At 72.0% G+C, this 112917-nt stretch carries 106 protein-coding genes, 3 pseudogenes and 1 riboswitch (2 of these 110 cut by a window edge); of the genes and pseudogenes, 51 read left to right on the plus strand and 58 right to left on the minus strand.

The features are described from left to right. From hutH to OO68_RS25690, 3 genes are all read right to left on the minus strand, one after another. Positions 1-760, minus strand: the 5' portion of a protein-coding gene (gene hutH, locus OO68_RS25680) for a histidine ammonia-lyase (RefSeq protein WP_033311326.1). 779 nt of this gene lie to the left of the window's left edge; the window shows 760 of its 1539 coding nt (coding positions 1-760); the start codon lies at positions 758-760; the stop codon falls past the left edge of the window. 114 nt (positions 761-874) lie between these two features. After that, on the minus strand, positions 875-2023 hold the full coding sequence (locus OO68_RS25685; RefSeq protein ID WP_033311328.1) for a GGDEF domain-containing protein: 1149 nt from the start codon (positions 2021-2023) through the stop codon (positions 875-877). Positions 2024-2110: 87 nt separating this feature from the next. Further along, entirely contained in the window at positions 2111-2911 is an 801-nt protein-coding gene (locus OO68_RS25690; protein ID WP_033311329.1) for an enoyl-CoA hydratase/isomerase family protein, read from the minus strand. A gap of 215 nt (positions 2912-3126) precedes the next feature. Between OO68_RS25690 and OO68_RS25695 the strand changes: the two genes are divergently transcribed. Beyond that, on the plus strand, positions 3127-3804 hold the full coding sequence (locus OO68_RS25695; protein WP_051814805.1) for a hypothetical protein: 678 nt from the start codon (positions 3127-3129) through the stop codon (positions 3802-3804). 22 nt (positions 3805-3826) lie between these two features. Here the strand turns inward: OO68_RS25695 and OO68_RS25700 are convergent, their stop codons facing one another. Further along, positions 3827-4933 carry an adenylate/guanylate cyclase domain-containing protein gene (locus tag OO68_RS25700; RefSeq protein WP_033311331.1) on the minus strand — a complete coding sequence of 369 codons (1107 nt, stop codon included), beginning with the start codon at positions 4931-4933 and terminating at the stop codon, positions 3827-3829. Between the two features lie 189 nt (positions 4934-5122). Next, entirely contained in the window at positions 5123-5989 is an 867-nt protein-coding gene (locus OO68_RS25705) for a biotin--[acetyl-CoA-carboxylase] ligase (RefSeq protein WP_033311333.1), read from the minus strand. 110 nt (positions 5990-6099) lie between these two features. Between OO68_RS25705 and OO68_RS25710 the strand changes: the two genes are divergently transcribed. From OO68_RS25710 to OO68_RS25720, 4 genes are all read left to right on the plus strand, one after another. Next, complete coding sequence (locus OO68_RS25710; RefSeq protein WP_033311335.1) at positions 6100-7704, plus strand: acyl-CoA carboxylase subunit beta; 1605 nt, start codon at positions 6100-6102, stop codon at positions 7702-7704. A 25-nt stretch (positions 7705-7729) separates the two neighbouring features. Beyond that, positions 7730-7939, plus strand: a complete 210-nt coding sequence (locus OO68_RS25715) for an acyl-CoA carboxylase epsilon subunit (RefSeq protein WP_033311337.1) — start codon at positions 7730-7732, stop codon at positions 7937-7939. Between the two features lie 116 nt (positions 7940-8055). Then, positions 8056-8184 (plus strand): morphogenic membrane protein MmpB, encoded by a 129-nt coding sequence (mmpB, locus tag OO68_RS48330; RefSeq protein WP_255961279.1) that lies wholly within the window; start codon positions 8056-8058, stop codon positions 8182-8184. A 32-nt stretch (positions 8185-8216) separates the two neighbouring features. Then, complete coding sequence (locus tag OO68_RS25720; RefSeq protein WP_033311339.1) at positions 8217-8837, plus strand: Maf family protein; 621 nt, start codon at positions 8217-8219, stop codon at positions 8835-8837. Here the strand turns inward: OO68_RS25720 and OO68_RS25725 are convergent. Beyond that, a complete protein-coding gene (locus OO68_RS25725; RefSeq protein ID WP_033311634.1) occupies positions 8806-9282 on the minus strand; it encodes a hypothetical protein in 477 nt (158 codons plus the stop codon). The two genes, OO68_RS25720 and OO68_RS25725, sit on opposite strands and share 32 nt — an antisense overlap. Positions 9283-9617: 335 nt before the next feature. Between OO68_RS25725 and OO68_RS25730 the strand changes: the two genes are divergently transcribed. Beyond that, a complete protein-coding gene (locus OO68_RS25730; protein ID WP_033311341.1) occupies positions 9618-11390 on the plus strand; it encodes an acetyl/propionyl/methylcrotonyl-CoA carboxylase subunit alpha in 1773 nt (590 codons plus the stop codon). A gap of 416 nt (positions 11391-11806) precedes the next feature. Here the strand turns inward: OO68_RS25730 and OO68_RS25735 are convergent, their stop codons facing one another. After that, positions 11807-12793: a DeoR/GlpR family DNA-binding transcription regulator gene (locus OO68_RS25735; RefSeq protein ID WP_078625447.1), complete on the minus strand. Its 987-nt coding sequence runs from the start codon at positions 12791-12793 to the stop codon at positions 11807-11809. A 165-nt stretch (positions 12794-12958) separates the two neighbouring features. Then, positions 12959-14416 (minus strand): annotated as a pseudogene (locus tag OO68_RS25740) (NAD(P)H-quinone dehydrogenase); the annotation flags it as partial. An 86-nt stretch (positions 14417-14502) separates the two neighbouring features. Between OO68_RS25740 and OO68_RS25745 the strand changes: the two are divergent. From OO68_RS25745 to OO68_RS25755, 3 genes are all read left to right on the plus strand, one after another. Beyond that, positions 14503-14940: a gamma-glutamylcyclotransferase family protein gene (locus OO68_RS25745; RefSeq protein ID WP_033311347.1), complete on the plus strand. Its 438-nt coding sequence runs from the start codon at positions 14503-14505 to the stop codon at positions 14938-14940. A 106-nt stretch (positions 14941-15046) separates the two neighbouring features. Beyond that, positions 15047-15871 (plus strand): purine-nucleoside phosphorylase, encoded by an 825-nt coding sequence (locus OO68_RS25750; protein ID WP_031110318.1) that lies wholly within the window; start codon positions 15047-15049, stop codon positions 15869-15871. A gap of 392 nt (positions 15872-16263) precedes the next feature. Next, positions 16264-17901, plus strand: a complete 1638-nt coding sequence (locus tag OO68_RS25755) for a phospho-sugar mutase (RefSeq protein WP_033311349.1) — start codon at positions 16264-16266, stop codon at positions 17899-17901. Positions 17902-17937: 36 nt separating this feature from the next. Here the strand turns inward: OO68_RS25755 and OO68_RS25760 are convergent, their stop codons facing one another. Together OO68_RS25760 and OO68_RS25765 are read right to left on the minus strand one after the other, a co-directional pair. Beyond that, positions 17938-18297, minus strand: coding sequence for a DUF6204 family protein (locus OO68_RS25760; RefSeq protein ID WP_033311351.1), 360 nt, complete (start codon positions 18295-18297; stop codon positions 17938-17940). A 275-nt stretch (positions 18298-18572) separates the two neighbouring features. After that, entirely contained in the window at positions 18573-19277 is a 705-nt protein-coding gene (locus OO68_RS25765; protein ID WP_033311353.1) for a PH domain-containing protein, read from the minus strand. 156 nt (positions 19278-19433) lie between these two features. Here OO68_RS25765 and deoC point away from each other — a divergent pair, with 156 nt between their 5' ends. The 3 genes from deoC to OO68_RS25780 are packed head-to-tail and all read left to right on the plus strand — an operon-like array spanning position 19434 to position 22718. Next, the gene (deoC, locus tag OO68_RS25770) at positions 19434-20396 is read left to right on the plus strand and encodes a deoxyribose-phosphate aldolase (RefSeq protein ID WP_033311355.1); all 963 of its coding nucleotides are present in this window, start codon (positions 19434-19436) and stop codon (positions 20394-20396) included. Positions 20397-20401: 5 nt separating this feature from the next. After that, positions 20402-21838, plus strand: coding sequence for an aldehyde dehydrogenase family protein (locus OO68_RS25775; protein ID WP_033311356.1), 1437 nt, complete (start codon positions 20402-20404; stop codon positions 21836-21838). Continuing rightward, positions 21831-22718, plus strand: coding sequence for an aldehyde dehydrogenase family protein (locus tag OO68_RS25780; RefSeq protein WP_033311357.1), 888 nt, complete (start codon positions 21831-21833; stop codon positions 22716-22718). Before OO68_RS25775 ends, OO68_RS25780 begins: the two co-directional genes overlap by 8 nt. Positions 22719-22845: 127 nt before the next feature. On the opposite strand, the gene OO68_RS25785 is transcribed toward OO68_RS25780, so the two are convergent. Further along, positions 22846-23241 carry a hypothetical protein gene (locus tag OO68_RS25785; protein WP_033311358.1) on the minus strand — a complete coding sequence of 132 codons (396 nt, stop codon included), beginning with the start codon at positions 23239-23241 and terminating at the stop codon, positions 22846-22848. Between the two features lie 56 nt (positions 23242-23297). Here OO68_RS25785 and OO68_RS25790 point away from each other — a divergent pair, with 56 nt between their 5' ends. Then, positions 23298-24002: a uridine kinase family protein gene (locus tag OO68_RS25790; RefSeq protein ID WP_078625448.1), complete on the plus strand. Its 705-nt coding sequence runs from the start codon at positions 23298-23300 to the stop codon at positions 24000-24002. 186 nt (positions 24003-24188) lie between these two features. Here OO68_RS25790 and OO68_RS25795 read toward each other — a convergent pair whose 3' ends face one another. Beyond that, entirely contained in the window at positions 24189-24944 is a 756-nt protein-coding gene (locus OO68_RS25795; protein ID WP_033311361.1) for a SigE family RNA polymerase sigma factor, read from the minus strand. A gap of 238 nt (positions 24945-25182) precedes the next feature. On the opposite strand from OO68_RS25795, the gene afsQ1 reads away from it, so the two are divergent. From afsQ1 to OO68_RS25820, 5 genes are all read left to right on the plus strand, one after another. Beyond that, the gene (gene afsQ1 / locus OO68_RS25800) at positions 25183-25860 is read left to right on the plus strand and encodes a two-component system response regulator AfsQ1 (protein WP_053675520.1); all 678 of its coding nucleotides are present in this window, start codon (positions 25183-25185) and stop codon (positions 25858-25860) included. Next, positions 25857-27461 (plus strand): ATP-binding protein, encoded by a 1605-nt coding sequence (locus OO68_RS25805; RefSeq protein ID WP_033311362.1) that lies wholly within the window; start codon positions 25857-25859, stop codon positions 27459-27461. The genes afsQ1 and OO68_RS25805 overlap by 4 nt, the downstream gene beginning before the upstream one ends. Continuing rightward, the gene (locus tag OO68_RS25810; protein WP_033311364.1) at positions 27461-28078 is read left to right on the plus strand and encodes a hypothetical protein; all 618 of its coding nucleotides are present in this window, start codon (positions 27461-27463) and stop codon (positions 28076-28078) included. The genes OO68_RS25805 and OO68_RS25810 overlap by 1 nt, the downstream gene beginning before the upstream one ends. 85 nt (positions 28079-28163) lie before the next feature. Further along, complete coding sequence (locus tag OO68_RS25815) at positions 28164-28748, plus strand: VanZ family protein (protein ID WP_033311366.1); 585 nt, start codon at positions 28164-28166, stop codon at positions 28746-28748. A 65-nt stretch (positions 28749-28813) separates the two neighbouring features. Then, entirely contained in the window at positions 28814-29026 is a 213-nt protein-coding gene (locus tag OO68_RS25820) for a PspC domain-containing protein (RefSeq protein WP_033311368.1), read from the plus strand. 79 nt (positions 29027-29105) lie between these two features. Here OO68_RS25820 and OO68_RS25825 read toward each other — a convergent pair whose 3' ends face one another. Next, positions 29106-29432, minus strand: a complete 327-nt coding sequence (locus OO68_RS25825) for a hypothetical protein (protein WP_033311370.1) — start codon at positions 29430-29432, stop codon at positions 29106-29108. A gap of 142 nt (positions 29433-29574) precedes the next feature. After that, the gene (locus OO68_RS25830; RefSeq protein WP_033311372.1) at positions 29575-30732 is read right to left on the minus strand and encodes an adenosine deaminase; all 1158 of its coding nucleotides are present in this window, start codon (positions 30730-30732) and stop codon (positions 29575-29577) included. 123 nt (positions 30733-30855) lie between these two features. Between OO68_RS25830 and OO68_RS25835 the strand changes: the two genes are divergently transcribed. Next, positions 30856-31614 (plus strand): alpha/beta hydrolase family protein, encoded by a 759-nt coding sequence (locus OO68_RS25835; RefSeq protein WP_033311374.1) that lies wholly within the window; start codon positions 30856-30858, stop codon positions 31612-31614. Between the two features lie 73 nt (positions 31615-31687). Here the strand turns inward: OO68_RS25835 and OO68_RS25840 are convergent, their stop codons facing one another. Next, positions 31688-32650 carry a LysR family transcriptional regulator gene (locus OO68_RS25840; RefSeq protein ID WP_033311376.1) on the minus strand — a complete coding sequence of 321 codons (963 nt, stop codon included), beginning with the start codon at positions 32648-32650 and terminating at the stop codon, positions 31688-31690. Between the two features lie 62 nt (positions 32651-32712). On the opposite strand from OO68_RS25840, the gene OO68_RS25845 reads away from it, so the two are divergent. The 3 genes from OO68_RS25845 to OO68_RS25855 all read left to right on the plus strand — a co-directional run bounded on the left by OO68_RS25845 (position 32713) and on the right by OO68_RS25855 (position 36404). Then, entirely contained in the window at positions 32713-33987 is a 1275-nt protein-coding gene (locus OO68_RS25845; RefSeq protein WP_033311378.1) for an MFS transporter, read from the plus strand. A 99-nt stretch (positions 33988-34086) separates the two neighbouring features. Continuing rightward, complete coding sequence (gene dnaN, locus OO68_RS25850) at positions 34087-35235, plus strand: DNA polymerase III subunit beta (protein WP_033311380.1); 1149 nt, start codon at positions 34087-34089, stop codon at positions 35233-35235. A gap of 152 nt (positions 35236-35387) precedes the next feature. Further along, positions 35388-36404, plus strand: a complete 1017-nt coding sequence (locus OO68_RS25855) for a sigma-70 family RNA polymerase sigma factor (protein WP_033311382.1) — start codon at positions 35388-35390, stop codon at positions 36402-36404. On the opposite strand, the gene OO68_RS44375 is transcribed toward OO68_RS25855, so the two are convergent. Then, positions 36288-36674 carry an STAS domain-containing protein gene (locus OO68_RS44375; protein WP_157852752.1) on the minus strand — a complete coding sequence of 129 codons (387 nt, stop codon included), beginning with the start codon at positions 36672-36674 and terminating at the stop codon, positions 36288-36290. The genes OO68_RS25855 and OO68_RS44375 overlap by 117 nt on opposite strands. 136 nt (positions 36675-36810) lie before the next feature. On the opposite strand from OO68_RS44375, the gene OO68_RS25860 reads away from it, so the two are divergent. Continuing rightward, complete coding sequence (locus OO68_RS25860) at positions 36811-37731, plus strand: AEC family transporter (protein ID WP_033311384.1); 921 nt, start codon at positions 36811-36813, stop codon at positions 37729-37731. Between the two features lie 3 nt (positions 37732-37734). Here OO68_RS25860 and OO68_RS25865 read toward each other — a convergent pair whose 3' ends face one another. The 9 genes from OO68_RS25865 to OO68_RS25905 all read right to left on the minus strand — a co-directional run bounded on the left by OO68_RS25865 (position 37735) and on the right by OO68_RS25905 (position 48557). Next, the gene (locus tag OO68_RS25865) at positions 37735-38319 is read right to left on the minus strand and encodes a Uma2 family endonuclease (protein WP_033311386.1); all 585 of its coding nucleotides are present in this window, start codon (positions 38317-38319) and stop codon (positions 37735-37737) included. A 95-nt stretch (positions 38320-38414) separates the two neighbouring features. Then, the gene (locus tag OO68_RS25870; protein WP_033311388.1) at positions 38415-39698 is read right to left on the minus strand and encodes a thymidine phosphorylase; all 1284 of its coding nucleotides are present in this window, start codon (positions 39696-39698) and stop codon (positions 38415-38417) included. Positions 39699-39783: 85 nt separating this feature from the next. After that, positions 39784-40188: a cytidine deaminase gene (locus OO68_RS25875; protein ID WP_033311390.1), complete on the minus strand. Its 405-nt coding sequence runs from the start codon at positions 40186-40188 to the stop codon at positions 39784-39786. Continuing rightward, complete coding sequence (locus tag OO68_RS25880; protein ID WP_033311392.1) at positions 40185-41450, minus strand: ABC transporter permease; 1266 nt, start codon at positions 41448-41450, stop codon at positions 40185-40187. Before OO68_RS25880 ends, OO68_RS25875 begins: the two co-directional genes overlap by 4 nt. Continuing rightward, positions 41447-42565, minus strand: a complete 1119-nt coding sequence (locus OO68_RS25885; protein WP_033311394.1) for an ABC transporter permease — start codon at positions 42563-42565, stop codon at positions 41447-41449. Before OO68_RS25885 ends, OO68_RS25880 begins: the two co-directional genes overlap by 4 nt. Beyond that, positions 42565-44136, minus strand: a complete 1572-nt coding sequence (locus OO68_RS25890) for an ABC transporter ATP-binding protein (RefSeq protein ID WP_033311395.1) — start codon at positions 44134-44136, stop codon at positions 42565-42567. Before OO68_RS25890 ends, OO68_RS25885 begins: the two co-directional genes overlap by 1 nt. 210 nt (positions 44137-44346) lie before the next feature. Next, entirely contained in the window at positions 44347-45396 is a 1050-nt protein-coding gene (locus tag OO68_RS25895) for a BMP family lipoprotein (protein WP_033311396.1), read from the minus strand. 271 nt (positions 45397-45667) lie between these two features. Continuing rightward, positions 45668-46711, minus strand: coding sequence for a BMP family lipoprotein (locus tag OO68_RS25900; protein ID WP_033311397.1), 1044 nt, complete (start codon positions 46709-46711; stop codon positions 45668-45670). 613 nt (positions 46712-47324) lie between these two features. Continuing rightward, positions 47325-48557 (minus strand): M20 family metallopeptidase, encoded by a 1233-nt coding sequence (locus OO68_RS25905; RefSeq protein ID WP_033311398.1) that lies wholly within the window; start codon positions 48555-48557, stop codon positions 47325-47327. A 298-nt stretch (positions 48558-48855) separates the two neighbouring features. Here OO68_RS25905 and OO68_RS25910 point away from each other — a divergent pair, with 298 nt between their 5' ends. Next, positions 48856-49584, plus strand: coding sequence for a class I SAM-dependent DNA methyltransferase (locus OO68_RS25910; RefSeq protein WP_078625449.1), 729 nt, complete (start codon positions 48856-48858; stop codon positions 49582-49584). Between the two features lie 290 nt (positions 49585-49874). On the opposite strand, the gene OO68_RS25915 is transcribed toward OO68_RS25910, so the two are convergent. From OO68_RS25915 to OO68_RS25930, 4 genes are read right to left on the minus strand one after another with little or no spacing between them, the layout of a single operon-like run. Then, positions 49875-51056, minus strand: coding sequence for a ferritin family protein (locus OO68_RS25915; RefSeq protein ID WP_033311400.1), 1182 nt, complete (start codon positions 51054-51056; stop codon positions 49875-49877). 47 nt (positions 51057-51103) lie between these two features. After that, entirely contained in the window at positions 51104-52042 is a 939-nt protein-coding gene (locus OO68_RS25920) for an N-acetylneuraminate synthase family protein (RefSeq protein ID WP_033311401.1), read from the minus strand. Positions 52043-52055: 13 nt separating this feature from the next. Next, on the minus strand, positions 52056-53321 hold the full coding sequence (locus tag OO68_RS25925; RefSeq protein WP_033311402.1) for an N-acylneuraminate cytidylyltransferase: 1266 nt from the start codon (positions 53319-53321) through the stop codon (positions 52056-52058). A 35-nt stretch (positions 53322-53356) separates the two neighbouring features. Further along, a complete protein-coding gene (locus OO68_RS25930) occupies positions 53357-54703 on the minus strand; it encodes a DUF6716 putative glycosyltransferase (protein WP_033311404.1) in 1347 nt (448 codons plus the stop codon). Positions 54704-54901: 198 nt separating this feature from the next. On the opposite strand from OO68_RS25930, the gene OO68_RS25935 reads away from it, so the two are divergent. The 4 genes from OO68_RS25935 (at position 54902) to OO68_RS25950 (ending at position 59553) form a co-directional block, all read left to right on the plus strand. Then, complete coding sequence (locus tag OO68_RS25935) at positions 54902-55888, plus strand: glycosyltransferase family 2 protein (RefSeq protein ID WP_033311406.1); 987 nt, start codon at positions 54902-54904, stop codon at positions 55886-55888. Beyond that, on the plus strand, positions 55888-57225 hold the full coding sequence (locus OO68_RS25940) for an alpha-2,8-polysialyltransferase family protein (RefSeq protein WP_033311408.1): 1338 nt from the start codon (positions 55888-55890) through the stop codon (positions 57223-57225). The genes OO68_RS25935 and OO68_RS25940 overlap by 1 nt, the downstream gene beginning before the upstream one ends. A gap of 188 nt (positions 57226-57413) precedes the next feature. Beyond that, positions 57414-58568 (plus strand): acyltransferase family protein, encoded by a 1155-nt coding sequence (locus tag OO68_RS25945; protein ID WP_033311410.1) that lies wholly within the window; start codon positions 57414-57416, stop codon positions 58566-58568. 64 nt (positions 58569-58632) lie between these two features. Next, complete coding sequence (locus OO68_RS25950) at positions 58633-59553, plus strand: class I SAM-dependent methyltransferase (protein ID WP_033311412.1); 921 nt, start codon at positions 58633-58635, stop codon at positions 59551-59553. Positions 59554-59567: 14 nt separating this feature from the next. On the opposite strand, the gene OO68_RS25955 is transcribed toward OO68_RS25950, so the two are convergent. Next, positions 59568-60218, minus strand: coding sequence for a TetR/AcrR family transcriptional regulator (locus OO68_RS25955; protein ID WP_033311414.1), 651 nt, complete (start codon positions 60216-60218; stop codon positions 59568-59570). A 75-nt stretch (positions 60219-60293) separates the two neighbouring features. Here OO68_RS25955 and OO68_RS25960 point away from each other — a divergent pair, with 75 nt between their 5' ends. After that, a complete protein-coding gene (locus tag OO68_RS25960; protein ID WP_033311416.1) occupies positions 60294-61706 on the plus strand; it encodes an FAD-dependent oxidoreductase in 1413 nt (470 codons plus the stop codon). 10 nt (positions 61707-61716) lie between these two features. On the opposite strand, the gene leuE is transcribed toward OO68_RS25960, so the two are convergent. Both leuE and OO68_RS25970 read right to left on the minus strand, forming a co-directional pair. Beyond that, a complete protein-coding gene (gene leuE / locus OO68_RS25965; protein WP_033311418.1) occupies positions 61717-62364 on the minus strand; it encodes a leucine efflux protein LeuE in 648 nt (215 codons plus the stop codon). A 47-nt stretch (positions 62365-62411) separates the two neighbouring features. Further along, positions 62412-63992, minus strand: coding sequence for an acyl-CoA mutase large subunit family protein (locus OO68_RS25970; RefSeq protein WP_033311420.1), 1581 nt, complete (start codon positions 63990-63992; stop codon positions 62412-62414). 140 nt (positions 63993-64132) lie between these two features. On the opposite strand from OO68_RS25970, the gene OO68_RS25975 reads away from it, so the two are divergent. Beyond that, the gene (locus OO68_RS25975; protein ID WP_033311422.1) at positions 64133-64981 is read left to right on the plus strand and encodes a L,D-transpeptidase family protein; all 849 of its coding nucleotides are present in this window, start codon (positions 64133-64135) and stop codon (positions 64979-64981) included. Positions 64982-65184: 203 nt separating this feature from the next. Here OO68_RS25975 and OO68_RS25980 read toward each other — a convergent pair whose 3' ends face one another. From OO68_RS25980 to OO68_RS25995, 4 genes are all read right to left on the minus strand, one after another. Beyond that, positions 65185-66183, minus strand: a complete 999-nt coding sequence (locus OO68_RS25980; RefSeq protein ID WP_051814806.1) for a hypothetical protein — start codon at positions 66181-66183, stop codon at positions 65185-65187. Further along, complete coding sequence (locus tag OO68_RS25985; protein ID WP_033311424.1) at positions 66183-66857, minus strand: RNA polymerase sigma factor; 675 nt, start codon at positions 66855-66857, stop codon at positions 66183-66185. The genes OO68_RS25980 and OO68_RS25985 overlap by 1 nt, the downstream gene beginning before the upstream one ends. A gap of 381 nt (positions 66858-67238) precedes the next feature. Next, on the minus strand, positions 67239-68060 hold the full coding sequence (locus OO68_RS25990) for a hypothetical protein (RefSeq protein WP_063739337.1): 822 nt from the start codon (positions 68058-68060) through the stop codon (positions 67239-67241). Between the two features lie 153 nt (positions 68061-68213). Further along, positions 68214-68834, minus strand: coding sequence for an RNA polymerase sigma factor (locus tag OO68_RS25995; protein ID WP_033311426.1), 621 nt, complete (start codon positions 68832-68834; stop codon positions 68214-68216). Between the two features lie 216 nt (positions 68835-69050). On the opposite strand from OO68_RS25995, the gene OO68_RS26000 reads away from it, so the two are divergent. Continuing rightward, complete coding sequence (locus tag OO68_RS26000) at positions 69051-70337, plus strand: N-acetylmuramoyl-L-alanine amidase (protein WP_078625450.1); 1287 nt, start codon at positions 69051-69053, stop codon at positions 70335-70337. 2 nt (positions 70338-70339) lie between these two features. Here OO68_RS26000 and OO68_RS26005 read toward each other — a convergent pair whose 3' ends face one another. From OO68_RS26005 to OO68_RS26020, 4 genes are all read right to left on the minus strand, one after another. After that, a complete protein-coding gene (locus tag OO68_RS26005) occupies positions 70340-70735 on the minus strand; it encodes a hypothetical protein (RefSeq protein ID WP_078625451.1) in 396 nt (131 codons plus the stop codon). 152 nt (positions 70736-70887) lie between these two features. Beyond that, on the minus strand, positions 70888-71442 hold the full coding sequence (locus OO68_RS26010; protein ID WP_033311427.1) for a hypothetical protein: 555 nt from the start codon (positions 71440-71442) through the stop codon (positions 70888-70890). Positions 71443-71550: 108 nt separating this feature from the next. Continuing rightward, on the minus strand, positions 71551-72057 hold the full coding sequence (locus OO68_RS26015; RefSeq protein ID WP_033311428.1) for a hypothetical protein: 507 nt from the start codon (positions 72055-72057) through the stop codon (positions 71551-71553). A 95-nt stretch (positions 72058-72152) separates the two neighbouring features. Next, positions 72153-73754 carry a beta-N-acetylhexosaminidase gene (locus OO68_RS26020; RefSeq protein WP_033311642.1) on the minus strand — a complete coding sequence of 534 codons (1602 nt, stop codon included), beginning with the start codon at positions 73752-73754 and terminating at the stop codon, positions 72153-72155. A gap of 290 nt (positions 73755-74044) precedes the next feature. Between OO68_RS26020 and OO68_RS26025 the strand changes: the two genes are divergently transcribed. The 9 genes from OO68_RS26025 to OO68_RS26065 all read left to right on the plus strand — a co-directional run bounded on the left by OO68_RS26025 (position 74045) and on the right by OO68_RS26065 (position 81445). Beyond that, complete coding sequence (locus OO68_RS26025; RefSeq protein WP_033311429.1) at positions 74045-74518, plus strand: 2-oxo-4-hydroxy-4-carboxy-5-ureidoimidazoline decarboxylase; 474 nt, start codon at positions 74045-74047, stop codon at positions 74516-74518. A gap of 220 nt (positions 74519-74738) precedes the next feature. Further along, positions 74739-75119 carry a succinate dehydrogenase, cytochrome b556 subunit gene (sdhC, locus tag OO68_RS26030; protein WP_031107855.1) on the plus strand — a complete coding sequence of 127 codons (381 nt, stop codon included), beginning with the start codon at positions 74739-74741 and terminating at the stop codon, positions 75117-75119. A 5-nt stretch (positions 75120-75124) separates the two neighbouring features. After that, a complete protein-coding gene (locus tag OO68_RS26035) occupies positions 75125-75607 on the plus strand; it encodes a succinate dehydrogenase hydrophobic membrane anchor subunit (RefSeq protein ID WP_033311431.1) in 483 nt (160 codons plus the stop codon). 19 nt (positions 75608-75626) lie between these two features. Next, the gene (gene sdhA, locus OO68_RS26040) at positions 75627-77381 is read left to right on the plus strand and encodes a succinate dehydrogenase flavoprotein subunit (protein ID WP_033311432.1); all 1755 of its coding nucleotides are present in this window, start codon (positions 75627-75629) and stop codon (positions 77379-77381) included. Further along, positions 77381-78160, plus strand: a complete 780-nt coding sequence (locus tag OO68_RS26045; protein ID WP_033311434.1) for a succinate dehydrogenase iron-sulfur subunit — start codon at positions 77381-77383, stop codon at positions 78158-78160. Before sdhA ends, OO68_RS26045 begins: the two co-directional genes overlap by 1 nt. Before the next feature lie 153 nt (positions 78161-78313). Then, positions 78314-78934 carry a Uma2 family endonuclease gene (locus OO68_RS26050; protein ID WP_033311436.1) on the plus strand — a complete coding sequence of 207 codons (621 nt, stop codon included), beginning with the start codon at positions 78314-78316 and terminating at the stop codon, positions 78932-78934. 826 nt (positions 78935-79760) lie between these two features. Then, a complete protein-coding gene (locus OO68_RS26055; protein ID WP_033311437.1) occupies positions 79761-80168 on the plus strand; it encodes a hypothetical protein in 408 nt (135 codons plus the stop codon). Positions 80169-80180: 12 nt separating this feature from the next. Next, positions 80181-80666, plus strand: coding sequence for a thiol-disulfide oxidoreductase DCC family protein (locus OO68_RS26060; protein WP_033311439.1), 486 nt, complete (start codon positions 80181-80183; stop codon positions 80664-80666). A 32-nt stretch (positions 80667-80698) separates the two neighbouring features. Further along, positions 80699-81445 carry a TetR/AcrR family transcriptional regulator gene (locus OO68_RS26065; RefSeq protein WP_033311441.1) on the plus strand — a complete coding sequence of 249 codons (747 nt, stop codon included), beginning with the start codon at positions 80699-80701 and terminating at the stop codon, positions 81443-81445. 19 nt (positions 81446-81464) lie between these two features. Here the strand turns inward: OO68_RS26065 and OO68_RS26070 are convergent, their stop codons facing one another. The 3 genes from OO68_RS26070 to OO68_RS26080 all read right to left on the minus strand — a co-directional run bounded on the left by OO68_RS26070 (position 81465) and on the right by OO68_RS26080 (position 85087). Continuing rightward, complete coding sequence (locus OO68_RS26070; protein WP_033311442.1) at positions 81465-83018, minus strand: ABC transporter substrate-binding protein; 1554 nt, start codon at positions 83016-83018, stop codon at positions 81465-81467. A gap of 184 nt (positions 83019-83202) precedes the next feature. Continuing rightward, a complete protein-coding gene (locus tag OO68_RS26075) occupies positions 83203-84825 on the minus strand; it encodes a metallophosphoesterase (protein WP_033311444.1) in 1623 nt (540 codons plus the stop codon). A 22-nt stretch (positions 84826-84847) separates the two neighbouring features. Beyond that, positions 84848-85087 (minus strand): SCO4848 family membrane protein, encoded by a 240-nt coding sequence (locus OO68_RS26080; protein ID WP_033311445.1) that lies wholly within the window; start codon positions 85085-85087, stop codon positions 84848-84850. 91 nt (positions 85088-85178) lie between these two features. On the opposite strand from OO68_RS26080, the gene OO68_RS26085 reads away from it, so the two are divergent. Then, a complete protein-coding gene (locus OO68_RS26085) occupies positions 85179-86492 on the plus strand; it encodes a D-alanyl-D-alanine carboxypeptidase family protein (protein WP_033311447.1) in 1314 nt (437 codons plus the stop codon). Here OO68_RS26085 and OO68_RS26090 read toward each other — a convergent pair. The 4 genes from OO68_RS26090 to OO68_RS26105 are packed head-to-tail and all read right to left on the minus strand — an operon-like array spanning position 86440 to position 89255. Then, the gene (locus OO68_RS26090; protein WP_033311449.1) at positions 86440-87360 is read right to left on the minus strand and encodes a YihY/virulence factor BrkB family protein; all 921 of its coding nucleotides are present in this window, start codon (positions 87358-87360) and stop codon (positions 86440-86442) included. The two genes, OO68_RS26085 and OO68_RS26090, sit on opposite strands and share 53 nt — an antisense overlap. Next, positions 87348-87800, minus strand: coding sequence for a GtrA family protein (locus OO68_RS26095; protein WP_051814807.1), 453 nt, complete (start codon positions 87798-87800; stop codon positions 87348-87350). The genes OO68_RS26090 and OO68_RS26095 overlap by 13 nt, the downstream gene beginning before the upstream one ends. Beyond that, complete coding sequence (locus OO68_RS26100) at positions 87797-88741, minus strand: decaprenyl-phosphate phosphoribosyltransferase (RefSeq protein WP_033311450.1); 945 nt, start codon at positions 88739-88741, stop codon at positions 87797-87799. The genes OO68_RS26095 and OO68_RS26100 overlap by 4 nt, the downstream gene beginning before the upstream one ends. Then, complete coding sequence (locus OO68_RS26105; RefSeq protein ID WP_033311452.1) at positions 88734-89255, minus strand: phosphatase PAP2 family protein; 522 nt, start codon at positions 89253-89255, stop codon at positions 88734-88736. The genes OO68_RS26100 and OO68_RS26105 overlap by 8 nt, the downstream gene beginning before the upstream one ends. 133 nt (positions 89256-89388) lie before the next feature. Between OO68_RS26105 and dprE1 the strand changes: the two genes are divergently transcribed. Continuing rightward, complete coding sequence (gene dprE1 / locus OO68_RS26110; protein WP_033311456.1) at positions 89389-90771, plus strand: decaprenylphosphoryl-beta-D-ribose oxidase; 1383 nt, start codon at positions 89389-89391, stop codon at positions 90769-90771. Between the two features lie 22 nt (positions 90772-90793). Then, positions 90794-91549, plus strand: a complete 756-nt coding sequence (gene dprE2 / locus OO68_RS26115) for a decaprenylphospho-beta-D-erythro-pentofuranosid-2-ulose 2-reductase (protein ID WP_033311457.1) — start codon at positions 90794-90796, stop codon at positions 91547-91549. A gap of 13 nt (positions 91550-91562) precedes the next feature. On the opposite strand, the gene OO68_RS26120 is transcribed toward dprE2, so the two are convergent. After that, positions 91563-92141: a 2'-5' RNA ligase family protein gene (locus OO68_RS26120; protein WP_033311458.1), complete on the minus strand. Its 579-nt coding sequence runs from the start codon at positions 92139-92141 to the stop codon at positions 91563-91565. Between the two features lie 139 nt (positions 92142-92280). After that, on the minus strand, positions 92281-93294 hold the full coding sequence (gene trpS, locus OO68_RS26125; RefSeq protein WP_033311646.1) for a tryptophan--tRNA ligase: 1014 nt from the start codon (positions 93292-93294) through the stop codon (positions 92281-92283). A gap of 244 nt (positions 93295-93538) precedes the next feature. Between trpS and OO68_RS26130 the strand changes: the two genes are divergently transcribed. After that, on the plus strand, positions 93539-94234 hold the full coding sequence (locus OO68_RS26130) for a hypothetical protein (RefSeq protein ID WP_078625455.1): 696 nt from the start codon (positions 93539-93541) through the stop codon (positions 94232-94234). A 13-nt stretch (positions 94235-94247) separates the two neighbouring features. On the opposite strand, the gene OO68_RS26135 is transcribed toward OO68_RS26130, so the two are convergent. The 3 genes from OO68_RS26135 to OO68_RS26145 form a co-directional block, all read right to left on the minus strand. Then, on the minus strand, positions 94248-95747 hold the full coding sequence (locus tag OO68_RS26135; RefSeq protein ID WP_078625456.1) for a glycine hydroxymethyltransferase: 1500 nt from the start codon (positions 95745-95747) through the stop codon (positions 94248-94250). Then, positions 95729-95815: riboswitch (ZMP/ZTP riboswitch) on the minus strand. (Overlaps the previous gene by 19 nt.) 121 nt (positions 95816-95936) lie before the next feature. Continuing rightward, positions 95937-97118 (minus strand): glutathionylspermidine synthase family protein, encoded by a 1182-nt coding sequence (locus OO68_RS26140; RefSeq protein WP_033311461.1) that lies wholly within the window; start codon positions 97116-97118, stop codon positions 95937-95939. 15 nt (positions 97119-97133) lie between these two features. Then, positions 97134-97487, minus strand: coding sequence for a hypothetical protein (locus OO68_RS26145; RefSeq protein WP_033311463.1), 354 nt, complete (start codon positions 97485-97487; stop codon positions 97134-97136). A 124-nt stretch (positions 97488-97611) separates the two neighbouring features. Here OO68_RS26145 and OO68_RS26150 point away from each other — a divergent pair, with 124 nt between their 5' ends. The 5 genes and pseudogenes from OO68_RS26150 to OO68_RS26165 all read left to right on the plus strand — a co-directional run bounded on the left by OO68_RS26150 (position 97612) and on the right by OO68_RS26165 (position 103538). Next, entirely contained in the window at positions 97612-98457 is an 846-nt protein-coding gene (locus OO68_RS26150; protein ID WP_033311464.1) for a DMT family protein, read from the plus strand. 128 nt (positions 98458-98585) lie between these two features. Then, positions 98586-98941 (plus strand): annotated as a pseudogene (locus tag OO68_RS47790) (putative antibiotic biosynthesis monooxygenase); the annotation flags it as partial. A gap of 39 nt (positions 98942-98980) precedes the next feature. Further along, on the plus strand, positions 98981-102229 hold the full coding sequence (gene pabB / locus OO68_RS47795; RefSeq protein WP_245237160.1) for an aminodeoxychorismate synthase component I: 3249 nt from the start codon (positions 98981-98983) through the stop codon (positions 102227-102229). Positions 102230-102303: 74 nt separating this feature from the next. Next, positions 102304-102722: pseudogene (locus OO68_RS42440) on the plus strand (FAD-dependent monooxygenase); the annotation flags it as partial. Positions 102723-102734: 12 nt separating this feature from the next. Further along, positions 102735-103538 (plus strand): aminotransferase class IV, encoded by an 804-nt coding sequence (locus tag OO68_RS26165; RefSeq protein WP_403550231.1) that lies wholly within the window; start codon positions 102735-102737, stop codon positions 103536-103538. A gap of 59 nt (positions 103539-103597) precedes the next feature. Here OO68_RS26165 and pdxR read toward each other — a convergent pair whose 3' ends face one another. Then, the gene (pdxR, locus tag OO68_RS26170; protein WP_033311466.1) at positions 103598-104986 is read right to left on the minus strand and encodes a MocR-like pyridoxine biosynthesis transcription factor PdxR; all 1389 of its coding nucleotides are present in this window, start codon (positions 104984-104986) and stop codon (positions 103598-103600) included. 47 nt (positions 104987-105033) lie between these two features. Between pdxR and OO68_RS26175 the strand changes: the two genes are divergently transcribed. Together OO68_RS26175 and OO68_RS26180 are read left to right on the plus strand one after the other, a co-directional pair. Continuing rightward, the gene (locus tag OO68_RS26175; RefSeq protein ID WP_033311468.1) at positions 105034-105543 is read left to right on the plus strand and encodes a carboxymuconolactone decarboxylase family protein; all 510 of its coding nucleotides are present in this window, start codon (positions 105034-105036) and stop codon (positions 105541-105543) included. Positions 105544-105643: 100 nt separating this feature from the next. Beyond that, a complete protein-coding gene (locus OO68_RS26180) occupies positions 105644-106363 on the plus strand; it encodes an isocitrate lyase/PEP mutase family protein (protein WP_033311470.1) in 720 nt (239 codons plus the stop codon). Between the two features lie 3 nt (positions 106364-106366). Here the strand turns inward: OO68_RS26180 and OO68_RS26185 are convergent, their stop codons facing one another. The 5 genes from OO68_RS26185 to OO68_RS26205 all read right to left on the minus strand — a co-directional run. Continuing rightward, positions 106367-107323, minus strand: coding sequence for an ABC transporter substrate-binding protein (locus OO68_RS26185; protein ID WP_033311471.1), 957 nt, complete (start codon positions 107321-107323; stop codon positions 106367-106369). A 1-nt stretch (position 107324) separates the two neighbouring features. Continuing rightward, the gene (locus tag OO68_RS26190; RefSeq protein WP_033311473.1) at positions 107325-109274 is read right to left on the minus strand and encodes an ABC transporter permease; all 1950 of its coding nucleotides are present in this window, start codon (positions 109272-109274) and stop codon (positions 107325-107327) included. Continuing rightward, the gene (locus tag OO68_RS26195) at positions 109274-110344 is read right to left on the minus strand and encodes a quaternary amine ABC transporter ATP-binding protein (protein WP_051814813.1); all 1071 of its coding nucleotides are present in this window, start codon (positions 110342-110344) and stop codon (positions 109274-109276) included. Before OO68_RS26195 ends, OO68_RS26190 begins: the two co-directional genes overlap by 1 nt. 32 nt (positions 110345-110376) lie before the next feature. Continuing rightward, positions 110377-111909 carry a GMC family oxidoreductase gene (locus OO68_RS26200; protein WP_033311477.1) on the minus strand — a complete coding sequence of 511 codons (1533 nt, stop codon included), beginning with the start codon at positions 111907-111909 and terminating at the stop codon, positions 110377-110379. A 113-nt stretch (positions 111910-112022) separates the two neighbouring features. Beyond that, positions 112023-112917, minus strand: partial view of an aldehyde dehydrogenase family protein gene (locus OO68_RS26205; RefSeq protein ID WP_033311479.1) — the 3' portion only. It continues 626 nt past the right edge of the window; 895 of the gene's 1521 nt are visible here — the last part of the coding sequence; its start codon lies off the right edge, out of view — the gene reads right to left on this strand; its stop codon occupies positions 112023-112025.

The raw sequence follows: 112917 nt of genomic DNA on the forward strand, positions 1-112917 counted from the left end.
TGGCGGCCTGCCCCGGGTGCGGCCGGATGGCGTGCAGTTCCGGCGCGAGGACCTTGTCGGTGCCGAGCAGGGCTTCCAGGGACAGGGCGGCGGTGACGTCGGCGGACCGGTAGAGCGTCTCCAGGTCGGCCAGGGCCATCACCAGCATGCCGAGCATGCCGTCGGTGCCGTTGAGGAGGGCGAGGCCCTCCTTCTCGCGCAGTTCGACCGGCTGGATGCCGTGTGCGGCGAGGAGTTCGGCGGCGGGGCGCACGACACCGTCGGGACCCTCGGCGTCGCCCTCGCCCATGAGCGCCAGCGCGCAGTGGGACAGCGGCGCGAGGTCGCCGGAGCAGCCGAGGGAGCCGTACTCGTGGACGACGGGGGTGATCCCGGCGTTGAGGAGGTCGGCCATGGTCTGCGCGACCTCGGGGCGGACGCCGGTGTGCCCGGAGCAGACGGTCTTCAGCCGCAGGAACATCAGGGCGCGCACGACTTCCCGCTCCACGGCCGGGCCCATCCCGGCGGCGTGCGAGCGGACGATGTTGCGCTGGAGCTGCGCGCGCAGCTCAGGGCTGATGTGCCGGGTCGCCAGGGCGCCGAAGCCGGTGCTCACGCCGTACACGGGGTCCGGCTTGGCCGCCAGCGCGTCCACGATCTCGCGGGCCGCGGCGAGGGCGGCCACGGCCTCCTCGGAGAGCTCGACGCGGGCGCCGCCGCGCGCCACGGCCAGCACGTCGGACGCCGTCACCCCGGCCGTCCCCACCACCACAGTGTGCATATCCATATTCAGGAGCGTACGCAGTGAATTCGATGATGTCACCACTGGGGACGGCGTTCGCCCCTTACCGAATACGTCACACCACCGGTTGCCGGTCACACCGCCCGGGCCGGGTCAGGGCGCGTGCCGCCCCCGGAACCGCCGGCGCTCTCCGCCCTCCTCCTGGGACGGCTCGTCCGCGAGCCGTACGACGGGGTCGTCGGGCCCGGCCCGGCCCGCCACCACCGGCCTGTTCGCCCGCTCTGCCTTGGCCCGGTACTGGGCGGCGTCGGCGAGCCGGAAGAGCCGCCGGGCCGAGCGCACGGGCCCGATCGGGTCCTCGGTGGAGGCGACACCGCAGGCCACCCCGTCCCCGAGCTCCAACTCCGTGGCCCGGCGGCACAGTTCACCGGCCGCCTTGACTACCTGGTCGGCGGGCGGCCCGACCGCGAGCAGACAGAACTCGTCCCCGCCCAGCCGTGCGGCCAGCGCCCCGGGCAGCATGGCCCCGCACAGCGACAGCACCGACCCGAACCGCTCCAGGAGCCGGTCCCCGGCGGCGTGCCCGTGGGTGTCGTTGACCCGCTTGAGCCCGTTCAGATCGCAGACGACGAGACTGACGACGGCCCCGTCCCTGCGGTGCCGCTCGATCGCCCGCTCCAGGCGTACGTCCACGGCACGGCGGTTGGCGAGCCCGGTGAGGGAGTCGGTGAAGGCCAGCCGCCGGGCCTCCTCAAGACGCTCGGTCTGGGCGATGCCGGCGGCCACGACGGAGGCCAGGACCGTGGCGAAGTCGGCGTCGCCCCGCCCGAAGACGGCCTCGCCGGCCGGGCGGGCCACGTACAGCTCGCCCCAGGCCCGGCCGTGCAGCACGATGGGCGCGACCACGCAGCAGCCGCGGCCCCGGCGGCGCAGGGCGGCGACCCGCTGGTGGCAGTACCCGGACTGCCCCGCGGCGGGCCCCTCGGCGGTCTCCACCCAGGCGTCGGGCTCCCCGCCGCCGGCCCACTGTTCGTGCAGGAACTCGGTGATCTCCGCGAACTGGTGCACCGGGTAGGCCTCGTCCTCCGGGAACTCCTCCTCGCCCTCGGCCAGCTCGCCGACGTTCACGAGGACCCGCAGCCGCCCCAGCTCCCGCTCCCACACCGACAGCGCGGCGAAACTCCCACCCAGCGCCCGGCACGCCCCGGCGGCCGCGGCACGCCATGCCTCACGCGACCCGTGTGCGGCCGCCATCCCCTGAGCCAACGCGACGACGGCCGCCAGCCGTCTGTCCTCACCCATCACTCCAGGCTAGGGAGTTTCCAGCCAGACTGACCTGTTTACGACGCGAACGGGGACGACCGATATCGCCCGGGGGTGCTCCGGCCCCTACTCCCCCGGCCACTGCGGCTTGCGCCGCTCGTTGAAGGCCGCGACGCCCTCCGCCCGGTCCCCCGAGAACGCCGTGGCCCGCCACGCCGCGTCCTCGACCTCGAGACCGGCCCGCAGGTCCAGCCCCTGCCCGAGCCGCAGCGCCCGCTTCGCCGCCCGCAGCCCCACCGGGGAGTTCCCGGCGATCCGGGCCGCCAGCGCCAGCGCCGCCTCCCGGTCCCGGCCCTCGTCCACCAGCTGATCGACCAGCCCCAACTCGCCCGCCTCCGCGGCCTCCACCCGCCGCGCGGAGAAGATCAGCTCGGCCGCCCGGGCCGCCCCGACCCGCCGCGGCAGCAACTGCGTGCCCCCGCCCCCCGGGATCACCCCGACCGACACCTCCGGCAGTCCCACGACCGCCGTCCGGTCCGCCACGATCACGTCGCAGGCCAGCGCCAGCTCGAACCCGCCCCCGAGTGCGAACCCGTGCACCGCCGCCACCGTCGGCACCGGCAGCTCCAGCACCCCGGTGTACGCCCCGCGCGTCACCGGCCGCTGCCGCAGCAGATCGGCGTCGCTGAACGAGTTCCGCTCCTTCAGGTCGGCCCCGACGCAGAACGCCCGCTCGTGCGTCGAGGTCAGGACGACGGCCCGCACCTCCCGGTCCTCCCCGAGCGCCGTACACGCCCCGGCAATGGAGCGCGCCATCGCCGTCGACACCGCGTTCATGGCCTTGGGCCGGTCGAGGACGAGCTCCGCGACGTGCCCCTGCTCATGCCGCCGCACCGCCACGAACTCCCCGAACCGTTCCTCACTCATGACACCCTCCGGTTAACGCGGGTTAACAAAGTCGACGCTCAGATCATCGCAGCCGCACCCCACCCGCGAAAGGGCGGACACCTCCGGCCCGCACCACCCCCGCCCACCCGTTCGAGTGACATCACCGCAACTCCGGCCCAAACACCCATGGGAGCGCATAGCGTGCGTCCCTCACGGCGCACAGGGGGCGCATGTGCATCGGGGAGGGGACCGTGATGACGACGAACACGCCGACGAAACCGCACCAGGCCACCAGGGCCGCCCCGGCACCTCGTCGGCGGGAGCCGCCCGCGCCCCACGAGCCTGCCCCGGCCGACACCCGCCGCGCCCGGGGCCGTCACCGCAAGCCCCGCCCCCGCAAGGTCCTGCTCGCCGCCGGCGGCCTCGCCCTCGCCGCAGGCGCCCTGAGCCTGCTGCGCCTGACCTCCGGGCCGGGCCCCGACGCCCGCGCCGTAGAGGCCGGGCCCCGTCCGGAGCCCGTCCGCACCACCACGGACGACGCCACCGGCACGGCCGCGACCTCCCCGGCGGCCCCTGACGCGAGCCCCTCGTCGCCCGCGGCCCTGGGCGGCCTCACCCCGTCACCGGCCGCCGAGGGCGCGCGGCCGTCCCCGTCCACCACGACCGGCACCACGGCGGCCTCCACGGCAGCCGCCCCGGCGCCCACGACCGTCCCCGACACGCCGAACCCGCCGAACGCCCAAGCCCCGGCACCGACGCCCCCGGGCGGCGACACCACGCGCCCGACTCCGGCCCCGGCACCGCCCGCACCGCCGAGCCGGACCGCACCGGCCCCGACGCCCAAGCCCGAGGAGGCGGAGAAGCCGCACGATCCGTCCCTGTGCGTGCCGGTCATCGGCCTCTGCGTGGACTCACCGGTCGACCGCCGCTGACGTCCGGCCGACGCGACGGCTGCTACGGCGCGCTGTCCCGCCGCGTGAGCAGCCACGGCTCCACGACGCCCAGGCCACGCACCGGCCGCTGCCACATCGGCTGCAGCCCGAACCGGTACGACGGGGGCTCCTCGCCCTCCTTCTCCGCCGCCGCGGCCTCCTCGGCCGCCTCCGCCTCCGAGGCCGGGGCGTCCTGCGTACGGATCAGCTCCTCGGCGAAGGCGGTGTCGACGAGGACGGCGTCCTTCGGCGCTATCGAGGTGAGCCGGGAGGCCAGGTTCACGGTCGTACCGAACACATCACCCATACGGGTGGTCACCGTGCCGAACGCCATGCCGACGCGCAGCTCCGGCATCGTCTCGTCGTGCGCCATGGTCTCGATCAGCCGCAGGGCGATCTCGGCGGCCGTGCCCGCGTCGTCGGCGGCGTAGAGCACCTCGTCACCGAGGGTCTTGATCAGCCGTCCGCCGTTCGCGGCCACCAGGTCGGCGGCCGTCGTCTCGAAGGCCTCGACGAGCTCGCCGAGCTCCTCCTCCTCCATGCGGCGGGTCAGGCGCGTGAAGCCGACCAGGTCGGCGAAGCCGACGGCCAGGCGCCGGTCGACCATCTCCTCGTCGTCGGCCGCCTGCACGACCCGCCCGGCCGAGGCGGCGAGCTGGCGACGCCAGACGTAGACCAGGAATTCCTCCAGCTCGGGCAGGAGCAGCTCGACGATCGGGTACGTCACCTCGGTGCGGGTCATGCCCGGCTCGGGCGGCTCGGTCAGCCCCTCCAGGAAGGAGTCGATCTGCCACTCGGCGAGCCGCGCGGTGGTCTGCCCGGTGGACCGGGCCACCTGTACGGCCATCGCCTCGCTCAGCAGCCCCGCCTCGACTAGACCGGCGAGGCGCCGCAGGGCGAGCACATCGGCCTCCGTGAGGGCCTTGGCCTGGCCGATGTCGGCGAAGCCCATGGCCCGCCAGAAGCGGGAGGCCAGTTCCATGGAGACACCGGCGCTGCGGGCCGCCTGAAACGGGGTGTAGCGGCGCTCGGCGCCCAGGATGAGCCCTTCGAGGCGCAGGGCGAGCGGATCCTCGCCGGAGTCGGCGCCCTGCGCGTCCTCGCCGGAACCCGAGTCGTCGACGGTCACGCGTGTTGCCCTTCCGATCTGTCACGGTCATGTATCGACCGGCCTCAACTCTACGGCAGTGTGCGCCAGCTCACTCCGTCAGGTTCAGCCGAGGCCGGCGCTGCGGGCATGCGTGCCGCTGCGGGCGGCACCCGTCCCCATGGGAGCGGCACCCCGCCACGCCGGGCTGCGGGCCCACCCGGCCTCGGCTCACGCCGGCCTCAGGTGCACGATGTCCCCGGCCCCGACCGGCTCCTGCATGCCCTCCTCCGTCGCCAGCACCAGCCGCCCGTCTCCGTCCACAGCCACCGCTTCCCCCACGACCGACCGATCCCCCGGCAACTCCGCCCGCACCACTCTCCCGAGCGTCGCGCACCCGGCTGCATATGCCTCCTGCAACCCGCTCGGACTCGGGTCACCTCCGGCCGCGCGCCACTTGCCGTACCAGTCCTCCAGCGAGCGCAGCACCCCCCGCAGCAGCGGATCCCGGTCCGTGCTCACGGCCCCGGCCAGGCCCAGGGAGCCCGCCGTCGGCACGGGCAGTTCGCCGGCCTTGAGCGAGACGTTGATGCCGACCCCGATGACGACCCCGTCGTCGCCGGCCCGCTCGGCCAGGATTCCGCCGGTCTTGCGCTCCGCGCCCCCCACCGTGACCAGCAGGTCGTTCGGCCACTTCAGGGCCGTGTCCACGCCGGCCGCCCGCGACAGCCCCGTCGCCACCGCGACGCCCGTGAGCAGCGGCAGCCACCCCCACCGGGCGACCGGCACCTCGCTGGGCGCGAGCAGCACGGAGAAGAAGAGGCCGGAGCGGGGCGGCGCCGTCCACTGGCGGTCGAGGCGGCCGCGGCCCGCCGTCTGCTCCTCGGCGACCAGCACCGCGCCCTCGGTCACCTCGCCCTTCGCCGCCCGCGCCACCAGATCGGAGTTCGTGGAGCCGGTGCGCTGCACCACGTCCACCTCCGACCACAGCCCTCCCGGCCGCACCAGTCCCCGGCGCAGGGCGGTGATGTTGAGGGGCGGACGGTCCAGGTCGGACCAACGGCTTCCGTTCGGCTCTGATGCATCTCGCGGCGTCATGCAAGCCACCCTAGGTGTGGTAAACGCCGCACTGCCGATGTGGAGGGCCCCCACTACTCTACGGATGAGTAACCGTCCCCCCTTTTGAGCAGGCAGGGAGCCGCATCCCGATGTCCGAGCCGGAAGAGCAGCAGCAGCCCGACATTCACACGACCGCGGGCAAGCTCGCGGATCTGAAGCGACGCATCGAGGAAGCGACACACGCCGGCTCCGCACGCGCCGTCGAAAAGCAGCACGCCAAGGGCAAGCTGACGGCCCGTGAGCGGATCGAGCTCCTGCTCGACGAGGGCTCGTTCGTCGAACTCGACGAGTTCGCCCGGCACCGCTCCACGAACTTCGGCCTCGACAAGAACCGCCCGTACGGCGACGGCGTCGTCACCGGGTACGGAACCGTCGACGGCCGCCCGGTCGCCGTGTTCTCGCAGGACTTCACGGTCTTCGGCGGAGCCCTCGGCGAGGTCTACGGGCAGAAGATCGTCAAGGTCATGGACTTCGCCCTGAAGACCGGCTGCCCGGTCATCGGGATCAACGACTCCGGCGGCGCCCGCATCCAGGAGGGCGTGGCCTCCCTCGGCGCCTACGGCGAGATCTTCCGCCGCAACACCCACGCCTCCGGCGTCATCCCGCAGATCAGCCTGGTCGTCGGCCCCTGCGCGGGCGGCGCGGTGTACTCCCCGGCCATCACCGACTTCACGGTCATGGTCGACCAGACCTCGCACATGTTCATCACCGGCCCCGACGTCATCAAGACCGTCACCGGTGAGGACGTCGGCTTCGAGGAGCTGGGCGGCGCCCGCACCCACAACGCGACCTCCGGAGTCGCCCACCACATGGCGGGCGACGAGAAGGACGCCATCGAGTACATCAAGCAGCTGCTGTCCTACCTGCCGTCCAACAACCTCTCCGAGGCACCGGCCTTCCCCGAGGAGGCCGACCTGGAGGTCAGCGACGAGGACCGCGAGCTGGACGTGATCGTCCCGGACAGCGCCAACCAGCCGTACGACATGCACGCGGTGGTCGAGCACGTCCTGGACGACGCCGAGTTCTTCGAGACGCAGCCGCTGTACGCGCCGAACATCGTCACCGGCTTCGGGCGGGTCGAGGGCCACCCGGTGGGCATCGTCGCCAATCAGCCGATGCAGTTCGCCGGCTGCCTGGACATCAAGGCCAGCGAGAAGGCCGCCCGCTTCGTGCGCACCTGCGACGCCTTCAACGTCCCGGTCATCACCTTCGTCGACGTGCCCGGCTTCCTGCCCGGCGTCGACCAGGAGCACGACGGCATCATCCGCCGCGGCGCCAAGCTGATCTACGCCTACGCCGAGGCGACCGTCCCGCTCATCACGATCATCACCCGCAAGGCGTTCGGCGGCGCCTACGACGTCATGGGCTCCAAGCACCTGGGCGCCGACCTCAACCTCGCCTGGCCCACCGCCCAGATCGCCGTCATGGGCGCCCAGGGCGCGGTCAACATCCTGCACCGCCGCACCATCGCCGAGGCCGAGGCGGGCGGCGAGGACCTGGAGGCGGTCCGCGCCCGGCTGATCCAGGAGTACGAGGACGCCCTCCTCAACCCCTACGTCGCGGCCGAGCGCGGCTACATCGACGCCGTGATCCTGCCCTCCGACACCCGCCGTCACGTCGTACGCGGCCTGCGTCAGCTGCGTACCAAGCGGGAATCCCTGCCTCCGAAGAAGCACGGCAACATCCCCCTCTAGCCATCAGCGAGCCCAGGAGGCCCACATGACGATCAAGGTCGTACGGGGCAACCCGACCCCGGAGGAGCTGGCCGCCGCCCTGGCGGTGGTCAGGGCGCGCGCCGCGGCGGCGGCAGCCGCCCCGCCCGGCGCGCCGACGTCCCGCGATTCCTGGTCCGACCCGTCCCGCATCGCGTCCCACCGCCTGCCCCAGCCCGGGCCGACGGCGTGGGGCCGCACCTACTGGCCGGGCTAGAGCCCCCCGCCCCGGCCCCCAGGGGCCGGGGAACCGCGCACGGCGGAACAACGCGGGGCGCCGATTTGAGTACCCCTACTCAGGCGCCCCGCCCCGCCGAGCCGCACGCTGGACTCATGCTGTGGTCCGACCCCGAGAACGAACCGCCGAAAGAACTCCGCGACATGCAGGACATGCTCCGGCGGCTGGGCGTTCTCATGGCGTTGGCCATGTTCGTGGCCATGCTGGTGATCGGTGTGAGGTGAGGGGACCTCACCCGTTTGACTAACCTGACTGCATGACTGCTCAGCGCCGCAGGCGACTCGTCCTCGCCTCCCAGTCCCCCGCCCGGCTCGGACTGCTCCGCCAGGCCGGCCTCGCCCCCGAGGTGATCGTGAGCGGCGTCGACGAGGACGCCGTCACCGCCCCCACCCCCGCCGAGCTGGCGCTCGCCCTGGCCGAGGCGAAGGCGTCCGTCGTGGCGGCCCGGCCGGACGTCAAGGGCGCGCTCGTGATCGGCTGCGACTCGGTACTCGACCTGGACGGCCAGGCCCTCGGCAAGCCCGCCGACGCCGAGGAGGCCACCGCCCGCTGGAAGTCCATGCGCGGCCGCGCCGGCACCCTCCAGACCGGCCACTGCGTCTACGACACGCTCACCGGCCGCTACGTCTCCGCCACCGCCTCCACGGTCGTCCACTTCGGAGACCCCTCCGAGGAGGAGATCGCCGCCTACGTCGCCTCGGGAGAACCCCTCTACGTCGCCGGGGCGTTCACCCTGGACGGCCGCTCGGCCCCGTTCATCGACGGCATCGACGGCGACCACGGCAACGTCATCGGCATCAGCCTGCCCCTGCTGAGGCGGCTGCTGGCCGAACTGGGCGTCGGTATCACGGAGTTGTGGGCGCAGGCGGAGAAGTGACGGGAGATCCGTCGCCGCTCTTCCCGCCCGCGGGCGTGGCGTCGGCGGGCTCCGCCGGACGGTCGTACGTCATCAGCAGCAGCACGATCAGGGCGAGGACCAGCACCATGAACAGGAACGCGGTCCAGCCGACGAGGCCCCAGGTGAACGCGCCCAGCAGGGCGTGCACGACCGCCGCGCTGATCAGCAGCACGCGCCCGAAGCCGGCCGGGGGCCGGTCCCGCAGCGCCACGAGCAGGGCGACCAGGCCGCACAGCGCGAAGTAGAGGCCGAAGGCGACCCCGCCGATCTTCGACGACACCGACATCATGTGCGGGTCCAGCCCTGCCAGCGACATGTCCTGCCGGTCGACGACGACCCCCAGGAACCAGTTGAGCGCGGCGACTCCGAACGCCTCGGCGAACAGCACCACCGCCACGACCCACGCCACCGGCCTGCGTATCACCGGGCCCACCCTCTTCCCTCGAAGACACCGCGAGGCTACTAACGGGTAAACCGGGGGACAAGGGTCCGGCGGCCGGCAAAGAATCATTGGGCCATTCGTAGGGACTCCACAAAGAAACCGAGTGGCCCGCAGCACGTGATGACAGAGACCTTGACCACAGGAGAGGGCTAGGGTTTGCCGGAGGACTACTGCGGACCGCGGTGCGACAAGGGATTTCACGGGTCGAGCGAGCCACGCATCACGCTCCGTGTGGGCAAGCTCACCACTGGGGACGGGTCGAAGTGTCGTGTCGGCAGTCCCTAAACTCGGCTTGTTTCAAGGAGGGAGCCTCAATCGTGCGCAAGGTGCTCATCGCCAACCGTGGCGAAATCGCTGTCCGCGTGGCCCGGGCCTGCCGGGATGCCGGTATCGCGAGCGTGGCCGTCTACGCCGACCCGGACCGGGACGCTCTGCATGTCCGCGCCGCGGATGAGGCGTTCGCCCTGGGCGGTGACACGCCGGGCACCAGCTACCTCGACATCGAGAAGGTGCTGGGCGCCGCCCGAGAGTCGGGCGCGGACGCGATCCACCCCGGCTACGGCTTCCTCTCCGAGAACGCCGAGTTCGCTCAGGCGGTCCTGGACGCGGGCCTGATCTGGATCGGCCCGCCACCGCAGGCCATCCGCGATCTGGGTGACAAGGTCGCCGCCCGGCACATCGCGCAGCGCGCCGGCGCCCCGCTGGTGGCCGGCACGCCCGACCCGGTCTCGGGTGCGGACGAGGTCGTCGCGTTCGCCGAGCAGCACGGCCTGCCGATCGCGATCAAGGCCGCCTTCGGTGGTGGCGGTCGCGGTCTGAAGGTCGCCCGCACCCTCGAAGAGGTGCCGGAGCTGTACGACTCGGCGGTCCGTGAGGCCGTCGCCGCGTTCGGCCGGGGCGAGTGCTTCGTCGAGCGCTACCTGGACAAGCCCCGGCACGTGGAGACCCAGTGCCTGGCCGACCAGCACGGCAACGTGGTCGTCGTCTCCACCCGTGACTGCTCGCTGCAGCGCCGCCACCAGAAGCTGGTGGAGGAGGCCCCGGCCCCCTTCCTGTCCGACGCGCAGATGGAGGAGCTGTACTCCGCCTCCAAGGCGATCCTGAAGGAGGCCGGCTACGTCGGCGCCGGCACGGTCGAGTTCCTCGTCGGCCTCGACGGCACGATCTCCTTCCTGGAGGTCAACACCCGCCTCCAGGTGGAGCACCCGGTCACCGAGGAGGTCGCCGGCATCGACCTCGTGCGCGAGATGTTCCGTATCGCCGACGGCGAGGAGCTCGGTTACGGCGACCCGGAGCTGCGCGGCCACTCCTTCGAGTTCCGCATCAACGGCGAGGACCCGGGCCGCAACTTCCTGCCCGCTCCCGGCACGGTCACGACGTTCGCCCCGCCGTCCGGCCCGGGTGTGCGTCTGGACGCCGGTGTGGAGTCCGGCTCGGTCATCGGCCCGGCGTGGGACTCCCTGCTGGCCAAGCTGATCGTCACCGGCCGCACGCGGAAGGAGGCCCTCCAGCGGGCCGCCCGCGCGCTGGAGGAGTTCCAGGTCGAGGGCATGGCGACGGCGATCCCGTTCCACCGTGCGGTCGTCAGGGACCCGGCGTTCGCGCCCGAGCTGACGGACTCGTCCGACCCGTTCACGGTCCACACCCGCTGGATCGAGACGGAGTTCGTCAACGAGATCAAGCCGTTCGCCGCGCCGGCCGACGCCGAGGCGGACGAGGAGCCGGGCCGCGAGACGGTCGTCGTCGAGGTGGGCGGCAAGCGCCTCGAGGTCTCCCTGCCGTCGTCGCTGGGCATGTCCCTGGCCCGTACGGGTCTCGCGGCGGGCGCCAAGCCGAAGCGCCGCGCGGCGAAGAAGTCGGGCCCGGTGGCCTCCGGCGACACCCTCGCCTCCCCGATGCAGGGCACCATCGTCAAGGTGGCCGTCGAGGAGGGCCAGGAGGTCAAGGAGGGCGACCTGGTCGTCGTCCTGGAGGCCATGAAGATGGAGCAGCCCCTCAACGCGCACCGGTCGGGCACCATCAAGGGCCTGAGCGCGGAGATCGGCGCGTCGGTGACGTCGGGCGCGGCCATCTGCGAGATCAAGGACTGACACCCCACCCCTGGCGCGGCGCCCACCCCTCGGGGGTGGGCCGGTGCCGCGCCGGGGGTGTCCGTCCTCGGAACGGCGCGACGGGGTTGCGTACCGACTAACCGTCCGTCGACGCGCCAACCGCTGCGGGCGGACACCCCCCGACACGTCCCCTTGCGTCCGACGGTGGGTGCGGGCGCGCTCTGCCCCAGCTGCGGGCATGCGTGCCGCTGGGGGCGGCACGGGTGGGCGTTGGGGTCCCCCTGCTCGAGCGAAGCCGAGAGCTTGGGGGAGGCACTCCGAACCGCCGGGCTGCGGACCGACCCGGCCTCAGCGACAACGGCCCGGCACCTCGCTGCGCCGGGTCGCGGACCCACCCGGCGTCAGCGACAACGCCGGGGCCTGAAAAGCAACCGCGGCTCACCCCGCCGTCGGCGTCAACGCCGCCGCAGGTCCGCCACCCGGGCCCGCTCGGCCCCGGGCCCCTGGTCCCCCAGCATCGTCGTGGAGCGCAACCCGCCCCCACCCCCTGGCACCTGCCGCCGAGGCCCCGGCACCGGCACGTCCCGACGCTGCTGACGCGCCGGAACCGCATCACCCCCCGGACCCCCCGCACCCGCACCCGACCCCGCCGAACCCCCTTGCCCCCCGGCCACGGCGATCTGCACGCCCTGGTCGGCAAGCGCCTGGAGTTCCGTGGCGGCACGGTCGTCGTGCGCGGGCGGCTCATCGGTGACGAGGCGCGTGATGAGATCCGTGGGCACGGTCTGGAACATGGTGTCGGTGCCGAGCTTGGTGTGGTCGGCGAGGACCACGACCTCCGCGGCCGCCTGCACCAGCGCCCGGTCGACGGACGCCGACAGCATGTTGGACGTGGACAGCCCCCGCTCGGCGGTGAGCCCCGCTCCGGACAGGAACGCCCGCGACACCCGCAGCCCGTGCAGGGACTGCTCGGCACCGCTGCCGACCAGGGCGTAGTTCGAACCGCGGAGCGTACCGCCGGTCATCACGACCTCGACCCGGTTGGCATGGGCCAACGCCTGGGCCACCAGCAATGAGTTGGTCACGACGGTCAGCCCGGGCACCCGGGCCAGCCGGCGCGCCAGCTCCTGGGTCGTCGTACCCGCACCGACCACGATCGCCTCCCCCTCTTCCACGAAGTTCGCGGCGAGGTCGGCGATGGCGGTCTTCTCGGCGGTCGCGAGATGAGACTTCTGCGGAAAGCCGGACTCCCGCGTGAAACCGCCCGGCAGTACCGCACCGCCGTGCCGGCGGTCGAGGAGTCCTTCTGCCTCCAGCGCGCGCACGTCCCGCCGTACGGTCACTTCGGAGGTCTGGACGACGCGGGCGAGCTCACGGAGCGACACGGCCCCGTTGGCTCGCACCATTTCGAGGATCAATTGGCGACGTTCTGCAGCGAACACGAAACTGACAGTAACGCCAGCGACCGTCTGCTTTCAGCAGTTTGCGCTGAATAGCAGAAGATGTTCGCACCGAGCAGCAGGAAGTGGTATAAGGCCTAGTCCCGCCGCCTATGCCGTACGCATGGTCGAACACTCCCCGTGACCAGCGAGGAGCCCGTTTCGGCCTCAGCCGTGGCCGTTCTCCTTGCGGGTGTGCAACTGCCGTGCCACCTCGGCGATCGAGCCCGACAGGGACGGGTAGACGGTGAAGGCGTTCGCGATCTGTTCGACCGTCAGATTGTTGTCGACCGCGATCGAGATCGGGTGGATCAGTTCCGAGGCGCGCGGCGCCACGACCACACCGCCCACCACGATGCCCGTGCCCGGCCGGCAGAAGATCTTGACGAAGCCGTCCCGGATGCCCTGCATCTTCGCGCGCGGGTTGCGCAGCAGCGGCAGCTTCACGACCCGGGCGTCGATCTTCCCGCCGTCGACGTCGGCCTGGGTGTAGCCGACGGTGGCGATCTCGGGGTCGGTGAAGACGTTCGACGAGACCGTCTTCAGGTTCAGCGGGGCCACCGCGTCGCCCAGGAAGTGGTACATGGCGATACGTCCCTGCATGGCGGCCACGGACGCGAGGGCGAACACGCCGGTCACGTCACCGGCCGCGTACACGCCAGGAGCGGTCGTGCGCGACACCCTGTCGGTCCAGATGTGACCGGACTCGCGCAGCCGGACCCCGGCGTCCTCAAGACCCATGCCGGCGCTGTTGGGCACGGCACCGACGGCCATCAGACAGTGCGACCCGGTAATGACGCGCCCGTCGGAGAGGGTCACCTCGACCCGGTCCCCCACCCGTTTGGCGGACTGCGCCCGGGACCGGCCCATGACGTTCATGCCGCGCCGCCGGAAGACGTCCTCCAGCACGGCGGCCGCGTCCGGGTCCTCGCCCGGCAGCACGCGGTCCCGCGAGGACACGAGCGTCACCCGCGAACCCAGCGCCTGGTAGGCGCCGGCGAACTCGGCACCGGTCACACCGGACCCGACCACGATGAGCTCCTCGGGGAGCTCGTCGAGGTCGTACACCTGGGTCCAGTTCAGGATCCGCTCACCGTCCGGCTGGGCGTCTGGCAGCTCACGGGGGTGCCCGCCGGTCGCGATGAGGACGGCGTCAGCGATGAGCGTCTCCTCGCTCCCGTCGGCGGTGCGCACGACGACCTTGCGCGACCCGTCGAGCGCCTGCATGCCCTCCAGCCGCCCGCGCCCGCGCATGACACGCGCCCCGGCCCGCGTCACGGAGGCGGTGATGTCGTGCGACTGGGCGAGCGCGAGCCGCTTCACACGCCGGTTGACCTTGCCCAGGTCGACGCCCACCACCCGGGCGGCCTGCTCGATGTGCGGGGTGTCGTCGGCCACGATGATCCCCAGCTCCTCGTACGAGGAGTCGAAGGTGGTCATCACCTCGGCCGTGGCGATCAGGGTCTTCGACGGTACGCAGTCGGTGAGCACCGACGCCCCGCCCAGACCGTCGCAGTCGACGACGGTCACCTCCGCGCCGAGTTGGGCGGCCACCAGCGCCGCTTCGTATCCGCCGGGTCCGCCACCGATGATCACGATCCGAGTCACGTACTCCATTGTCCCGCACGCAACAACGTGACACCGCCCGGGGGCCCGCCTACACGCCTGTCGTTACACGAGTGACGCCGGACCACCTGCCGTACCCTTCCCCCATGTCGCTCTACGCCGCGTACGCCGGCAACCTCGACGCGCGGCTGATGTCCCGCCGCGCCCCGCACTCGCCGCTGCGCGCCACCGGCTGGCTGAACGGATGGCGACTGACCTTCGGCGGCGAGCACATGGGCTGGGAGGGCGCGCTGCCGACGATCGTCGAGGACCCCCTCTCGCAGGTCTTCGTCTCGCTCTACGACATCGCCCCGATGGACGAGGAGTCGCTGGACCGCTGGGAGGGCGTGGGCCTCGACATCTATCGTCGTACGCGCGTACGGGTACACACCCTGGACGGTGAGGACACCGCCTGGGCCTTCGCCCTGAACGCCTACGAGGGCGGCCTGCCCTCCGCCCGCTACCTGGGCGAGATCGCCGACGCGGCCGAGTCGGCCGGCGCGCCCCACGACTACGTGATGGAACTCCGCAAGCGCCCCTGCTGAGGGCCGCCCGCCCGAGCCGCATCGTCGGAAACGACAAGACAACGATCGCCACCCCGTGAGCTCTGCCATCTACGCGCGTAGGCAAACAGCGGCTACCCTCATCCGCGTGAACGCATCTCTTCTTCCGGACGACATCCAGGGCGACCCCCACGCGGCCGCCGACGCCGCCGCGGCCCGCCTGCGCGAACTGACGGGCGCCGAGACCCACGACGTCGCCCTCGTGATGGGCTCCGGCTGGGCCCCGGCCGTGGACGCGCTGGGCGCCCCCGAGGCCGAGTTCCAGGTCACCGAGCTCCCCGGTTTCCCGCCGCCGGCGGTGGAGGGCCACGGAGGCAAGATCCGCTCGTACCGGATCGGCAACAAGCGCGCCCTGGTCTTCCTGGGCCGTACGCACTACTACGAGGGCCGCGGGGTGGCCGCGGTCGCCCACGGCGTCCGCACCGCCGTCTCGGCCGGCTGCAAGACGGTCGTCCTCACCAACGGCTGCGGCGGCCTGCGCGAGGGCATGCGCCCCGGCCAGCCGGTCCTCATCAGCGACCACATCAACCTCACCGCCACCTCCCCCATCATCGGCGCGAACTTCGTCGACCTGACCGACCTGTACTCCCCGCGCCTGCGGGCCCTGTGCAAGGAGGTCGACGCCACGCTGGAGGAGGGCGTCTACGCCCAGTTCCCCGGCCCGCACTACGAGACGCCGGCCGAGATCCGCATGGCCCGTGTCATCGGCGCGGACCTGGTCGGCATGTCGACGGTCCTGGAGGCCATCGCCGCACGTGAGGCGGGCGCCGAGGTCCTGGGCATCTCCCTCGTCACCAACCTCGCCGCGGGCATGACGGGCGAGCCCCTGAACCACGAGGAGGTCCTCCAGGCGGGCCGCGACTCCGCGACGCGCATGGGCTCCCTGCTGGCTCAGGTCCTGGGCCGCCTCTAAGGGGACGCTTCCGCAGGTCGTCCGGCGGCTGCGGGCCCGTAGTGGCCGGTCGCGCAGTTCCCCGCGCCCCCAGGGGGTTGCAGTCGCCCGCGCGAGAAAGCCGCCGCGGCCGCCCACGACGAGAAGGGGACGCATCCCCGGCCGCCTCGGAAGGGCGATCCCGCAGCCGCGTACGGCGAGAAGGGGCCGTGTCGGGGGGTGTCCGCCCGCAGCGGTTGGCGCGTCGACGGACGGTTAGTCGGTACGCAACCCCATCGCGCCGTTCCGAGGACGGACACCCCCCGACGCGGCCCCGACCCACCACCCACCGTCAGGCGAAGACGCGCACCCCCGCCACGCCGCAGGCAGAACCACACCGCACGCCACCACACCGGAGAGGCTGACACCACACCGTGCACGAAGAACTCATCGCACAGGCCCAGGCGTGGCTCACCGAGGACCCCGACCCGGAAACCCGCACCGAGCTCGCCCGCCTCATCGACGCCGAGGACCACACCGAACTCGCCGCCCGGTTCAGCGGCACCCTCCAGTTCGGCACCGCCGGCCTCCGCGGCGAACTCGGCGCCGGCCCCATGCGCATGAACCGCTCGGTCGTCATCCGCGCCGCCGCCGGCCTCGCCGCGTACCTCAAGAAGCAGGGCCAGGCCGGCGGCCTCGTCGTCATCGGCTACGACGCCCGCCACAAGTCCCACGACTTCGCCCAGGACACCGCCGCCGTCATGACCGGCGCCGGCCTGCGCGCGGCCGTCCTCCCCCGCCCCCTGCCGACCCCCGTGCTCGCCTTCGCGATAAGGCACCTCGGCGCGGTCGCGGGCGTGGAGGTCACCGCCAGCCACAACCCGCCCCGCGACAACGGCTACAAGGTCTACCTCGGCGACGGCTCCCAGATCGTCCCCCCGGCGGACATCGACATCGCGGCGGAGATCGCCGCCGTCCCGTCCCTCACCACGGTCCGGCGCCCCACCGAAGGCTGGGACACCCTCGACGACAGCGTCCTCGACGCCTACCTCGCCCGCACGGACGCCGTCCTGTCCCAGGGCTCCCCCCGCACCGCCCGCACGGTGTACACGGCGATGCACGGCGTCGGCAAGGACGTCCTCCTGGCCGCCTTCGCCCGCGCCGGCTTCCCGGCACCGGTCCTCGTGGCCGAGCAGGCGGATCCCGACCCGGAGTTCCCGACCGTCGCGTTCCCCAACCCGGAGGAACCCGGCGCGATGGACCTGGCCTTCGCGACGGCACGCGCCTGCGAGACCGCCCCGGACCTGATCATCGCCAACGACCCGGACGCGGACCGCTGCGCCGTCGCCGTCCAGGACGGCACCGACTGGCGCATGCTGCGCGGTGACGAGGTCGGCGCCCTGCTCGCCGCCCACCTGGTCCGCCGCGGAGCGACCGGCACCTTCGCGGAGTCGATCGTCTCGTCGTCCCTCCTCGGCCGGATCGCCGGGAAGGCGGGCCTGCCGCACGTCGAGACCCTCACCGGCTTCAAGTGGATCGCCCGCGCCGAGGGCCTGCGCTACGGCTACGAGGAGGCACTCGGCTACTGCGTGGACCCGGACGGCGTACGTGACAAGGACGGCATCACCGCCGCGCTGCTGATCACGGAACTGGCCTCACAGCTCAAGGAGGAGGGGCGCACGCTCCTCGACCTGCTGGACGACCTGGCGGTGGAGCACGGCCTGCACGCGACGGACCAGCTCTCGGTCCGCGTCGAGGATCTCTCCCTCATCGCGGCCGCGATGAGGCGCCTGCGCGAGCAGCCCCCGACGGAGCTGGCCGCCCTGCCGATCATCCGTACCGACGATCTCACCAAGGGCACGGCCGAGCTCCCGCCCACGGACGGTCTGCGCTACACCCTCGACGGCGCCCGGGTGATCGTCCGCCCGAGTGGCACGGAGCCCAAGCTGAAGTGCTACCTGGAGGTCGTGGTCCCGGTCGGGTCGCACGAGGACCTCCCGGCGGCCCGCGCCAAGGCGACGGCGCTGCTGGAGTCGATCAAGCGCGACCTGTCCACGGCGGCGGGCATCTGAGGCCCAGGGCCCGCACCGCCGCTCCCCGCCGAGGGCTCAGGAACTCTTCCGGGCGGCCTCCCGCCGCCGCCGCTTGCCGAGAGGCGCCTGGGAGAGGTCCTCGGCGCTGGACCTGAGGTTCTTGTAGCCGTACCCGCGCTGCTCCAGCCAGGCCCGCGCCGACTCCTCGGCCCGCTCGGTCGCCTCCAGGATGTCCTCCTCGGCCTCCCCGGAGTCCAGGAAGCGGAACGTGAAGGCGGGCCGCAGGGCCACGTCGTACGTGAGGCTCCCTTCGGGCGTGAAGGCCGCGCGCAGCACGTCGTGCTCAGCGGCCCTTGCGAGCAGCCCGGCCCGTTGGTCGGCACTCAGCCCGTCGAAAACGCCTCGGACGGTGACACGAAAGGTGCGGGTGCTCATGCCCCGAACCCAGGCTCGGGGAGCACACCGGCTCCACCGGTTTTCAACGAGGCGAAGCACGCCCGGAATCCGGCACCCGACAGAACCGGCGGGGCGGGCCACCCCAGCACCCGCAGAACCACTCAGGCGCCCAACGCCACCCCAACCGGCAGGCGCATCAGCCCACCAGAACCGGCAGGGCAGCCAGCCCAGCGCCACCAACACCGGCGTGCCAGTCAGCCCAGCCCCAAAACCGCCGGGCCGTCAGCCCCGCGGCACCAGCACCGGCCGATCCATCACCCCAGTGCCACAAGAATCAGCACCAACACAGCCCCCGCAACCGCCGGCGCCAGCACCTCGTACGCCCACCGCACCGTCACCTCGCCCCGCGCCGACTCCGCCTGCCGCCGCGCCTCGTGCAGCCCCCGCAGGTCGTCCATGATGCGGTCGGTCTCCGCCCGCACGGGCCCGTCCGACAGCGGCTCCCGGCTGAAGCCGTGCCGCAGCCCCTCGGTCGTGCCGAGCACGCTGCCGCGGCCCTCGTCCCGCCCCGTCTGCCGCCGCGCCTGCGCCGTCGCCCGCATCTCCCGCCGCGCGGCCTTCTTGCGCGCGCGCAGCGACACCGGCACGGCCCACAGCTGGTACTTCGCACCGGACTCCGTGAGGACCTCGTTCGAGTAGGCGGAGCGCAGCGAGGCGACCTGCCCCCAGGGCACGACGACGATGCGGAACGGGTTGCGGATCCGCAGCCGGTCGTCGCCGGCGTACACGGCCGGGCGCAGGGTGAAGGCGACGACCAACGGCACGACGAGGAGCAGCAGGGCGAGCGCTAGCCACGGCGTGCGCCCCTCCCCGGAGATCACTGCGTCGACGCCGAGCCATCCGGCGATGCCGAGCAGCATCACACCACCGGCGATGGCCGGGGCCGACCGGTACACCCGGTCCTTGGACTCGGGCTCCGCGGGCGGCGGCGTCGGCGCCTGGGAATCGGGGCTCGTCATGTCTCGATTCTGCCGGACCGGTCCGCGCGTCCCTCATCCACGTCCCCCACGTCACCCCACGTCACCCCGCGCCCGAGCACGACCGCCGGATCCACCCCGGGAGAAACCGGGGGGCTGTACAGCCGCTACGCGCGTAGATATGCTCGTCTGGTGACCATGCCCAGTTCTGCACTCACCGCAGCTCACCCCCTCAAGGACGTCGCCGCGTCCGACAGCGCGCTGCGCCGCTTCCTCCACGGGCTCCCCGGCGTCGACGCGGTCGGGCTCGAAGGCCGTGCGGCCTCGCTCGGCACCCGTTCGATCAAGACGACCGCCAAGGCGTACGCCATCGACCTCGCCATCTCGATGGTCGACCTGACGACGCTCGAAGGCGCGGACACCCCGGGCAAGGTCCGGGCGCTCGGCGCGAAGGCGGTCAAGCCCGACCCGACGGACCGTACGACGCCGTCCACGGCGGCGGTCTGCGTCTACCCCGACATGGTGTCCGTGGCCAAGGAGGCCGTCGCCGGCTCCGGCGTGAAGGTCGCCTCGGTGGCCACGGCGTTCCCGGCCGGCCGCGCCGCGCTGGACGTCAAGCTGGCCGACGTCCGTGACGCCGTCGCCGCGGGCGCCGACGAGATCGACATGGTCATCGACCGCGGGGCGTTCCTCTCGGGTCGATACTTGAAGGTGTACGACGAGATCACCGCCGTGAAGGAGGCCTGCGGGACATCGGCCCGCCTGAAGGTCATCTTCGAGACGGGCGAGCTCTCGACGTACGACAACATCCGCCGCGCGAGCTGGCTCGGGATGCTGGCGGGCGCGGACTTCATCAAGACCTCCACCGGCAAGGTCGCGGTGAACGCCACTCCCGCGAACACCCTCCTCATGCTGGAGGCCGTCCGCGACTTCCGCGCCCAGACCGGCATCCAGGTCGGTGTGAAGCCGGCCGGCGGCATCCGCACCTCCAAGGACGCCATCAAGTTCCTGGTGCTGGTCAACGAGACGGCGGGCGAGGACTGGCTGGACAGCCACTGGTTCCGCTTCGGCGCCTCCTCGCTGCTGAACGACCTGCTGATGCAGCGCCAGAAGCTGGCCACCGGCCGCTACTCCGGTCCCGACTACGTGACGGTGGACTGATCACCATGGCATCGGTATTCGAATACGCCCCGGCCCCCGAGTCTCGCGCGATCGCCGACATCGCGCCCTCGTACGGCCTGTTCATCGACGGCGAGTTCGTCGAAGCGGCGGACGGCAAGGTCTTCAAGACCGTCTCCCCGTCCACCGAGGAGGTCCTCTCCGAGGTCGCCCGGGCCGGTTCCGAGGACGTCGACCGCGCGGTGAAGGCCGCGCGCCGGGCCTTCGAGAAGTGGTCGGCGCTCCCGGGCGCGGAGCGCGCGAAGTACCTCTTCCGTATCGCCCGCATCATCCAGGAGCGCTCCCGCGAGCTCGCCGTCCTCGAAACCCTGGACAACGGCAAGCCGATCAAGGAGACGCGCGACGCCGACCTGCCCCTGGTCGCCGCGCACTTCTTCTACTACGCGGGCTGGGCCGACAAGCTCGATCACGCCGGCTACGGGGCGAACCCGAGGCCGCTGGGCGTGGCAGGCCAGGTCATCCCCTGGAACTTCCCCCTCCTGATGCTGGCGTGGAAGATCGCCCCGGCCCTCGCGACCGGCAACACGGTCGTCCTGAAGCCGGCCGAGACCACCCCCCTGTCGGCGCTGTTCTTCGCGGACATCTGCCGCCAGGCGGGCCTGCCCAAGGGCGTCGTCAACATCCTCCCGGGCTACGGCGACGCCGGCGCCGCGCTGGTGTCCCACCCGGAGGTGAACAAGGTCGCCTTCACCGGCTCCACGGCCGTCGGCAAGGAGATCGCCCGCACGGTCGCGGGCACGCGCAAGAAGGTCACGCTGGAGCTGGGCGGCAAGGGCGCCAACATCGTCTTCGACGACGCTCCGATCGACCAGGCTGTCGAGGGCATCGTCAACGGCATCTTCTTCAACCAGGGCCAGGTCTGCTGCGCGGGCAGCCGCCTGCTGGTGCAGGAGTCGATCCAGGAGGAGCTGCTCGACTCCCTCAAGCGCCGTCTGTCGACGCTGCGCCTCGGCGACCCGCTGGACAAGAACACCGACATCGGCGCGATCAACTCCGAGGAGCAGCTCACGCGCATCACCTCGCTCGTCGAGCAGGGCGAGGCGGAGGGTGCCGAGCGCTGGTCCCCGGCGTGCGAACTGCCCGAGAGCGGCTACTGGTTCGCCCCGACGCTGTTCACGAACGTCACCCAGGCGCACACCGTCGCCCGGGACGAGATCTTCGGCCCGGTGCTGTCGGTGCTGACGTTCCGCACGCCGGACGAGGCGGTCGCCAAGGCCAACAACACGCCGTACGGCCTGTCCGCCGGCATCTGGACGGAGAAGGGCTCGCGCATCCTGGCGGTCGCGAACAAGCTCCGCGCGGGTGTCGTCTGGTCCAACACGTTCAACAAGTTCGACCCGACGTCGCCGTTCGGCGGCTACAAGGAGTCGGGCTTCGGCCGCGAGGGCGGCCGCCACGGCCTGGAGGCGTACCTCGATGTCTGATGCACGACTGTCGGTGTTCAAGACCTACAAGCTGTACGTCGGCGGGAAGTTCCCGCGTTCCGAGAGCGGCCGGGTGTACGAGGTGACGGACTCGAAGGGCAAGTGGCTGGCCAACGCGCCTCTGTCCTCCCGCAAGGACGCCCGTGACGCGGTCGTCGCGGCGCGCAAGGCGTTCGGCGGATGGTCCGGGGCGACGGCGTACAACCGCGGTCAGGTTCTCTACCGGGTCGCCGAGATGCTGGAGGGCCGCCGCGACCAGTTCGTGCGCGAGGTGGCCGACGCGGAGGGGCTGTCGAAGTCCAAGGCCGCGGCGGTCGTGGACGCGACGATCGACCGCTGGGTCTGGTACGCGGGCTGGACCGACAAGATCGCCCAGGTGGTCGGCGGCGGCAACCCGGTCGCGGGCCCGTTCTTCAACTTGTCCTCCCCCGAGCCTACGGGCGTGGTCGCCGTCCTGGCACCCCAGGAGTCGTCCTTCCTGGGCCTGGTGTCGGTGCTCGCCCCGGTGATCGCGACGGGCAACACGGCGGTGGTGGTGGCCAGCGAGAACGCCCCGCTGCCCGCCCTGTCCCTGGCCGAGGTCCTGGCCACTTCGGACGTCCCCGGCGGCGTGGTCAACGTCCTGTCGGGCCGCACGGCGGAGATCGCGGCCCCGCTCGCCGCCCACCAGGACGTCAACGCGATCGACCTCGCGGGCGCCGACGAGGTCCTCGCGAAGGAGCTGGAGATCGCCGCGGCCGACAACCTCAAGCGGGTTCTCCGTCCACAGCCTGTGGATTACACGCAGACGCCCGGCACCGACCGCATGACGGCGTTCCTGGAGACGAAGACGGTCTGGCACCCCACGGGCTCGCTGGGCGCGTCGGGTTCGTCGTACTGAGCCGGTCGCACCGAGCCACCCCTCACAGGCCGAAGCCCCGGCCCTCCTCCGTCCGGGAGGGCCGGGGCTTCTCCGTGTGCGCGGCGCCCCGGATGCCGGTACCGCTCGAAGCCCGGGTAGCGATGAACTACCGCGAGAGCGGCTCGTTCAGGCGCTCCACCACCGGCATGCCTCCGATCGACGGCGCCTGGGCCACCGGCCCCGTCACCTCACGGGACGTCATCGGCTTGAAGTCGGCGACCTCGGTGCCGACGCTGTTGTCGAGCGGGTCGACTCCCGTTCCGGCGAGGGGATTGGGCTTGAGGCCCGTGACCGTGCCGGTGGTGTAGGCGAGGGTGTCGCTCGCTGCCTGGAGGCCGGCCCGGGGGTCGGTCTTCCCCAGGGAGGTGTGGACCATGTCCAGGACCGAGCCGGTGCCCGCCGCGGCCGTCGCCGCGCCCGCTCCCAGCGCCATGCCCGCGGTCACGAGGACGGCCAGGGCACGCTGGGCGGTCGGCTTCTTGGGTGAGTCGTGTCGGGCCATCACTGCCACCTTTTGACGCTGTGAGTAATCAGAACGACACGAAGGGTAGTTGAGATGTGACGCGCGCATCAAAGACGACCCGCGGGGTCGTACGGCCCCCGGTGGATGCCTCACACTGGTGTCCCGTGAGTTCTCCACTGCCCATATCGACGCGAGTCGTGCTGCTCTGCGGCCCTTCCGGCTCCGGCAAGTCCCTCCTCGCGGCCCGCTCCGGCCTCCCGGTGCTGCGGCTCGACGACTTCTACAAGGAGGGCGACGACCCGACGCTGCCGCTCGTGCCGGAGAGCTCCGACATCGACTGGGACCATCCGGACTCGTGGGACGCGGACACGGCCGTCGCCGCGATCACCCGGCTGTGCCGCACGGGCCGTACGGACGTTCCCGTCTACGACCTCTCGCTCAGCGCCCGCACCGGCGCCGAGACGGTCGACATCGGACGGACCCCGCTGTTCATCGCGGAGGGCATCTTCGCCGCGGAGATCGTCACGCGCTGCCGTGAACTCGGCGTCCTGGCCGACGCGCTGTGCCTGAGCCGCGGCCCGGTGAAGACGTTCCGCCGCCGCTTCCTGCGGGATCTGAGGGAAGGCCGCAAGTCGGTGCCGTTCCTGCTGCGCCGCGGCTGGCGCCTGATGCGGGAGGAGCGCACGATCGTCGCCCGCCAGACGGCACTGGGCGCGTACGCCTGCGACCGCGACGAGGCGATGGGCCGGCTGGCCGCGGCTGCGGCCGGCCGGTGCGCGAGCCTCCGTACGGCGGCCTAGCCTGCGGCCCGGTCGCAGGGGGCCGGAGCACAAAGGAAAGCGGGACTGGACGGACCCCCCGGCCCTCCAGTCCCGCTCCTGTGCTCCCCCGTGGTCCTCCCCCGAGTCCCCACTCTCCCGCGAAGACGCCCCCCAGCGTCCGTACGGTTCCCCCGTGGGCCCCCTTGTGGTGCTCCCCCCCGGCCTTCAGGCGACGAGCTCGCCGAAGGCGTCCTCCTCGTCACGGCCGAAGCTGAGGACCTCGTCCTCGCGCAGCCGGCGGAGCGACCGCCAGATGCTGGACTTCACCGTGCCGACACTGATGTCGAGGATCTCCGCGATCTCCGGGTCCGTGCGGCCCTCGTAGTAGCGCAGGACCAGCATGGTGCGCTGGAGTTCGGGCAGCCGGGCCAGCGCCTGCCACAGGACGGCGCGCAGCTCGGTGCCGCGCATCGCGTCCGTGTCGCCGGGCGTCTCCGGCAGTTCCTCGGTCGGGTACTCGTTGAGCTTGCGGCGCCGCCAGGCGCTGATGTGCAGGTTGGTCATGGTGCGGCGCAGGTATCCGCCGACCGCGGCCTTGTCGCTGATCCGGTCCCACGCCCGGTAGGTCGAGAACAGCGCGCTCTGCAGCAGGTCCTCGGCCTCGAAGCGGTCGCCGGTGAGGTGGTAGGCGGTTGCGTACAGGGAGGCGCGGCGCTCCTGGACGTAGGCGGTGAACTCCGCCTCCGTCAGCGAACGGCGCTCCCCCGAGCCCTCCCCGTACGCGGCTCCCCCGTGAGCCGCCCCCGTCCCCTTACTCTCCCCCGTGGATGCGTCAACCACCGTCATGAACGCGGTGTGCTGACGCCCGGCGCCGCGAGCGCACCCCCGCCCGCTCACGGCACCGGACTTCTCGGAACCCCTGTGCACGTCGTGCAGACGCGTGACAACTGCGCTGGTGCTGATGCCGTGCAGCGTGTTCATCTCGCGCCCCCCGTCGTGGACTTCCGGTGTGCGGCCCGCCTGTTCGGGCGGGCTTCCTTGCCTGTGCCGAAAAGCTTGCCGCGGCACTTTCATGGCCGTGTCCGCCGACTGTCACAGACCTGTCACAGGGGTCGGCCACAGGCCGGCCACAGGCCGCGCACACGCGTCGGCGGTACCGGCGGCACCGAGTGGGCCCCACCGGTCGAACCCCGACCCCTCCATGGGCCAGAATGAGCGCGTGCCTTCCCTGTTGCTGATCGAGGACGACGACGCCATCCGGACGGCCCTGGAGCTCTCACTGACGCGCCAGGGTCACCGCGTGGCGACCGCTGCCAGCGGTGAGGACGGTCTGAAGCTCCTGCGCGAGCAGCGGCCGGATCTGATCGTGCTGGACGTGATGCTGCCCGGCATCGACGGGTTCGAGGTGTGCCGGCGCATCCGGCGCACGGACCAGTTGCCGATCATCCTGCTGACCGCGCGCAGCGACGACATCGACGTGGTGGTCGGGCTGGAGTCCGGCGCCGACGACTATGTCGTCAAGCCGGTGCAGGGCCGGGTGCTGGACGCCCGGATCCGGGCCGTGCTGCGGCGTGGCGAGCGGGAGTCGAACGACGCGGCGAGCTTCGGCAGCCTCGTCATCGACCGCTCGGCGATGACCGTGACGAAGAACGGCGAGGACCTCCAGCTGACGCCGACCGAGCTGCGGCTGCTGCTGGAGCTGAGCCGGCGGCCGGGCCAGGCGCTGTCCCGGCAGCAGCTGCTGCGGCTGGTGTGGGAGCACGACTACCTGGGCGATTCGCGGCTCGTGGACGCGTGTGTCCAGCGGCTGCGCGCCAAGGTCGAGGACGTGCCGTCGTCCCCGACGCTGATCCGTACCGTGCGGGGTGTCGGCTACCGGCTGGACGCGCCTCAGTGACCCAGGCGCACCAAGGGGGGGCCCGCGGCTGGACCGGGGCGCGCAAGGGAGTTCTGTCGCGGCTGCGCTTCACCAGCCTGCGGCTGCGGCTGGTCGTCGTCTTCGGCCTGGTGGCCCTGACGGCCGCCGTGTCCGCGTCCGCGATCGCGTACTGGCTCAACCGCGAGGCCGTGCTCACCCGCACCCAGGACGCCGTGCTGCGCGACTTCGAGCAGGAGATGCAGAACCGGGCGGCCGCGCTGCCCGAGCGTCCGACGCAGGACGAGCTCCAGCACACCGCGGGCCAGATGGCGGGCAGCGACCAGCGCTTCAGTGTGCTGCTGGTCGGCCGCGACACCGCGGGCCGGACCGTGTACGGCAGCTCCGGCGGCCTGAGCGGCTTCTCGCTGCGCGACGTGCCGGTCTCGCTGCGCACGGCCGTGAACAAGGCGCAGAAGGTCGACGGCGGCAACAAGCAGCCGTACCACCTGTACTGGCAGCGCATAGTCGACCACGACACGCCGTACCTGGTGGCCGGTACGCGCGTGATCGGCGGCGGGCCGACCGGGTACATGCTCAAGTCGCTGGAGCCGGAGGCGAAGGACCTCAACTCGCTGGCCTGGTCGCTGGGCATCGCCACGGGCCTCGCGCTGATCGGCTCGGCGCTGCTCGCGCAGGCCGCGGCGACGACGGTGCTGAAGCCGGTGCAGCGGCTCGGGGCGGCCGCGCGGCGGCTCGGCGAGGGCAAGCTGGACACCCGGCTGCGGGTGTCCGGGACGGATGAACTCGCCGATCTGTCCCGGACGTTCAACAACGCGGCCGAGGCGCTGGAGAAGCGGGTCGCCGACATGGCCGCCCGGGACGAGGCGTCCCGGCGGTTCGTGGCCGACATGAGCCATGAGCTGCGCACGCCGCTCACCGCCATCACCGCCGTCACGGAGGTGCTGGAGGAGGAGCTGGAGGCGGAGACCGGCAGCATGGACCCGATGATCGAGCCCGCCGTCCGGCTGGTGGTCAGCGAGACGCGGCGGCTGAACGACCTCGTCGAGAACCTGATGGAGGTCACCCGCTTCGACGCGGGCACCGCCCGGCTGGTCCTGGACGACGTCGACATCGCCGACCAGATCACCGCCTGCATCGACGCCCGCGCCTGGCTGGACGCGGTCGAGCTGGACGCCGAGCGCGGTCTGCACGCCCGGCTGGATCCGCGCCGCCTGGACGTCATCCTGGCCAACCTGATCGGCAACGCGCTCAAGCACGGCGGCTCCCCGGTACGGGTGTCGGTGCGGGAGGCGGACGACTCGATCGTCATCGAGGTGCAGGACCACGGGCCCGGCATCCCCGAGGACGTCCTGCCGCACGTCTTCGACCGCTTCTACAAGGCCAGCGCCTCCCGGCCGCGTTCCGAGGGCAGCGGCCTGGGTCTGTCCATCGCGCTGGAGAACGCCCACATCCACGGCGGTGAGATCACCGCGGCCAACTCGCCCGACTCCGGCGCGGTGTTCACCCTGCGGCTCCCGCGCGGCACGTCCCCCGCGGAGGAGCAGTCCGCCGAGGACGGTCCGACGCCCGGGAGCGACACCGACCGGCCCCAGGGCGGCGACCTGAAGGGGGACGCGTGATGACCGCCCGTCTCGCGGCCGTGCCGCGTCTGATGGCCGTTCCGGCGCTCGCCGTGCTGCTGGCGGGCTGCGGGATCCGGGCCACGGAGGTGCCGACGAACTTCGGGCCCGCGCCCTCGCGGGTGCAGTGCTCGCTCTCCGAGCCGGACGTCTCGACGCAGGCGGCCCGGGGGCTGCCGGTGCAGGTGTTCCTGCTGTGCGGGTCCGCGCTGGTGACCGTCGACCGGACGGTGCGGGTCCCGGACGGCACGGCCGACTCCGAGCGGCGCATGCTCGTCGCGCAGGGCCTGCTGGACCAGCTCGCCACACCGCCGTCGGCCGCCGAGAAGGAAGCCGGCTACAGCACGGACGTCCGCGACGGCATCACCGTGGGCGGGCCGCGCCCCGGCGACCCGGAGGACACGCTGCGGCTGAGCACGGCACCGGCCGGACTCACCTCGTACGCCCTGGCGCAGATCGTCTGCACCTTCTCCGACTCGGCGGCGGCCGAGGGGGACGGCTCGGTGGTCCTGGGCGGGCCCGGCGCCGAGGCACCGCGCCGCTACGAGTGCACGGACGAGGTGCGGGCCCGGCCGGGCAGCACGGAACCGCCGTCGAAGGGCGTGGCCGGGGAGTGACCCGGACGGGTTGTGGCGCATGCCTCACAGGCCTGTCGGGGCCTCTCCCGGAACCGATCCTGCCGGAGGCCGCGTCTAGGGGGGCGTGCAGCGTCAAGGCTCCATCGGCGGCAGCGCCGCGTTCCGCATCCGTGTGACAGGGGGTGTCCTCCTCGTCGCCCACCTCGCGTTCGTCGCCTGGTTCACGCTGCGGCCGCTGGACGTGCCCTGGGTGATGCCGGCCAATCTGCGGCCGTTCGCCGGGATCAGAGCCGACCTCGCTCTGGGCTGGCCGGAAGCGGTCCGCCACATCGGTGAGAAGCTGGCGCTGCTCGCCCCGCTGGGTGTGCTGCTGCCGGTGGTGAGCGGCAGGCTGGCCGTCTCGCCGCTGGCGTCCCTGCTGCGCACCGTCGCGGCCGCCGCCCTGCTGTCGTGGGGCATCGAACTGCTGCAGACCGGTGTGCCCGGTCAGGTCGTCGACGTCGACTCGCTGTTCCTGAACACCGTGGGCGTGGCCCTCGCGCATCTCGCGGTGGTCCCGGCGGGCCGCTCCTGGCTGCGCCGCCGTACCGCCGCCCGCGTGCTGCGTGCGCCCCTCCCCCCGGAGGAGCCGGCTCAGGGTCGGACCCCGACGATTCCCAGGGTCGGGATCGCCCCGTGGAGCGACGCTTTGCCCCCTTCGTCTCCGTAGCGTGGAGTGCAGATGGGGTACTCGGACGAGAGGCCCCACGCACACCGACGTTGAAGGAGTCGCACATGTCCCGCCTCGCCCGCCCCACCCACGGCCGCATGATCGGCGGAGTGTGCGCCGCGCTGGCACGGCGCTTCGGCACCTCCGCGACGACGATGCGCGTGATCTTCCTCGTCTCGTGCCTGCTGCCCGGCCCCCAGTTCCTGCTGTACATCGCGCTGTGGATTCTGTTGCCCTCGGAGGACAAGGTCCACGGCAAGGCCAGTGCGGCCTGGTAACACCCGTGAAAAGAACGCCGATGGGGCGCACCCGTGCGGGTGCGCCCCATCGGCGTGTGCGTCCGCCTCGGCGGGAGGGTCAGGCGACCGGAAGGCCGTTCACCGGGAGCCCGCCGAGCAGCTTCGCGGCCGGGCCGGTCGGGCCCTGGGCGAGCAGTTGCCCGGCGACCGGCTGGGCGGCGGCGAGACCGGTACCGGCCAGGCTCTGCCCCTGGCCCACCGCCTCACCCGAGCCCGCCGGCAGCGTGTGGGAGAGCTGCTCCGCCGGGAGCGCCTGTGTGACGGTCTCCAGCGCCTGAGCGGTGTCCGGGACGGCCGGAGCGGCGTTGGCGGCGCCCGCACCGGCAGCGGCGAAGGCGGCACCGAGAGCGGCGACACCGAGGGACTTGGCAGCAGACTGCTTCATGAAAATGCGTCCTCGCAATGGAATGGCGGGGTGTGTGAGCGGTGCGGCGACCGTAATCATTCGGCGCCGCCCGCCGCAAACATCGAAATGCGGACGGCTTGTGAACACCGTCCGCATTCCCCGTGCGCCGATCGCCGCCGGATCAGCCCTCCGAAGCCGCGGAACCGCTGGTGGAAGCGGTCTGACGGAACAGCCATTCGGATTTCAGCTCGGCATACCCGGGCTTGATGACGTCATTGATCATGGCCAGCCGTTCATCGAAAGGAATGAAAGCTGATTTCATCGCATTGACTGAGAACCACTGCATGTCGTCGAGCGTATATCCGAATGCCTCGACAAGGTGCTCGAATTCCCGGCTCATGCTGGTGTGGGACATCAGGCGGTTGTCCGTGTTGACCGTGGCGCGGAAGTGCAGCCTGCGCAGCAGCCCGATGGGGTGCTCGGCGTACGAGGCGGCGGCCCCGGTCTGGAGGTTGGAGCTCGGGCACAGCTCCAGTGGGATGCGCTTGTCCCGGACGTAGGAGGCGAGCCGCCCGAGTTCGACCCGGCCGTCCTCGTGGACCTCGATGTCGTCGATGATCCGCACGCCGTGCCCCAGCCGGTCGGCGCCGCACCACTGCAGGGCCTGCCAGATGGAGGGCAGCCCGAAGGCCTCCCCGGCGTGGATGGTGAAGTGGTTGTTCTCGCGCTTCAGGTACTCGAAGGCGTCGAGGTGCCGGGTGGGCGGGTAGCCGGCCTCGGCACCGGCGATGTCGAAGCCGACGACGCCCAGATCGCGGTAACGGTTGGCGAGTTCGGCGATCTCCAGAGCGCGGGCCGCGTGCCGCATGGCGGTGAGCAGCGCGCCGACGCGGATGCGCTGTCCGTTCTCGCGTGCGCGCCGCTCCCCTTCCCGGAAGCCGTCGTTGACGGCCTCGACGACCTCTTCGAGGCTGAGGCCGCCCTCCAGGTGCTGCTCGGGGGCGTAGCGCACCTCGGCATAGACGACGCCGTCCGCGGCCAGGTCCTCGGCGCACTCGGCGGCGACCCGGACCAGGGCGTCGCGGGTCTGCATGACGCCGACGGTGTGGGAGAACGTCTCCAGGTAGCGCTCCAGGGAGCCGGAGTCGGCGGCCTCGCGAAACCACACGCCGAGCTTCTCGGGGTCGGTGTCGGGCAGCTGGGTGTAGCCGTTCTGGCGGGCGAGTTCGACGATGGTGCCGGGGCGCAGACCGCCGTCGAGGTGGTCGTGCAGCAAAACCTTGGGCGCCCGGCGGATCTGGTCCGTTGTCGGGGTGTTCGCGGTGGTCTGGCTCGTCATTTCCGCACTCTAACTCCTACGCGCGTAGAGGGCGCGGCCCCCGCTGCTTTACTTTTTCGTCGATACGTAACGGTGACCCCGAGGACGGGTCGTGTACACCCGCGCTTCTGACACTGTTCTGTCATGGCACACCAAGCGACGCCGGTTCGCAGGGCCCGGTTGGGCAGGGCACTCGGTCCGCAGCCGACGGCGGTGAGCGGCGCGGTGCTGCTGCTCCCCGGCGGTGACGAGGTCTCCGCCCGCAGACCGTCGACCGTGCTGGCGACCGCCTCCATGCGCGCCCTCGGGCGACGGCTGGCCCGCGCGGGCCGGGACGAGGGTCTCGCCGCGCACGTGGTGCACTACCGCTACCGCGGCTGGAACGGCAGCGAGGCCCGACTCGCGCAGGACGCCACCTGGGCGGCCGACGAGATCGTACGGCGCTACGGAGACGTCCCGGTCTGCCTCGTGGGTCTCGGGATGGGCGGCCGGGCGGGGCTGCGGGCGGGCGGCCATGACGCCGTCAACTCCGTGCTGGCGCTGGCCCCCTGGCTGCCGGAGGAGGACGTCGCGGCGCCACCCGAACCGGTGAAGCAGTTGGTCGGGCGCCAAGTGCTGATCGTGCACGGCACGAACGACGGGCGGACGGATCCCGAGCTGTCGTTCCGGCTGGCGGCGCGGGCGAAGAAGGCGAACCGGGACGTGTGCCGGTTCGAAGTGCACGCGGACGGGCACGGGTTGCATCAGTACCGGGACGAAGTGCTGGCGCTGGCCGAGGACTTCGTGATGGGGGCGTTGTTCGGGCGGGTGGTGTCGCGGCCCGTGCGGGACGCGTTCGCGGCGCCGCCGCCACTGGGGTTGCGGATGCCGCTCGCTGCGGGGTTCAGTCCTTCGAGACGGTAGCGCCGTTTGAGGTGCCCGTAGTTTTCGGGGCGCGGGTCTGTGGTGGGTTGCTCGCGCAGTTCCCCGCGCCCCTTCAGGTCGGCAACAGGCTGCCCCTTCTTGAGAGCAGGAACTTCTTGAAGGCTGCTACCGGCGGTGTGTCCGGGTGGCCTTCCAGCCAGGCCACGCCGATCTCGCGGGCCGCGCGGGGTGCCGTGACCGTCAGTTCCACCACCCCGGGGCGCGGGACGGCCGGCGGCGGCAGGAGGGCGACTCCCAGGCCCGCGGCCACCAAGCCCCTCAGTGTTTCCGCCTCTTCGCCCTCGAAGGCGATGCGGGGCTTGAAGCCGGCCTCCTTGCAGAGGTCGTCGGTGATGCGGCGCAGGCCGTAGCCGGGTTCCAGGGTGACGAAGGTTTCGTCCGCGGCCTCGGCGAGGCGGATGCGGCGACGGCCGGCCAGGGAGTGGTCGGCGGGGACGACCAGGCGCAGCTTCTGCTCGTCCAGGCGGCGGGCCACCAGGTCGGGGGCGTCCGGCACCGGGGACGTCAGGCACAGGTCGAGCTCGCCGGCACGGAGGCGTTCCAGCATGGCCTCGCCGTAGTTCTGGACGAGGCTGAAACGGACGCGCGGGTGGTCGGCGCGGAAGGCGTGCAGGAGGCCCGGGACGGTCTCGGCGCCCATGGTGTGCAGGAAGCCGAAGGCGACCTTGCCGGTGGTGGGGTCGGCGTCGGCGCGCACCTCCTCGGCGGCGCGCTCGACCTCGGCCAGGGCGCGTTCGACCGAGGCGAGGAAGGTGCGGCCGGCCGGGGTGAGGGAGACCGTGCGGCCGCGCCGGGCGAACAGGTCGACGCCCAGGTCCTGCTCCAGGCGGGCCATGGACCGGGACAGGGTCGACTGCGGGACGTTCATCTCCTGGGCGGCGCGGGTGACGTGCTCGGTGCGGGCGACGCCCGCGAAGTAGGCGAGGCGCGGCGCCAGCAGCTTCGACATCTCTGCCCTGTCTTCTGTGTCACTGCTTGGTGACAGGCGGGGCTGTGAGCTCGGTTGATGCACCATGGGAACGATTATGACCGTTCCATGCATTGGACGGATGAGTGCGGCGTCCGTAGGTTCGAGGCATGTCTCCCGCCAGTACCGGGGCGTCCACGATCGTGGGCGCCGATGCCTCTGTCCCCACCCCCGATGCACGTGTCTCCCCGGGCGGCCCCGGCTACCGCCGGATGAGCTTCGCCCTGTTCCTCGCGGGTGTCGCGACCTTCGCGCTGCTGTACTCCACCCAGGCGCTGCTCCCGCTGATCTCCGGCGAGTTCGGGGTCGCGGCGAGCGACGCGAGCTGGACGGTGGCCGCCGCGACGGGCGGACTGGCGCTGTTCGTGCTGCCGATGAGCGCCCTGTCGGAGCGTTTCGGACGCCGGGCGGTCATGACCGCGTCGCTGGCGGTGGCCGTCACGCTCGGACTGCTGGTGCCGCTGGCCCCCTCCCTCGGTGTGCTGATCGCGCTGCGGGCGTTGCAGGGCGCCGCCCTCGCCGGGCTGCCCGCTTCGGCGACGGCGTATCTCGCGGAGGAGGTCAGCCCGAAGGCGCTGGTCACGGCGATCGGACTGTTCGTCGCGGGCAACAGCGTCGGCGGGATGAGCGGCCGGGTCATCACCGGCTGGGTCGCGCAGGAATGGGGCTGGCGGATCGCCGTCGGTGTCATCGGTGTGATCGCGGTGGCGTGCGCGGTGGCCTTCCGGCTGCTGCTTCCCGCCCCGAAGCACTTCCGGGCCGGTTCGCTGCGGCCGCGCGTCCTGGCCCGGACGGTCCGCGCCCACCTGTCCGACCCGCTGCTGTGCCGGCTGTACGCGATCGGCGCGCTGTTCATGACGGTGTTCGGCGGCGTGTACACGGTCATCGGCTACCGGCTGACCGAGGCCCCGTTCTCGCTGCCGCAGGGCGTCATCGGCTCGATCTTCCTGGTGTACCTGGTCGGCACGGTGTCGGCGTCAACGGCGGGCCGGCTGGTCGGACGGCTGGGCCGGCGGGGCGCGCTGTACGCGGCGGGCGGTACGACGACGGCGGGCCTGCTGCTGTCCCTGGCGGGCTCGCTCCCGCTGGTCCTGGCGGGCCTGGTCCTCATCACGGCGGGCTTCTTCGCGGGCCACGCGGTCGCCTCCTCCGCGGTCAGCAAGACGGCCACGCACGGCCGCGCCCAGGCCTCGGCGCTGTACCAGTCCGCGTACTACATCGGTTCCAGCGCGGGCAGCACGGTCGGCGCGATCGCCTTCCACGCGGGCGGCTGGGCCGGCACGGTCGGGGTCGGACTCCTGGCGGTCCTGGGCGTCGTCGCGATCACGGTCTTCGGCACCCGGGCGGCCCGGCTCCAGCGCCGGGGACTGGCCACGGCCGCCTGAGACCCGGCGGCCTCCCCCCCCCTGGCCGGGGCCGGTTGTCAGTGGGTGCGGATAACGTCCGCGCCGGCTGATCACCGGTTCCGAGCAGGGGGATTTTTCATGGAGTTCCGCATCGACCGTACGGAGTTCGCCGATGCCGTGGGCCGGGCGGCCCGCGCGCTGCCCGGGCGGACACCGGTGCCGGTACTGGGCGGGCTGCTGCTGGAGGCGGGCGCGGGGCGGCTGGCCGTGACGGGGTTCGACTTCGAGGCGGCGGTCCGGGTGGAGGCCGACGCGGAGGTCTCCAGCCCCGGGCGGGTGCTCGTCCTGGGGCGGCGGCTGCTGGACGTCTGCCGGGTGCTGCCGGACGGGCCGGTGGGCTGTGTGCTGGAGGGCTCGCGGTTCACGGTGGAGGCGGACGGTACGCGCTTCGGACTGTCGACGCTGCCGCTCGCGGAGTACCCGTCGCCGCCCGGGCCGCCCGCGACCTACGGCACCGTCGACGCCGCCGCCTTCGCGACCGCCGTCGCCCAGGTGGCGGTCGCCGCCGGCCGCGACGACACGCTGCCGCTGCTGACGGGCGTGCAACTGCGCCTCGTCGGCGGGGAGATGACCCTGTCGGCCTCGGACCGCTACCGGTACGCGGTGCGGCGGCTGGAGTGGAAGCCGGGGGCGGCCGCCGGTGAGGGGGTCGTGGAGACGCTGCTGCCGGCGCGGCGGCTGCTGGACGTGGCGCGGTCGCTGGGGCGCGACGGGGACGTTCGGATCGGGTGGGAGCCGGGCGGCGGCGGGGGTCTTGTCGGCTTCGAGGGCGGGCGGACGCGGACCGCGCTGCGGCTGCTGGACGGGCGGCTGCCGGCGTACACGTCGCTGTTCGCCATGGCGGGGGCCGCGGTCGCCGAGGTGGCGCGAGAGGACCTCGTGGAGGCGGTGCGGCGGGTCGCGGTGGTGGCGGAGGCGAACAGCCCCGTGCGACTGGACTTCTCGGCCGGCGGATCCGTACGGCTGCGCGCCGGCTACGGCGACGACGTGGCGGCCCAGCGGCTGCCCGCCACGCTGACCGGCGCCGACGAGATGGCGGTCGCGTTCAACCCGGCCTACCTGCTGGACGCCCTGACGTCCTTCGAGAGCCCGCGGGTGCGGCTGGAACTGCTCGGGGCGGGGCAGCGGGCGCTGCTGCACGCGGTGCCGGGCGACGGGGAGGAGGGTGCGGGCGCGGCGGCCGGGGAGCACCGGCATCTGCTCATGTCGGTCAAGGAGCTCGCGTGAAGACCCTGTGGGCCGGTCCGGCCGGTCTTGGATCACCTGCTTCCACCTGCGCCTTTGTGCGCTCGGGGGGCCGTTGTCAGTGGGCTGCGGTAGCTTCCGAAGTGCTGGGGCGCGAAGGCGCGTGAACAGAACGTCCACAGGGGTGGGTGGAGATGGCGAACGGCACGGCGGCACCGACGGACCTGGACAGCAGGCTGGAGGCACACCGGACGGAGCTGACGGGGTACTGCTACCGGATGCTCGGCTCCTCCTTCGAGGCGGAGGACGCGGTGCAGGACACGATGGTCCGCGCCTGGCGCAGCTACGACAAGTTCGAGGGCCGCTCCAGCCTGCGCTCCTGGCTCTACCGCATCGCGACCAACGTATGCCTGGACATGCTGACCGCCGGCAACAAGCGTGCCCGGCCCATGGACCTGACCGAGTCCACCCCGCTCGCCCAGGCCGCCCTCTCCCCCCGACCGGACAACACCTGGCTGGAGCCCATGCCGGACGCCCGTGTGCTGCCCACCACCGGTGACCCGGCGGAAGCGGCGATCGCCAAGGAGTCCGTGCGGCTCGCGTTCATGGCCGCCCTGCAGAAGCTCCCGGCCAAGCAGCGGGCCGTGCTGATCCTGCGCGAGGTCCTCGCCTGGAAGGCCAGTGAGGTCGCCGAGCTGCTGGACACCTCGGTGGCGTCGGTGAACAGCGCCCTCCAGCGGGCCCGCGCCACCCTCGCCGAGCGGCAGGAGCCGGGCGCCGAGGCGGCGGTTTCCGATCCGCTGGACGAGGACCAGCAGAAGCTGCTGGACCGCTATGTGGCGGCCTTCGAGGGCTACGACATGACGGCGCTGACGGCGCTGCTGCACGAGGACGCGGTCATGACGATGCCGCCGTTCGACCTGTGGCTGACCGGCACGCGCGACATCACCGGCTTCATGACCACCCTCGGCGCGCCCTGCGCGGGCTCCCGGCTGGTGCCCGTCCAGGTCAACGGCCTGCCGGGCTTCGCCCAGTACAAGCCGGACCCCGAGAAGGGCGGCTTCACGCCGTGGGCGGTCCAGGTGCTGGAGATCTCAGACGGCCGGATCACCGGGTTCCACTGCTTCCTCGACACCCAGCGCTGGTTCCCGCTCTTCGACCTCCCCCTCCACCTCGAAGCGGAGACCGACCAGGTCGAGCAGGGCGCGTAGGGCCGGGTCGGGGTCGCGCAGCCGTATCCGCCCCCCGGCGCGGCGGGCGGCCAGCTGGAGCCGCGCCAGCAGGTCGACGGCGGCGAGGCCCGGCGGCCCCAGGCCCGCGACATCACACACCACGACCCGGGCACCGCTGCCGTGCAGCAGTGCCCGCACATCGTCGCTGAGCCCCCTCACCTCGTCCCGGGTGACGGGGCCGGGCAGTACGAGCACGGGCGGTGTCATGGCGTCCACGATCGGTAGACCGGGCGGGGGGCGGTAACTCATCGCGGCGGTCCGTCCTGTCGGCGCCGTAAGGATCACATTGACCCGGGCAGCGCCTTCCCCGGAGGGTTGGATGCATGCCCCACCGATCCGGCTCTGCCGCGCTGCCCTGTGCCCTCGTCGCCGGTGGGGAGGCACCGTGCAGGGGGTGCTGAGCGGGTTCGCGGTGATCGCCGTCGTCATCGGCGTCGGCTATCTGATCGGCCGGCGGGGGTATCTGGGCGACGGCGGCCGTGAGGTCCTGACGAAGCTCGCCTTCCACGTGGCGTCGCCGGCGTTGCTCTTCACGACCCTCGCGCAGGCCGACCTGTCCGTGATCTTCTCCGACCGGCTGCTGGTCACGGCGATGAGCACGGCAGCGGCGGCGGGGATCTTCGTGGCGGTGGGGGCGGTGCGCGGCTGGGGCGTGGGCCGGACGACGATCGGCGCCCTGTGCTCCAGCTATGTCAACTCCGGGAACCTGGGCATCCCGATCGCCGTGTACGTGCTGGGTGACGCGTCCCTGGTGGCGCCGGTGCTGCTGTTCCAGCTGGTCGGTGTCACACCGGTGGCGCTGACGGTCCTGGACCTGGCGACCGGCGGTCGTCAGCGGCCCCTGTGGCAGCGGCTGCTCACGCCGCTGCGCAATCCGATAGCGCTGGGTTCCCTGGCGGGTGTGGCGGTCTCGGCGTCGGGCCGCACGGTGCCGGGTCCGCTGATGGATCCCCTGACCCTGATCGGCAACATGTCGGTGCCCGCCGTGCTGCTGGCCTTCGGCATCTCCCTGCGCGGCAGCACGCTCCCGCTGCGCGGTGCGGAACGGGCCCCGGTGCTGCTCGCCGTGGCCCTCAAGTCGGTCGTCCAGCCTCTGGCCGCCTGGGCCCTCGCAACGGGCGTCTTCGGTCTCCACGGGGCGGCCCTGCTCGACGTGGTGGTGACCTCGGCGCTGCCGGCCGCCCAGAACCTGTTCACGTACGCGAGCAGCTACCGGGTGGGCGAGGTGCTGGCGAGGGAGGCGATCCTGCTGTCGACGGTGCTGGCGGTGCCGGTGCTGGTGGTGGTCGCGGCGGTCTTGGGGTGACGGTCAGTCGACCGGAAACTCACTGGTGTCGATCGTCACGTCGAACGGGTCCGGCAGCTTGATGGGGTCACCGAACTTCACGGCGCTCAGAACGCGGTAGACATCACCCTTCGACTCCCCGTAGAGCGTCACGGTGGGGCCTCCGGGAGCCCAGCGATCGACGAGGAGGTAGAGCGGGATCCCGGCGGCAGCGTAGGCGGCGGGCTTGCTGACGCGGTCGTGACGGGCGTTGGACTTGGAAGTCACCTCGACGACGAGTTCGGCCAGGGCTGCCGGGATGTGGGAGTCCGCCTCCGCGCACTCCTGCACGGGCGCCACGAGCAGGTCCGGGATGAACATGCCCAGACGCGACGGCACAGCGATCGCCATCGTCTGGAAGATCTCCCAGTCTTCGGGGATGGCGGAGTACAGGCGGCGCTGAATGCGGGCCGCGATCACGTTGTGGCGGGACGCGGGAGCAGGTGACACGGTGATGATCCCCTCGATGATCTCCACCTTGCTGCCCTCGGGCCATTCCATCTCCTCCCAGAACCGGACGAGGTCGTCCCAGTTCTGGTCGGGGTCCTGGCTCACGGTGAGTGCGCTCATGGCGGTCTCCTATCGGTGCGTCACCGATCCCAGCATGCCGAACGGGACTGGTGCGGGTCCACCAGTCCCGTTCACCCGAACGAGAAAACCCCAGGTCAGGCGATTCGTTCCAGCACCACCGGCGACGCCGTGAAGGCCGTCCCGGGCGCTGCGATGTCGTAGGAGCCCTCGACCGCCTGGAGGGCGTAGTCGAAGCGGTCCGGGGTGTCCGTGTGGAGGGTCAGGAGAGGCTGGCCCTCCGTGACCGTGTCGCCCGGCTTGGCGTGCATCTCGACGCCGGCGCCCGCCTGGACCGGGTCCTCCTTGCGGGCACGGCCCGCGCCGAGGCGCCAGGCCGCGACGCCGATGCCGTAGGCGTCGAGGCGGGTCAGGACGCCGGAGGCCGGGGCCTTGATCACGTGCTGCTCGCGGGCCACCGGCAGCGCCGCGTCCGGATCACCGCCCTGGGCCGCGATCATGCGGCGCCAGACGTCCATCGCCGAGCCGTCGGCCAGGGCCTTCGCCGGGTCGGCGTCCTTCACCCCGGCCGCGTCCAGCATCTCGCGGGCCAGGGCGACCGTCAGCTCGACCACGTCCGCCGGGCCGCCGCCCGCCAGGACCTCCACCGACTCGCGGACCTCCAGGGCGTTTCCGGCGGTCAGGCCGAGGGGCGTGGCCATGTCCGTGAGGAGCGCGACGGTCTTGACGCCGTGGTCGGTGCCCAGGCCGACCATCGTGGAGGCCAGTTCGCGGGCGTCCTCGATGGTCTTCATGAAGGCGCCGGTGCCGACCTTCACGTCCAGGACCAGCGAGCCCGTGCCCTCGGCGATCTTCTTGGACATGATCGAGGAGGCGATCAGCGGGATGGCCTCGACCGTGCCGGTGACGTCCCGGAGGGCGTAGAGCTTCTTGTCTGCGGGGGCCAGGCCGTCGCCGGCGGCGCAGATGACCGCGCCCGTGGTGTCGAGGACGTTCAGCATCTCCTCGTTGGACAGCAGCGCGCGCCAGCCGGGGATCGACTCCAGCTTGTCGAGGGTGCCGCCGGTGTGGCCGAGGCCGCGGCCGGACAGCTGCGGGACGGCCGCGCCGCAGGCGGCGACCAGGGGGGCCAGCGGCAGCGTGATCTTGTCGCCGACGCCGCCCGTGGAGTGCTTGTCGGCGGTCGGGCGGGACAGGGACGAGAAGTCCATGCGCTCGCCGGAGGCGATCATCGCGGCCGTCCAGCGGGCGATCTCGCGGCGGTTCATGCCGTTCAGCAGGATCGCCATGGCGAGGGCGGACATCTGCTCGTCGGCGACCTCCCCGCGGGTGTACGCGTCGATGACCCAGTCGATCTGCGCGTCGCTGAGTTCACCGCGGTCCCGCTTGGTGCGGATGACGGAGATGACGTCCATGGCCATGGCTTGGCTTCCTTCCGAGGGTTCCAGAAGCCGCACGGCCCCTCTGAGCCGGTCGCATGAGCAACTCAGAGGGGCCGCACGGGGGTTACTTGCTGAGGTGGTCCGGGCCGAAGGCCTGGGGCAGCATCGCCGACAGCGGCAGGATCCCCGCCGGGGTCTCCAGCAGGAGGTCCGGGCCGCCGAACTCGTGGAGCAGCTGGCGGCAGCGGCCGCACGGGACGAGTGTGTCGCCGTTGCGGTCGACGCAGGTGAAGTGCGTCAGCCGGCCGCCGCCGGTGTTGTGCAGCTCCGACACCAGACCGCACTCGGCGCACAGGCCGAGTCCGTACGAGGCGTTCTCGACGTTGCAGCCGGAGACGATGCGCCCGTCGTCTACCAGGGCGGCCACGCCGACCGGGTAGCCGGAGTAGGGGGCGTACGCCCGGGACATGGCGTCCCGGGCCACCGCACGCAGCTTCTCCCAGTCGACGGCGGGACCGGCGTCGGTCACTTGCCCTGCCCCTTCCGGTACGGCAGCCCGTCGGCCTTCGGCATCCTCAGCCGCTGGGCGGACATGGCGAGGACGACGAGGGTGATGACGTACGGCGTGGCGGAGACGACCTGGTTCGGGACCTCGTCGGTGGTCGCGTACCAGGCGAACACCAGGGCGCCGGCGACCAGCGTGCACACGGCCGGGACGTACTTCTTGCGGACGGCCAGCCAGACGGCGCCGATGATCAGCAGCAGCGCGCCGAGCAGCAGCAGGGCGTGGACGTTGGCGGAGCCGCCGCGCAGGTTGAGGCTGTCGGTGTAACCGAACAGGCCCGCGCCGAGGGCGAGGCCGCCCGGCATCCAGTTGCCGAAGATCATCGCCGCGAGGCCGATGAAGCCGCGTCCGCTGACCTGACCCTCCAGGTAGAAGGGGTTGGCCACGATGGACAGGAAGACGCCGCCGAGTCCGGCCAGACCGCCGGAGATGACGACGGCGATGTACTTGTACTTGTAGACGTTGACGCCCAGGGACTCGGCGGCCACCGGGTTCTCGCCGCAGGAGCGCAGGCGCAGGCCGAAGGCGGTGCGCCACAGGATCCACCAGGTGGCGGGGATCAGCGCGACGGCGATCAGCGTCAGCCAGGACACGTTGGTGACCAGGCCGCCGAGCAGGCCGGCGATGTCCGAGATCAGGAACCAGCCCTGGGCGTTGAGGTCCCGCAGGGCGTCGGACAGTCCGGGCACCGTGAAGTTCCCGAGGGATTCCACCGCCGGGGACTGCTTGGCGGAGCCGCCGGTGTGGCCCTCGAAGGCGAGGGGCGCGAGGTAGCGGGTGGCGCCGAGGGCAAGGATGTTGATGGCCACACCGGAGACGATGTGATTGACGTTGAAGGTGACGGTGACGAAGGCGTGCAGCAGACCGCCGATCGCACCGCCGGCGATGCCCACCAGGACACCGGTCCACGGCCCCCACTGGAAGCCGGCCCAGGCGCCGAACCAGGTGCCGAGGATCATCATGCCTTCGAGGCCGATGTTGACCACGCCCGCGCGCTCGGCCCACAGACCGCCGAGACCGGCGAGGCCGATCGGCACGGCGAGCTGGAGCGCGGTGGACATCTGGCTGACGTTGGTGATGCCGTCGGCGCCCGTGATAATGCGGACGATCGAGGTGAGTGCCAGGCCTCCGGCGATGATGAGCAGCAGGACGGGCCACGACAGGCGTCGGCCGGTCGGCGCCGCGGGCTGCAGCGAGGGCTGGTTGACGTCGGTCGCGGTGGTCATCGGCCAGCCACCTCCTTCGTGTTCTGGGCGCCGAGGACGTGACCGGCGGCGAGTTCGGCACCGACGCGGCGCTGCTGGCGGCGCAGGCCCCATTCGCGGACGGCCTCGTAGGAGACGACGACCGAGAGCACGATCAGGCCCTGCATGATGACCGCGATCTCCTTGTCGTAGCCGTGGAAGTCGAGCTCGGGCGAGGCCTTGTCGAGCCAGGCCCACAGCAGGGCGGCGAAGGCGATGCCGACGGGGCTGTTGCGGCCCAGCAGGGCGATGCCGATGCCGAGGAAGCCGATGCCGGTGGGGAAGTTCAGGCTGTAGGTGTGGGTGTCGCCGAGCAGGATCGGCAGGCCGGCGAGGCCCGCGATGCCGCCGGAGATCAGCATGGCGCTGAGCACCATGCGCTTGGGGTCCACACCGCTGGCCGCGGCGGCGGTCTGCGAGGCGCCGGAGGCGCGCAGGTCGAAGCCGAAGCGGGTGCGGTTGAGGACGACCCAGTAGCCGATGCCGAGCAGCACGGCGAGCAGCACCAGGCCGTAGATCTCGCCGGCCGCGCCCATGGGGATGCCGGGGATCCAGCCGGACTCGTACATCTCGCCGGTGGTGTTGTTGTTGCCGACCTTCACGCCGAAGACGTCCGGCAGCCACAGGTAGGCGATCACGGAGGTGGCGATCGCGTTGAGCATGATCGTGGCGACGACCTCGCTGACGCCGCGGGTGACCTTGAGGACACCGGCGATGCCGGACCAGAAGGCGCCGGTGAGGACGGCCGTCAGGAGCAGCAGCGGGACCTGGATCGCGGCGGGCGTGTTCACGTGGGCGCCGACGATGGCGGCCATCATGGCGCCGAGCTGGTACTGGCCGTCGACGCCGATGTTGAACAGGTTCATCCGGAAGCCGATGGCCACGGCGAGGGCCGCGATGTAGTACATCGAGGCCTGGTTGATGATCAGGACCTGGATGTCGGAGAAGCCGAGCTGCTCGAACATCAGGGCGAACGGTTCGAAGGGGCTCTTGCCCGACGCGAGCAGCACGATCGCGCTCAGGACGAAGGCCACGGCCAGCGCGATGACCGGTCCGGCCACCGCGAGGAGCACGCGCTCCTTGTCGAACTTCTTCATCAGCGGGCCTCGTCTTCCGGAGACTCGGGGGCGTCGGCCTTCGAGATCTCGGGGGTGTCGTCGTGCTCCAGGTGCCCGGTGGCGGCACCGGTCATGGCCGAGCCGAGCTCCTCGGGGGTGATGGTGGCCGGGTCGGCGTCCGCGACCAGCTTGCCGTTGTAGATCACGCGCAGCGTGTCGGACAGGCCGATCAGCTCGTCCAGGTCGGCGGAGATCAGCAGCACGGCCAGGCCCTCGCGGCGCGCCTCGCGGATGTGGTCCCAGATGGCGGCCTGGGCGCCGACGTCCACGCCCCGGGTGGGGTGTGCGGCGATGAGGAAGCGCGGCTTGTGGCTCATCTCGCGGCCGACGATCAGCTTCTGCTGGTTGCCGCCGGACAGGGAGGCGGCGGTGACGTCGATGCCGGGGGTGCGGACGTCGTACTCCGTGACGATCCGCCGGGTGTCCTCCTGGGCCGCCTTCGGGTCCAGCCAAACGCCCTTGGCCAGCGGCTTCTCGGTGACGTGGCCGAGGATGCGGTTCTCCCAGAGGGGTGCCTCCAGGAGGAGGCCGTGGCGGTGCCGGTCCTCGGGGATGTAGCCGATGCCCTGCTCGCGGCGGCGGCGGGTGGGCCAGGAGGTGATCTCCTCGTCGGCGAGCCGGATGGTGCCGGTGTCGGCGGACCTCAGGCCGATGAGGGCGTCGACGAGCTCGGTCTGGCCGTTGCCCTCGACGCCGGCGATGCCGAGGACCTCGCCCGCGTGGATGGTGAAGCTGATGTCGTCGAGGAGGGCCTTGCCGCCGGGGGCCGCCAGGCGCAGTTTGTCGACGCTGATGACCGGGCGGTCGGTGACCGTGGACTCGGCCGTCTCGGGCGTGGGCAGCTCGCTGCCGACCATCATCTCGGCGAGCTGACGGGGCGTCGTCTCGGCGGGGACGGCCGTGCCGACGGTGGTGCCGCGGCGGATGACGGTGATCTCGTCGGCGACGGAGAGCACCTCGCCGAGCTTGTGGGAGATGAAGATGACCGACAGGCCCTCGGAGCGCAGTTCGCGCAGGTTGGCGAAGAGGGCGTCGACCTCCTGCGGCACGAGCACGGCGGTCGGCTCGTCGAGGATGAGGGTGGTGGCGCCGCGGTAGAGGACCTTGAGGATCTCCACGCGCTGGCGGGCGGCGACGCCGAGCTCCTCGACGAGGAGGTCCGGCTCGACGCCGAGGCCGTAGCGCTCGGAGAGCTCCTTGATCTTGCGGCGGGCCTTGGCGCCGATGCCGTAGAGGTTCTCGCTGCCGAGGACCACGTTCTCCAGGACCGTGAGGTTGTCGGCGAGCATGAAGTGCTGGTGGACCATGCCGATGCCGCGCACGATGGCGTCGGCCGGCGAGGAGAAGCTGACCTGCTCGCCGCTCACGGCGATGGTGCCCTCGTCCGGCTTCTGCATGCCGTAGAGGATCTTCATCAGGGTCGACTTGCCGGCGCCGTTCTCGCCGACGAGGGCGTGCACGGTGCCCTTGCGGACGGTGAGGTGGATGTCGTGGTTGGCCACGACACCGGGGAAACGCTTGGTGATCCCGGCGAGTTCGACGGCGGTCACCGATTCGTTGACCGCCGCTCCGGCCGGAGGGCTGCTGGACGCGTTGATGGCGCACTCTCCTGGGGACGGGGGCCGTCTACGCGCGTAGCGCCCCTACGGCATACAAAGGGGCCGACGCCCCGCGGCAACGGGGCACGAGGAGCAGCTCCCCGTACCCCGTCGAGCGGACGTAACCCCGGGGGTTACCGCCTGCTTCGAGGCAGTCGCTCGTCAGCTGCTCTTGACCTTGATCTCGCCGCTGATGATCTTCTCCTTGGCCGTCTTGATGGCTGCCTGAAGCTCGGCGTTGTCCGCGAACTTCGGGTTGGAGTTCGACAGGCTCACTTCGCCGGTCTTCAGATCGCCACGAACGATACCGGTCTCGGGCTTGCCGTCCTCGACCGACTTCGCCAGGTTGTACACCGCCTTGGCGACGTCCTTCATCGCCGAGGTCAGGATGGAGTCCTTGTACTTGGCGAGGGCTTCCTGCTGGTACTGGTCGGAGTCGACACCGATGGCCCACACCTTGTTGGCGGCGGCGGCCTCGATGACACCCTGGCCGGACAGGCCGGCGGCCGCGTAGACGACGTCGGCCTTCTTCTCGATCTGGCCCTCGGCAGCCGTCTTGCCCTTGTCGGGGCTGGCGAAACCGCCCTCCTCGGCCGTCTGGGTGAGGTACTGGGAGAGCACCTTGACCTTCGGGTCGGTGTCCTTCACGCCCTGCGCGAAGCCCGCCTGGAACTTGTGGATCAGCGGGATGTCCACACCGCCGACGAAGCCGACGACCTTGGTCTTGCTGGTCTTGGCGGCGGCGACACCGGCCAGGTAGGAGGCCTGCTCCTCGTTGAAGACCAGGTCGGCCACGTTCTCGGTGTTGATCGTGGAGTCGTCGACGATGCCGAAGGTGGTGTCCGGGAACTTCTCGGCTGCACCCTTCACGGCCGAGGCGTACGCGTAGCCGACACCGATGACCGGGTTGTAGCCCTGCTTGGCCAGGGAGGCCAGGCGCTGCTCCTTGTCGGCGTCCGTCTCGCCCTCGGTGGGCTCCACGTCGGCCGTCTGGTACCCGAACTCCTTCTTCGCCTGCTCCAGGCCCGCGTACGCGGCGTCGTTGAAGGACTGGTCGCCCTTGCCGCCGACGTCGTAGGCGATGGCGAGACCCTTGTCGCCCTTCGAGTCCGACGACCCGGCGGAGGTCGAGGTGCCGCCGCAGGCGGAGAGCGCGAGGGCCAGGGAGGCGGTCGCTGCGCCTGCGACCGTGATCCGGGAAATCCGGCGCATGTGTGGGTGCTCCTGTCGTACAACGAGGTCGCACAGCGCCGGGACGGTTCAGCTTCAGCGCTGGCTTCGCCGCAGATTAACGCGCGTAGACCTGCCTGAAAACCCCTTCTGTCCACCTTGTTATGCGCCCGTGGCCAAGCCATCACCGGGCCTTGGCCGGGGCGTTGCCGACCGCAAACGGGGGGTGGCGCTGGGTGATCCGCCTCCCGGGAAACACGAAACGGGCGGACACCTGGGTGTCCGCCCGCTCCCGTGCCCCGTGGGGGCGGTCCTACTCGGTCTTCACCTTGATGGAACCGTCGTCGATGCCCTGCTTCGCCTTGTCCACGGCCTCCTTGAGACCCGCGACCTTGGCGAACTCGGGGTTCGACTCGGACAGGCCCACGCCGTTGACCTTCAGGTCGAAGGTCTTGGTGCCGGTCAGCGGCTTGTCGTCCTGGACCGACTTGGACAGCGCGTAGACCGCTCCGCCGACGTCCTTGAGCGCGGACGTGAGGATGTAGTTCTTGTACGGCGCCAGAGCGGCCTGCTTGTACTGGTCGGAGTCGACGCCGATCGCCCAGACCTTCGCCTTGGCGGCGGCCTCGATCACGCCCTGTCCGGACAGGCCGGCGGCCGCGTAGAGGACGTCGGCCTTCTTCTCGATCTGGCCCTCGGCGGCGGCCTTGCCCTTGTCCGGGCTGGCGAAGCCGCCCTCCTCGGCGGTCTGGGTGAGGTACTGCGACAGCACCTGCACGCCGGGCTTGGTGTCCTCGACACCCTGCTTGTAGCCGGCCTCGAACTTGTGGATCAGCGGGATGTCCACGCCGCCCACGAAGCCGACGACGTCGGTCTTCGTGGCCTTGGCGGCCGCGACACCGGCGAGGTACGAGGCCTGCTCCTCGGCGAAGACGAGGGAGGCGACGTTCTTGCCCTCGACCACGGAGTCCACGATGCCGAAGGTGGTGTCCGGGTACTTGGAGGCGACGGCCTTCATCGCCGGGGCGTAGGCGAACCCGACGCCGATGACCGGGTTGTAGCCCTGCTTGGCCAGGGAGGCCAGGCGCTGCTCCTTGTCGGCGTCCGTCTCGCCCTCGGTGGGCTCGATGTCGGCCGTCTTGTAGCCGAACTCGTCCTTGGCCTTGGTCAGGCCGGCGTAGGCGGCGTCGTTGAAGGACTGGTCGCCCTTGCCGCCGACGTCGTACGCGATCGCGACGCCGCGCTCGCTGCTGTCGCTGTCGCCGCTGTCGCTGCTGGTGCCGCCGCAGGCCGTGGCGACGAGCCCGAGCGACGCGACCCCCACCGCGACGCGGGTCAGTTTGGAAATCCGACGCATCTGAAGTTCCCCATTCTCCAAAGCCCCGCAGTGGGTGCTCGGTTCGGCGCACATTAACGCGCGTAGACACTCCTGGGAACGGTTCGCCGCGGGGCCGTTATCCATTCGTGCCGATGGCCGGTTACGCCCTTGTGAACCACGGGATCGAACAGGGTCGAAAGGTGTACTCGGGGACACGGCGCGTGTCTACCTCGCCACGGGCACCAGGCTGCCGTGAGGCTGCGCCGCTCGCAACCGGGGGCGTTGTGGGGGGCCGTCGGGTTGGCCCGGGGTGTTGGGGTCGTCGGTCGTGTGCGGGGGTGTCGTGGCTGGTCGCGCAGTTCCCCGCGCCCCCAAGAGGGTCGGTCTCCGCCGGGCCCGGAGAGGGGCAGGGTCCTGCGGCCGGGCCCCGGGCGGGCTTCAGGCCGTCAGCCGTGTGCGGGGGTGTCGTGGCTGGTCGCGCAGTTCCCCGCGCCCCCAGGAAGGTTGGTCTCCGCCGGGCCCGGAGAGGGGCAGGGTCCTGCGGCCGGGCCCCGGGCGGGCTTCAGGCCGTCGGCCGTGTGCGGGAGCGTTTGTGGCTGCCCCCCGCGGACCAAGAAGGTCGGGAGGCCCCGTACCCGCGAGACAGGGGCGGCTAGCGGAGGCCGTTGACCAGGGCTGCTGCTGTGAAGAGTTCTACGCCTACCGTGATGGCCGACTCGTCGACGTCGAAGTCGCCCTGGTGGAGGTCGCGCACGTGGCGTTCGCCGGGGGTGCGGACGCCCAAGCGGGCCATGGCGCCGGGGACGTGCTCCAGGTACCAGGAGAAGTCCTCGCCGCCGAGGCTCTGTTCGGTGCCCTCGACGGACTCGACGCCGCGCCGGGCGATCATGGCTTCGCGCAGCAGTTCGGTGATGCCGGGCTCGTTGACGACCGGCGGGACGCCGCGCACGTAGTTGATCTCCGACTTGGCGCGGTGGAGGTTGGCGACCTCGTCGATGGCCGCGACCACGACGTCGGGGGCCTGCCGCCACGCCTCGAGGTCGAGGCAGCGCACCGTGCCGGAGAGCTCGGCGTGCTGCGGGATCACGTTCGGCGCGTGGCCCGACTCGACGCGGCCCCAGGTGATGGCGAGCCCGCTGCGGCTGTCGAAGCGCCGGCCGACCAGCGCGGGCACGTCGGTGACGACGCGGGCCGCGGCGGTGACCAGGTCGGTCGTGAGGTGGGGGCGGGCGGTGTGGCCGCCCGGGCCGTCGAGGCCGATCTCCAGCCGGTCGCAGGCGGAGGTGATGGGACCCTCACGCAGCCCGATCTTCCCGGCGTCCACGCGCGGGTCGCAATGCACGGCGATGATCGCGCCGACGCCCTCCAGCGCCCCGCTCTTGATGGCGTCGGCGGCGCCGCCGGGCAGCACCTCCTCGGCGGGCTGGAAGATCAGCCGGACGGGGCGGGGCAGCGCGCCCTGCCGGTGCAGCTCGGCGAGGACCAGGCCGGCGCCCAGGACGACGGTGGTGTGCACGTCGTGGCCGCAGGCGTGCGCGCGGTCGGGCACGGTCGAGCGGTACGGGCACTCCGTCTTGGTGTCCGGGATGGGCAGGCCGTCGATGTCGGCCCGCAGGGCGAGCATGCTGGGTCCGCCGTCCCACTGCTCGCCCTCCACGCCGATGTCACAGACGAGTCCGGTCCCCACGGCGAGGACGCGCGGCTTGAGGCCGGCCCGCTCGAGCCGCTCCTTGATCGCGGCGGTCGTGCGGAACTCCTGGTTGCCGAGCTCCGGGTGCATGTGCATGTCGCGTCGGAACGCGATGAGCTCGGCCCGCAGAGCGTCGGGCAGCGCACCGGGGAGAACGGCTCCGCCGGGAAGATCGACCTCGGACTCCAGTGACATCAGTGGCTTCACCCTTTGAAGGGTAGGGCGCCGAGGCGGTCGACCGACCCTGGATCAACAAAACTTCAACCCGAATGGGGAAGAAAATATGACCGCCGGGCGCATAGCTATCAGGTGAGATGGGTAAACTGGCCTGCTTTTTGGGCCGGACCGGGCCGCCCACCTCCCGGAGTGTGACTTCGGCCACACCGGCGTCACGACTCCGGTATCCATCCATCCTCTCCACGGATACCACGCTCTGCGCGGCGAACACGGGCTCGTTCATCTGCCGGACGAGCGCCCCGCTAGTCTGCGCCCCGTGCGCGCCCCCGATTTCTTACGGTCCACGCAGTCCTCGTACGACGCCATCGCCGAGGCCTACGCCGCCGAGCATCCCGACAGCCTGGCCGGAAGACCGCTGGAGCGGGCCCTGCTGACGACCTTCGTGGAGCTGGTCCGGGAGCTCGGCCCGGCCGGGCCACCGGTCGCGGACGTCGGCAGCGGCCCGGGGTACGTGACGGCGCGGCTGCACGAGGCCGGGCTGCCGGTGTTCGGGGTCGACACCTCGCCCCGCATGGTGGCCCTGGCCCGCCGGGCGCACCCGGAGCTGCGCTTCCACGTCGGTTCCATGACGGCGCTGGACCTGCCGGAGGAGACGCTGGGCGGCATCGTCGCGCTCTACTCGATCATCCATGTGCCGGACGACCACCTGCCGTCCGTCTTCGCCGGGTTCCGCAGGGTCCTGCTGCCGGGCGCGCCCGTGCTGCTCGGCTTCCAGTCCGGGGACGAGGACGGGCACCAGCACCTGGCCGAGCGCTACGGCCGGGAGATCTCGCTCGACTACTACTGGCGCACTCCGGACACGGTCGCCGCGCACCTCGAAGCGGCGGGCCTGGAGATGTACGCCCGGGTCCTGCGCGCGCCCCAGGGCGAGGAGAGGATGCCGCGCGCGTTCCTCCTGGCGCGCCGACCGGTGCCGGCGGGCGCGCCTGTCACGGACCAGGCGCCCGCAGCTCCGGTGCAGGTCACCGACGCAGCTTCCGGCTGACCGCCGGCCACGGCACGACGCAGGCGAGCCGGCTCCGCATCCGCGGCCGCACGTGCCGGGCGGGACGGCGACCGGACGAATCCGCGCGACGCGACCGGCCCCGGCCACGGCGACCGCGCGGCACCGGTGCGGGCAAGGCCGGGAACGCGGGCAGGTTTCGGTCTCGTCGGATCCGCTCGGCCCCCGGACGGCCAAGCCCCGGGGCGTTCACCGGGCCCGCACGGCGCCAGAGCCCGGCGTGCGGGCACCGGCCGCCCGTCGGCCGCTGTGACCGATCCGCCGGGCTCGCCTCAACCCGCGGCCACCGCGCCGGCGGCCCCGGGCGTCGCGGCCGGGCCGGTCAGACCTGCCGGGCCCGGTGGGGCTGTGAAGCTCGCCGTGCCCGCCGATTCCGTGGGGTCGGCCGGCTTCGGTGTAGCCGTCGGAGACAGGCGGTGGACGTCCCGGGCCGTGCCCGTGACGCCGGACAGGAAGCCCTGGGCGCGGGGAGAGGCGTTCTCGGTCAGCCAGGCCGGGTCGATGTCGCAGACCGCCACGCGGACCTCCGTGCCGGACAGGGCGAGGGGCAGGGTGTGGACGACCGTGGAGGGGAAGCTGAGGATCGTGCGGCCGATGGGACCGCGGCGGGCGATCAGTTCCAGGGGCAGCTCGGGCCGGACGATCTCCAGGCCCGTCTCGACGGCGAGGCGGTGGAGCTTGTCGGTGCTCTCGCGGCGGTGGGCGAAGTAGCGCGTGGCGCCGTGGGTCTTCGCCAGGGCGCGTACGGCCTCAAGGTAGCGGCCGTCGTCCACCACGCCGGTCTCCACCAGGGACGTGCCCACCATGTCGGCGCCCTTGGTGATGCGGGGCGGGCCGAAGCGGGCCCGGGTCCAGGCGAAGGTGTTGGCACCGACCGTGACCCCCGCCGGGGTCTCCTCCATCGGCATGGAGGAGAAGATCTCGATGCGGCGGCTGCCGGAGGGGGTCAGGCGGCGGCGGGCCGAGGCCGACACCGGCGCGAAGATCACGTCCCGGGGGCCGGGGCGGCCGCCCTTGCGGTGCCACCGCACCAGCCGCTCGCCCCGGGCCAGCTGCCCGACGAACTCCATGGTCGCCGTGCCGTCGTCGACGACGACCAGGTCACGGGCGTGGGTGATCGTCAGCAGCAGCTGGACGTAGCGGGAGAAGGGGTCCCCCAGGACGACGCGGCGTGCCCTGCGGAGCAGGCCGGTCAGGCCGCCGATGGTCTGGAAGGGCGCCAGGGGACCGCCACGCGCTTCCTCCCAGCGGACCTCATGCCCCTCGTCGCGGGCCAGGTCGGACATCCGCCGCAGCTGGCCGCGTGTCATCGGGTCGAGGGGCGACAGCACCACGAGGGTGAGCCCCACGCCGGGCGCGTGCGCGTGCGCCCACTCCAGCACGTTCAGCAGCTGTACCGGACTCTCGACGAAGGCGAGGGTGTGGGGGCCGGCGTTCCCGGCGCGGGGTCTCATCGGCGTAGGGCCGTCCCGTCGTAAGGGGGGTTGTGGGGGTGGTGCGTTCAGACGCCGACCGGCTCGCCCGCCGCCGTGGCGATCTCCGCCTCGGCGACCACGCCGGTGACGCGGCGCAGCTTCTTCATCGGGCCCAGCTCGGACTCGTAGACCTTCTTGACGCCGTCGCCGAGGGAGGCCTCGATGGTGCGGATGTCGCGGACGAGGCGGGTCAGGCCCTGCGGCTCGACGGAGGCGGCCTGGTCCGAGCCCCACATGGCGCGGTCGAGGGTGATGTGGCGCTCGACGAAGGTGGCGCCCAGGGCGACCGCGGCGAGGGTGGTCTGCAGGCCGGTCTCGTGGCCGGAGTAGCCGATCGGGACGTTCGGGAACTCCTGCTGGAGGGTGTTGATGACCCGCAGGTTGAGCTCCTCGGCCTTCGCCGGGTAGGTCGACGTGGCGTGGCACATGAGGATGTTGTCGGAGCCGAGGACCTCGACCGCGTGGCGGATCTGCTTCGGCGTCGACATGCCGGTGGAGAGGATCACCGCGCGGCCGGTGGCGCGCAGGGCCTGCAGCAGCTCGTCGTCCGTGAGGGAGGCGGAGGCGACCTTGTGGGCGGGGACGTCGAACTTCTCCAGGAAGGCGACGGCCTCGGTGTCCCACGGGGAGGCGAACCAGTCGATGTTCTTGGACTTGCAGTAGTCGTCGATGGCGCGGTACTCGTCCTCGCCGAACTCCACGCGGTGGCGGTAGTCGATGTAGGTCATCCGGCCCCAGGGCGTGTCGCGCTCGATGTCCCACTGGTCGCGCGGGGTGCAGATCTCCGGGGTGCGCTTCTGGAACTTGACGGCGTCGCAGCCGGCCTCGGCGGCGGCGTCGATCAGCTTGAAGGCGTTCTCCAGCTCGCCGTTGTGGTTGATGCCGATCTCGCCGCAGACGTAGACCGGGCGGCCGGGGCCGACCTCGCGCGAACCGAACCGGCGGATACGGGAGTTGGTGCTCATGGCAGAGATGTCCTTACTTGGTGAGGGAATCGAGAGAGGGGCCGAGGATCCAGCTGGCGATCTCTCGGATCGCGCCGTCGCCACCGGGGACGGTGGTGACCGCGCGTGCGGCGCCGCGCACGACGTCGTGGGCGCTCGCGACCGCCACGGGCCAGCCCACGAGGGCGAAGCACGGGAGGTCATTGACGTCGTTGCCGACGTAGAGCACGCGCTCCGGCGCGATGCCCTGCTCCTCGCACCACTGCTTCAGCGCGAGGTCCTTGCGGTCGATGCCGTGCAGGACCGGGAGCTTGAGCTTCCGGGCCCGGGCGGCGACCACAGGGTTCTGTTCCGTGGACAGGATCAGCATCTTCAGGCCGCTCCTGCGGAGGGCCGCGATGCCGAGTCCGTCCCCGCGGTGCACGGAGACGAACTCCCGTCCGTCGGAGTCGACGAGCACCCGGTCGTCGGTCTGGGTGCCGTCGAAGTCGAGGACGACCGCGTCGATGTCGTCGGCGGTCGGGAGCGCGCCGGGCCGGTCCGCGTCGAAGAGCGGGGCGAGGGCCCGGGCGCGGGCGAGGTCGTGCGGGTCGTCGATCTCCAGCACGCGCGCGGGGTCCGTGCGGACGAGCTCGGTGCGGCCGAAGAAGCGGTGCTGGTGCTTGCGGAAGCCGGTCGCCTCCATGGCGTAGGCGGCGCCGGTCTCCAGCAGGTCCTGCGGGCGGTCCTGGCGGCGGGGCCGGAAGGACTTGTCGTGGTTGACGCCGTAGCCGCCGCCTATGGCCGCGTCGGCCTCGGCGACGCTGCCCGCGGCCACCTCGTCGTCGGCGTCGCGCCAGACGAACCCGTGGAAGGGCGCGACGGTGACGGCGGTGTCGGCGCCGTTCTCGACGATCGCGCCGGCGACCCCGTCGATGTCCTCGCGGACGATGAACGGGCTGGTGCACTGCACGAGCAGGACCACGTCCACGACCGCCCCGTGCAGGGCCTCGTGGGCGTCCATGGCGTGCAGGACGGCGGCCTCGGAGGTGGCGGTGTCGCCGGCGATGGCGGCGGGCCGCAGCACGACCTCGGCGCCGGCCTCCCGGGCGGCGGCCGCGATGGCCTGGTCGTCGGTGGAGACCACGACGTCAGTCACCAGCCGGGCCGTGCGGCACTCGCGCACCGTCCGCGCCACCAGCGGGACGCCGCCGACGGGGAGGAGGTTCTTCGCGGGCACGCCCTTGGAGCCGCCGCGCGCGGGGATCACCGCGAGCACGCGGCGCACGGAGGCGCCTTGGCCCGTTTCCGGTTGGGACATGGTGTCTACTCCTTGGGCAGGGGTGTCAGGGCGGCTCACAGCTCGCCCATCCGCCGGATGACGGGCGCCACGCGCTGCACGCCGTGCCGGTAGGCGCCGCGCGCCGCCCGGCGCACGATCTGCCGGACCGGTCCGGGGTCCTTGTCGGCGGCGGGCGCGCCCGGCAGCGGGGCGCCGTCCGGGCCGAGGTGGTGGCGGGCGAGGATGCCGGGCAGATAGCCGGGCGCGGTGACGGGGGTGTAGTACGGGTCCAGCGGGGGCAGGCCGCCGGGCCGGTCGAGTAGCTCGGCGATGCGCTTCCGGGCCGCGTCGAAGGCGGAGTCGTAGGAGCCGTCCGCCGCGACGCCCTGGCGGGAGACCCACTCCTCGTCGGGCACGGGCCGGTGCCCGGCGTCGAGCTGGTCCCAGGAGGCGAGGCAGCCGGAGCCCACGAAGTGGTGGTTGCCGAGCGACTCGCGGATGCCGAGGTCGGTCAGGACGACCGTGGGGATCCGTCGGTGCAGCGACTCCAGGGCGGCTGTGGAGCTGACCGTCACCAGCAGGTCGGTCCGGTCCAGGACCTCGCCCATGTTGCCGTACACCAGGCGGAAGTTGGCGGGCGGATCGAGGCGCTGCACCAGCTTCTGGTACGGCAGCTCCTCGATGTGGGTGGTGTGTTCGCCGGGCTTGGAGCGCAGCTTCAGCAGCACCTCGCGCTCGGGGTGGCGGCGGGCGTGCTGCACCAGCCGGTTCAGCAGGTACGTACGGTCCTTGCGGTTCTCCGGGACGGAGGGCTGGGCGGCGAAGACGACCGTGCAGGGGTCGTGCTCACCTTCGTACGGCGCACCGCCGAGGAAGGGCAGGGCCACCTCGGTCACCGCCGAGGCGTCCGCGCCGACCCCTTCGTACACGGCCCGGAAACGGTCCGCGTCCTGGCGGGAGTTGGCGAGGACGAGGTCCGCGCCGTGCCGCAGCAGCAGGCCGTCGGCGAGCTTCTCGTAGACGACGCCGACGTAGCCGGTGACGACGACGGGCCGCGCGGTGCGGTCCTGCCAGGCGTGCTTCAGGCCGTGCAGCATCGCCTGCACACCGCCGCCCACGAGGGAGAGGACCAGGAGGTCGTAGGACTCCTCGGCCATGGCGCGCAGGAACTCGACGGCGGTGACCTCCCGCAGCGAGTCGGCGCGCACGCCCACTTCCTCCAGCTGGCGCGGGGTGGGCGTCGCCCGGCCACGCAGCAGGAATCCGTCGAGGCGGGGGCGGACTTGCGCGCCCTCCCGCGGTGCGGTTTCCATGGACGGTCCCGGGGCGATGCGGTCCGCGGTCAGCGCACCCCATTTCCATCGGGTGTCTGAGTCCGCGAGGACCGCGATTCGCGGGCGCTTCGGTGTACTTACTGGCACGTCGAAGACGCTAGGAAGCGAATCCTAGGTATGGCGGAACCGCGACTCAACGAAAAGTTAACAACAGCCCACCGAGAGCCGAACTGGCCTGCTGGAAGGCGGGAAGTACACGGGGTGCACCGTTCTGACACATGGAGTTCACCCGGTGTACCTTCATCGGAAAGTTCCACTGCCGGGCGGGCTCCTAACGTTTTGCGGGTGCCTAAGCTTTCCGTGATCGTGCCGTTCTACAACGTGCAGCAATATGCCCCGGACACCCTCAGAAGCCTTCGGTTGAACGCCGACCGCAATTTCGAGTTCATCCTGGTCGACGACCATTCGAAGGACGGAACTCCGGCCATTCTCGAACGAGCGGCCGAGGACCTTTCGGATGTCGCCCAGGTGCGGTACATCCGCCACGAGCAGAACGGTGGGCTCGCCACCGCCCGCAACACCGGTCTGGACGCGGCGCAGGGCGAGTACCTGACGTTCCTGGACGGCGACGACTGGCTGGCCCCCGGCTACTTCGCCGAACTGGTGTCCGCGATGGACGAGTTGGGATGCGACTTCGTGCGCACCGACCACGTGCAGGCCACCGCCCGGGCCCGTTCCGTGAGCAGGGTGCCGATCGGCAGGCGCTGGGAGGTGTTCAGCCCGCGCGAGGCGATCCTGCCGGCCCACCGCTCGACCTCGGTGGACTACGCCTACGCCTGGGCCGGCGCCTACCACCGCCGCCTGGTCGACAGGGGCCTGCTGCACTTCACCGACGGGCTGCGCACGGCCGAGGACCGGCCGTGGATCTGGAAGCTGCACCGGGAAGCGGAGTCGTTCGCCGTGGTGAGCCTGCTGGGCGTGTTCTACCGGCGCGGGGTGGCCTCGTCCCTGACGCAGATCGGCGACGTCCGCCAGCTCGACTTCATCCGCGCCTTCGACCAGGTGATCGAGGAGACGGCCGCGGACCGCGACGCCGACCGGCTGCTGCCGAAGGCGGTACGCACCTACTGCGCGATCATCGCCCACCACCTCTCCAACGAGGAGAGGTTCGAACCGGCCGTGGCCAGGCAGCTGCGGTCGATGAGCGCGGCGGCCATCAAGCGCATGCCGCAGGACGCGCTCGCCGAGGCACTGGAGGCCATGGACATGGACCGCTCGTCCAAGCTGCGGCGGCTGCGGCGCCGGGTCACCCCGACGGGAGCGGCCGCCTGATGCCCGGGACCACTCAGATCTTCTGCGCCTCGACGCTGTACGGCGTCGCCACCCTGGCCGCCGCGATCGACTCGGACCTCTTCGAGGAGCCGGACCGCCGGGTGCTGCTGGTGTTCAACAACTCCACGACCCCGGAGACCACTCCGGCCCTCGACGAGATGCCGGGGTTCGCCCCGCTGCGCGAGCACTTCGACGAGGTGCTGTCCTGGAACGAGGCCATCCGCCCGTTCCACCCCGGGGCCTGGGCGCCGCGCGCCGACGACGTCCCGCTCTTCGAGCGCTACCTGCGGCTGCTGTGGGGCCTCGGCGACGACCGGGTGAGCCTGGTGCTGGAGTCGATCCAGGTGGCGCCCGCCCTGACGCTGGCCCAGCTGTTCACCGACGCGCCCATCGACGTCTACGCCGACGGGCTGATGAGCTACGGCCCCACCCGCAACAAGCTCGACCCGCTGGTCGGCACGCGCGTGCGGCGGCTGCTGCACCTGGATCTGGTGCCGGGGCTCACGCCGGTGCTGCTCACCGAGTTCGGCGTGCCGGCGCACCTGGTGCCCACGCCCGCGTTCCTGAAGGTGCTCGGCGAGGTCACCGAGACGGTTCCCGAACTGCCGGACGTGCCCGGCGACTCGGCCCTGCTGCTCGGCCAGTACCTGTCCGCGCTGAACATCCTCTCCCCCGAGGAGGAAGAGGACCTGCACGTGCGGATGATGCGGGGCGCGGTCGCCCGCGGCCACCGCACGGTCGTCTTCAAGCCCCACCCGAGCGCACCGGCCCGCTACAGCCGTGTCCTGGAGACCGAGGCCGAGAAGCTCGGCGTGGACCTCACGGTCCTGGACACGCCGGTGCTCGCCGAGGTGCTGTTCGACCGGTCCCGGCCCGCGCTGGTCGTCGGCTGCTTCTCGACAGCGCTGTTCACGGCCTCGGCCTTCTACGACCTGCCGGCCGCGCGCATCGGCACCGAGCTGCTGCTGGAGCGGCTGACGCCGTATCAGAACAGCAACCGGGTGCCGACCACCCTGGCGGACGCCCTGCTGCCCGACCTGGAGAGCGGCACGGACGGTGACGGTGACCTCCTGCCGGCCGAGCGGCTGTCCGCCCTCCTCACGGCCCTCGCGTTCACCATGCAGCCGCAGATCTACCCGGACCTGCGCCCGCAGGCCGAGCAGTTCCTCGCCCGGCATCTGGGGCCGCGCACCCGGCGCTACTTCAAGAAGCGCCGCCTGACCGCGCTCGGGCTGCCCGGCGGCATCCCGCAGCGGCTGGCGTTCCTGCCGCGCAATTCCACGGCACGCCAGGTGGTACGGCGGGCCAGGGCCCTGCGCAAGGCGGTACGCCGCTGAGGACCCCGAGCCGGTCCCGCCGCCCGGCGCCCCGCCCCCCGGGCGACGTCCAGGTGAACCCATGGAGACCAACGGGCGAAGCCTGTCGCCGTCGAACACAATTGCGTCAACTCTCGTCCTAGGGTGACAGGCGCCCGCCCACAGGCGGCTCAGGCGAAGGACATACGAGCCACACAGAGGTTTCCAGCGTGACCGAGACGGTCGTCAGCCCCCACAAGCCCCAGCCCGGTGTCGCCGTGCTGGTCGACCCACCGGGCGCCACGACCGTCCCACGGCGCAGAAGGGATCCCGGCGGCCGGCTGCGCGCCCTCGACGGACTGCGGCTGGTGGCCGCGCTGATGGTGGCGCTGTACCACTACGGCGGGCGCGGCGGTGAGGTCGCCGAGGCCTGGGGCACCTCGCCCCGGGACCAGTTCCCGACCCTGCACTCGCTGTTCGCCTACGGCTGCCTCGGCGTCCAGGTCTTCTTCGTGATCAGCGGGTTCGTCATCTGCATGAGCGGCTGGGGCCGTCCCCTGAAGTCGTTCTTCGCCTCCCGCGCCTCCCGGCTGCTGCCCGCCTACTGGGTGGCGGTGCTCATCGTCACGGCGGTGTTCGCGCTGCCGGTGGTGGCCTACCAGGCCGTCTCGCCCAGCGACGCGCTGGTCAACCTGACCATGCTCCAGATGCCGCTCGGCGTGGACCGGGTGCTCGGGGTGTGCTGGACCCTGTGGGCGGAGGTCCGCTTCTACGCCCTGTTCGCCCTGTGCGTCGTGCTGCCCGGAGCGAACCGCCGCCGGGTGATCATGTTCTGCGCGGGCTGGACGCTGGCGGCGGTGATCGCCGAGAACGCGAACATGCCGCTGCTCGACATCGTTTTGATGCCCGAGTACGCGCCCTTCTTCATCGGTGGTGTCGGCCTCTACCTGGTGCACCGCGACCGGCGGGACGTCTACGGGTGGGCCATCGTCGCCGTCAGCTGGCTGATCGGCCAGCACTACGCGGTGCAGGGGCTGTGGCACGCGCCCGACCCGGAGGCCTTCTCCTACCGCTCCTCGTTCGGGATCATCGCCGTCGTGACGTTCGGCTTCGTGGCGGTCGCCGCGATCGCGCTGGGCCTGTTGGGCCGCATGAACTGGCGGTGGCTGACGGTCGCGGGCGCGCTGACGTACCCCTTCTACCTCGTCCACGAGCATCTCGGCTGGGTGGTGATCCACGCTCTGCACCGCGGTCTGGGGCTGGCCTCAGGGGTGACCTTCGCGCTGACGGTGGCGTCAATGCTGCTGCTGGCGTGGTTGCTGAACAAGTATGTGGAGAAGCCGCTGACGCCCCGGCTGCGGGCGGCCCTGTCGAAGACCCGCTGATCCTGTTCACGGGACGTTCAACCGGCCGTCGATCGGGGCAACGCTCGGAGAGAAGGCTCGCCTCATGACCAACGCACAAGCCACCGACACGCACCCCGGTGAACTCGCCGACGTCCCGGGCTGGTTCCCCCCACTGGACCAGACGCTGTTCACCTGGTTCCTCGAACAGCAGAAGAAGGCCGGCATAAGGGGCGACCTGCTGGAACTGGGCGTCTACATGGGCAAGAGCGCGATCCTCCTCGGCCATCACCTCCAGGACGGCGAACAGTTCACCGTCTGCGACCTGTTCGAGGGCGACGCCCCGGACGAGGCCAACAAGGCGGAGTCCTCGAAGTCGTACGCCTCGCTCACCCAGCAGGCGTTCGAGCGGAACTACCTCTCCTTCCACGACACCCTGCCGACGGTGATCACCGGCCCCAGTTCCCTGGTGGACGAGAAGGTCGCCCCGGACTCCTGCCGCTTCATCCACATCGACGCCTCGCACCTGTACGAGCACGTGCACGGCGACATCGGCGCGGCCCACGACATCCTGCTGCCCGAGGGCGTCGTGGTCCTGGACGACTTCCGGTCCGAGCACACCCCGGGTGTCGCGGTCGCCGCCTGGGAGGCCGTCCTCAACCGAGGCCTGCGCCCGATCTGCCTGAGCACGCAGAAGCTGTACGCCACCTGGGGCGATCCGGAGCCGCTCCAGGAGGAACTGCTGGAGATGCTGCGGCAGCGCTCGGACGTCGGGCTGAGCCTGCAGGAGGCGGCCGGGCACCGGCTGATCCGGACCCGCTCGCGGGGCATGAAGCCGCCGCCCTTCCCGCCCTCACGGCACTACGTGGAGCCCGTGGCCACGCCGGCCCCCGCGCCCCGGGTCGCCGAGTCGCGTGCGGCACGCCCGGCCCGGCCCGCGCCCTCCCGGGCGCGCCGGCTCGCCAAGGACCTGCTGCCGCCCGTGATCACCCGTGCCGTGCGCCGGGCCCGCGCGAAACGGTCCTGACGCGCCGGACCGCTTCATGAGACCCCGTAGCGCGCCCCGATCCCCTCGATCACGAGGGCGAGTCCCTCCTCGAAGTGCCGGTCGTAGTCCTCGAAGATCTCCGCGCCCGCCTGAGCCGCCAAGGGAAAGTCGGCCATCAGGCGGGCGCGTTCGTCCAGGTCGTAGCCCTCGCGGCGCTCGCCCGGCAGCGGCTGGACGCCCTGTTCCTCGGTGACGAAGCCCAAGGTGTACAGGTAGGCCGTGGTGAGCGCGCGGGCCGCCTGGGCGAGGGTGAGACCGGCGGCCGTGAGCAGGCGCAGGTTGTCCTCCATCTGCCCCACGTGCTCGATGCCGGTGAAGCGTGAGCCGCTGAACACCTTCGCGCCGTCCCGGTAGCCGAGCAGCGCCGCCCGCAGCCCCCGGTTGGTCCTCAGCAGCCGCTCCCGCCAGGTGTCGGCGGGATCGAGGGCGGTACCGGCGACCATCCGGCGGAACATCTCCGTCGCCATCTCGTCGAGCAGCGCCTGCTTGTCCTTGAAGTGCCAGTAGAGGGCGGGCGCCTTCACATCCAGCTCCCGGGCGATGGCACGCAGGGTCAGGCCGTCCAGGCCCGTCTCGTTCAGCAGCCGCAGCGCGGTGTCCGCGACCCGGCGGCGGTCCAGGGGCTCGCGTCGTTCCGTACTCACGCTTGACAACTTAACACCGTTAAGGCGACCCTCGTGAAAATGAGCTACTTAACAGCGTTAAGGAGAGGGTTGCCGATGAGGACGACCAGGGACACGGACGTGCTGGTGGTGGGCGCGGGCCCGACGGGCCTGGCACTCGGGATCGACCTCGCCCGGCGGGGCGTGGCCGTGCTGGTCGTCGAGCGGGCGGGGGCGTTGTTCCCCGGCTCGCGCGGCAAGGGGATCCAGCCGCGCACGATGGAGGTCTTCGACGACCTGGGCGTGCTGGACGCGATCCGGGCGGCGGGCGGCACCTACCCGGTGGGGATGATCTGGCAGGACGGCCGGCGGGCGGGCGAGCACCGGATGTTCGACACGGCCGAGCCGACCGAGGACGCGCCGTACAACGAACCGTGGATGGTGCCGCAGTGGCGCACGCAGCGGATCCTGCGGGCGCGGCTGGCGGAGCTGGGCGGCGAGGTGGCCTTCGGCATGGAGCTCGTCGGGCTGACGCAGGACGAGGGCGGGGTGCACGCGCAGTTCGCCTCGGGCGACGCCGTCACCGCCCGGTACGCCGTGGCGGCGGACGGCGGCCGCTCGACCGTGCGCGGGCTGCTCGGCATCGGCATGACGGGCGAGACCGTCGACCCGAACCCGACGCTGGTGGCGGACGTCCGGATCAGCGGCCTCGACCGGGACAACTGGCACGTCTTCCCACCCGGTGAGGGGGAGGGCTTCCTCGCGATCTGCCCGCTGCCGGGCACCGAAGACTTCCAGTTGGTGGCGCAGTTCCCGGACGGGACGGCACCGGACCTCTCCCTGGAGGGCATCCGGAAGGTCGTCGGCACCCGCTCGCACCTCGCGCCGGAGTGCGTCACGGAGCTGCGCTGGGCCTCGGACTTCCGCCCCCGGGCGGCCCTCGCCGACCGATTCCGCTCCGGGCGGGTCTTCCTCGCCGGCGATGCGGCGCACGTGCATTCCCCAGCGGGCGGTCAGGGCCTCAACACCAGCGTCCAGGACGCCTACAACCTGGGCTGGAAGCTGGGCGCGGTGCTGCGCGACGGCGCCGACGCGGCCCTGCTCGACTCCTACGAGGAGGAGCGGCGGCCCGTGGCCACCGACATGCTCGGACTGTCCACGCGTGTGCACCGCGGCGAGACCCGGCGCGGCGGAGCCACCCGCCAACTCGGGCTCGGCTACCGGAAGTCGCCGCTCACCCGCGAGACCCGGACGGACCCGGGCCCGCTGCGGGCGGGCGACCGCGCACCCGACGGGACGGTGGCCGGCGTCCGGCTCTTCGACGCGTTCCGCGGCCCGCACTGGACGCTGCTGGCCCTGGGCGGCGCACCGGCACCGGATCCCGGCGGGCGGATCCGGGTCGTGCGGGGCCCGGCACCCGGCCCGTACGGGCCCGGCCTGTACCTCGTCCGCCCCGACGGCTATGTCGGCTGGGCAGCGGACACGGCGGCAGGACTCCCGGACTACCTGGCCCGCTTCGGCCGGTGCTAGCCAACCTGCCCTACGGACCCGCCAGCGTCAGCTTCACGGCGAAGCCCAGGAACAGGGCACCCGCTGCCGAGGTCGCCCCCGCCGACAGGCGCCTGCGGCTGCGGAAGGCGGCGGCCAGTCTGGTGCCGCCGAAGATCAGCGCGCTGAGGTAGAGCACGCTGGCGACCTGCGCGAGGGCGCCGAGGACGACGAAGGACAGGGCGGGATAGGCGTACGCCGGATCCACGAACTGCACGAAGAAGGCGACGAAGAAGAGGATCGCCTTGGGATTGAACAGGCTGACGACGAAGGCGCGGCGGAAGGGCCGCTCCTCGGCCCGGCCGGGCGCCCCGTCACCGGCCGTCCGCTCCCCGCGGGCCCGCCACATGCCCCACGCGGCCCGCAGCATGCCGACGGCCAGCCAGGTCAGGTATCCGGCCCCCGCGTACTTGACGACGGCGAACAGCACGGCGTTCGCCTGGAGCAGCGAGGCGACTCCGGCCGCGGACAGCGTCATCAGCACCGCGTCCCCGCACCAGACACCGGCGGCGGCTCGGTACCCGGCGCGCACGCCGCGGCGGGCGGCCACGGACAGCACGTACAGCGAGTTGGGACCGGGCAGCAGGACGATCAGGACGAGGCCCGCCAGGTAGGTGGGCAGATCAATGACGCCGAACATGCGGATGAGTGTCGCATGCGGGTCCGACACCCCGGCCCGGCCATCGGTCAGAAGGTGTCCGACGGGACGTACGCCCCCCACACCTCGCGCAGTGCGTTGCAGACCTCGCCGACGGTGGCGCGGGCGCGCAGGGCCTCCTTCATGGGGTAGAGGACGTTGTCGTCGCCCTCGGCGGCCTTCTTCAGCGCCGCCAGGGCCGCGTCCACGGCCGGCTGGTCGCGCTCCGCGCGCAGGTGGGCCAGGCGTTCGGCCTGCCGGGCCTCGATGGCGGGGTCGACGCGCAGCGGCTCGTAGGGCTCTTCCTCGTCCAGCCGGAAGCGGTTGACGCCGACGACGACCCGCTCCCCGGAGTCGGTTTCCTGGGCGATGCGGTAGGCGTTGCGCTCGATCTCGTTCTTCTGGAAGCCGTGCTCGATGGCCTCGACGGCGCCGCCGAGTTCATCGACCCTGTCCATCAGCGCCACAGCCGCGGCTTCGAGGTCGTCGGTCATGCTCTCGATGACGTAGGACCCGGCGAAGGGGTCGACGGTCGCGGTCACGTCGGTTTCGTGAGCCAGGACCTGCTGGGTGCGCAGCGCGAGGCGCGCCGACCTGTCGGTGGGCAGGGCGATGGCCTCGTCGAAGGAGTTGGTGTGCAGCGACTGCGTGCCGCCCAGCACCGCGGCCAGGCCCTGCACGGCGACCCGGACCAGGTTCACCTCGGGCTGCTGGGCCGTCAGCTGCACCCCGGCCGTCTGGGTGTGGAACCGCAGCATCAGCGACTTCGGATTCCGCGCCCCGAACTCTTCACGCATCACCCGCGCCCAGATCCGCCGCGCGGCGCGGAACTTCGCGACCTCCTCCAGGATCGTGGTGCGTGCCACGAAGAAGAACGACAGCCGCGGGGCGAAATCGTCGACGTTCATGCCGGCGGCCACGGCGGTGCGCACGTACTCGATGCCGTCGGCCAGGGTGAAGGCGATCTCCTGCGCGGGCGAGGCCCCTGCCTCGGCCATGTGATAGCCGGAGATCGAAATGGTGTTCCACTTCGGGATCTCGGCCCGGCAGTACCGGAAGATGTCCGCGATCAGCCGCAGTGAGGGCTTCGGCGGGAAGATGTAGGTCCCCCGGGCGATGTACTCCTTCAGCACGTCGTTCTGGATCGTGCCCGTCAGCCGGTCCGCGCCGACCCCCTGCTCCTCCGCGACCAACTGGTAGAGGAGCAGCAGCAGGGCTGCCGGGGCGTTGATCGTCATCGACGTCGAAACCTGGTCCAGCGGAATCCCGCCGAACAGTACCCGCATGTCCTCGATCGAGTCGATGGCCACGCCCACCTTGCCGACCTCACCGTGCGCGATCGGGGCGTCGGAGTCGTGGCCCATCTGGGTGGGCAGGTCGAAGGCGACCGACAGGCCCGTCGTGCCGTGCGCGATCAGCTGCCGGTAACGGGCGTTGGACTCCGCGGCCGTACCGAACCCCGCGTACTGGCGCATCGTCCACGGACGGCCCGTGTACATCGACGGGTACACACCGCGGGTGTACGGGAACTCCCCCGGCTCCCCCAGCTTCTCGGCCGGATCCCAGCCCTGGAGGGCCTGCGGCCCGTAGACCGGCTCGATGGGCAGTCCGGACTCCGACTCACGCGCCATGGTGGATTGCCTCCCGCTGAACTGTGACCTCGCTCACCACCATGCCTCCTGGTTCGCGGCCGGTCACGCCCGGGGAACATCTCAGGTGACATCCGGGCACACCGGTGAGACGAGCGGGGGGCCGTGTGCGTACCACGGGCATGGGGAGAGCGTTCGTAGCGGGACTCGTCGTGGTGGCCGCGCTGACCGGCTGCACGGTGCAGCCCCCCGAGGGCGAGGGGAAGCGCCGCTCGCCGGTGCACATCGAGCTGCCCGGCGACACCCCGTCCCCGGGCCGCACGCCCGCCGGTGACGACGGCAGACCGGACCCCGCGCCGCGGCCGGACGACGACAAGCCCCGTACCGCCCCCGCCCCGCCCCGCGTGCTGTGGTCCCGCGGCGACACCGGCCGGGACGTCCGGGAGCTGCAGGCCCGGCTGCGGCAGGTCGCCTGGCTGTTCGAGGGGCCGACCGGGACGTACGGCGAACAGACGGAGCGGGCGGTGAGCGGGTTCCAGGGCAAGCGCGGGCTGCCGCGCACCGGGAAGACCGACACCGTCACCTGGCAGCGGCTGCTGCGCATGACGCGCGAGCCGGGCCGGTGGGACCTCTATCTGATGGGCGGCCAGCGGGCCGACCCGCCGGACGCGCGCTGCCGGACCGGCCGGGTGCTCTGCATCGACAAGACCAGCAGGACACTGCGCTGGATGGTCGACGGACGGACCGTGTCGACGATGGCGGTCCGCTTCGGCTCGCGGGGCACGCCGACCCGGGAGGGCGTCTTCTCCGTCTACTGGAAGTCCCGCGACCACGTCTCGACGCTCTACGACTCGCCCATGCCCTACGCGATGTTCTTCAGCGGCGGCCAGGCCGTGCACTACTCGGCGGACTTCGCCGCCCGGGGCTACGCGGGCGCCTCGCACGGCTGCGTCAACGTGCGGGACGAGGCGGCGATCGCCGAGCTGTACGCGCAGGTCCGCAACGGCGACAAGGTCGTCGTGTCCTGGTGACGGCGGGGAGCGGGAGGATGGGGCGCGGGCGGGACCGGGGGAACGTGTCCCGCCCGCGCTCAGGTGCACGAGCCGTAGGTACGGGGGGAACCCCGGCTCTGTGCGACGGCCGATGACCAGTCGGCTCACTCATTACTGCGCCAGGGCGGCCGAAAACGTCACACCCTCGGCCGGGTGATTTTCAGGAGACGCGAAACCGCAGGTCACGGCCTTGCGGGAACGCCCTTCTTCCCGGTCCGCTGATCGGCCTGCCGGTCTGCCTTCCGGTCGCTCTTCCGCTCGGCCTTGTCCTGCTGCCGGTCCCGGTCCCGGTCCCGGTTGCGGTCCCGGTCCACGCCCTTGCCGTGGTGCCGGCCCTGGTCCGCGCGCTCGTCGTGCCGGCGCTCCCCGGAGCGGGGGCCGGCCGAGGACAGGACGCCCTTGCAGTACTTCCACACCCGGCGGCCGTCCGCCGCGTCCCGCAGGGCGCGCCTGCGGTCGGCATCGAGCCGCTTGCCGTCGCGGAGGTCGCGGCAGGCGGAGGTGATCTCCTCGCGGTGGCCGCCGGAGCGGCCGTCACGGTCGTCCGGCTTCGGGGCCGCGCCGTCACGCCGCTCGCCCCGGTCCTGAGTGCCGGACCCGCCCGTCGACGAGCCGCCCGGGGCGTCGTCGGGGGTGGAACCGCCCTGTACGGCGTCGCTCGGCGAGGGCGACACCAGCGGGCGTTCCGGGTGAGTGGCGGCGGCCGAGACGGAGGCGCCGGGGTCGGGCGCGTCGCCGCCGAAGGGCGCTCTCAGGGCTCCGGTTCCGGTCGCGAGGGCAACCCCGCCGGCCATGCCGACGGCCAGCACGGCGGCCAGGGCGAAGCGCGCGGGACGGGTCCAGCGGGGCCGGCGTGCCGTCCCGCCGCCACCGCCGCCGGGGGATCCGATGCGGACCAGCCCCGCGTCGGTGATCCCGGCCGCGTCCAGTCCGCCGGTGGCCGCACCGGCCGCGGTCGCGTCGGCGCGTTCCGCGCGGGCCTTGCGGAAAGCGGCCACCGCGGCGGCCTCGCCGGGGAGTTCATCGCTGGTCAGCGGGGGTTCGGCGGACAGTGCGCCGAGGGTCCTGGCGAGGTGTTCGGCCTGGTCCCGGCCGGCGCCTCCGACAGCTCCGGGTGGCTCTCCGCTCAGCAAACGCTCCGCCGTTTCGCGGTCCAGCCACCTGTACTGCTCGTCGGCCATCACACATCCTTCTGCGTCCGCGCAACGCTACGCGTCACACCTGCGGACGTCACGGCACCGCCGCGCGGTTCTCGCTGGGGCGGCAGGGCGTCGAGCACCCCGGCCGATTCCGGATCGGCCTGCGGGTCGTCGCCGAGCAGTTCGGCGAGCCGCTTCAGACCCCGGTGCGCGGCCGTGCGGACCGCGCCCGGGCGCTTGCCGAGCGTCTCGGCGGCGGTCTTCGCGTCCAGCCCCACCACCACGCGCAGCACGACCGCCTCGGCCTGGTCCTGCGGCAGCCGGGAGATCAGGGAGAACGCGCCGTCGGTGGCGAGTGCCTCGATGGCCTCGCCGGCGGTGTCCGACTCGGCGGCCCGGCCGGTCAGCTCGGTCTCGTCACCACCGATCGCGGGCCGGCGCCCGCGCATGCGTATGTGGTCCAGGGCACGGTTGCGGGCGATCCGGGCGGCCCAGCCGCGGAACCGGTCCGCGTCGCCGGTGAACCGCTCCAGATCGCGGGCTATCTGGAGCCACGCCTCGGATGTGACGTCCTCGGCGTCGGGGTCGCCGACCAGCGTCCGTACGTACCCGAGCAGCCGCGGATGCACGGTGCGGTACACAGTCCGGAACGCGTCTTCGTCTCCGTCCTGTGCCGCGCGCACCGCGGCGGTCAGCTCCGCGTCGTCCCCCAGCACCGCACCCCTTATGCGCCTAAACCGGCGCCGCTTTCGCGGACCGGGTTCTCGCCGTCGTGGTTCCTCAATTGATGGTTGCGGTATCAAGACCGCAGGTGGTTGCGGTGGTCGTACCGCGTTCGCCTTGGCGCGAATGGCACGTTACGACCTGAAACCACTCCCCGTCCATGTCCGTCCGAGATGCAACTAAGCCGTGACGCGGCGGGGTGTGACAGAAAACGCACACCGGGCGCTGTAGGGAGTACGGGCCGCCGCGCGGCCCGTGCCGCGCGACGGCCGGGGCCTCTCCTGTGGGGGGTGGCGGCCTCGGCCGTTGCCAAGGCAGGTGCCGGGGGATGCGCGTCCCGCCCGGCGGTGCCGGCCGGCACTTCGTGGAATCCCTTATCGCTGACGGCCGTTGGGCCGGCCTTCGGGCTGGGAGCGCTTGCCCTCGCTCCCGCTCCTGCCCGCGCCGCTGTCCGGCCCGTCACCCGCGCCGTTGTCCTGCCCGTTGTCCGCACCGTCGTTCGCGGCGGGTGCGCCGCCGTCCCCGGCGGGCCCGTCGTTCCCCGAGCCTCCGCTCCCGGCCTTCGGCTCGTCCTCGCGCTCGGCGCAGTACGCCGTGACGTTCCTCTCACCGCCGGCGGCGGCCACGAGCCGCTGCCAGGCGGTCGCGTCCATGGCGTTGCCGCGTCCCCCGACACGCTCGAAGGCGCTGCAGTGGGCCTCGGTGTCCTGGGCGGGGGCCGGCCGGTCCGGGTGGGCCGGCGAAGAGCCGGCTCCGGTGCCGGGGCTGTGGCTGCCACGGGGAGGAGGCTGCTGCGCCGGGTCGCGCGGGGCGCTGCTCGGCGCGGGCGAGCGCTCGGGGGTGTCCTCGGGGCCTTCGTCGGGCGATCCGGCCACGCCGATCGCCGCCACGGCGACCCCGCCCAGCGTGAGGCTGGCGAGCAGCACGGAGAGCGTCGTCTTCAGGGACCGCCCCAGGTAGCGCCGCTCCCGGGCACGCCAGTCGTCCCGGCGGCGGGTGCCGGCCTTCAGGGTTCCGGCGCCCAGGGATCCGGCGTCCCGGGCGGCCCGGAAGGCGGCAACGGCCCGCTGTTCGGCCTCCGCGTCGACGCCGTCCCGGATGAGGGAGGCGATGATCAGCGCCTCGACGTCGGAGTCGAGGAGGGCGTGACGGGAACCACGGCCGGACAGCCCGCCGTCGCTCTGCCGTTCACCCATGTCCGTTTCCGTTCCTGCTCGATCCGATCGGTCCGTGAGCCCGGGCGGCGCCGCCCGGCCCGCCGAGCCCCAGTACGTCACGCCGGTCCGCCCTGTTCAGGGCGCCGGATCCGCGCGACCCGCCCGGCCCGTGAGCGAAACCGCTGATTCCGCTCACGTCGACTCACCCAGCGTCCGGGGAGCCTCATCCGTCACACTGCGCTCCGCGCCCAGTTGCCCGGCGAGGCGTTTCAGGCCCCGGTGGGCGGCCGTGCGCACCGCGCCCGGCCGCTTGCCCAGCACCCGTGCGGCGGCCGGCCCGTCGAGGCCCACCACCACCCGCAGCAGCACGGCCTCGGCCTGGTCGCGCGGCAGCCCCCGGACAAGTTCCAGGGCGCGTTCGGTGGAGAGGGCCTCCAGCGCCTGGTCGTGCGTGCTCTGCGGTCCGGGCAGTTCAAGGACGTCCTGCTCCAGCGCGGACGACCGGGGCCGTACCCGCTGCCGGCGCAGGTGGTCCAGCGCCCGGTGGCGGGCGATGGTCGCCGTCCAGCCGCGGAAGCCGGCCCCGTCGCCCCGGAACCGCCCGAGGTCCCGGGCGATCTCCAGCCAGGCGTCGGACGCCACGTCCTCCGCGTCGTCCCCGACCAGGCCGCGCAGGTAGCCGAGCAGTCCGGGCTGCACGAACCGGTAGGCGACCGCGAAGGCGGCCTCGTCACCCTGCTGGGCCCTCGCGACGGCCGCGCCGAGTTCCCCGTCGTACGCCTGTCCGCGCCGGGGTTCCGTTCCCTGACCCAAGTACCGTCCTCGTCCGTGCCGGCTGCGCGTCCTCCCACGGTCATCAGCGCCGGTCATCGCGGAAGTGTCACAGCGCGTCAGACTCCGTGCCGTGACGGCCGTTCGGGTCAACCCCGCCCGCCGTCCTCGGGAGCCGGGCCCCGGGGAGGTTTCGGCCAAGTGACGTACCGGGGAGCTCTGCTCGCGATGCAACCGCCCACGAAAGGCGAGCGCCGTATGACACCCCGCCTCCTGCGCACCGCCGTCGCCACCGCCCTGGCCCTCGGTGCCCTCGGTGCCCTCGGCCTGACCCACCCCGCCCGGGCCACCTCATCGGACGGGGTGCACACCGTCCGGGTGCCGGACGGCGACCCTCACGAACGGTCCCTGGCCCCGCGCCCCTCCGAGCCGTTCAGCCTGATCGGCATCACCTGGGACGACCCGGACGCGGCCCTGGGCGGCACCGCCGAGGTGCGCACCCGCTCCCGGGAGAGCGGCGCGTGGAGCGCGTGGCGCCCCCTGGAGACCGACGTCCGTACGCCCGAGCTGGGCTCCGACCGCGACCGGCCCGGGGTGCGCGGCGGCACCCAGCCGCTGTGGACCGGGCCCTCGGACGGCTTCCAGGTGCGCGTCTCGGGCGACCGTCTGCCGGCGGGGCTGCGTGTCGAACTGGTCGATCCCGAGGCCGGGTCGGACGCCGTGCACACCGCGGTCGTCGAACCGGACGACATCGGGCCGGGCATCGCCGGGCCGACCGCAGGGCCGCTCTCCGCGGAGCGTCCCGTGGTGACGTCGCGCTCGGCCTGGGGCGCCGACGAGTCCCTGGTGAAGGACCCGCCCACGTACACCGGCGACACCCAGGCGATGTTCGTCCACCACACGGCGGGGACCAACGACTACGCCTGCTCCGCGTCGGCGTCGATCGTGCGCGGCGTGTTCCTCTACCACGTGCAGAGCAACGGCTGGAACGACATCGGCTACCACTTCCTCGTCGACAAGTGCGGCACCGTCTTCGAGGGCCGTGCGGGCGGCATCGACAAGCCCGTCCTCGGCGCGCACGCCTACGGGTTCAACACCAACACCAGCAGCGTCTCGGTGCTCGGCGACTACTCCACTGCGGCCACGAACGCCGCCGTGCGCGAGTCGGTCGCGAAGGTCGCGGCGTGGAAGCTCGGCCTCTACGGCATCGACCCGACCGGGACGGTCGTACTGACCTCCGGTGCCGACAACGGCAAGTACAAGCTCGGGCAGAAGGGGACGTTCCACCGCATCTCCGGGCACCGCGACGGCTACCCGACCGCATGCCCCGGCCAGAACCTCTACGACGACCTGCCCGAGATCCGCACCCTGGCCGCGAACGCCGGCAAGTCGGCCGCACCGGCCGCCGAACCGCTCGGGCCCTCGGCCGATGACGCGGCCGAAAACGCGGGCCAGGACGCGGACGAGGACGCGGGCCAGGACGCGGACGCGGGCGAGGATGCGAGCGAAGACGAGGACACGGGCCAGGGCGTCCTCGGCCGCTGACGCTACGGCCGGGGCCCGGCGCTCACCGCGTCCCGGCACAGCAACCGCAGCGAGCCGTGGCCGGCGTAGCAGCGGCGGGCCTCGTCGATGGGGTCCCACAGGCGCCCGTCGGGAGTGCGGATCCAGTGGTCGCCGCCGGTCGCCCACCATTCGGCGCCGGTCTGACGCACGATCACCTCACCGGTGTAGGCGCCGAAGCCGCGCAGTACCTGATGGACCGCGGCCTCGGGCGCTCCTTCCCGCCGTATCCCCTCGATCATCCGGTCGATGCTCCACAGACTCTGTGCCGAGTAGTCGAGGCGCAGCCGTGCTCCCTCGCGCATCGTCGCCACTGTGTCCGCCGCCCATCGCAGCGGCTTCGCAGCCGCCGATGGCCTGGTCTCCGCTTGAGTCGTCACATCCCGGAAAGCGCTGCGGCGAAGCGTTTCGTCACCCGGAATCGACGACTTCCCCGAAGCGGCGCAGGACCACCCCACCTCGCCCAAGGGACAGTCACAGGACTCTTCCAGGAACGGGGTTTAGGCCCGTGGGCCCCCAGAGGCCCGCTCCGTCAGCCCTGCTGCCGGCTCCGGCGGGAGACCACCGCGCGCAGTACCCGCCGCCCCTCGGTCGACACCTCCAGTGCCCGGCGCAGCCCGGCCGGCCCGTGTCCGGCCAGGACCTCCAGGACGACGACCTGGCGGCGCAGTTCGGCGGCGACCAGGGGTGACATGCCGTCCGTACGGCCCTCGCGGCGGGAGTCGACGGACGAGGCCTCGTCCTGGGCGGTGTCCAGGAGCCGGTGGATCTGCAGGGAGGCGACGGAGCAGGCGTCGGCCCACACCCGGAGTCCCGCTGCGGAGCGCTCGGCGGGAGCGGCCTCCAGCATCCGGTGGGCGAGCACGGCCGCCTCCTCCCCGGCGCCGGCCGCGTCCAGCTTGCAGCGCGCCTGCACCAGCCGCTCGCCCCACTCGCCGGCACCGGCGTCGTCGCCGAGGCTCGCCCACACCGGCCGCAGGGTCTCGTCGTCGCCGCCCAGCAGGGGCACGCACCGATCGAGACAAGCCAGTCCGCTCGCGGCCAGCCCACGTTCGTCGGCCTGTGCGATCAACTCCACCAGGCTCATCCACGCCTCCCTCCGCGGGTCTTCTCCGGGGCCCGATCAGGCCGCCACCAGCCCTCACCCCTCACGGAACCCGCACTTCCCCTTACTGCGCGCAACGGCCCCGGAGTGTCACAGGGGCACCACGCCCAGTCTGTCGAGGAAGCGGAACAAGAGGTTTTCGGCCAGGGGATCGGGGTCTGAAGTCAGTACGTCCACCAAGGCGTCGGCGTTCACTTCGCTCCCCGCCTCGGCGGCCCAGCGCACGGCGCGCTCGGCGGCGTCAGCGGGCTCCAGGAAGTAGTCCTCCAGCGTGAGGCCCTCGCGGCCCGCCCCCAGGTACCCGGCCATCGCGGAGCGCGCGAGGCAGGTCGTCCACGCCCCGCTCTGCGGAGCCGCGGCCTCCAGCACCACGCACTCGCTGTTCATGACGTACCCGAAGAGCGCGGGCGCCCCGGTCTCCCGGGCCAGGGCGTTCATGTTCCCGATGTCGCCGTCGCTGCTCGGGTACTCCCACACCTGCCATCCGCCCGGCGCCGAGGCGCGCTGCGTCGGCCCCTCCCCGGCCCCCGCCAGCGCCTCCAGCTCCGGCAGCGGCCGCTCCCCCCGGCCCACGACGAAATATCCCCAGTAGCCCATGTCCCGGTTCCCCCCGGCATATTCGACTGCACTCGCGCCAGAAGACCACCACAGCCGTACGGGAGTTCGCAGCCGTATGCGCCAATTCGTTCCGGTCAGCCGAGCCTGTCCGCCAGCGCCCGGAACTCCGTCCAGGACAGCTCGGGCCTGTCCGGGTCCCACAACTTCTGGACGGTCGCCCGCAACGGCATCCGGATCCCGGCCGCGACCTGGAACTCCGTCTGGGAGTTCGCGAGGTCGCACCAGACGGCGAACGAGCCGCCGAGGATCTGGCCGTCGTAGCGCGCCGGGACGGCCGCGGTGCCGCGCAGCACCCGCGGTGTCCACTGCTCGTAGATCCGCTGGCCCGTCGGGTAGACGAAGGTCTGCGGCTCGCCGAGCACGTAGTACAGGAACTCGTCGTTGTAGTTGATCACCTTGCGGCCCGCCTCCAGGTACTCCAGGGGAGCCCGGGCGCCGATCTCCTTGCCCGTCCAGTAGGCCACCTGGATGTCCTCGGCGGCCTGGACGGAGGTGCCGCGGAAGAAGCCGTCGTTCCAGGCGCGCGGGACGCGCTGATGCTTGCGCACGGTGTCGGCCCGGTCGTTGAGCCAGCCGGTCGTGAGGTCGGCGACCGTCGCGCCGGAGCCGTACCGCTCCCGGGCGGCCGCGGCCAGCTGCGGGAACGACGCCTCCGGGTTCGACCGGGTCAGCGCCTGGTACTCGTCGCCGCCGAGGTGCCACGGCCCGCCGGGGAAGAGGTCGGCGTACTCGTTGAGCAGGTCGTCGACGATCTCGGCGCTCTCGGCCTTGGAGATGTCGATGGCGCCCTGCACCGCCGAACCCTGCGCGCTGCGCAGCTGGAGGCCGGGGTGGGCGTCGAGGACCGCGCCGAGGTGCCCGGGCGAGTCGATCTCGGGGACGATCGTGATGTGCCGGCTCCGCGCCAGGTCGATGATCTTCCGCACCTGGGCCTTGGTCAGGTGCTGCTGCGAGACGATCTCGGGGTGGGAGGAGGACTCGATCCGGAAGCCCTGGTCGTCGGAGAAGTGCAGCCCCAGCTGGTTGAACTTCAGGTCGCCCAGTTCCCGGACGCGGTCCTCGATCCAGCCTGCCGTGAAGTTCTTGCGCGCGATGTCCAGCATGAACCCGCGCTGCGGCTTGGCCGGCTCGTCCTTCACGACGCCCTCGGGTGCCGTGCCGCCGTCGTGGGTCTCCTGCTTGAGCGTGCGGGTGCCGTAGAAGACCCCTGCGTCGGACGGCCCTTCGATCTCCACGCGCCCGTCGCGCACGGTCATCGTGTACGACTCCGGGTTCGCGCCCTTGTCGCCGTTCAGCGCCAGCCGCAGGTCCCCGGCCTTCTTGTCGCCCTTCTCGCCCGCGTAGGCCATGCCCAGCTCGCCCGCGACCAGCCGGCCCTCGTCGGCCAGCGCCGGGTCGTCCACGACCACCCGGTTGCCCTTCTCGGGCTTCCAGCCCGGACCGCGCGCCGGTTCGTGATCGCGCACGGCGGGGATGGTGCGGGGTGCCTCGGACAGGGGGTAGGAGCGCGTCGGACTGGGGGTCGGAGCCGCCTCCGGCGCCTGGTCAGGGGGCGCTGCCGCCGTGGCCCCCTGCGAGGACCTGGCCTGCGGGCCGGTGGACCCGCCGTCGCCGCCCGAGGCCGCCCAGAGCCCGAGACTCACCCCGGCCGCGACCACGACCAGGGCTACAGCCATGGCCACGACCAGCACCTGCCGCTGTTTCTCCTGCTTCGCCGAAGTCCGGCGCCTGTGCTGACTCACTCAGCCAACCTAAAACCCGGGGCCGGATGGCGCGCGTCCACCACGCGTGCCGATTCTCTCCCTCGCGGGTGAAATTCAGGCATCCTTCGGACACGTCATGGTCGTACTCGATAGCGTGACGTCACATCTCTCACAGCTCGCCCTGCTGACACACGTGACGCCCACGAGGACCCACGCTGCCTGCGCACCGTCTCCCAGACCTCCCCGGCCGACTCGCCATACCGGTGGAGCATTTCAACGCAGCCTCCGCACAGGAGCTGGAGAAGGCCCTCCTGTCCTGCCTGTACAGCCTCCGCTGGGCCCGGCGCGTCGCGGACCACCGCCCCTACCCGGACGTGGACTCCCTGCTGGCCGCCGCGGATGAGGCGGCATACGACCTGACCTGGCCCGACCTCACGGAAGCGCTGGCGGCCGAGCCGCTGCCCGCCCTCCCACCGGACGCCTACGCCGCGGCCCACACCGCCCTCAGCGCGGCCCACGCGGCCTACGAGGCCCGCTTCGGACACGTGTTCGTCATCTGCCTGAACGGTCTGTCCCCGTCCGAGACCCTGGACCGGCTCCTCGAAGCCATCCGGTCACGATTGGCGAACGATCCCGAGGAGGAGCGGACGGTGGTGGCCGATGAGCTGCGGCGCCTGGCGAAGGAACGGCTGGTGGACGCGTTGAGGGGCGCGGAGAACTGCGCGAGCAACCACTGACGGCTCGCACCCGGCGTCCCGGAAACACCTCCTGCCCCCTGAGCCGCACTAGCCCACCAGTACCTCTTTGCGTGCCAGTTTGATCACACCCAGGGACCCCGGCGCAGCCCGGCCGCAGCGCATCGCTACGATGCTGGGGGCCGGTGGACCGTACCCGGCCGGGCCCGACCGACACACCAAGCCGGCGCGGCCCCAATCCCCGCTCCCGGAGGAAACTTCCGTGCCGGCTGGAACGCTGTACCGCGGCCGGGAAGGAATGTGGTCCTGGGTGGCTCACCGAGTCACCGGCGTCCTCATCTTCTTCTTCCTGTTCGTTCACGTGCTGGACACCGCCCTCGTCCGTGTGTCCCCGGAGGCCTACGACACCGTCGTGGCCACGTACAAGACGCCGATCGTCGCGCTGCTGGAGTACGGCCTCGTCGCCGCCATCCTCTTCCACGCGCTCAACGGCCTGCGCGTCATCGCTGTCGACTTCTGGATCAAGGGTGCCCGCTACCAGAAGCAGATGCTCTGGACCGTCGTCGCCCTGTGGGTCGTGCTGATGCTCGGGGCCATCTACCCCGTCCTCGGCCACGCCGCTCGTGAACTGTTCGGGAGCTGACGCCAATGTCCACGTCTGAGAAGACCGCCGCCGGCGTCGGCCCCGTCGAGGGCGGCGCCGTCTACACCGTCGACAACCCGGCGCCCTTCATCGAGGCCCCGCGCCAGCGCACCAAGAAGACCCCGAAGAGCACCCGGGGCAACTTCGAGCTGGCCGCCTGGCTCTTCATGCGCCTGTCGGGCGTCGTGCTGGTCGTCCTGGTCCTCGGCCACCTGCTGATCCAGCTCGTGCTGGACGGCGGCGTCTCCAAGATCGGTTTCGCCTTCGTGGCCGGCCGCTGGGCGTCCCCGTTCTGGCAGGTCTGGGACCTGCTGATGCTGTGGCTCGCCATGCTGCACGGCGCCAACGGCCTGCGCACGGTCATCAACGACTACGCGGAGCGCGCGAACACCCGGCTGTGGCTCAAGGGCCTGCTCTACACGGCCACGGTGTTCACCATCCTGCTGGGCACGCTGGTGATCTTCACCTTCGACCCGAACATCCGCTAGGCACGGGGCTGCGAGAATCATGAAGATCCACAAGTACGACACCGTCATCGTCGGCGCCGGTGGCGCGGGCATGCGCGCGGCCATCGAGTCCACGAAGCGCAGCCGCACCGCGGTCCTGACGAAGCTGTACCCCACCCGCTCCCACACGGGCGCCGCGCAGGGCGGCATGGCCGCCGCGCTGGCCAACGTGGAGGAGGACAACTGGGAGTGGCACACCTTCGACACGGTCAAGGGCGGTGACTACCTGGTCGACCAGGACGCCGCCGAGATCCTGGCGAAGGAGGCCATCGACTCCGTCCTCGACCTGGAGAAGATGGGCCTGCCGTTCAACCGGACCCCGAACGGCACCATCGACCAGCGCCGCTTCGGCGGTCACAGCCGCAACCACGGCGAGGCCCCGGTCCGCCGTTCCTGCTACGCGGCCGACCGCACCGGCCACATGATCCTCCAGACGCTGTACCAGAACTGCGTCAAGGAGGGCGTGGAGTTCTACAACGAGTTCTACGTCCTGGACCAGCTGATCACCGAGGTCGACGGCGTCAAAAAGTCGGCGGGCGTCGTGGCGTACGAACTCGCCACGGGCGAGATCCACGTCTTCCAGGCGAAGTCCGTGGTCTACGCGTCCGGCGGCTGCGGCAAGTTCTTCAAGGTGACGTCGAACGCACACACGCTGACCGGTGACGGCCAGGCGGCCGTCTACCGCCGCGGGCTGCCGCTGGAGGACATGGAGTTCTTCCAGTTCCACCCGACCGGCATCTGGCGCATGGGCATCCTGCTGACGGAGGGCGCCCGCGGTGAGGGCGGCATCCTCCGCAACAAGGACGGCGAGCGCTTCATGGAGAAGTACGCGCCGGTCATGAAGGACCTCGCGTCCCGTGACGTCGTGTCCCGCTCCATCTACACGGAGATCCGTGAGGGCCGCGGCTGCGGTCCCGAGGGCGACCACGTCTACCTCGACCTCACGCACCTCCCGCCGGAGCAGCTGGACGCGAAGCTCCCGGACATCACGGAGTTCGCGCGCACCTACCTCGGCATCGAGCCCTACACGGACCCGATCCCGATCCAGCCCACCGCGCACTACGCCATGGGCGGCATCCCGACCAACGTCGAGGGTGAGGTCCTGGCGGACAACACCACGGTCGTTCCCGGCCTGTACGCCGCGGGCGAGGTCGCCTGCGTGTCCGTGCACGGCGCCAACCGCCTCGGCACGAACTCGCTGCTGGACATCAACGTCTTCGGCAAGCGCGCCGGTATCGCGGCCGCGGAGTACGCGCAGAAGGCGGAGTTCGTCGAGCTGCCGGAGAACCCGGCGGAGCTCGTCGTGGCGCAGGTGGAGCGGCTGCGCGACGCCACCGGCAACGAGCGGGTGGCGGAGCTGCGGCGCGAGCTGCAGGAGACCATGGACGCCAACGTCATGGTGTTCCGCACCGAGCAGACGATCAAGACGGCGGTCGAGAAGATCGCGGAGCTGCGCGAGCGCTACAAGAACGTGGCGATCCAGGACAAGGGCAAGCGGTTCAACACGGACCTGCTGGAGGCCATCGAGCTGGGCAACCTGCTCGACCTCGCCGAGGTCATGGCGGTCTCCGCGCTGGCCCGCAAGGAGTCCCGCGGCGGTCACTACCGCGAGGACTACCCGAACCGCGACGACGTCAACTTCATGCGGCACACCATGGCGTACCGCGAGGTCGGCGCCGACGGTTCCGAAACCGTCCGTCTCGACTACAAGCCGGTCGTCCAGACCCGCTACCAGCCGATGGAGCGTAAGTACTGATGGCTACCCCTGTTCTGGACAAGGAAGACGCGGCCGGCAAGCCCGAGCCCGGTTTCGCCGACTCCCCCTACATCACGGTCACCTTCCGCATCCGCCGGTTCAACCCGGAGGTCGCGGCCGAGGCGGTCTGGGAAGACTTCCAGGTGGAGATCGACCCGAAGGAGCGTGTCCTCGACGCCCTCCACAAGATCAAGTGGGACCTGGACGGCACGCTGACGTTCCGCCGCTCCTGCGCGCACGGCATCTGCGGCTCCGATGCCATGCGGATCAACGGCAAGAACCGCCTCGCCTGCAAGACGCTGATCAAGGACATCAACCCCGAGAAGCCGATCATGGTCGAGGCCATCAAGGGCCTCACGGTCCTGAAGGACCTCGTGGTCGACATGGAGCCCTTCTTCCAGGCGTACCGCGACGTCATGCCCTTCCTCATCACGAAGGACACGAACGAGCCGACGCGTGAGCGTTTCCAGACGGCCGAGGACCGCGAGCGCTTCGACGACACGACGAAGTGCATCCTCTGCGCCGCCTGCACCACGTCGTGCCCGGTCTTCTGGAACGACGGCCAGTACTTCGGCCCGGCCGCCATCGTCAACGCGCACCGCTTCATCTTCGACTCGCGCGACGAGGCCGGCGAGCAGCGCCTGGAGATCCTGAACGACCGCGACGGCGTGTGGCGCTGCCGCACGACCTTCAACTGCACGGACGCCTGCCCGCGCGGCATCGAGGTCACGAAGGCCATCGCCGAGGTGAAGCGGGCGCTGATCACGCGCCGCTACTGAGCCTCGCCGGTTGCTGATGAGGGCCTCGTTTTCGCTGGAGACGGGGCCCTCTGGCATATGCCGCACCATCGGGTGAACGAGTCCGGGACCGGACGCGCGGGGGGTGTCCGACCTACGATGATGCTCTCGACACCAGTTCCCAGGAGGCACCTGATGTCCGCAGCTTCCGTCGAGCAGCCCTTCCACGACGAAGAGCCGGTCACCCTCAGGACCATCGCCGACGAGATCATGGAGCGCCATCCGGGCTACCGCGTCGAGATCATCGGAGGCCATCTCCTCGTGACCCCGTCCCCGGATGCGCCTCACGCCCGAGCCCTGACGGGCCTCATGATCCCGTTCATCGCCGCCGGCCTACACGGCGGAGAGACCGAGACCCTGCAGAACGTAGGACTATGGCTCCCCACCGGCGCCGAGGACTACGCCATCCCCGACCTCGTGGTGGTGGACGCCGACATCGACGACCACCTCGTCGAGAACAACGCCTACGACCCGGCCTGCTTCCGTCTCGTCCTGGAGGTCACCTCCGGCAACTGGAAGGACGACCTCAAGACCAAGGTCGCCGCCTACGCCGAGGCCAAGGTTCCCGTCTACGTCGTCGTCGACCGCAAGCACCAGCGCCTCCACGTCCTGACGGACCCGGTGGGAAGCGGCTACGAGAACCACCGCCCTCACGCCCCCGGCGAGCTCGTCACTCTCCCGGACTCCATCGGCGCGAAGGTGACTCTCGACGTGGCGGAGATCCTCAAGGCCGGCCAGGCTAGGACGAGCGACTGAGTGGCAGCGCTCAGAATCGGCCGGATCGGAATTGATTCTCGGCCTGCGGTTGTGCGGCTCATGTGACTGAGGGAACTGGGTGTCACCAGACCGACGTCCATGACGCCCCTGAGGAAAGCCGCCGTCGCGCTCGTGGCCACGGCCGCCGCGCTGCTCCTGGTATCCCCCACCGCCTCGGCCAGCCCCTCCCCGGTCCTCGCATGCGTGACTTTCGACCGCGTTCCCCTCGGCCCGGTCACCGAAGGCCGCAGGTGGACCACTGACACGTCCAACGGCACGCTGCAGGTCGCCCGTTCGCCCTCCGGGCCTCGGCCGCGAACTCCGCGTCCAACTACGGCCGCGCCTTTTCGTGCGGCCCTCGGTCTGCGTGCGGCAAGGTTCGTGCGTCCGCCAGTCAGGCAGTCGGGGGGGCGGCCGGGCCGGGGCGGGACGGGTTCGCCGCTCGCAGAGGGCCAGCTTCGCTCCCTGTCGGAGGCGACGCGCCGACAGCCCGTTTCCGGTCAGCCTGGTTACGGGCCGCTGCCTCTTCGGGGAGCCCTGTCTGGCTGCGCCGGCGGCTACTCCGTGCCGAGGATGCGCAGACCGTGGTGGGTTCGGAGGTCCTCGTAGTCCTTGAGGTTGAGCGTGGCCAGCGGCAGGTCGTAGGTGAGGGCGCAGGCCGCGATCCACATGTCGTTGATCGGGCGTGGGCGTCCGCGCAGGATGTGCCGACGACCGTATGAGTCACCACTGACAATCGCCCCGCACCACCATGTTGAACATGTTCAAAAGTAGGTCTAGAGTCATCCCCGACAGCGTTTTGAACGTGTTCAAGAAGGGTGGGGCTATGGACCGCACGGTCATCGCCTACGTCATCTACCTGCTGGTCAGCATCGGCCTGACCGTCTGGGTGGCCCGCACGCTCAGCCACAACGGGAGGGTCTTCCTCGCCGACGTGCTGCACGGCAACGAGAAGCTCGCCGACGCCGTCAACCACCTCCTGGTGGTCGGCTTCTACCTCGTCAACCTCGGGTTCGTCGCGCTGTACCTGAGCGACGACGAGACCATCACCGACGCGCGCGGCATCTTCGAGGCCCTGTCAACCAAGCTCGGCGTGGTGCTGCTGGTGCTCGGCGTGATGCACCTGGCCAACGTCTACGTGCTCAACCGGATCCGGCGCCGGGGCGCCATGGAGCGGGAGCAGGTCCCGCCGGTGCCGCCGCAGGGCTGGGTCGCCCCGCAGGCGCAGGCCTGAGCGGAGACCGGCATGAACGCCACCGCCCCGGTCCGCCGGCTCACCGTCCTGTACGACGCCGAGTGCTCCCTGTGCGCGTTCCTGCGCGACTGGCTCCTGCGGCAGCCGAAGCTGGTGCCGCTGGAGCTGGTCCCGGCCGCCTCCGAGGAGGCCCGGCGGCGCTTCCCCGGCCTCGATCACGGAGCCACCCTCGACGAGATCACCGTCATCGGCGACGCCGGGCAGGTCTACCGGGGCCCCGCCGCCTGGGTGGTCACCCTGTGGGCGCTGCGCGAGCACCGGCCGCTCGCCCACCGGCTGAGCACCCCGGCCGGTACCCGGCTGGCCAAGGGCGCGGTGCTCGCCGCCGCCAAGTGGCGCGGGGCGCAGGGGCAGCGCGGCGGCGCGCCGTGGGGCGGTCAGGTGTACCGGCGCGCGGACGGCTGGTCGTACGCCCCCGGCAGCGGATGGAGCTACACCGCGCCGGGCTGCGCCGACGGCACCTGCGCCCCCCGGTAGCCGCACCGGCGCTGACGTTAGGCTCTCTTCCCGTGCCCGCGATGAACGACGGCCCCGACGACGGCGCCACCCCCACCAAGTCCGAGCAGACCCGCGCCCTGATCCTGGAGACGGCCATGCGGCTGTTCCAGGAGCGCGGCTACGACAAGACGACGATGCGGGCCATCGCCAAGGAGGCCGGCGTCTCCGTCGGCAACGCCTACTACTACTTCGCCGGCAAGGAACATCTGATCCAGGGCTTCTACGACCGGATCGCCGCCGAGCACCAGGTGGCGGTCCGGGAGATCCTGGACCGGGAGCGCGACCTGGAGGCCCGGCTGGCGGGCGTGCTGCGGGCCTGGCTGGACATCGCCGCGCCCTACCACGAGTTCGCGGTGCAGTTCTTCAAGAACGCCGCCGACCCCGACAGCCCGCTGAGCCCTTTCTCGCCCGAGTCGGAGCACGCGCGCGAGGAGGCCATCAGCGTTCACCGGGAGGTGCTCGCCGGAGCCACCAAGACCAAGGTGCCCGAGGAACTGCGGGACGTCCTGCCCGAGTTGATGTGGCTGTCCCAGATGGGGCTCGTCCTGTACTGGATCTTCGACCGTACCGAGGGGCGCGAGCGCAGCTACCGGCTGGCCGAGCGGGGCGCCCGGCTCACCGCGCGGGGCGTCGCCCTGGCCCGCTTCCGGGTGCTGCGGCCGCTCGTGCGTGAGGTGCACGAACTGTTCACGGAGTTCCTGCCGGGGATGACGAACGCCATCCCCGATCCGGCGGCCCGGCGGCGCACCGACCCCTGAGCCGCGGCCGGGCGGGACGTCAGAGCGCGGTCAGGCTCCACAGGCGGAACACGCCCGTGCCGTCCGACAGGTACTGGCCGCCGCCGACGTCCTCGGTGGTGACGACGTACTCCTTGGCCTGCCACAGCGGCAGCACCGGGACGTCCTGGGCGACGGTCTGCTGCACCGAGCGGAAGTCCTGGTCGGCCTCGGTCCGCTCCGCGAAGCGCCGGCTGTCCTTGATGAGCCGGTCGACGGTCTTGCTGCTGTAGCCGGTGTTCATGGCGCTGCCGGTGCCGACGAGCGCGGCGCCGAAGGTGTCCGGGTCGGGGAAGTCGGCGACCCAGCCGACGGCGTACGCGTCGAGCTTGCCGCTCGCCCACTGCTTCTGGAAGGCCGTCCACTCGTAGCCCTTGAGGGTGACCTTGAAGAGGCCGCTCGCCTCCAGCTCCTTCTTGATCTCGGCGCCCTCCTGCTCGCCTGCCCCGCGGCCCTCGGCGTAGCCGTAGGTGAAGTGCACCGGCAGGCTCACACCGGCCTGGGTGAGCAGCTGCCGGGCCTTCTCCGGGTCCGGCTTCGGATAGTCGTCGAAGAACGAGGCGGTGTGCCCGGTGAGACCGGCCGGGATCAGGGAGTACAGCGGATCGACGGTGCCGTCGTAGACGGTGGCGGCCAGCCGCTCGCGGTCGATGAGCCAGGCGATGGCCCGGCGGACCTTCGGCTCGTGCAGCGGCTTGCCCGCGCGGGTGTTGAAGTACAGATTGCGGGTCTCGGACCCGTCGGCCTCGTAGACGCGCTGGGTGGGGTCGCTCGGGTTGAGACCGGCCAGGACGCCGGGCGGCAGCTGGTCGGTGGCGACCTCGACCTGCTTGTCCTTCCACGCGGTGTCGAGAGCCTCGGGGGTCGCGTAGTAGCGCAGTTCGACGGGCTTGCCAGTGCCGCTGACGGCGCCCCGGTAGTGCCGGCTGGGCGCGAGGACCGCGTCCCGGTCCTTCGTGTACGAGGTGAGGGTGTACGGGCCCGTGCCGTCGACGCGGTCGCCGGTGCGCAGCTTGCCGGCCGGGTACGCGGTGTGGTCGACGATCGAACCGGCGCCGGTGGCCACCTTGAAGGGGAACGTCGCGTCCGGCGAGGTCAGGTGGAAGGTGACGGTCATCCCGTCGGCATCGACGGAGCCGAGCGTGCCGAACAGGGACGCCGGGCCGACCGGGGCCTTGATCTTCAGGATCCGGTCGAAGGAGTACTTCACGTCCTCGGCGTTCATCGTCCGGCCGCTCGGGAAGGTGAGGCCGTCGCGCAGCGCGCAGCGGTAGGTGGTGAGGTCGCCCCGGACGAACGCGCAGCTCTTCGCCGCGTCCGGCACGGGGGCGGTGCCGCCCGGTGCGAAGGTCAGCAGCGACTGGAAGACGTTGCTGAACAGCGCCCAGGAGCCCGCGTCGTAGGCGCCGGCGGGGTCGAGCGAGGTGACGCCGTCCGTCGTGCCGACCGTGATGGTCTTCGCGTCGCCCTTCGACGGCAGGAGCTGCCAGGCGCCCACGCCGGCGGCTGCCAGGACGAGCAGCCCCGCGAGTATCCGTATGCGAACCGATCGCATCGGCTTTGCCCTCCCCAGGCCCTGTGAGGCCCGTTGAGGCCCTTGTGCGTATGCCACACCCTTCGTGGCGGGATCACACAATCACAGGATTTTGAGCAGGGGGAAGGGAGATCTGATGAGTTGGGAAAGAACTTACCGATGGGCGATTCGGGGTGGTTTCACAGCACTCCCACAGGAGCCGCGGTCAGGCCTGCTTCGACGCGAGCTCGATGACGGTGATGTCCGAGGGTGCGCCCACGCGGGTGGGCGGGCCCCAGGCGCCGGCGCCGCGCGAGACGTAGAGCTGGGTGTCGCCGTAGCGGTCCAGGCCCGCGAGGGTGGGGTTGGCGCCGGAGGCGATGAGGTTGCCGGGCCAGAGCTGGCCGCCGTGGGTGTGGCCGGAGAGCTGGAGGTCGACGCCGTGCTCGACGGCGTCGTGGATCTGGACGGGCTGGTGGGCGAGCAGAACGCACGCGCGTGAAGTGTCCCGGTCGCCGAGCGCCTTCGCGAAGTCGGGGCCCTGGCCCTCCTCCTCCCCGGCCACGTCGTTGACGCCGGCCAGGTCGAAGTGGGGCATCTCCCGGCGGGCGTTCTCCAGGGGGTCGATGCCCAGGCGGCGGACCTCCTCGACCCACTGCTCGGCGCCGGAGAAGTACTCGTGGTTGCCGGTGACGAAGTAGGAGCCGTGACGGGCCCTCAGCTGCGCGAGCGGGGCGGCCGCCGGGCCCAGGTCCTTCACGCTGCCGTCGACCAGGTCGCCGACGACCGCGATCAGGTCGGGCTGGGTCGAGTTGATCGTGTCGACGACCTTCTGCGCGAAGCCGCGTCCCAGGACCGGGCCGAGGTGCACGTCACTGACCACGGCGATCCGGTACCCGTGCGCGGCGCGCGGCAGCTTGGCCAGGGGCACGGTGACCCGCTTGACCTTCGGCCCGCGCAGCACGCCGTACGTCCCGTACCCCACGGTCCCGACGGCGGCGGCCGCGGCGGCCCCGGCGACGACGCGGGAGACGAAGAGGCGACGGGAGGGGCCGGTGGGGGTGAGAGTGGCGGCGCCGGCCGGCTCCGGGGACGCCTCGGGCGCCGCGTCCGGACCCGCCCCGATCTCCGGCTGGAGGACAGTCGCGGAGATGCCGCGGTCGGACTGCGAAGCGGCTGCGGACGCGGGTGTGTGGGCGGTCGCGCCGCCCGGCCGGGGACCTGCCGCGGTCTCGGACGCGGGGGCCGCACCGCTGCCGTCAGCCTGCGGCGCAGCGGGCGCGCCGACGCCACCATCGCGCCGCGAAGCGGCTGCGGGGGCCGCGCCTCCGACCGCCCGCGTGCCGGCCGCAGGCACGGCGGTCGCGGTAGAGGCCGCGTCACCACCGCCGTCGGGCTGCGCGGCGGGGGCCGTGCCCTCGTTGCCCCGGGGGGCTGTCGTAGCCGTGGTGGGAGTGGGGTTCGCCGGGGAGTCGGGGGCCGCGGACGCCGCCCGGCCGGGCTGTGCGCCCTGGTCCGTTCGTCTCGCGCGGTGTTCCAGGAAGCGGCGCAGCAGGGGTCTGACGATTTCGCCGGCCAGCACCGCCAGCAGCAGGTATATCGACAGGGCCAGCCACAGGAAGCCCGGCCAGGCGAGGACCTGCTGGAGCCAGAACGGGGCGCCCGAGCGCTCGGCGACCAGGGCCGTGATCGCCAGGACCCAGCCGCCGGCGATCAGGACCGCGCCCGCCCGGCGCGTCAGGCCCGGGCCGCGGGTCGTGTCGCGGAACAGGCGGCGCCACACGTACCAGTTGGCCGTCACGACGACGGCCAGGACCAGCACGGCGACGAGTACGAAAACGATGACCACGGTGCCGTGTCTCCCGAGAGCCCTATGACGTCCGGCGCAGTGCGCGCAGACCACGCAACCCGATGGCCCCGACGACCGTCCCCAATACGAAGGAGACGACGGCGAGCAGCAGGTGCACCCAGAAGTAGGCCGTGGGACGGCCGTCGTCGAAGGCGAGCCCGCTGCCGTCCGCGACCAGGTTCTTGACGAAAGTGATCCAGATGACCCAGCTCCACACCCCGAAGGCGAGCAGGAACCAGGAGACGGGGCGGCTGAGCTTCATGCACCCAGTATCGCCAGGGCCTGTCCGGTTCCGTTCGCGGGGTGGGGCCGGAGGCGGGACTTCCCCCCGTACGGCATGTACGTTTCCGACCGTGCCCGCTCCGAAGAAGACCACCAGGCGATCCCTGCTGGTCACCTCCGCCGTCCTGTCGTCCCTCGCCCTGGCCGCGCCCGCCGCCGTCGCCGCCCCGAAGCCCTCGGGCAGCCCGTCGGCGAGCGCGAGCCCGTCGGCCACTCCCCCCGCGTCGATGTCGACGGTGGGCGGCGCCCGGCTCGGCAAGCCGGGGACGCAGGTGAACCTGGCGAGCGGCGTGCCGGTGCTGCCGAAGGACCTGAGCGCCCGCTCCTGGATCGTGGCCGACGCCGAGTCCGGTGACGTGCTGGCCTCGCACAACGCGCACTGGCGCCTCGCTCCGGCCAGCACGCTGAAGATGCTGTTCGCGGACACGCTGCTGCCGAAGTTCCCCAGGGACACCCAGCACAAGGTCGTGCCCTCCGACCTGGCCGGCATCGGCCCCGGCTCCAGCATGGTCGGGATAAAGGAGGACGAGACGTACTCGGTCCACGACCTGTGGCTGGGCGTCTTCCTGCAGTCCGGCAACGACGCCGTGCACGTGCTGTCCGCGATGAACAAGGGCGTCGAGAACACCGTCAAGGAGATGAACGAGCACGCCGAGGAGCTCCAGGCCCTCGACACGCACGTCGTCAGCCCGGACGGCTACGACGCCGAGGGGCAGGTGTCGTCGGCCTACGACCTGACGCTGATCGCCCGCTCCGGGATGCAGAAGAAGGACTTCCGCGAGTACGCCTCGACGGTCACCGCGAAGTTCCCGGGCCAGACGAAGAAGGACAAGAAGGGCAAGAAGGTCCGCAAGCCCTTCGAGATCCGGAACACCAACCGGCTGCTGGCCGGTGACGTGGACGTGGACGTCTACCAGGGCATCGCGGGCGTCAAGAACGGCAACACCACGAACGCGGGCGCCACCTTCACCGGCGTCGCCGAGCGCGGCGGCAAGGTGCTGCTGGTGACGGTGATGAACCCGTCGAAGGCCGAGCACAACGAGGTCTACAAGGAGACGGCCCGGCTGTTCGACTGGGGCTTCAAGGCGGCCGGGAAGGTGCAGCCGGTGGGCGAGCTGGTGCCGCCCAAGGGTGCCGCCCCGGCCGGTGACCAGCCCGGCGCGAACCCCTCCGGCGAGGCCGGCGGCTCCGGGGACGGCGGCAGCGCCACGGCCGGGACCGGTTCGAAGCCGGTGGCCGGCGCCCCGGCCGCGGACGCCACCAGCGGCATCGGGACGGCGCTCGGCATCACGGGCGGGGTGCTGGTGCTGCTCGCGGGCGGCGCGTTCCTGGTCAACCGCCGCTGGCCGCTGCCGGATCTGGTGCGCCGCCGGACTCGTCCGTGAGGCCCGGGACTTCGTCCTCCTTGCTCTGCGTCGCCGTCCAGGAGGCGCAGAACAGCACCAGCTTCGAGGTGAAGTTGATCCACAGCAGCAGCGCGACGGGCACGCCGAACGCGCCGTACATGCTCTTCGCCGCCACGCCCTGCAGATAGCCGCTGAGCAGCAGCTTCAGCAGTTCGAAGCCGATGGCGCCGGTCAGCGCCGCCACCAAGAGGCGGTGGCGCCTCGGCTCGACGCCGGGCAGCAGGGTGAGGACGTAGAGCAGGAGCAGGAAGTTGGCGAGGACGGCGATCAGGAACGCGGCGATGTGCAGCAGGACTCCGCCCCAGCCGCCCTCGTCGATGCCGAGTTGCCGGGTGGTCCAGCCGATCATCGCGGAGGCGACGGCGGAGGCGGCGATGGTGACGAGCAGCGCGCCGCCGAGGCCGAGCAGGACCCCCGCGTCCTTGCCGTAGCGCAGGGCGGGGTTCTCCTCCTCCTCGTCGTCGAGGTCCCACACCGCCCGCAGGCACTCGCGCATCGAGCCGGCCCAGCTGACGCCCGTGAAGAACAGCAGGGCGCCCGCGATGAGGCCGATCGTGCCGGCGTTGTCCACGAGGCCGGCGATGTCCAGCTGGTCGGAGATGCCGGGGACCTGCTCGGCGAGCTTGTCCTGGAGCTTCTCCTCCTGCCCCGTGCTCAGCGTGGCGGCGGCGATGGTGGCGGACACCGTCAGCAGCGGGAACAGTGCGACGAAACTCCTGAAGGTCATCGCTGCGGCCAGCCGCGTCCACTTCACACGGTCCAGCCGCTCGTACGACCGCCACGCGTGCGTGATCATCAGCCGTTCCGCCCACGGCCCGATCACCGGTAGCTTTTTCAGCCAGTCCATGATCCGACTCTGCCCTCCGCCCGGAACACCCATGTACGGGTACCCCAGAACCGCAGGACTGTGGCCAGTGCCATACCGATGACAGCGCCGGAGACCGTGTCCGCTCGCTGCGAGGTGAGTCCGAGACCGTAGTGGCTGACGGCCAGGCAGAGCAGCTGGACGGCGGCTCCGGCGAGGTTCACCGCGAAGAACACGGCGAACGGGCGCAGGCCCGGTGCGCGCGTGGTCCGGTAGGGGCCGAGGGCGTTGCCCGCGTAGGCGACCGTGCAGGCGGCCAGGAAGGACAGGGACTTGGCGGGGAGCGGATCGAGTCCGGCGGGCCCGCGCAGGGCGGTGAACAGGGCGAGGTCGACGGCGTAGGCGAGGAGGCCGACGCCGGCGAAACCGATCAGTTCCCGGCGGGCCGGGAGCGTGGGGCTCCGCCACGCGCGCGTGGTCACCAGTTCGCCACGGCCAGGCCGTACATCGCCACCCAGGCCACGCCGATGAGTGCGAGCGCGCGGTCGCCCAGGACGACGTCCTCGGGTTCGCCGGCCGTGCCGCGGTCGGCGAAGACGGCGTACCGGAGGACCGCCAGGATGAAGGCGACCATGGAGAGTTGGCGCCAGGGCAGCACGCTGGTGTGCGGGACGCCGCCCTCCTCCATGGCCCACAGGCAGTAGCCGAGGACGGCGACACCGGCCGCGAGCTGCCAGACGAAGCGGAGGTAGCCGGTGGTGTACTCGGTGAGCAACGCCCGGGTGGCGCCCGCTTCTCCGGCCATCTGGACGGCTTCCGAGTAGCGCTTGGCCGACACCATGAACAGCGCGCCGAAGCCGGTGGTGATCAGGAACCAGCGCGACAGCGGAATGCCGAGGGCGAGTCCGCCGATCATCGCGCGCATCAGGAAGCCGGTGGTGACGACGGCGAGGTCGACGACGAGGACATGCTTGAGGCTGATGCAGTAGGCCAGTTGCATGGCGAGGTAGGCGGTCAGCAGCGCGGCGACGGCCGGGCCGCACAGCCAGGCCGCGGCGGCGGGCGCGAGGAGGCCGAGGCAACCGCCGACGGCGTAGGCGACGGGCACGGGGACCTGCCCGGCGGCGACCGGGCGGTGCCGCTTGACGGGGTGGGCGCGGTCGGCGTCGGCGTCGCGGGCGTCGTTGACGAGGTAGACGGCGGCGGCGCAGGCGGTGAAGAGGCAGAAGATCAGGACGAGTTGGATCAGGGCGTGCCGGGAGAAGAGCTCGCCCGCGGCGGCCGGGGCGGCGACCACGAGGACGTTCTTGACCCACTGCTTGGGGCGCGCGGTCCTGAGGAGCCCGGCCAGGAGACCGCCCACGCGGGGTGGTGCGGGCCGCTCCTGGGGCGTGCGCTGCCGCAGGACGGCCGTCTCAGTCATGGTGGGCGTCTCCCCGCATCCAGCGGGCGCCGAGCCGGGCCGTGAGGGCGCCCAGGGCCGCGCCGGCGGCGACGTCCGTGGGGAAGTGGACGCCGGCCACCAGCCGTGAGACGCACACCAGGCCGGCGAGCGGCGGGACGGCGTGGGCGCCCAGGGCGCCGAAGGCGACGGCGGCGGCCGCCGCGGAGGTGGCGTGCGAGCTGGGGAAGGAGTGCCGGCCGGCCGTGCGCACCAGGGGCTCGACGTGCGCGGGGCGCGGCCGGCGCACGACCCGTTTCACTCCCATGCTGACGAGGTGCGCCCCGGCGGTGAGGGCCGTGCCCCGCAGCCAGGCGCCGCGTCGCCCGCCGTCGACGGCGGCTCCGGCGAGTCCCGCCGCCAGCCACAGCGCCGCGTGCTCCCCCGCCCAGGACAGGGCGCGCGCGGCGCCGGCCACACGCGGGTCGGTGCCGCACTCCCTGAGCGCCGAAACGATCCGGTGGTCCATGTCGTGCAGGTCGTCGAGGTCGTCCATGTGGACTCACTGTTCACGCCCGTCAGGCCTGAACTCCGGCAATATTGAGCGACATCCCATTAATCACCCATTTCGGGGAGGGTTGCCATGTTCTCGAACTTATCGCTCACAGCAGGGCGATACGGTCACAAGCATGTCTGCCGAGACCGATTTCGACCCGGACGTCATGGGCATGGACCACACCACCGTCACGGGCTGGGGCCGCACCGCTCCCACCGCCGCATGGGTGGTCCGCCCACGGTCGTACGAGGAGGCCGCGGCGGCCGTCCGGGACTGCGGGGCCCGCGGCGGGATCCCCCGGGGCCTGGGGCGGGCGTACGGGGACGCTGCGCAGAACGCGGGCGGGTCCGTGCTCGACATGACGGCGCTGGACCGGGTGCACGCCATCGACGCCGACGGCGGCACCGTGCTGTGCGACGCGGGCGTCTCCCTGCACCGGCTGATGGAGGTGCTGCTGCCGCTCGGCTGGTTCGTGCCGGTCACCCCCGGCACCCGGTACGTCACCGTGGGCGGGGCGATCGGCGCCGACATCCACGGCAAGAACCACCACGTCTCGGGCTCCTTCGCGCGGCACGTGCTCGCCCTCGAACTGCTCACCGCGGACGGCGAGATCCGCACGGTGATCCCCGGCACGCCGCTCTTCGACGCGACGGCCGGCGGCATGGGCCTGACCGGCGTGATCCTCACCGCGACGATCCGGCTCCAGCCGGTCGAGACCTCGCTGATGTCGGTCGACACCGAGCGGGCGACGGACCTCGACGACCTGATGGCCCGGCTCGCGGCCACCGACCACCGCTACCGCTACTCGGTCGCCTGGATCGACCTGCTGGCCCGGGGCGCCGCCACCGGCCGCGCGGTCCTCACCCGCGGCGACCACGCACCCCTGGACGCGCTCCCGGCCCGCCTGCGCCGTGAGCCGCTGGCCTTCCGCACCCCCCGCCTCCCGGCCACCCCCGCGATCCTCCCCGAGGGGCTGCTGAGCCGGACGACCGTGGGCCTGTTCAACGAGCTGTGGTACCGCAAGGCCCCCCGCACCCGGACCGGCCGGCTCCAGCGGATCTCGGGCTTCTTCCACCCGCTGGACGGCGTGCCCCACTGGAACCGCGTCTATGGCCGGGGCGGCTTCGTGCAGTACCAGTTCGTCGTCGGCTACGGCCACGAGGACGCCCTGCGCCGCATCGTGCGCCGCATCTCCGAACGCCGCTGCCCGTCCTTCCTGGCCGTCCTCAAGCGTTTCGGGGAGTCCGACCCGGGCTGGCTGTCGTTCCCCGTGCCGGGCTGGACGCTGGCCCTGGACATCCCGGCGGGACTGCCCGGCCTCGGCGCGTTCCTCGACGAACTGGACGAGGAGGTCGCCGCCGCCGGCGGGCGCGTCTACCTCGCCAAGGACGCCCGGCTGCGCCCGGAGCTGCTCGCGGCCATGTACCCGCGCCTCGACGACTTCCGCGAACTGCGCGCCCGGCTGGACCCGCGCGGGGTGTTCGTGTCCGATCTGGCCCGCCGCCTCAGTCTCTGAGCAACCTCTAGGAGCTGCTGTCATGAAGGACGCCTTCGGCCTCCCCCAGTCCCTGCTCGTCCTCGGCGGTACGTCCGAGATCGCGCTGGCGACCGCCCGCCGGCTGATCGCCCGCCGCACCCGCACCGTCTGGCTGGCCGGCCGCCCCTCCCCCGCCCTGGAGGAGGCCGCCGGACAGCTGCGCGGGCTCGGGGCCGACGTGCACACCGTCGCCTTCGACGCCCTCGACCCGGGCTCCCACGAGGCCGTGCTCGGCAAGGTCTTCGCCGAGGGCGACGTCGACATGGTGCTGCTCGCCTTCGGGCTGCTCGGCGACCAGGCCCGTGACGAGCGGGAGCCGGAGGCGGCGGTGCGGGTCGCGCAGACCAACTACACAGGCGCGGTCTCGGCCGGGCTGGTGTGCGCCCGCTCGCTCCAGTCCCAGGGTCACGGCTCGCTCGTCGTGATGTCCTCCGTCGCGGGCGAGCGGGCCCGCCGCGCGAACTTCATCTACGGCTCCAGCAAGGCCGGCCTCGACGCGTTCGCGCAGGGCCTGGGCGACGCGCTGCACGGCACGGGTGTGCACGTCATGGTCGTACGCCCCGGCTTCGTCCGGACGCGGATGACCGCCGGTCTGCCCGAGGCGCCGCTCGCGACCACACCCGAGGCGGTCGCGTCGGCCGTGGAGCTGGGGCTGCGGCGCCGCTCGGAGACGGTGTGGGTGCCGGGGACGCTGCGCGTGGTGATGGCGGCGCTGCGGCACCTGCCGCGCGGGGTGTTCCGGCGGCTGCCGGTCTGACCCCGCGGGCGGGTCAGCGGATGGGCACGGAGCCGCGCTCCACCCGCCCGGCCTGCGGGGGGACCACCGAGCCGCCGAAGGGGAACTCGCGGAGCTTGCGCCAGACGCCGTCGGCGCCCTGCTCGTAGAGGGCGAAGCCGGTGCAGGGCCACTCGGCCTCGTAGCCGGCGAGTTCCTCGAAGGCGCGGTCCATGGCCGCGTCGTCGATGCCGTGCGCCACGGTGACGTGCGGGTGGTACGGGAACTGCAGTTCGCGGTTGACCGGCCCGGCGGGGTCGCGGACCTGCTGCTGGAGCAGCGTGCAGGCCTCGGCGCCCGCGACGACCTGGACGAACACCACCGGCGACAGGGGCCGGAAGGTGCCGGTGCCGGACAGCCGCATGGGGAAGGCGCGGCCGGCGGCGGCGACCTCGGCCAGATGCGCCTCGACGGCCGGCAGGGACGCCTCGTCGATCTCTGTCGGCGGCAGCAGGGTGACGTGCGTGGGGATGCCGTGAGCGGCGGCGTCGCCGAAGCCCGCGCGCAGCTGCTGGAGCTCGCTGCCGTGAGGCTCCGGGACCGCGATCGAGACACCGATCGTTACGGTCCCCACGTCGTCTCCTGTCGTGTCAGTGTGGCCGCTGATACGACCACCCGGTTATCGACTGTACGGCCACGACCGGGTTACGGGCAGGCGCAACCGGAGTGATGTACAGCGCTGTTCGGTGGTACGGCTGTGTGCGGGGGCGGGTTCAGTGCTTGGCGGGCAGGAAGCCGACCCTGTCGTACGCCTGCGCGAGGGTCTCCGCGGCGACCGCGCGGGCCTTCTCGGCGCCCTTGGCCAGGATCGAGTCGAGCGTCTCGGGGTCGTCCAGGTACTGCTGGGTGCGCTCCCGGAACGGCGTCACGAAGTCGACCATGATCTCGGCGAGGTCCGTCTTGAGCGCGCCGTACATCTTGCCGGTGTACTTCTCCTCCAGCTCGGCGATGCTCTCGCCGGTGAGGGTCGAGTAGATCGTGAGCAGGTTGCTGACGCCCGGCTTGTTCTCGGCGTCGTAGCGGATCACCGTGTCGGTGTCGGTGACGGCGCTCTTGACCTTCTTGGCCGTGGCCTTGGGCTCGTCGAGGAGGTTGATGAGGCCCTTCGGCGTGGACGCCGACTTGCTCATCTTGATCGACGGGTCCTGGAGGTCGTAGATCTTCGCCGTCTCCTTGAGGATGTACGGCTTCGGCAGCGTGAAGGTCTCGCCGAAGCGGCCGTTGAAGCGCGTGGCGAGGTCGCGGGTGAGCTCGATGTGCTGGCGCTGGTCCTCGCCGACCGGGACCTCGTGGGCCTGGTAGAGCAGGATGTCCGCGACCTGGAGGATCGGGTACGTGAACAGGCCGACCGAGGCGCGCTCGGCGCCCTGCTTGGCGGACTTGTCCTTGAACTGCGTCATCCGGCCTGCCTCGCCGAAGCCGGTGAGGCAGTTCATGATCCAGGCGAGCTGGGCGTGCTCGGGGACGTGGCTCTGCACGAAGAGCGTGCAGCGGTCCGGGTCGAGCCCCGCGGCGAGGAGCTGGGCCGCGGCCAGGCGCGTGTTCGCGCGCAGGTCCTTCGGGTCCTGCGGGATGGTGATCGCGTGCAGGTCGACGACCATGTAGAACGCGTCGTGGGTCTCCTGGAGGGCCACCCACTGGCGGACGGCGCCGAGGTAGTTGCCGAGGTGGAACGAGCCGGCGGTGGGCTGGATCCCGGAGAGCACGCGAGGTCGGTCAGAGGCCATGCACACCATTCTCTCAGGTCCCGGGGGCCGATCCGGAACGGGCCGGAAACAGACGGGATCCCGTTCGGCTCCGGCGGTGTAACAAGGGGTGAGGCGCGGGACCGCCCCCGGGGCGGGCTCACGGTGGGGCCGATGCGGAGGGGGACCGGTGCGGGCACGAGGCGGGGCGGGGAGACGCCGGGGCCGAGTGAGTTCGGCTGCGTTGCGGGGCCGGACGGGTCCGGCCGCGTTGCGCGGACGGGTGGTGCGGTGGGGGCTGGTGGTGTGCGTGGCGGCCGTTCTGGCGGGGGGTGGGACGGTCACGACCGCCACTGCCGTCCCGGCGCGCGGACGGGACGTTCCCGACGTGGCGATGGTCGTCGCGGGCGGGACGGGGCGGACCGCGGCGGTGCGCTCGGGGCAGCGCGACTTCGCCCGGCTGTGGCAGCTGCTGGAGCCCACGCACACGGGGACGGAGCGGGTCCCGGACGACTGGGCGGAGGGGAGCTTCCCGCAGGTGCGGCTCACGGTGCTCTGGGGGCTGTCCGGGGTCGGCGGGTGGCCGGGCACGAACCGGCCGCCGGGCGGGGACGTGGCCGTCGAGCGGCAGGACCAGCTGGTGGTGGCCGCGGACGGCACGCCCTGGGTGCGCTCCGATCCCCGTCCCACCGTGGAGGACGACGACATCCGGTGGCACAGGGCGCCGCGGTCCGTCTTCGAGCGGTTCGACCTGGCCCGGCTGCTCGGCGACGCGGAGGGCGGGCCCGTCGCGAGCACGGCCGCCGCCGCGGACCCGGACGGTCCGCTGCGGGACGGCGTCCGGTGGGCGGCGACCGCAGGGGCACTGGGGCTCGCCGCCGGTGCGGGCGGCACGCTGCTGATACGCCGCGCGGCGGCCCGGCGGGAAGCCGGACCGCCGCGGGAGGAGCCGCGTCAGGTGCTGATCGACCTGGACGAGTGACGGACCCGGGGCGTCAGCCCAGGTCGATCTCCGGGTACAGCGGGAAACCGGCCACGAGGTCGGTGGCGCGGCGGGAGATCTCGTCGGCGACCTTGCCGTCGAGCACGTGGGCCGCCTTGGAGGGGGCGCCCGACTTGGTCGTGCCCGGCTCCGCGGTGGTGAGGACGCGGTCGATGAGGCCGGCGACCTCGTCCATCTCGGCGGTGCCCAGGCCGCGCGTGGTCAGCGCGGGCGTGCCGATGCGGATGCCGGAGGTGTACCAGGCGCCGTTGGGGTCGGCGGGGATGGCGTTGCGGTTGGTGACGATGCCCGACTCCAGCAGGGCGGCCTCGGCCTGGCGGCCGGTGAGGCCGTAGGAGGAGGCGACGTCGATCAGGTTCAGGTGGTTGTCCGTGCCGCCGGTCACCAGGGTCGCGCCGCGGCGCATCAGGCCTTCGGCGAGGGCGCGGGAGTTGTCGACGATGCGCTGGGCGTAGTCGCGGAAGGACTCCTGGCGGGCCTCGGCGAGGGCGACGGCCTTGGCGGCCATGACGTGCGGGAGCGGGCCGCCGAGGACCATCGGGCAGCCGCGGTCGACCTGGTCCTTCAGCGAGTCGTCGCACAGGACCATGCCGCCGCGCGGGCCGCGCAGCGACTTGTGGGTGGTGGTCGTGACGATCTGGGCGTGCGGGACCGGGTCGAAGTCGCCGGTGAGGACCTTGCCCGCGACCAGACCGGCGAAGTGCGCCATGTCGACCATGAGCGTCGCGCCGACCTCGTCGGCGATCTCCCGCATGATCCGGAAGTTCACCAGACGGGGGTAGGCCGAGTAGCCGGCGACGATGATCAGCGGCTTGAACTCGCGGGCGGAGGTGCGCAGCGCCTCGTAGTCGATGAGGCCCGTGGCGGGGTCGGTGCCGTAGGAGCGCTGGTCGAACATCTTGCCGGAGATGTTCGGGCGGAAGCCGTGGGTGAGGTGGCCGCCGGCGTCCAGGGACATGCCGAGCATGCGCTGGTTGCCGAAGGCCTGGCGCAGCTCGGCCCAGTCGGCGTCGGTCAGGTCGTTGATCTGGCGGGCGCCGGTCTTCTCCAGGAAGGGCACCTCGACGCGGGCGCCGAGGACGGCCCAGAAGGCGACCAGGTTGGCGTCGATGCCGGAGTGCGGCTGGACGTAGGCGTGACGGGCGCCGAAGAGCTCCTTGGCGTGCTCGGCGGCGAGGGACTCGACGGTGTCGACGTTGCGGCAGCCGGCGTAGAAGCGGCGGCCGATGGTGCCCTCGGCGTACTTGTCGCTGAACCAGTTGCCCATCGCCAGCAGCGTGGCCGGGGAGGCGTAGTTCTCCGACGCGATCAGCTTGAGCATCTCGCGCTGGTCGGCGACCTCCTGGCCGATGGCGTCCGCCACGCGGGGTTCGACGGCGCGGATCACGTCGAGGGCTGCGCGGTAGGCGGTGGAAGCGGTGGAGAGGGGCTCGGCTGACATGGTGGACCTCCGGACGTTGCGTTCAGCGTTCACGGTACGGCCCAGGCGCACGGCTCTCTCTGCACGGGCCGCTCCCCGATGGTTGGTCCCATCCCAGCGCGCCAGTCACGGCCCGGGGATCAGCCTACCGGGCGGGCCCGGGGAGCGTCTGCCGGGTTGGTGAGCGTTGCCGAGTGCGGGCGCGTCGTGGCTTGTCGCGCAGTTCCCCGCGCCCCTGGGTACGTTCCCCCTGAGCTCCGTTTACAAGATCACGTGTGGCAGGAAGCGGGCGTACTCGTCGGTGATCAGGCCCGACGACTCCCGGATGCCCAGGCCCGCCGACTCGTTCTCCACCACCCAGGCGCCCAGGACCACGCGGTTGCCGTCGAAGTCGGGGAGGGGGGCCAGCTGCTGGTAGACGCAGGGTTCGTCGCGGAGGGCGGGGGCGGTGCCCGGGTCGTGGATCGTGACGCCGGCGCCTTCCCGGCCCAGCAGGGGCTTGGCCACCCAGCCCTCGGCGGTCAGGTCGCGGGGGCCGTCCAGGTACGCGGGGAGGAGGTTCGGGTGGCCGGGGTAGAGCTCCCAGAGGATCGCCAGGAGCGCCTTGTTGCTGAGGAGCATCTTCCAGGCCGGCTCGATCCACAGGGTGGAGCCGGTGCCGCCGCCGTTGTCGAGGGTGTCCAGGACATGGTCGGCGAAGCGGTCGGTGGTGAGCCATTCCCAGGGGTAGAGCTTGAAGACGCTGCGGATGAACCGCAGGCGCTGGTCGACAAAGCGGCCGGAGAGGCGGTCCCAGCCGATCTCCTCCATGGAGATCCAGTCGGTCGCGAGGCCGGCCTGCTCGGCGGTCTCCTTGAGGTAGGCGACGGTCATCATGTCCTCGCCGAGTTCGTCGGCGGAGGAGTACGCGAAGTACAGGGGGCTGCCCGGCGGGAGGAGGGCGGCCTGCTTCTTCCAGGCGTCGATGAGGCGCTCGTGCAGGGAGTTCCACTGGTCGGCGCCGGGGAAACGGTCCTCCATCCAGAACCACTGGGGGGACGCGGCCTCGACCAGTGAGGTGGGGGTGTCGGCGTTGTACTCCAGGAGCTTGGCCGGACCGGTGCCGTCGTAGCGGAGGTCGAAGCGGCCGTAGACGGAGGGGAGTTCGGCGCGGCGGTGCCAGGCCTCGGCGACCCTGCGGGCGACGCGGGGGTCGGTGATGCCCAGGTCGGCGAAGCGGTCCTCGGTGACGATGTGGCCGGCCGCCGCCAGGCACATGCGGTGGAGGTCCTCGACCACCTCTTCGAGGGCCTCGATCTCCTCCAGGGAGAAGACGTAGTGCGCGCTCTCGTCCCAGTAGGGGCGCAGGGAGTCGTCGGGGTAGCGGGTCAGGGGGTAGATCAGCCCCTGTTCCTCGACGGTCTGCTGCCAGCCGGGGCGGGGCTCCATGGTGCGGCGTTCCATCGCCGGGCCCGCCCGTCAGCCGCCGCCGCTGCCGGAGCCGGAGCAGCCGAAGCCGCCCCGGTCGACGGCCTCGTCGCGGCTGAAGGTGCCGTCGTCGGCCCAGCCGCCGCTGACGTCGGCGTCGTAGTACCAGTCGGCGTCGGAGACCTTGGTCGTGCCGGTCTTCTTGCGGCCCTTCCCGGAGGAGGACGTGCCGGACGAGCAGTTCTTGTCGGCGACGATCTTGTAGCCGTTGATGTAGTCGTAGCTGTCCCGGTCCACACAGCGGCGGTCGGGGTCGGAGCCGCACGCGGACAGGGCCGCCGCGAGGACGCCCATGCCGCCCAGCACCACCGTGCTCGAACGCAACCGTCGCCGTGTTTCAGCCATGTGCGTATCTCCCCGCATCTCCCCGTGTGCACTGACAGACGGTCAGCCTAGAGATCGGTGTGAACGGCCGCGCATGGCCCCCTGCCCCCGGGCGCTCCCCTACTGTCGATTTGTGATCTTTGGAATGGTGTGCGCCCTCGGTGCGGCGGTCTGCTTCGGTACGGCGACCGTGTTGCAGGCGATCGCCGCGCGGTCGGCGGCGGCGACCGGGCCGGGCGGGGACGTGGCACTGCTGTGGCGGGCACTGCGGCAGTGGCGGTACCTCGCCGGGCTCGCGCTGGACGGGCTCGGGTTCGTGCTGCAGATCCTCGCGCTGCGGTCGGTGCCGATCTACGCCGTGGGGGCGGCGCTGGCGGCGAGCCTCGCGGTGACGGCCGTGGTCGCGGCGCGGCTGCTCAAGGTGCGGCTGAGCCGCGTCGAGTGGGCGGCGGTGGCGGTGGTGTGCGCCGGGCTCGCACTGCTGGGGCTGGCCTCCGGGGCGGAGGGTGACGAGGAGGGGCCGGGCTGGCTGCCGTGGGCGATGCTCGGGGCGGCGGCCGGGGTGCTGCTGCTCGGGGCGGTGGCCGGGCGGCTGCCTGAGCGGGGGCGGGCGCTGACGCTCGGGCTGGGGGCGGGGCTCGGGTTCGGCGTGGTGGAGGTGTCGGTGCGGTTGATCGACGGATTCTCGGCCGGCGAGCTGTTCCCCAACCCGGCGACGTACGCGCTGCTGCTCGGCGGCGGGGCGGCGTTCCTGCTGCTGACCTCGGCCCTGCAACGCGGGTCGGTGACCACGGCGACGGCCGGTCTGGTGCTCGGGGAGACGGTCGCGCCCGCGCTGATCGGCGTGGTGTGGCTCGGGGACCGTACGCGGCCGGGGCTGGGGTGGCTGGCGGTCGCCGGTTTCGCGGTGGCGGTGGCCGGGGCGCTGGCGTTGTCGCGGTTCGGGGAGGCGCCGGTGGAGGCGGAGGAGAGCGCGGTCACGCCGAGTTGAGCGGATGCGCTTTCCGGCCTGCGGGGATTCTTCATCTTCGGGGTGACCTCCGGGGCGTCCTTCGGAGAACCGGAAAATTCCTTGTTTGAATCTTGAACGCGCGGTGAGCGCTTTCCGTATGGGACGGCGTGACCAGTAATCCCGTCACGGTCACCGTGGCCTGTCGCGTGACGCCGGGCCGTGCAGCCGACTTCCACTCGCAAGGGTGGGCGATGCTGGGCGCGACCGCGCGGCAGCCGGGATTCATGAGGGGGTGGCGAAACTGTGGTTCGTGAATATGAGCGCGGTTTTCCCGCCGGTGCTCCTGTTCAATCTGACGGTGCTTCCCTATCTCGGTGACCTCAATGCACTGTTTCGCACGCTGTTGTTGTGTCTGTGTGTAACGGCCCTTGTCACCTGGATTCTCATGCCGCGGCTTCAGCGTTTCTTCCGGAAATGGCTGTACCCGTCGCTCCAGGCACTGCGCGGGCGGCACAAACGCCGGGCCGTACAGGCCCGCGAACGAACAGAGGGAGGTGGGCGGGTGAAGACCCTGCTCATCGACAATTACGACGCGTACACGTACAACCTGTTCCAGCTGCTCGCCGAGGTCAACGGCGAGGAGCCGGTGGTCGTCCGGAACGACGCTCCCGTCGACGGTCTTCCCGATCTCCGGGCGTTCGACAACCTGGTGGTGTCCCCCGGGCCCGGGCATCCGGGCGAGGCGCGTGATGTCGGTATCGGCGGCAGGCTGCTCGCGACCTCCCCGGTTCCGGTGCTCGGTGTGTGTCTGGGGCATCAGGGGATCGCGCTCGGGGAGGCCGGGCTGGTGGGGCCCGCTCCGGAGCCGCGGCACGGGCATCTTTCCACGATCCGGCATGACGGCCGGGACCTGTTCCACGGTCTGCCGCAGCACTTCACCGCCGTCCGCTACCACTCGCTGGCCGTGCGCGAGCCGTTGCCGGAGTCACTGGAGGCCACGGCCTGGGCGGAGGACGGCGTCCTGATGGGGCTCCGGCACCGCAGCCGGCCGCTGTGGGGGGTGCAGTTCCACCCGGAGTCGGTCCTCACGGAGTACGGCCACCGCATCCTCGTGAACTTCCGCAACCTCACCGCCGAGCGGGCGGGCAAGCTGCGCACGAAGAACACGGCCGTGCCCTCGCACGAGCAGGTCCGGCGGCGGGTCGTCGTCCCCGAGTGCGACGCGGGGGCCCGGCGCCCTGTGGGGGGCCTCCTCGGCCTCGGCGGCCTGCGTCGCCCGGTGGCCGCGGCCGTCTTCCAGGTCGCCGCCGTCACGCAGGCGAGGGCGAACGCGCTTGGCGGCTCCGGGGCGACGGGCCTCGGCGAGACCACGCCGCCGAGCCGGCCGACTCCGTCGGCGGGGGTGGGGCTCCGCACCGAGTCCGTGGCGGAAGCCCCGGTTGCACCTACGCCCGGCGGGGCCGCCACGGCGCCGGGGCCGGGGGCCGGCTGCGAGGCTGTCGCATCCGTCCCGGGCGCGGGAGTCGGGCCACGCCCCGAGTCCGTGGCATCCGCCCCGCAGGCCGGGAGGCCCGTCGGCGCGGCGCCAGGGGCAGCCCCTGAGGCTGTCGCACCCGACCCGGCTGCGGGAGTCGGGCAACGCCCCGAGTCCGTGGCGTCCGCCAGGCTTGCCGGGACACCCGTCGGCGCGGCGCCTGGGGCAGGCGGCGGGGCTGTCGCACCCGACCCGGCTGCGGGAGTCGGGCCACGCCCCGAGTCCGTGGCATCCGCCCCGCAGGCCGGGAGGCCCGGCGCGGCGACAGGGGCAGCCCCTGAGGCTGTCGCACCCGACCCGGCTACGGAAGTCGGGCAACGCCCCGAATCCGTGGCGTCCGCCAGGCTTGCCGGGACACCCGTCGGCGCGGCGCCGGGGGCAGGCTGCGAGGCTGTCGCACCCGACCCGGCTACGGGAGTCGGGCCACGCCCCGAGTCCGTGGCATCCACCCCGCAGGCCGGGACGCCCGTCGGCGCGGCGTCGGGGGCAGGAACCAAGTCCCTGGCATCCGCCCCGGATGCGGTGGTGCAAGGCCGGGGCGTCCCGGCTGCGGGGGGCGGACCTCGGTCCGAGGCCGGCTCTTCCAGCCCGACTGCTCCGGTGCCCGGTGCGGGCGTCCCGGCTACGACGGTGCCCGGTGAAGGTGCGGCGCCCAGTGGGGCCGCAGTGGTCCCGGGGCAGGGGTCCCCGGCCACGGGCGGGTCCGCCGTACCGGCCGCCCGGGGGCGGAAGGTCGTACCGGACTCCGTCGCCATCCCCCGGCCCCGTCGGCCCGATCGGGTCGGGTACCGGCTGCACACCCGGAGGGTCAGCGGTGCCGTCGACGCCGAGGCGGTCTTCAGCCGGATGTTCGCGGGCTCGCCGCGGAGCTTCTGGCTGGACAGTTCGCTGGTCGAGCCGGGGCGGTCGCGGTTCTCGTTCCTCGGGGACGACCAGGGGCCGCTCGCCGAGTTCGTGCGGTACGACGTCGGTGCCGGGCGGTGTGAGATCGAGCGGGCGGGTCGGCCCCTGCGGCGGGTGAGGGCGAGTGTCTTCGACTATCTCAAGCGGCAGTTGACCAACCGCCGGGTGGACGCGACCGGGCTGCCGTTCGACTTCACCGGCGGCTACGTGGGCTACTTCGGCTACGAGATGAAGGCCGACTGCGGGTCGGCCAACCGGCACCGCTCCCCCACCCCGGACGCCGCGTGGCTGTTCGCCGACCGGGTGATCGCGGTGGACCACGAGGAGGGCTTCACCTACGCCGTGTGCCTGGCGGAGGACACCCCGCCGGCCGCGCGGGAGGCCGCCGACTGGCTGGAGGGCGTGCTGGCCGGCCTCTCCTGCGTGGCGACGGAACGCCCGCCGCTGCCCGGACCGCCGGAGCCGGCCGACCCCGGCGCGGCCGAGGCCTGGCTGGTGCGGGACCGCGCCACGTACCTCGCGGACATCGAGGCGTGCCGGCAGGCACTGCGGTCCGGCACCAGCTACGAGGTCTGCCTGACGAACGCCGCCCGGCTGCCCGCCCCGCCCGACCCGCTGGAGTTCTACCGGACGCTGCGCCGCGACAACCCGGCCCCGTACGCGGCGTTCCTGAGGTTCGGGGAGCTGGAGGTGGCCGGTTCCTCGCCCGAGCGGTTCCTGCGGATCGGCCGGGACGGCACCGCCGAGGCCCGGCCCATCAAGGGCACCGCGCCCCGGGGCCAGGCGCCGGAGGAGGACGCCCGGCTGCGGGACGCGCTCGCCTCGGACGCCAAGACCCGGGCCGAGAACCTGATGATCGTGGACCTGCTCCGCAACGACCTCGGGCAGGTCTGCCGGACCGGGACCGTGCGGGTCTCCAAGCTGATGGCCACGGAGACCTACGCCACCGTGCACCAGCTGGTCTCCACCGTGCAGGGCAGACTGCGGGACGGCACGGACGCGGTGGACTGCGTGCGGGCCTGCTTCCCGGGCGGGTCGATGACCGGCGCGCCGAAGCTGCGCACGCTGGAGATCATCGACACGCTGGAGACCGAGGCCCGGGGCGTCTACTCCGGTGCCCTCGGCTACTTCGGCTGCGGTGGCGGTGCGGACCTGAGCATCGTGATCCGGACCGCCGTCCTCGCCGACGGCCTGATGCACCTGGGTGCGGGCAGCGCGATCGTGCTCGGCTCCGATCCGGACGCCGAGTACGAGGAGATGCTGCTGAAGACGGCGGCCCCGATGCGCGCCCTCCACCGGCACACGGCCGACCGGATGCGGCAGGAGGGCCCGCCGGGGCAGCGGGCCGGTGCGACGGGGGAGGTCGGACGATGACCGGTCCGCAGGTCGTACTGGGCCCGGCGGAGGCCGAGGCGCCCGGGAATCTCACGGCCCACCTGGCGGAACTCGCCGAGCGGCTCCTGTGGGCGCCGACGTCCCGCTTCCCGCGCAAGGTGGCCGCCTCGTTCACCGATCCGCACCGGCGGGTGCTGCTGGCGGGTGAGGCGGCCACCTCTTCCCGCCGTTCGGGGCGCGCGGCCTGAACAGCGGGATCGCGGACGCGGCGACCGCCGCCGGGGCGATCGCCGCCGGGACCGCGGAGGCGGTCGAGCACTTCGCGGAGGTGCGGCGCGCGGCGGGCCTGTTCAACATGGCCGCCGCCGGCACGGCCCTGGATCATCTGCGGCCGCAGCGCCGGATCGTCCGGGTCAGGCAGCGGGCCGCAGCGGCCCTGGCGCCGGTGCTGCCATGGTGTGGATCCTGGCTGGAGCACGCGCCGTACGGACCCCGGCACGGGGCGCCCGCCGTCGCGGGCCGCAGGTACTGAGGAGAGGAGCCCATGGTGACAACACCTGCGGTGGCGGAAGGCCTGTGGGCCTGGACGCCCGGCCGTGGCCTGGTCCCGGCCCCGGAGCGGACGGCCGGGGGGCGGCTGCTCGTCGCGGACTCCTGGCTGCTGCGCGAGGGCCGGGTGCGGGCCTACGACCGGCACCGGGAGCGGTTCTCGCGGTCCTGCGGTGACTGCGGCGGACCGGAACCGCGCCGGCTCACGGCGTTCTGGCAGGACGTGACCGCCGCCCTGCCGAGAACCGGGGAGTGGTTCCCCCGGGTGGAACTCGCGGCCGGGTCCCTGGAGCTGCGGCTGCTGCTGAGGCCCGCTCCACCACTGGGTACGGGGGTACGCCTGTGGGCGGCGGGCCAGTCCGATCCGCGGACGGTGCCCCGGCGCAAGGGCCCGGACCTGGACACCCTCGCCCGGGTGCGCCGCCGGGCCACGGGCGAGGGCGCGGAGGAGGCGGTGCTGATCGCCCGCTCGGGCACGGTCCTGGAGTCGGCCACGGCCGGTGTCCTGTGGTGGGAGGACGACACCCTGTGTCTGCCCCCGCCGCGGCTGCCCGTCCTGCCGAGTGTGACGGCCGGGCTGGTGCAGGAGCGGGCGCTGCGCTCCGGGCTGCGGATCGCGCACCGCGAGCGGACCGTGGCGGAGCTGGACGGCCGTGAGGTGTGGCTGGTGAACGCGCTGCACGGGATCCGGCCCGTGACGGGCTGGGTCGGACGGCCGATGCGGGTGCCGCCGACGGAACGGGCCGGGGAATGGCGGACATGGCTGGACAGCCTCTTGGAGCCCCTGCCGGCCGACTGAAACGGAGAATGGGCTGACCGTATCCGCCGGACGACATTTCCGAGGGTGAGTTCGGGCGATTATCCGGGCAGTACCGCGGACAGCGCGTCCAGCGCCCCCGACCAGGCGTGGTCCGGCGGCGTGCCGTAGCCGACGACCAGGGCGTCGACGGGATCGGCCCGCGCGGCGGGGTGGGTGTAGCGGGCGAGTCCGTGGAGGGCGAGGCCCCGCCAGTTCGCCGCCTGGACCACCGACTGCTCGGTGCCCGGGGGCAGGCGCAACAGGACGTGCAGACCGGCCGCGATGCCGGTGACGCGGGCCTCGGGGGCCCGGGCCGTGACGGCGGCGACCAGGGCGTCCCGGCGGCGCCGGTAGCGCAGGCGGGTCGCGCGCACGTGCCGGTCGTAGGCGCCGGAGGTGAGGAACTCGGCCAGGGTCAGCTGGTCCAGCACCCCGCAGGTGTCGACGCCGCCCTTCGCCGCCGCGACCTCGTCGGCGAGGCCCTGCGGCAGCACCATCCAGGCCAGCCGCAGCCCGGGCGCGAGGGACTTGCTCGCGGTGCCCAGATGGACCACCCGGTCGGGGTCCAGGCCCTGGAGCGCGCCGACGGGCTGCCGGTCGTAGCGGAACTCCCCGTCGTAGTCGTCCTCCAGCACCAGACCGCCGGTGCGCCGGGCCCAGTCCACGACGGCCGTGCGGCGGTCGCGGTGCAGGGGCACGCCCATGGGGAACTGGTGGGCGGGGGTGAGCAGCAGGGCGTCGGCTCCGGACAGGGCTCCCGGGTCGGTGCCCAGCCGGTCGAAGGGCAGCGGGGCGGTGTCCAGTCCTGAGCCGGCCAGGATCCTCCAGTGCACGTCGAGACCGTACGACTCGACGGCTACCGTCCGTGCTCCGCGCGCCCGCAGGACCGTGCCGAGCAGCTTCAGGCCGTGCGCGAACCCGGCGCACACCACGATGTGGTCGGGGCCGGTGCGGACGCCCCGGGCCCGGGAGAGGTACGCGGCGAGCGCGGCCCGCAGCTCGGGGCGGCCGCGGGGGTCGCCGTAGTCGAGCGCGTGGTGCGGGGCGGCGGTGAGGGCGCGGCGGGCGGCCTTGAGCCATGCCGTGCGCGGGAAGGAGGCGAGGTCGGGGCTGCCGGGGCGCAGGTCGTAGGCCGGGCGGGCGGGTGCGCGGGGGTGGGGTGCCGTGCCGGACGGCGGGACGACCTCGCGCGCGGCGACGCGGGTGCCCGAGCCCTGCCGGGCGGTGAGCCAGCCCTCGGCGACCAGGTCGGCGTAGGCGTCGGCGACGGTGTTGCGGGCGATGCCCAGGTCGGCGGCGAGCGCGCGGGAGGAGGGCAGCCGGGTGCCCGGGGCCAGCCGCCCGGAGCGCACCGCCTCGCGCAGGGCGTCGGTCAGCCCCCGGCGCAGGCCCGGCCCGGTCGGCTCCACGTGCAGGTCGATGCCCAGAGTGGCCCAGGGTTCCGCCATGGAAATGGACCATACTCCTGGGCTGCTTCCCTCCTAGGGTCGAGGGCATGACGACGCACACCGACACCCCGACGACCGTGGAGTACACCCCCGAGCAGCCCGCCCGCCTGGAGTGGGCCAAGCACGCGCCCGAGGTCTACAAGGCGATGGTCCGGCTGGAGACCGCCGCCCGGAAGGGCCTCGACCACAAGCTGTACGAGCTGGTGAAGATCCGCGCCTCCCAGATCAACCACTGCGCGTTCTGCATCGACATGCACACCAAGGACGCCCTGGCGGCGGGCGAGAGCGTCGAGCGGATCGTGCAGCTGAGCGCCTGGGACGAGTCGCGGCATTTCTACACCGCGAAGGAGGTCGCCGCGCTGGAGCTGACGGAGGCGGTGACGGTCCTCACGGACGGTTTCGTGCCGGACGAGGTCTACGACAACGCCGCGAAGCACTTCGAGGAGGCCGAGCTGGCGCAGGTCATCGCCGCGATCACGGTGATCAACGCCTGGAACCGGTTCGGGGTGACCTGCCGGATGGCGCCGGGTCACTACCAGCCCGGCCAGTACAAGTGACGGCTCGGACGCGGCTGTATCTGATCGGGCTGGTCGTCGCCATCAACAACTGGAACCGGGTGATGGTCGGCCGCCGGATCCCGCCTGGGGGGTATACGCCGTGAGCAAAGTGGAGGTTTTCCGCGCCCTGCATCATCACCGGGCGCCCGGTGACCCGTTGGTCCTGCCCGGGCCGTGGGACGCGGCCAGTGCGCGGGTGTTCGCCGAGGCGGGGTTCCCCGCGCTCGCCACGCCCAGCGCCGGGGTCGCCTCCTCGCTCGGGTACGAGGACGGGCAGGTCCCGGCCGACGAGATGTTCGCCGCGGTCGCCCGGATCGTCCGGGCCGTCGACGTGCCCGTGTCGGCGGACGTGGAGGGCGGTTACGGGCTCGCCCCGAAGGACCTCGTGGAGCGGCTGCTGGAGGTGGGGGCGGTCGGCTGCAACCTGGAGGACTCCGCAGACGGGGTGCTGAAGGACCCCCGGGCGCACGCCGCTTGGCTGGCCGAGGTGCGCGAGGCGGCCGGTGACCGGCTGTTCGTCAACGCCCGCATCGACACCTTCTCCCGCGGGGTCGACGATCCCGGCCCGGCCATCGAGCGGGCCGCGCTGTACGTCGCCGCCGGAGCCGACTGCGTGTACCCGATCGGGGCCCCGCCGGAGATCCTGCCGCTGCTGCGGGCCGGCATCCAGGGGCCGATCAACGTGGGAGCCCCGGTCGACGGTGGCCCCTCACCCGCCGAACTCGGCGCGCGAGGGGCCACCCGGATCACCTTCGGTCCCGGACTCCAGCGGCGGGCCGCCCGGGCCCTGCGGGAGATCGCCGACCTGTTGGTGCGGTGAACGTCAGGACAGCCACTTCTTCCACGTGGACTTGTGGCTGTCCACCCACTTCTTCGCCGCGTCCTCCGGCGTCATCTTCTGGTCGGCGATCATCAGGGAGACCTCGTTCTGGTCCTCCGTCGTCCACTTGAACTTCTTCAGGAAGGCCGCCGCCTTGCCGCCGCTCTTGGCGAAGTCCGCGTTGAGGTACTTCTGCAGCGGCGTGTGCGGGTAGGCGCAGGCGACCTTCTCCGGGTCGGCGTCGCAGCCCTCCTTGTACGGCGGCAGCTTCACCTCGGTCATCGGGACCTTCTTGAAGAGCCACTGCGGGGAGTACCAGTAGGTGAGGAAGGGCTTCTTCTCCTTGGCGAACTGTTTCATCTGCGTGATCTGCGCGGCCTCGGACCCGGCGAACACGACCTGGTAGTCCAGCTTCAGGTTCTTCACCAGCGCCTTGTCGTTGGTGACGTAGGACGGCGAACCGTCCATCAGCTGGCCCTTGCTGCCGCTCTCCGGGGTGCGGAACTGGTCGGCGTACTTGTTGAGGTTCTTCCAGTTCGTGATGTCCGGGTGCTTCTTGGCGAAGTACGTCGGGACGAACCAGCCGATGTGGCCGGTGACGCCGAGTTCGCCGCCGGGCGCGATCGTCTTCTTGTCCTTGACGTACCGCTGCTCCTGCTCCGGGTGTCCCCAGTCCTCCAGGAGGGCGTCGACGCGGCCCTGGCTGAGGGCGTCCCAGGCGGGCACCTCGTCGACCTGGACGGTGTCGACGCGGTAGCCCAGCTCGTGCTCCAGGATGTACTGGGCGACGGCCACGTTGGACTGCGCGCCCACCCAGGACTGCACGGACAGGGTCACCGTCTTGGAGCCCTGCGCGTTGGCAAAGGGCGAGGCCTGCTTGGTCATGTCGGCGGCACCGCAGCCGGTGAGCAGCGCCAGGGAGCTCACCGCGGCGACCGCGGCGGTCGTACGGATCCGCATGTCAGGCTCCCTTCTTCGCGCGGCGTTCGGTGGGCTGGGTCACCCGGTCGAGCATCAGGCCGAGGCAGACGATCGCCGCGCCGGCCACCAGACCGGTCGCAAGGTCGCCCTGGGCGAGGCCGAAGACGACGTCGTAGCCGAGGGCGCCACCGCCGACCAGGCCGCCGATGACGACGACGGCGAGGACCAGCACGAGGCCCTGGTTGACGGCGAGCAGCAGTGCCGGGCGGGCCAGCGGGAGCTGCACCTGCCGCAGCTGCTGCCAGCTGGTCGCACCCAGGGAGCTGGAGGACTCCAGCGCGGCCGGGTCGACCTGGCGCAGACCCTGGGTGGTGATGCGGACGACGGCCGGCAGGGCGTAGACGATCGCGGCGGCGACGGCCGGGGCGCGGCCGACGCCGAACAGGGCGACGACCGGGATCAGGTACACGAACTGCGGCATCGTCTGGAACACGTCGAGGACCGGGCGCAGCGCCCGCTCCAGACGGTCGCTGCGGGCCGCGGCGATACCGACGGCGAAGCCGACGACCAGGGTGACGGCGACGGCCGCCAGGACCTGGGAGAGGGTGTCCAGGGACGGCTTCCAGACGCCGAGGACGCCGATCGCGGCCATGGCCAGAACGGCCGTGAGCGCGGTGCGCCAGGTACCGATGACCCAGGCCAGGGCGGCGACAATCAGCAGGACCGACCACCAGGGCAGCGCCTGCAGGCCGTCGCGCATCGGGTCGAGGACCCAGGTGGTGAAGTGGCCCGCCCAGTCGGCGGTGCCGCCGACCACGGGGACGCCCGAGTACAGGTGCGCGGTCATCCAGTCGACGGCGCGGTTGACGGGCTCGGCGATGCCGACGATCCAGGATTCGGGCCAGTCGAGGCGGCCCGCGAGCCGCCCGGAGACCGCCACGACGACGACCCCGGCGAGGGCGAAGAGCCAGCCGCGCCCGCTGTGGGGCTCGGGTTCGGCGCCGAGCTTCTCCCCCGCCGCGCCGGTGACGCGGTCCAGGACGACGGCCAGCAGCACGATCGGGATGCCGGCCGCGAGCGCGGCGCCGACGTCGACCGAGGCCAGTGCCTGGTAGACGCGGTCACCGAGACCGCCCGCGCCGATGACGGCCGCGATGACGGCCATGGACAGCGCCATCATGATCGTCTGGTTGAGGCCGAGGAGGAGCTCCTTGCGGGCCAGCGGGATCCGGGCGGTCAGCAGCCGCTGGCGTGCCGTGGAGCCGAGGGACTCGACGGCCTCCAGCACGCCCTTGTCGGCGCCCCGCAGCCCGAGCGAGGTCAGGCGGGCCATGGGCGGGGCGGCGTAGATGACGGTGGCCAGGACGGCCGCCGGGACGCCGATGCCGAAGACCAGCACGACCGGCAGCAGGTAGGCGAAGGCGGGCAGCACCTGCATGGTGTCCAGGACCGGCCGCAGCATGCGGTCCATCCGGTCGGACAGCCCGGCGGCGAGCCCGAGCACCGCGCCGACGACGACCGACGCGAGGACCGCGACGACCATCAGGGCGAGCGTCTGCATGGTCGGCACCCACATGCCGAGCAGGCCGCAGGCGAGGAACGCGGCGGCCGTGCCGAGCGCTAGCTTCACACCCGCCACGCGCCAGGCGACCAGCGCGCCGATGGCCGTGACGCCCGCCCAGCCGACGGCCAGGAGGGTGAGGTAGACGGCCCGTACGGCGATGACGACCACGTTGCTGACGTGGCCGAAGAAGTAGAGGAACAGCGGGTGGCTGTCGCGGTTGTCGATGATCCAGTCGCTGGCCTTGGCGAGCGGCTCGGAGAAGTCGACGGTCAGGGCGCTCGGCCAGGTGCCGCTGGCCCAGCGGGCGTTGGCCAGCGGCACGAGGATCGCGGCGGCGAGGGCGAGCAGCAGCAGCTTGTGGACGGCCCGGTGCTTGAGGAGGGCGGGCAGGCCGACCCGGGGCGGGTTCGCGGTGATGGTCGCCATCAGACCGCCTCCTTGGGCTGCTCCGTCCCCGGTGGAGCGGGCTGCTCCGTGCCGGCGACGACGCCGAGGAGCGTGTCGGAGTCGACCACGCCCACGCACCGGCCCTTGTCGACGACCCGGGCCGGAGCGCCGGCGCGGGCGACCGCCTCGATCGCCTCGGACACCGTCGCGTCGGGGCGCACCGCCGGTCCGCTGCCGTCCTGGTCCGCCGTCGGGCGTCGCATGGCCGTGCGGACGGTGAGGACCTGCTCGCGCGGGACGTCCCGGACGAACTCGCGGACGTAGTCGTCGGCGGGCGCGCCCACGATCTCCTCGGGGGTGCCGAGCTGGACGATCCGGCCGTCGCGCATCAGGGCGATGCGGTCGCCCAGTTTCAGGGCCTCCTGGAGGTCGTGCGTGATGAAGACCATCGTGCGACCCTCCTCGCGGTGCAGCCGGACGACCTCCTCCTGCATCTCCCGCCGGATCAGCGGGTCGAGCGCGCTGAACGGCTCGTCGAAGAGCAGGACCTCGGGGTCGGCGGCGAGCGCGCGGGCGAGGCCGACGCGCTGCTGCTGGCCGCCGGAGAGCTGGCCGGGGCGGCGGTGCTCCATGCCATCGAGGCCGACCTTGGCGACGACCTCCGCGGCCCGCTCACGCCGCTCGGCCTTGCCCATGCCCTGGATCTCCAGGCCGTAGGCGACGTTGTCGAGGACGGTGCGGTGCGGCAGCAGGCCGAAGTGCTGGAAGACCATCGCGGCGCGGTGGCGGCGCAGTTCGCGCAGCCGGGAGCGGTCCATGGCGCGGACGTCCTCGCCGTCGATGGCGATGGTGCCGGCCGTGGGCTCGATCAGCCGGGTCAGACAGCGCACCAGCGTGGACTTGCCGGAGCCGGACAGGCCCATGACGACGAAGACCTCGCCCTTGCGGACGTCGAAGCTGACGTCGCGCACGGCGGCGGTGCAGCCGGTGCGGGAGCGCAGCTCGGCGGGGTCGAGGGCGGTGAGCTCGGGGTCGGCGGGAACGCGCTCGGCCTTGGGGCCGAACACCTTCCACAGGCCCTCCACCGAGAAGACGGGGGTGGTGTCCATGGTCTGCTCCGTCGGGGGTTCGAGGATCGCGGTCACTTGACACCACCACCGATCAGCTCGGCGGCCTTCTCACCGACCATGAGGACTCCGATCATCGGGTTGACGGTGGTCATCGTGGGGAACACGGAGGCGTCGGCGATGCGGATGCCCTCCAGGCCGCGGACGCGCAGCTCGGGGTCGACGACGGCCTCCCGGTCGTCGGCGGCGCCCATCTTGCAGGTGCCGGCGGGGTGGTAGACGGTGTGCGCGACCTTGCGGGCGTACTCGCTGAGCTCCTCGTCACCGGTGACGTCCGGGCCGGGGGCCACCTCGCGCTTGAGCCAGCCGGCCAGCGGCTCGGTCTTGGCGATCTCGCGGGCGATCTTGATGCCGTCCACGAGGGTCCTGCCGTCGTAGTCGTCCTCGTCGGTGAAGTAGCGGAAGTCCAGGGCGGGCTTGACCTCGGGGTCGGCGCTGGTCAGGTACAGCCGGCCGCGGCTCTTCGGCTTGGGGATGTTCGGGGTCATGGAGACGCCGAACTCCGGCCGCCGGTAGCCCAGTCGCTCCGGGTTGTCCGTGAAGGGGATCTGGTAGAAGTGGAACATCAGGTCGGGGTGCGCCAGTTCGGGGTCGCGGCGCACGAACAGGCCCGCGTCGGAGTCCATCGCGGAGTTCTCCGGGATGGGCCCGTTGGTCTCCCAGACGATGACGGACTCCGGGTGGTCGAGGAGGTTCTCGCCGACGCCCGGCAGGTCGTGCGTGACGGGGATGCCGAGCTTCTCCAGGTCGGCCTTGGGTCCGATGCCGGAGTGCATCAGCAGCCGGGGCGAGTCGACGGCGCCGGCGCACAGCAGCACCTCGTTGCGTGCCTTGACGAGGATCTCCTCGCCGTCCTTGGTCCGCACGTGCACGCCCTCGGCGCGGTTGCCGTCGAGCTGAAGCTTGTGCGCCCAGGTCTCCAGCAGGATCGTCAGGTTGGGCCGCTCGTCCATCACCGGGTGCAGGTACGCCACCGACGCCGAGGACCGCTTGTTGTTCTCGGGGTGGTAGGCGAGGTCGAAGAAGCCGACGCCCTCGGTGAAGGGCTTCTTGTTGAAGCCGTCGACGCGCGGCACGCCCAGCGCTTCCTGGGCGGCGTCGACGAAGTCGCGGGCGATGGCGTTCCGGTCCTTCTCGTCGACCGGGACGATGTTGTTGAGCAGCCGGGCGAAGTACGCCTCCATCTGCACCGCGCCCCAGCCCTTGGCGCCGGCGTCCTCCCACTCGTCCCAGTCGGCGGGCAGCGGCTTGAAGGCGATCAGGGTGTTGTGCGAGGAGCAGCCGCCCAGGACGCGGGCCCGACTGTGCCGGATATGCGAGTTTCCGCGTGGCTGTTCGGTGGTGGGGTAGTCGTAGTCGAGTTCGCCGCCGAGCAGGCCCATCCAGCGGCGCAGGGTCAGTACGTCGTCACGGCCGACGTCACTGGGGCCGCCCTCGATGACGGCGACGGTGACGTCCGGGTTCTCGGTCAGGCGGGAGGCGATCACGGAACCTGCGGTTCCGCCGCCTATCACGACATAGTCGTACTCATGACTGGTGTGGGACATGGCGTACTTGCTCCAGTGGGGATGAAGTGAACAGGCTCGGGGACGGGGACGTTCAGCCCGGGGTGTGGGGGTCAGCCCGGGATGAGGGGTCGGCGGCCCGGCGGGGTGTGGGGTCAGCCCGCGAACCAGCGCACCGGCTTGGGAGCGAGGTTCTGGTAGACGTGCTTGGTCTCCCGGTACTCGGCGAGTCCGGCGGGGCCGAGTTCGCGGCCCACTCCGCTCTTGCCGAAACCGCCCCATTCCGCTTGCGGCAGGTAGGGGTGGAAGTCGTTGATCCAGATCGTGCCGTGGCGCAGCCGGCCGGCCACGCGGCGGGCGCGGCCCGCGTCGGCGGTCCAGACGCCGCCCGCGAGTCCGTACTCGGTGTCGTTGGCGAGGGCGACGGCCTCGTCCTCGGTGCGGAAGGTCTCGACGGTGAGGACCGGCCCGAAGACCTCCTCCCGGATGACGCGCATCTCGCGGTGGCAGTGGTCGAGGACGGTCGGCTCGTAGAAGTAGCCGTTCTCGGGGCGCTGCGGGGACGGCTCGGGGCGCTTGCCGCCGGAGCGGAGCACCGCGCCCTCCTTGAGGGCGGACTCGACGTACATCTCGACCTTGGCTCGCTGCTGCTCGGAGACGAGCGGGCCACACTCGACGCCGTCCTCGGTGCCGCGGCCGAGGCGGATCTTCTCGGCGCGCCGGGCGAGTTCGGTGACGAAGCGGTCCCGGACGGACTCCTCGATGATGAGGCGGGCGCCCGCCGAGCAGACCTGGCCGCTGTGGATGAAGGCGGCGTTGAGGGCCTGGTCGACGGCGGTGTCGAAGCCCTCCTCGGTGGCGCAGGCGTCGGCGAAGACGACGTTGGGGTTCTTGCCGCCGAGTTCGAGGGCGACCTTCTTGACGGTGGGCGCGGCGGCCTGGGCGACCTTGGTGCCGCTGACCAGGCCGCCGGTGAAGGAGACCAGGTCGACGTCGGGGTGCTCGGACAGGCGCGCGCCGACGGAATGCCCCGGGCCGGTGACGATGTTG

This window comes from Streptomyces iakyrus, assembly GCF_000717055.1.
Taxonomy (GTDB): domain Bacteria; phylum Actinomycetota; class Actinomycetes; order Streptomycetales; family Streptomycetaceae; genus Streptomyces; species Streptomyces iakyrus.

Coding starts and splice junctions, on each gene's coding strand:
- OO68_RS25690 (WP_033311329.1), bottom strand. CDS start 2,911: ATGAGTGAGGAACGGTTCGGGGAGTTCGTGGCGGTGCGGCGGCATGAG.
- OO68_RS25820 (WP_033311368.1), top strand. CDS start 28,814: ATGTCCCGCCTCGCCCGCCCCACCCACGGCCGCATGATCGGCGGAGTG.
- OO68_RS25745 (WP_033311347.1), top strand. CDS start 14,503: ATGTCGCTCTACGCCGCGTACGCCGGCAACCTCGACGCGCGGCTGATG.
- dprE2 (WP_033311457.1), top strand. CDS start 90,794: ATGAAGGACGCCTTCGGCCTCCCCCAGTCCCTGCTCGTCCTCGGCGGT.
- OO68_RS25835 (WP_033311374.1), top strand. CDS start 30,856: ATGGCACACCAAGCGACGCCGGTTCGCAGGGCCCGGTTGGGCAGGGCA.
- OO68_RS26015 (WP_033311428.1), bottom strand. CDS start 72,057: ATGGGCTACTGGGGATATTTCGTCGTGGGCCGGGGGGAGCGGCCGCTG.
- OO68_RS26105 (WP_033311452.1), bottom strand. CDS start 89,255: ATGGACGACCTCGACGACCTGCACGACATGGACCACCGGATCGTTTCG.
- OO68_RS26140 (WP_033311461.1), bottom strand. CDS start 97,118: ATGGAACGCCGCACCATGGAGCCCCGCCCCGGCTGGCAGCAGACCGTC.
- OO68_RS25780 (WP_033311357.1), top strand. CDS start 21,831: ATGTCTGATGCACGACTGTCGGTGTTCAAGACCTACAAGCTGTACGTC.
- OO68_RS26090 (WP_033311449.1), bottom strand. CDS start 87,360: ATGGACTGGCTGAAAAAGCTACCGGTGATCGGGCCGTGGGCGGAACGG.
- OO68_RS26145 (WP_033311463.1), bottom strand. CDS start 97,487: ATGGCTGAAACACGGCGACGGTTGCGTTCGAGCACGGTGGTGCTGGGC.
- OO68_RS26200 (WP_033311477.1), bottom strand. CDS start 111,909: ATGTCCCACACCAGTCATGAGTACGACTATGTCGTGATAGGCGGCGGA.
- OO68_RS25720 (WP_033311339.1), top strand. CDS start 8,217: ATGACTGCTCAGCGCCGCAGGCGACTCGTCCTCGCCTCCCAGTCCCCC.
- OO68_RS26010 (WP_033311427.1), bottom strand. CDS start 71,442: ATGAGCCTGGTGGAGTTGATCGCACAGGCCGACGAACGTGGGCTGGCC.
- OO68_RS25885 (WP_033311394.1), bottom strand. CDS start 42,565: ATGAAGAAGTTCGACAAGGAGCGCGTGCTCCTCGCGGTGGCCGGACCG.
- OO68_RS25960 (WP_033311416.1), top strand. CDS start 60,294: ATGAGGACGACCAGGGACACGGACGTGCTGGTGGTGGGCGCGGGCCCG.
- OO68_RS25840 (WP_033311376.1), bottom strand. CDS start 32,650: ATGGTGCATCAACCGAGCTCACAGCCCCGCCTGTCACCAAGCAGTGAC.
- OO68_RS25950 (WP_033311412.1), top strand. CDS start 58,633: ATGACCAACGCACAAGCCACCGACACGCACCCCGGTGAACTCGCCGAC.
- OO68_RS25900 (WP_033311397.1), bottom strand. CDS start 46,711: ATGCGTCGGATTTCCAAACTGACCCGCGTCGCGGTGGGGGTCGCGTCG.
- pdxR (WP_033311466.1), bottom strand. CDS start 104,986: ATGGCGGAACCCTGGGCCACTCTGGGCATCGACCTGCACGTGGAGCCG.
- OO68_RS25895 (WP_033311396.1), bottom strand. CDS start 45,396: ATGCGCCGGATTTCCCGGATCACGGTCGCAGGCGCAGCGACCGCCTCC.
- deoC (WP_033311355.1), top strand. CDS start 19,434: ATGCCCAGTTCTGCACTCACCGCAGCTCACCCCCTCAAGGACGTCGCC.
- leuE (WP_033311418.1), bottom strand. CDS start 62,364: ATGTTCGGCGTCATTGATCTGCCCACCTACCTGGCGGGCCTCGTCCTG.
- OO68_RS26055 (WP_033311437.1), top strand. CDS start 79,761: ATGGACCGCACGGTCATCGCCTACGTCATCTACCTGCTGGTCAGCATC.
- OO68_RS25845 (WP_033311378.1), top strand. CDS start 32,713: ATGTCTCCCGCCAGTACCGGGGCGTCCACGATCGTGGGCGCCGATGCC.
- OO68_RS26165 (WP_403550231.1), top strand. CDS start 102,735: ATGGTGACAACACCTGCGGTGGCGGAAGGCCTGTGGGCCTGGACGCCC.
- OO68_RS25710 (WP_033311335.1), top strand. CDS start 6,100: ATGTCCGAGCCGGAAGAGCAGCAGCAGCCCGACATTCACACGACCGCG.
- OO68_RS25810 (WP_033311364.1), top strand. CDS start 27,461: ATGACCGCCCGTCTCGCGGCCGTGCCGCGTCTGATGGCCGTTCCGGCG.
- dnaN (WP_033311380.1), top strand. CDS start 34,087: ATGGAGTTCCGCATCGACCGTACGGAGTTCGCCGATGCCGTGGGCCGG.
- OO68_RS25830 (WP_033311372.1), bottom strand. CDS start 30,732: ATGACGAGCCAGACCACCGCGAACACCCCGACAACGGACCAGATCCGC.
- OO68_RS25695 (WP_051814805.1), top strand. CDS start 3,127: ATGACGACGAACACGCCGACGAAACCGCACCAGGCCACCAGGGCCGCC.
- mmpB (WP_255961279.1), top strand. CDS start 8,056: ATGCTGTGGTCCGACCCCGAGAACGAACCGCCGAAAGAACTCCGCGAC.
- OO68_RS25715 (WP_033311337.1), top strand. CDS start 7,730: ATGACGATCAAGGTCGTACGGGGCAACCCGACCCCGGAGGAGCTGGCC.
- OO68_RS26045 (WP_033311434.1), top strand. CDS start 77,381: ATGGCTACCCCTGTTCTGGACAAGGAAGACGCGGCCGGCAAGCCCGAG.
- OO68_RS25920 (WP_033311401.1), bottom strand. CDS start 52,042: ATGAGCACCAACTCCCGTATCCGCCGGTTCGGTTCGCGCGAGGTCGGC.
- OO68_RS26020 (WP_033311642.1), bottom strand. CDS start 73,754: ATGGCTGTAGCCCTGGTCGTGGTCGCGGCCGGGGTGAGTCTCGGGCTC.
- OO68_RS25925 (WP_033311402.1), bottom strand. CDS start 53,321: ATGTCCCAACCGGAAACGGGCCAAGGCGCCTCCGTGCGCCGCGTGCTC.
- OO68_RS26195 (WP_051814813.1), bottom strand. CDS start 110,344: ATGGACACCACCCCCGTCTTCTCGGTGGAGGGCCTGTGGAAGGTGTTC.
- trpS (WP_033311646.1), bottom strand. CDS start 93,294: ATGGCCTCTGACCGACCTCGCGTGCTCTCCGGGATCCAGCCCACCGCC.
- OO68_RS25880 (WP_033311392.1), bottom strand. CDS start 41,450: ATGACCACCGCGACCGACGTCAACCAGCCCTCGCTGCAGCCCGCGGCG.
- OO68_RS25970 (WP_033311420.1), bottom strand. CDS start 63,992: ATGGCGCGTGAGTCGGAGTCCGGACTGCCCATCGAGCCGGTCTACGGG.
- OO68_RS26000 (WP_078625450.1), top strand. CDS start 69,051: ATGACACCCCGCCTCCTGCGCACCGCCGTCGCCACCGCCCTGGCCCTC.
- OO68_RS25760 (WP_033311351.1), bottom strand. CDS start 18,297: ATGAGCACCCGCACCTTTCGTGTCACCGTCCGAGGCGTTTTCGACGGG.
- sdhA (WP_033311432.1), top strand. CDS start 75,627: ATGAAGATCCACAAGTACGACACCGTCATCGTCGGCGCCGGTGGCGCG.
- OO68_RS25855 (WP_033311382.1), top strand. CDS start 35,388: ATGGCGAACGGCACGGCGGCACCGACGGACCTGGACAGCAGGCTGGAG.
- OO68_RS26080 (WP_033311445.1), bottom strand. CDS start 85,087: ATGAAGCTCAGCCGCCCCGTCTCCTGGTTCCTGCTCGCCTTCGGGGTG.
- OO68_RS25825 (WP_033311370.1), bottom strand. CDS start 29,432: ATGAAGCAGTCTGCTGCCAAGTCCCTCGGTGTCGCCGCTCTCGGTGCC.
- OO68_RS26150 (WP_033311464.1), top strand. CDS start 97,612: ATGGTGTGCGCCCTCGGTGCGGCGGTCTGCTTCGGTACGGCGACCGTG.
- OO68_RS25990 (WP_063739337.1), bottom strand. CDS start 68,060: ATGGGTGAACGGCAGAGCGACGGCGGGCTGTCCGGCCGTGGTTCCCGT.
- OO68_RS26035 (WP_033311431.1), top strand. CDS start 75,125: ATGTCCACGTCTGAGAAGACCGCCGCCGGCGTCGGCCCCGTCGAGGGC.
- OO68_RS25795 (WP_033311361.1), bottom strand. CDS start 24,944: ATGAACACGCTGCACGGCATCAGCACCAGCGCAGTTGTCACGCGTCTG.
- OO68_RS25685 (WP_033311328.1), bottom strand. CDS start 2,023: ATGGGTGAGGACAGACGGCTGGCGGCCGTCGTCGCGTTGGCTCAGGGG.
- OO68_RS25940 (WP_033311408.1), top strand. CDS start 55,888: ATGCCCGGGACCACTCAGATCTTCTGCGCCTCGACGCTGTACGGCGTC.
- OO68_RS26100 (WP_033311450.1), bottom strand. CDS start 88,741: ATGACTGAGACGGCCGTCCTGCGGCAGCGCACGCCCCAGGAGCGGCCC.
- OO68_RS25705 (WP_033311333.1), bottom strand. CDS start 5,989: ATGACGCCGCGAGATGCATCAGAGCCGAACGGAAGCCGTTGGTCCGAC.
- OO68_RS26050 (WP_033311436.1), top strand. CDS start 78,314: ATGTCCGCAGCTTCCGTCGAGCAGCCCTTCCACGACGAAGAGCCGGTC.
- OO68_RS25865 (WP_033311386.1), bottom strand. CDS start 38,319: ATGAGCGCACTCACCGTGAGCCAGGACCCCGACCAGAACTGGGACGAC.
- OO68_RS25975 (WP_033311422.1), top strand. CDS start 64,133: ATGGGGAGAGCGTTCGTAGCGGGACTCGTCGTGGTGGCCGCGCTGACC.
- OO68_RS26185 (WP_033311471.1), bottom strand. CDS start 107,323: ATGCGGATCCGTACGACCGCCGCGGTCGCCGCGGTGAGCTCCCTGGCG.
- OO68_RS25980 (WP_051814806.1), bottom strand. CDS start 66,183: ATGGCCGACGAGCAGTACAGGTGGCTGGACCGCGAAACGGCGGAGCGT.
- dprE1 (WP_033311456.1), top strand. CDS start 89,389: ATGTCTGCCGAGACCGATTTCGACCCGGACGTCATGGGCATGGACCAC.
- OO68_RS25775 (WP_033311356.1), top strand. CDS start 20,402: ATGGCATCGGTATTCGAATACGCCCCGGCCCCCGAGTCTCGCGCGATC.
- OO68_RS25785 (WP_033311358.1), bottom strand. CDS start 23,241: ATGGCCCGACACGACTCACCCAAGAAGCCGACCGCCCAGCGTGCCCTG.
- OO68_RS26190 (WP_033311473.1), bottom strand. CDS start 109,274: ATGGCGACCATCACCGCGAACCCGCCCCGGGTCGGCCTGCCCGCCCTC.
- OO68_RS26070 (WP_033311442.1), bottom strand. CDS start 83,018: ATGCGATCGGTTCGCATACGGATACTCGCGGGGCTGCTCGTCCTGGCA.
- OO68_RS44375 (WP_157852752.1), bottom strand. CDS start 36,674: ATGAGTTACCGCCCCCCGCCCGGTCTACCGATCGTGGACGCCATGACA.
- OO68_RS26060 (WP_033311439.1), top strand. CDS start 80,181: ATGAACGCCACCGCCCCGGTCCGCCGGCTCACCGTCCTGTACGACGCC.
- OO68_RS25870 (WP_033311388.1), bottom strand. CDS start 39,698: ATGGCCATGGACGTCATCTCCGTCATCCGCACCAAGCGGGACCGCGGT.
- OO68_RS25905 (WP_033311398.1), bottom strand. CDS start 48,557: ATGTCACTGGAGTCCGAGGTCGATCTTCCCGGCGGAGCCGTTCTCCCC.
- OO68_RS26175 (WP_033311468.1), top strand. CDS start 105,034: ATGACGACGCACACCGACACCCCGACGACCGTGGAGTACACCCCCGAG.
- OO68_RS25765 (WP_033311353.1), bottom strand. CDS start 19,277: ATGACGAGCCCCGATTCCCAGGCGCCGACGCCGCCGCCCGCGGAGCCC.
- OO68_RS25915 (WP_033311400.1), bottom strand. CDS start 51,056: ATGAGACCCCGCGCCGGGAACGCCGGCCCCCACACCCTCGCCTTCGTC.